Genomic DNA, 85,212 nt, shown 5'->3' on the forward strand with positions numbered 1-85,212 from the left:
TTAATATTTCCCCGTAAAAAGCACCCGTTGGTCGGGGAATACAATGATTAAAAAGTGGTTTACAAGAACGTCTCCTTTTGTAATACTATCTATCATAGCTGCTTTTTTATTTCTATACCAACTCATCTTTGAAAGAGGTGGACCCGATGAATGGAGAAATCCTTTATTACTCCGGCTATTACTTTTTGTTCTTTTGCTGGTTATACTTGACGTCGGTTTAAAGCACTTTATTCAAAAGAATTATTGGTTGTGGATGATCGAACTCTTCTTGTGCCTAGGTCTCTTTTACTATTGGATTGTTACTTGAAGTTTTTACAAACGGCCATTCCTTATTCACCTTTGCTTTTATAAAAAACACGATTATTCCCGCAGCAATTACGATTAATCCATACGACGCCATTTCTAATCCTGTTTTATACAAGATGAATAACCAGATAGCAATAGCAATATATACCGGTATCGGAAACAAGGGCATTTTATAAGGAAAGTCCGTCTTAACTCTTGCTTTCCTTAATAACAACAATCCTATTGCCTGTCCTATAAACTGAATTAAGATTCGCATTGCCAAAATTGCACTAATCACTTCACTGAGCCTAAAGAGCAAGCTGAAAACAAATGCAATACTTCCCAGCACCAACAACGAGACATAAGGAAAGTGTTTGGTAGGATGTACTCTTGCAAACACTTTAAAAAAAGCTCCGTCGGCCGCCGCGGCGTAAGGTATCCGGCTATAGCCAAGTGTAGCAGAAAAAACTGAAGCGAAGGCAACCCACAAAATAAGGCAGGTGATAATTTTAGCTGCTGTGCTTCCTGCGAGTTCCTTCATAAAAAGACTTAGCACAAACTCGCTTCCTTTCGCTTGTTGCCAGGGTATTACACTTACTACACTTATATTCATCAATAGGTATAAAATGGCTATTCCGCCAATTGATAAAAACATACTTCTCGGAATATTTTTTGACGGGTCTTTAATCTCTCCACCTAAATGACACACATTGTAATAACCCAAATAACTGTACACAGATTTAACGCTTGCAAAACCTATTGCTGATACGAAGGCATAGTTAATAGTTAGTCCATCGTTGATATGTCGGATAGGTGCAGTAAAGTTTCCGTAGGCAATGCCGGCACCAATAATCCAAAATAAAGTAACGATGACACCAGCCCAGAGAAAGATGCTTATTTTACCGATCGCATCTATTTTTCTATATAGCAAAAGCACGATTAAAATGACAACCGCACCACTTAACATTTTGCTTTCAATTGACGTTAACGGTACGAGGTAAGAAAAGTAAGAGGCAAATCCTATAGAAGCGGATGCAATAACAAGAGGTGCTTGTATCATGGTTTGCCACACAAATAAAAAGCTCATCATTCTACCTACACCGTTAGTTCCGTATGCCTCTTTTAGAAAGTTATAACTGCCGCCCGCTTTTGGAAAGGCTGTGCCAAGTTCGCTCCAGATCATTGCATCAATAAAAGATAAAATAGCTCCTGCTACCCAGGCATAAAGAAACCACGGTCCATTCATCATACCAATCACCATAGGCAGAGTGATGAAAGGACCAATGCCCACCATATCGATCATATTAATAGCTGTTGCTTGTACAAGCCCAAGCCGTCTTTCAAGTACTGGTGCCGCCATTGGTTATATTTGTTTTTCCAATTTTTGTGCTGCAAAGGTGCAAAGAAGAATTGACGAATTTGGTAAATAAGTATTGCAATAGAAACAACTTTGACCGTCTATAAAAAGAGGATCTGCAACTACGATAACTATAAAACATTTTATCTAAGAATATGCTTTCTAGCTATTTTATCATTGTAACTATTCTTGCTGTCATCGCTGTAGCAAGTGTACTGGTGAAGAAGTTGACGATGCCTGCAGGAATAACAGGGTTTATTGTAGGGCTATTAATATTTGCTGGCGCAGGATATACAGGAGTAATAATGCTAGCGGTATTCTTTCTATTGGGAACATCTGCAACCTCATGGGGGATGCGACAAAAGCAACGCATGGGATTAGCTGAAAGTGACAAAGGCCAACGTACGGCAGGACAGGTAATAGCAAACGGAGGCGTTGCGGCTCTCCTAGGCTTATTATCGTTTGCACTTCCTGCACTTTCATCTTTATTTACACTTATGATCGCTGCAAGCTTAGCTTCGGCAACAGCGGATACGTTGTCCTCTGAGCTTGGAAATTTGTACGGAAAGAAATTTTATAACGTCATCACTCTACAAAAAGATCGGAGAGGGTTAGATGGAGTAATCAGTTTTGAAGGCACTATACTTGGTGTACTTGGAGCGCTCTGCATCGCTCTTGTTTTCTCTGTAGGCTTTGGCTTTAGCATTAATTTCTTACTTATCATTATCGCAGGTACGACTGGCAACTTGTTCGACTCTGTGTTAGGCGCAACGCTTGAAAGAAGACATACGTTAAATAACAACGCAGTTAACTTTTTGAATACCGCCATAGCTGCAATAGCAATCTATATTTTATACTTTTTAACGAACATTAGTTAGCCTTTTTTAATACTGCTCTTTATAATTTTATTTAGGTAGAAAAGGACTTTTTAGTGAAGTATATTCTGCTTGAAATGTGGCTTGGAGATAATCAAATTAAAACTTTGAAAGGCAGTTGTATAAAGGTTTGTAGCTTTTCAATGCACTTATTGCGATACCTATATTCGGCGTAAGATGTTGTGCTTTACTAGCTTGCTGTCTTTACATTTGCTTCAGATTATTTCTGATAAAGTGCTGGTCTTTATCCTAACTACCCTCTGACACTTCTTCTGACATTGCCTGCGGAAACATTGCTACCACCATGATTGCTACCGTTAAATTTTTTTTTAACCAAAATTGAAAAACATGAAAAAGCAAATGACAAGCAGTGTGATCAAATCAATCTTCACAACTGCAATTCTAGTATCGGTGTTATTTTTAAATTCTGCCAATGCAGCAGAAGACAAGTCAGCAAAAGCAACTAGTACTACTTACGAACTTAAGTATGTTGGCCAACTTAAGGAGCAGCCAATATTTCAACTAAACATTGAAAATTCTTTGAAAGAAGAAGTTTATCTAAGACTTGAGGACGAGGTTGGAAATGTTCTTTACAACAGCAAATTCAATGACAAAAACTTCTCTAAAAACTTTCAGTTCGATGTTAGTGGAAACAGTACAACAATTAAAATGGTACTATTTTCTAAGACATCAAAACACACGCAAGTTTTCAAAATTGAAAATGTCAGACAACTGGTCGAGAACGTAGTTGTAACCAAAGTAGATTAAGTCAAAAACGGAAAATGGTTGAGAAATTATATCAACCTCCCACCACTTTTGGAATAAAAAATAAGCCTCGCGATTGCGAGGCTTATTTTTTATTCAACAAAAATATAATTATCGTTTCTGTTGATTGTTTTCTACCGGAACGGGTATCAATTCGGGCTGTTTTAAGCCAAATAAAATTGATAGAACATCTTTCACACTCATATAATTCGTTTAAAGGTTGACAATCTAATCTTTATTACCCCTACTTCATCAAGAGTGCGTGTAAATTAGTGAGAAATACCGGACAAAACTGTTAAAAAAGAAATTAGAGTTTAATATTTAGTTTTTATTCTAATAACTAGTATTGTCTTTAAATTATTGTGTTGTATAGGCATTTCTGTGCACTTTTTAAACGACTCTTATTAGGTAGCCTGCGTATCTTCTGACGCCACTTCTTTCAATAACCGATCGTTTATAACCTGCTTAAAAGCATTCTTTGGTAGCGCACCACGTTGTATCATCGGCGCTCCCTCAACTGGTATAAAAAGAAACGTAGGAATACTTTGAATACCAAACAATTCAGAAAGTTCAGGTTCTTTGTCTGTGTCTATTTTATAAATTTCTACCTTGTTATCATATTCGTCAGAAAGCTGCTCGAGCGTTGGCGCAACTGATTTACAAGGGCCACACCATTCAGCGTAAAAATCTATGACAGCAGGCAACTTACCTTTATATTTCCACTCTTCGCTATTCTGGTAGTCAAAAATTTCATCAATAAATTCTTGCTTGTTTAAATGTTTTGTAGGCATTTATTTGTTTTAAGAAAGTAAAAAATTAAAACAGGATATCTCACTAAAAAGTGGGCAAACACAGTGCCATTTATCGATCGTATATTAGTCAGAAATTCAATGTAGGGACAAGCATTGTCACTTCGTTGTAGCATCGTTGTGTCACTCACTTGTACGTTTTCAAGAATTGAGCTTTTTTAGAGTGAACATTACGTCCCTACACTTCCATCTGACTTAATCAAGACAATAACAATAACTACCAGGATTTCTTTTTCATCTTCACTATTCCAAAAATCACCATTCCGGTTGCAATCCCTGTTACGGCGATTGATGTAATGAGATTTCGTTTTCGAGGCTGTGGATCTGCAGCTAAATTCCAGCCGCCATGAATACTCGTTCCGTAATTAGCAGGGGCAAACAGATTTCCGCTTGTTTCGGGTGCAGCATCAGCTTTTTCGAGATACGCATTCACAACCTTTGCTGTAACAGATCGGGTCACAGCAGGAAGTAAGAAATGAGCAAATCTCAAGAGATGAGTTACACTTCCTATTACAACAGATTTTTTGGGACGTTGCGCAATCGACACGATTGACCTTGCTACCTTTTGTGGATCATAAACGGGCGGGGCAGGACGAAGAATTTTTCCTGAATAGTTAGCAGCATGCTGTATTCCCGGAGTATCTAAAAAGGCGGGAAAAAGGTCGCAGACATGAATGTTCCGATACTGGCTTAGCTCGCCACGCAACGCTTCTGAAAAACCTCGCAATCCAAACTTACTTGCCGAATATCCTACCCCATAAGGAACAGGAAACCACCCGCCAACTGATATATTATTAATCAACACGCCATATTGTTGCCTCTTAAAATATGGCACAACAGCATGAGCTCCGTGGATGTATCCCATCAAATTAGTCCTGATCACCTGGTCATGTATTTCAATCGGGGTTTCTGTAAACTCACCGGCGGCAAGCACGCCCGCATTATTTACCCAGACATCAATTGAACCTCCAAATTCTGCGGCAGTTGCAGCAAGGGTTTTCATTTCTTCAGCATCTGTTACGTCGGTTTTTACCGCAAGTGCTAAAGCACCCATTTCCCTGCATATTGCCTCCACTTCATCCAGTGCCTCTATATTACGGGCAGCAAGAACAATCTTAGCGCCGTGTCTTGCGAATTGTATCGCTGTCGCTCGACCTGCTCCGCTTGATGCACCTGTTATCACAATTGTTTTATCCTGAAGCGGCTTATAATTCATGGTCGCTTTTGTTGAACTTTTCATAGTTGTAGAATTAAGAATATTCGCGTAAATAAGTGTGCCAGTAGTACCGTCTCTAATCGGTGGTTCTGTTTTGGTAGCTAGTTTTAGCCTCGACAGCAACATGAAGATTATAACAAAAAGGAACTTAATAATAACGGCACTTACAGGTATCGCTATTTCGCTTTTAGATTCCCTGATTTTAGAAAAATATTTTTTCGAGATAAAAACATACGACATAGGGAAGAAGACGGCTCAGCAAACAATAAAGCTCTTATTCTTAACCGATCTCCACATCAAAAAATTTCTTGACCCGTCGTATAAGAGGCTTGCAAGAAAAATCAATGAAATGGATCCTGACCTCATTTTAATTTCCGGCGATGTGATTGACGAAGATGGAATATATGCACCGGCACACCAATTCTTCAGCATGATCCGCTACTCAATTCCCAAAGTTGCAATTATGGGAAATCATGACCATAAAAACAGGGTTAGGATAGGTACCTACCAAAAGTTATTTGATCAAAACAATTGTCAGCTACTATTGAACGAATCGAAGGCTTTTTCGATCTCAGGCAAAAGACTGATGATAACCGGGGTAGACGATTTTATCAATGGCACTCCTTCCTTTTCCAAAGCGATAAAGCATGTCGAACGAGAAGAAAATCACTTGCTTTTAGTACATAGCCCTCTCCAGCAGGAAACGATTTTGAAAGAAATGCAGCAGATCAACTCAACACGGTGTGAAGAGAAAAAATTGAATATTCAGTACATTTTTGCGGGCCATAACCATGGCGGACAGGTATGTATTTTTGGATTTGCTCCTATATTACCTAAAATGTCTGGGGACTACCTGAAAGGGTGGTATAATAAGCATGCACCTTATTTATATCTTTCAAGAGGATTTGGAACTTCGACGCTTCCTTTCCGTTTTGGGGCAAGGTCAGAGGTTACAGTCTTTTATTTAGGAGTATAGTTTGAATTGTCGAAGTACTACAAGCTCTTGCTCTTCTTCAATTTGTCTTTAAACACTTTTTCAAACTTTTCCAACTTTGGTTGGATCACGTAGCGGCAATACATCTGGTCTGAGTTTGCGTTGTAGTAATTCTGGTGATAATCTTCCGCTACATAAAAATTCTTCAAAGGTTCTACGGTAGTAACAATAGGGTTAGGCCATGCGCCTGATTTATTAAGTTCTTCTTTATACTGTTCAGAAAGCTTTTTTTGTTCGTCGTTGTGGTAAAAAACTACACTTCTGTATTGCGGACCGCGATCGTTACCCTGCTGGTTAAGCGTGGTAGGATCATGCGTTTTCCAAAAAACCTGCAACAAATCATCGAAAGTAATTTTTGACGGATCGTAGATCACCTGCGCCACTTCTACATGGCCAGTTGTTTTACTGCAAACTTGTTCGTAGGTAGGGTTTTTTATGTGACCGCCACTATAACCACTCGTAACCTTTAAAACTCCATCTAATTGCTGAAAAATTGCCTCCACACACCAGAAGCAACCAGCGCCAAAAGTTGCTGTGTCTGTTTTAATGTTTGTGGTACTCTTTAAGTTAGCGGCGTTCATGGTGGAAGACTGGTTCTGGGCGCATGAGATAAGCGTAATTGCAGCAAACAGGTTGCTTATTAAAAAATACCTCATAGTAATGGCTTTAGTTATCATCTACCAATTGTTATCTTTTTTGACGATGCTGCAAACTTAATCGAACAACTTGAAGATGAGCAGGAGGGGAATAACTCTTAACAACAGAATAGGATAATCACATTTTTTTTAACAGTGGTTTGACTTTAGACCTTTTTCCAACTCAGAACTGTAATAAGTAGGGAAGCTGATCTATGTATAAATTACAGTACCACTTTTGCCGGATGTTTATTTAATAATCTCCTTTCCAAGTAAAGTACACTTAACGATTATTTGCGGGATGAACACTTTACTTTTGCACGTTCAAAATAAAGTAAGTGCCTTATTGGGCAGAGGTTTTCTATGAAGTTATTTCCAGAATCAGCACCGGTACAATTAGAGTTTGACAAGATTAAAGCATTGCTAACCGAGCATTGCAAAAGCGAGTTTGCTAAAAAGAAGGCTGCTGACTTGCGCATCCATACGAAAAAAGAATTTATCGAGACAGAACTGCAGCAGTCGCATGAGTTCAAGCTGATAACGCTCAATGCCCAGTATTTCCCCAGCGATTATGTCCTCAATCTAACTAAAGATTTAAAATTGCTTTCTATCCCGGGTGCGGTATTAATCGGTGAGCAATTTGTTCAAATAAGAAAACTGGCTTTAAACATTCAATCTATATTTCGCTGGTTCGATAACGAGCGGAGAATTGCTTACCCCGCTCTAACCAAGGTCATTCAAGATACTTATTATGAAAAGGCTATTCTTGAGATGCTGGATGAAGTATTGGATGAGTATGGCAACGTTAAAGACAATGCAACAGACGAGTTACAGAAAATAAGGCTGAATTTATACAAGAAGCGTAACGAGCTGCGAAGAGTTTTTGAAAGGGTGGTAGCGCGCTTAAATAAATCGGGTTATGCAGCAGATATAGAAGAAAGTTTTAGTAATGGAAGAAGGGTAGTAGCAGTATTTTCCGAGTACAAAAGACAAATAAAGGGAATACTTCATGGTGAAAGTGATACACGCAAAACTGCCTATATAGAACCCGAAGAAACAATTGAGTTAAACAACGACATTTTTAGTCTAGAAAATGAAGAGAGTAAAGAAGTACAAAGAATACTAAGAAAACTTACTTCGGACCTTTCTATATACGCTGAGCTGCTTACTACTTACCATGCAATAGTAGGCGAATATGATTTCATTAAGGCAAAGGCGAAGCTGGCAATTGATATGAACGGGGAGTTGCCAACTGTAATGGATAAGGCACATATAGAACTCGTAAACGCGGTCCATCCGCTGTTATATCTCTACAATAAAAAGTCTGGTAAGACGACCATTCCATTATCCATAACTTTAAATGATAAAAACCGGATTTTGGTGATTAGCGGACCTAATGCTGGTGGGAAAACAGTTACCCTCAAAACTATTGGTCTCTTGCAAATCATGCTTCAAAGTGGTTTGCTTGTATCTGTTCATCCCACATCCCAGATGGGGATCTTCAAACAATTGATGATTCATATTGGGGACACCCAAAGTCTTGAGTTTGAGTTAAGCACCTACAGCAGCCATCTTAAAAACATGAAGCATTTTATGGAAGTGGCTAATGGCAAGACACTCTTTTTTATAGATGAATTAGGAAGTGGAAGTGATCCTAATCTTGGAGGAGCCTTCGCTGAAGTCATAATGGAAGAACTTGCTCACAAACATTCGTTTGGCATTGTCACCACCCACTACCTTAACCTGAAAGTAATGGCTAACAAGGTGCCGGGAATAATCAACGGCGCGATGGCTTTCGATGAGCAAAACCTCTTGCCTTTGTACAAACTAATTATTGGAAAGCCCGGAAGTTCATATACTTTTTCAATTGCGGAACGCATTGGTCTTTCCCCTCACTTAATTAAAAAAGCGAGGGGTTTAGTAGACGAGGACCATTTCAGCTTAGATAAATTACTCAATAGAACTGAGCAGGATTTGCGGCAGATTGAGAAAAAGGAAAGTGACTTGCACAAATTGGTTAAAGAAAATGAGCGTCTCAAAAAAGAGATGACGGTAGTGATGGATAAGGAGCGGCACCGCCAGGAAGTTGAATTGCTAAAGCAACAAAACCAGGTGAAGGAAGACCGTATCGCCTACCTAAAGGATATGGAGCGAAAGCTGAAGCAGATTTTATTAGAATGGCGAAAAGCAGAAGACAAGAGCGAGCCCATCAAGCAAATGCACAATTTGTTGTTTAAAAAGAAAGATGAGGTCGTTACAAACAAGCTGGCTAAAAAAGTACAGGGGAAGTACGAAGAAGTGGCTTCAGATATAGTGGTTGGTGCCAAAGTAAAATTGAAAAAAAATTACCAGGTAGGATCTGTCAAAGAGATAAGGGGTAAAAGAGCTATTGTGCAGGTTGGATTGCTACCGATGAGCGTAGATTTAGGAGACTTAGTTGTGGTACAGGAAAAAGGTGCGGAGGGTTAAGCATTTTTTAAGTTGCTGTCCCTTTACTTTAAATCTCTTAATATCAATGTGATGGGATAATTAAATCCATTATTTTACGTTTATTACAATTATAATCTTCAATTCGATTTATATTGCAGCATCCATCTATGATAAACAGTTTAGTTGACAGTATGGCTTCAAACAATATTTCGTTTTTGAATTTTATTGAAAAGTTATTATCTGAAACTAATACTGGATGGCTGGTGGTAGATGACAATCGCAAAATCATCAATTTCAACGGTGCGTATCACCAATTTCACAACCTCTTTAATGAATCCCGCCTAGACATAGAGACTGTTCTACGAGACGGGGACTTTAAATCTTTTCCTGATAGTTTTATCTCAAACCTAAAAAGAGTACTTAATCGCGAGACGGAGAAGGTAAAGCTGCAGATAGATTATTTAGGCAGTCTAACCTTATCGTTTTCCATTTCCATGGTTTATATCTCCAGCGACGAAGACAATTTTGAAGGAGCGCTGATAATGGTCCAGAAAAAGGAATCCAGGTCAGCGACAACCAGGAAACCGGAGAATGAAGATTTTTACAAAATACTTATCAATACCTCTACGAGTGTGTATCAGCTGACTGATGCTGCACTTGTTTTCACTTATACCAGCGGTGCGATCGAAGAAATTTTAGGCTATACTGCCGCTGAAGTTCTTGGTAAAAATGCCATCGAACTCGTACATCCCGACGACAAAGAGCATGTAAGAGATTGGCTCATTAATATTCGCAGACAACCTGAAAAACTACTTACTGCAGAATATCGCATAAAAAATAAGCAGGGTGTTTATATCTGGGTTGAGAACAATGCGCGCAATATGCTTAGCGATGCTAGCATAAAAGCCATTGTGATGAGCTTTAGGAACATTCAAACAAAAAAGGTTGCTGACGATGCACTCATTCATGCCGAACAAAGACTTTCACTACTCCTAAATAACACAGAAGAATCATTTATTCTTTTAAATAGTCGCCTGCGAATCGTTACTTATAACAAGGCCGCGCAAGAACGTTCTCCATTTTTTTATAACGTAGAGTTACAGTCGGGTATTTCTGTGCTGGATTTAATTAGCAAGAACGAAATAGCGGAGTATATCAGTTTATTTGAGCAGGTATTTAAAGGAAAGGAAATTGAAAGGGAAACCAAATTTGTAGATGCAAATAAAGTTGCACACGTCTACAGTCATACTTTCAGACCACTTTTTAATTCCCAGGAGGATATTCACGGGGTCTTTATTACCTCAACAGAAATCACTGAAAGAAAAAAACTAACTGAGGAAGTAGCTCTGCATTCCGATCGGTTGAAGACTGCACAAAAAATAGCACGTCTCGGCTATGTCGAGTTTGATCCTGCTACAAAAAACTTTTTCTGCTCCGAGCTTTTTTATGAAATATTAGGTGTTCCGGAGCTTTTGGATAACTGCCGCCAACTGTCCCTTCTTAGAAACATGGTGCACCCGGATGACAAGGAGTTGGTGAAGAAAGAAATCCAGGACGCTATTGTTCATGGCAAAGACTTCAATCTCGAATTTCGTTTCAACTCAAAAGACGGATTGACCAAAGTCATCCTTGCTATGGGTGGCTCAGAAAAAGATGAATTCGGAAAGACAGTTAAACTAAGGGTGACCCTGCAGGATATTACAGACAGCAAGATGGCTATCCTTGCCCTTCAAACGCTTGAAAGCAAATTCAAATCGTTATTCGAAAACAGTATAGACGGCGTTATTCTTTCCAAGGAAGACGGCGACATCGTTTCTGCAAACCCTGCGGTTTGTAAAATGTTAGGTTATGCTCACTCAGAGTTAATCAACGTAAAGAGCCATGACCTTCTCGACATTGATTCGTCGTTGGTTGCAAACATGGCACAGGTGCAAAAAGACACGGGATCTTATATTGGCGAATTGTTTTTAAAGCATAAAAAAGGTTATTACGTTCCCGTAGAAGTCACCTCCGTTTTAATGAAAGACGGTAATGGCAACTGTTATCTATCCACGATTATTCGTGACATAACAGACAAGAAGAAAATCGAAGGTGAGCAGAAAGCTTTGACCGAAGAATTACTGAAAAATAACCAGGATCTCCAACAGTTTTCATTCATCACTTCTCACAACTTACGGGCGCCCGTAGCAAACTTGTTGAGCTTGTTGAGTTTGTATAACAAAGACAATCCTTTGGATGAATTTAACCAGTTATTGATAGAAAAGTTTGAAGAAGCTACCCAGCAATTAAACCAGACTTTGAATGATTTAGTGAACGTTTTAGTAATTAAGTCAAACCCTAATATAGAGCGCGAAACAGTTAGCTTCACAGATGTGTTTATAGAAGTTAAGAAGAATGTAGACAATCTTTTGTACCTGCAAAAGGGAAGTATAAAAGCCAATTTTTCCCAGGTCGACCAGATACAATATAGCCGTATTCACCTGGAGAGCATTTTCTTAAATATGCTTTCAAACGCCATTAGATATAGTTCTCCTGACCGCAATCCCGAAATAAAAATTACCTCTTACAAAACAGAGGACTGGGTCATAGTTGAATTTGAAGACAACGGGCTGGGCATGGATCTCAACCGTTATCGCGACAGACTTTTCGGACTATACCAGCGTTTTCACGGACACAAAGAAGGCAAGGGGTTGGGCCTATATATGACCCGTTCGCAGGTCACGGCCATGGGAGGTAAGATTGAGGTCGAAAGTGAACCCGGAGTAGGTACGAAGTTTAAGATATTTTTTAAATTACAAGATTAGTAATGGCGAAGTTTACAGACGTGCTTTTGGTAGAAGATGACCCGATCACCATCATGGTATGCGACAGGATAATCAAAATGTCATCGTTTGCTGAAAGAGTAAAATCATGCGAAAATGGTAAGGTTGGGATAGAATACCTATCTGGCCTCGCAGCTGATTGCTCCGCCCCAACAATTATTTTTCTCGACATCAATATGCCCGTTATGAACGGCTGGGATTTTCTTGAAGAATTCGACAAAATAAAATCACGTTTCAAGTCGCTTCCCCGTATTTATCTGCTGTCTTCTACCGTCGATCCTGAAGATTATAAGAAAGCGAAAAAGTTTACGCTGGTGCAAGATTTCATCTCGAAACCTTTAAGTAAAGAAGCGCTACAAAATATAAACTAGCAATTTCTGTAGTAATGCCGGTATCAGGAATGAACTTTTTTTGATACCGGCGTTTGTATTTTTGGGCGTCATCGTTGCGACGCTCCGTTAATCGTTAGCGCTGGTTTGTACCTTTTTAGCACGATTTTCTTTTACTGCTTAAACTTGTAGTAATTTTTGTACAACAAGTTTTGAGCATTCACTTCCCCCAATTAATGCTGGCAAAATATTTACTATTTATAGAATATCTACAAAATGTCTGAAGAATGGATATTCCCATAGGTACCCAAATTCTGTATCTTTTTTTTCTTGCAATTCCTATTGCATGTATCGCGTGGACGGTGACCCACGAAGAAGTTTTTCGTGAGCCGCGTGAATTTTGCGAGAAAAAAAGCAAAGAGTGCCAGAAGCTTTTGCAACGAAAATTCTTTTACCTTTTTACCTGCGAGTACTGCTTTAGTCACTACGTCACCATATTCATGCTGGTCATCACTGGGTTCAAATTAATCTTTAATGACTGGCGCGGTTACTTAATAGCCGGTTTTTCCCTTGTCTGGATTGCAAATATTTACATGAGTTTATTTGCTCTTATACGTGTTGATTTGAAAAAAGTAAAGTTCGAAGCCAACATCAAAGAAGTTGAACATAAACGGGCCGCTGAAGAATAGTTCCTAATACTTAAAGGGTTGCTGATGCGTCCATACTTTGATATGGCCTCTTATCAATTATTATCTAACCTCCTTCTTTTCTGTCGTCTTAACTAAAGTCAGTTTTTTCTTTTACCGTACATTTATTGAAAAATACTGTGAACGAACCGAAAGTTGTTGGAACTGCTGAAGCCTTAAATCAAACGAGCGCTTATAAAACTTTGCTTACGTCTCACGACAATACCCTGATAGCAGATGAACCTATTGCAGCCGGTGGTAACAATGAAGGTCCTGCCCCTGGTGATTACCTCTGCATGTCACTCGCAGCCTGCAAGGCAATTACCTTAAGGATGTATGTACAACGCAAGCAGTGGGATGCGGGTGAAATAAGCGTGAAAGTAGATTTGGTAAGAGAAGAAAGCACTACAGGCCCTAGCCATTTTTTTTTATGCGAAGTCTCAACAACCGGCGCTCTAACAAATGAGCAAAAGGAAAGACTGCTTCAAATCGACAAAGCCTGCCCAATATCTAAACTTTTAAGCAAAGGCTCCCTGGTCACAAGCGTTATTAAATAATTGCTTGAATTCATCCGCTTAATATTTCCGCTAACTTGATTTTTTAAAATCGCCTGTTTAATTACATCCACTGTTATGAGCGAACAAACTACAGAACTTGAGAAAGAATTTGAATTGGAAAGGCTGATACTTTTTAGCGATGCTGTATTTGCCATTGCCATAACACTTTTGATTATTGAGATAAAGTTTCCTCATGTGCCTAAAGGTGCTTCTAACTCAGAGGTGCTCGCTCTGTTTACTCCAACTATCATTGGCTTCCTGGCCTTTATGTTTAGTTTCTTCTTCATTGGTCTTGTTTGGTCGCGGCACTTAAACATTTTCAAGTACTTAAGAACGTATGATAACGGTGTCATTTTTTACAACCTGCTTTTTTTATTTTTTGTTGTTTGCTTTCCATTTTCTGCATCAGGGCTGGAGCATTTCAGACCATCGTTTTTCTTACCGATGTACATCTATGCCGTAAACGTCGCCCTCGTTTTTTTGACGCAATACGCTTTGTGTAATTACATTTTCGTACGCAAAAAGGTCTTAAGTAAAAGCGGGTACGAGCCTGAGAAGAAATACATGTTACTTAAGAGCAAATACTTTGCTATCTCCATTTGTTCGGCTTTACTAATTGCTCTTACCTTGTTCATTATTTTTCCGGATTACGGATATGTGAGCTTGTCAGGTTTATATGCTTTCGCTATTATTTGGCGAATTATGAAAAAACGTCTTAAAAAGTATAAGCCCAAACCAATAGTAGAGTAGTTATTAGTATGAACTATTTAGTATTGTCTTTTGTTTTCGCCAAAGAGATGATAAAATAAAAACGTCGACTTTTCCTGATTAAACCTGCTTGATTATTTTCTATCTGACAACAGTCTTTCGTTATTTGGATTTGGTCCGATATGTTTAGGAAGATTAAGAATTTGGGCAGGCACAATAATTAAAAAGGATCACGCGGAGTATTAACAAAAACATTTAAAATGATTGTAAGATTACTTATCTCGGTTTGTTTCATTGGCATTTTAAATACGGCTTTTTCGCAGGTTGAATGGGAGCTGAATAAAGACAAAAACGGGATAAAAATATATACGGCTAAAGAGTCTACATCGAAGTATAAAGACATAAAAGTCGAAGCTGTCTTCCAGGGAACTATACAGAAATTGATGACGATTTTATTGAATGTTGGTAATACCAAAGGATGGGTGTACGGAACAAAAGACTCATACGTCATCAAGAAAATAGGTCCGAACGAAATTCTGTATTATTCTGAAACAGCTCTGCCTTGGCCCGTTAGCAACAGGGATGTCCCCATTAAAATGGTGTTGAACCCTGATGTGAAAAACAACTCATTGAAGGTGTCTGCAGCTGGGATCCCCAATGCAATTCCGGAGAAAAAAGGTATTGTTCGCATTCCTTATTTTAATGCAAGCTGGGATGTTAAGTCTGACGGGAAAAATAAATTGAACATTACTTATATCCTCAAAATGGACCCGGGTGGAAGCGTTCCTGCAGGGGTAACCAACATGTTTGTTTCAAAGGGGCCTTTCGAAACATTTAATAATCTTTCTGAGATGCTGAAAAAGTAATCCGCATAAATTTCTGTCGCAGTTGTTAGTCGATCAATGAATACTCTCAATCGTGTACGTTGTTCCGTTCATACTTGCGCTTTCGGTGGCTTTTAAATTCATCAGCTTGCTACCTAAAGGAGATTGAGGCGATAGAGCAATTACTGCTGCATCTTCTATACTCATTTTTCCAAGGGCGATGCTTATAAAGAAATAGCCTTTGTCTGTTTTTACCAGGCTTCCCAGTGTAATTTTTGCAGAGTCCCTGGCTATATCTATTTGTTCAAATGCGGCTTTTTGCTCCAGCGCGTCTTTCAGTTGTTTCCTTACATTGTCTTGTTCTATTTGCAGCATGGCTCTGCCTGTTTCATATTTGTCGCCTGCGGAACTTTTAGTTTCATTCCTGGTACTTTCAATCAAATCGGCCAGGTTTTTTTGAAGTAGCAAAACTTTGTCATTTACCATCTGTTTACCTAGTTCATACACTTTTTGCTTAAACTCCATGTTCTATTTTTCGTAAAAGTAGTATTCGTCTTTGTGACAAACTTTTTAAAACTAATAGAGTTAGACTAACCTTCGGTTAGAAGACTTGTGAAAATCTCCCGGTACCAGTTGAGACAGATTTTACCGTACAAGAGTGCGACGCAAGAATGTTGAGAACAGGTATGGTGGTGGCCCCAAAAAGAAAATGCTATTCAAAAAGTTTTTGATGATGATTAGCACCTGTAATAACGATTCATTTTCTGACCTTCGCCAGCAAGCAAATACCTGGATATGACGAAATCAATTTTTATAGCAACTACGGAACCTTATAGCGGCAAATCGATTGTGGCTCTTGGTTTGGTAAATATGTTGCTGGGCAAGACCAAACGAATTGGATACTTTAAACCGGTGATAAATGTAGACCCACTTGAAGGCAAAGACGCACATATAGAAACCGCCATCTCATATTTCAACCTCGACATAAGGTACGAAGATACGTATGCATATACGAGGGCGCAGGCACTGCGCCAAATGGAAAACGAGAGCCGCGGGAACATGATGAATTCAATTATAAGAAAGTACAAAAAGATAGAGGAAGAGTATGATTTTACTGTGATTGAGGGAAGTGATTTTTTGGGGGAAGGGACGGCTTTTGAGTTTGAACTTAACCTATCAGTTGCGAAAAATCTTGGCGCCCCGGTCATTGTCGTTAGCAACGGTGAAAATAGGAGTACAGCAGAAATTGTAAGCGCTGTTCTAAATGTAAACCGCAACTTTCTCTCCCGAGAGGTGCAGGTGCTTGCGGTGGTGGTAAATAAAGTGAAGTCGGAACAATTGGAGGACGTTCGCCAGTTACTGACTAATGCATTTAGCAACGAAACTATTGTGGCCGTAATACCCCAAAACAAGTCGCTTTCGAGCCCGAGCATGAGGGAGATCTTAGAGAACCTTGACTGCGAATTATTAATTGGCGAGCAACAATTGAGTAACCAGGTTGACAATTTTGTTATCGGCGCTATGAACGTGCCTCATTTTCTAAATCATTTGAAAGAGAACGTTCTTATTATAACTCCCGGTGATCGCGGCGATATGATTATAGCCGCTTTACAGGCAAATTTATCTGCGAGCTACCCGAAAGTAGCAGGGATCGTTTTAACGGCAGGTTACCCAACAGAGGAGCCAATTATGCGTCTTCTAAAAGGGCTGGAAACGGTTATTCCAATCATAACTGTGCAGACAGGAACATTTGAGACATCGCAACAAATAGGCGCAATAAAATCTAAAATCACGGGCGATAACACAAAGAAAATTCAATTGGCGATCAGCATTTTTGAAAAGAGTGTGGACTTGCAAGCGCTTGACCAAAAGATCGTAACATTTACTTCCGAAGGCATTACGCCACACATGTTTCAATACCAATTGACGAAGTGGGCGAAGAAGGTAATTAAACATATCGTGTTGCCGGAGGGAACTGATGAGAGAATCTTAAAGGCTACTGCTCGGCTGGTCAACGAAGAAGTCGTTACCCTTACGTTGCTTGGGGATCCTAAAGAAATTGCTTTATCCGTTAAGCGCCTTGGTTTAACGCTTGATCTTAGTCGCATCCGTATCATTAATCCGGCTCATTCTGAGTATTATGAAGACTATGTAAACACCCTGTATGAGTTGCGCAAGAATAAAAGCGTGAACATGGAAATGGCGCGCGATCTAATGACTGATGTATCATATTTTGGAACGATGATGGTTTACAAAGGTCACGCAGACGGAATGGTTTCCGGCGCTATTCACACTACCCAACATACCATTCGGCCTGCTTTGCAGTTTGTAAAAACAAAGCCGGGCATTACCGTCGTTTCTTCGGTGTTCTTTATGTGTCTTCCTGACCGTGTATCTGTTTTTGGTGATTGCGCGGTTAATCCAAACCCGACTGCTGAGCAGCTGGCAGAGATAGCCATTTCATCTGCAGCCAGTAGTCAACGTTTCGGTATAGAACCTCGTATTGCTATGTTGTCGTATTCGTCAGGATCATCAGGCGAAGGTGAAGACGTTGAAAAGGTGCGACAGGCAACTGAGATCGTCAGACAAAAGCGGCCGGACCTAAAAGTGGAAGGGCCCATACAATACGACGCTGCAGTAGACCCTACAGTGGGCAAACAAAAACTACCAAATTCTGAAGTAGCGGGGCAGGCAAGCGTGCTCATCTTCCCAGACTTGAACACAGGCAACAATACTTACAAAGCGGTCCAAAGAGAAACAGGTGCTTTGGCAATCGGGCCAATGCTGCAAGGACTTAACAAACCAGTAAACGATCTTAGCCGCGGTTGCACCGTAGATGATATCTTCAACACTGTAATCATCACTGCAATACAAGCGCAAGAGGAATAAATAATTTGAAAATGGGTAATTCGAAAATTTGAAAATTTTGCCGCAAAACTTTCCAAGTCTGGTTGCCTCACTTTCAAAAATTATCAGGTGCACGCATTGGCTTCACTCATTTTTAAAATTTCACATTGTCTCATTTTCAGATCATCTCTTTTTAATTCTTTCAATTATTCCCGATGAACATTTTTGTTATCAATAGTGGCAGCAGTTCAATAAAATACCAGTTATTTAAAATTCCTTCCGAAAAGCCGGTTTGTAGTGGTTTGCTTGAACGTATAGGATTAAGTGAATCAACGATTACCCACAAAGTTTTTATTGATAACGAAGAAAAGGTCATTAAAAAGAGACTAACCCTTCCCACTCACGAAGCGGGATTACTGGAAGTTGCTGCGTTACTTACAGATAAAAATACAGGCGTAATAAAAGAGCCGGAAGATATAGAGGTGGTGGGTCATAGGGTAGTACACGGAGGCGAAACGTTTGCTGCAACCGCGGTTATCAATGATGCGGTAAAAGAGGAAATCAAAAGGCTTTTTCCACTGGCGCCCCTTCATAACCCTGCTAATTATACCGGGATTGAAGTGGCTGAAAAGATTTTTACAAAGGCGGTCCAGGTGGCGGTTTTCGATACTGCTTTTCACCAGGCGATGCCCGAGAAGGCTTTTCGTTATGCCATTCCTCAATCTTTTTATAAAGACCTCCGCATTCGTGCCTACGGTTTTCACGGTACAAGTCATAAGTATGTGAGCCAACGCGCTGCTGAATATTTACATAACCCAAAAGCAAGAATTATTACCATTCATCTGGGTAACGGCTGCAGTATGGCCGCGGTTGATGGCGGTAAAAGCATCGACACAAGCATGGGTTTTGGTCCTTTAAGTGGCTTGGTTATGGGCACCCGTTCCGGTGATATAGATCCTTCGGTTATCTTTCATTTGGTTGATGAAGTAGGTTACGAACTCGATAAGGTAAAGGCTCTGCTAAACAAGCAAAGTGGTATGCAGGGGCTTACGGGGTTCAGCGACATGCGTGATATTTCAAAAGCAATCGCCGAAGGTGACAGGGAAGCAGAAATGGCGTACGAAATGTACGCTTATCGCATCAAAAAATATATTGGCGCCTACACGGCAGTGCTAAACGGATTGGATGCTATTGTGTTTACAGCAGGAGTAGGAGAGAACGATGAAAACGTTAGAAAACGGGCATGTGCAAACCTTGATTTCCTCGGAATAAAATTGGATGATGAGAGAAACAAAGTACCGTCCAGCGGTTTGAAGGAAATTAGTACAGAAAACTCTCCTGTGAAAATATTGGTTATTCCTACCAACGAAGAACTTGAAATTGCCCAGCAATGTTATGAGTTGTTGAGCAAGTAGTTTTTGTTTTTGGTACCAGCATTTGGAGGACTATTCTGCATTGTTGCGTCGCAATCCGTTCATCTTTCGTGCTACTATTGATCTCCTCAAAGTCGATCTTATTTAAAAATTACGGTCCCTAGTTGGCGCGTAATTTTTTGTTCTTCATCCTTGAGCACGTTATGGATTTTAATCAGGTCCATTTGCTCTTCAAATGAAGCTGCTTTCTCAATATCCCGCTGATTTTCGTCGAACATCTTTTTGATCTTCCTAAGCTTAAAGTAATTTAAACTCATCGTAACATCCTGCCTGCTCACGTCGCGGTTATTTATATTCATTCCTTCCATCTTTGAATCCCAGCGAGGACTTAATTCGTATTGCTGAATGCTAAGAAGTACAGCAAGTTTTCTTACGTTATCATTCTCATCGTACAGCAACGTTTTTGTTGACGGCTGCAGGCCCTTATAATAGTAATCCTTGTAGACCTGCAACAAACTGTCGAGGTTAGGATCTTCAATGGAATAATGCTCCAACTCTTCGAAAATAAAATCAGCCATTGTTCTTTCTTCGTCCCAAGACAACAGTCCATATTCAAGTAAGGCTCTCAATAAATTTCTTTCCTGGTATTCATCATTTATAAGCAGGGAAGATGTTTCCTCCGCCGGTACATTATTTCCAGAATCAACAGGGTAGGGATCAGGAGTATTTACCTGCCTATTTTCCTCCTTAGTAATTTTTTCACGCTTCAACTTGTTTACCAGCGTAGTAAGACCACCTTCATCAATTTTAAGAATGCCCGAACACTGCCTGATATAATCCTGCTGCTTCGTAAAATCTTCGGCCCTGTGAAATTTGCTTAAAGTTTCAGCCACCTGGTTAACAACTGCCGATTTTTTTGCGGTGTCATTCCCTGCATCCTTCAGCATCACTTCCAACTGGAATATTATAAAGTCCTTTTTATTCTCGTCTACAAACGCCCTGAAGGGTGTCGCTCCAATTTTCTTTACATAGCTATCGGGGTCCTCGTTGTCGGGTATCAGCACCAACTTCACGTTGAGACCTTCTTCCAGCGCCATATCCAAACCCCTAAGCGCCGCTTTTACTCCAGCACTATCGCCATCATAAATAATAGTGAGGTTGTTTGTATGCTTCCGTATCAATCTCAACTGATCAATAGTCAGGGAAGTACCTCCACTGGCCACCACGTTCTCTATACCAGCCTGGTGCAAGCTTACAACATCGGTATACCCTTCAACAAGCAGGCACTCATCGAACTTATTGATGGCTTGTCGCGCAAAGTAGGTACCGTACAGTATTTTACTTTTTACATACACCTCGTTTTCCGGGGTATTGATGTATTTCGGTGCCTTTTCGTTAGACTTAATAACCCTTGCTCCAAACCCTATGATCTTACCACTTTGGTTATGTATTGGAAAAATGATACGACCGCGATAGCTGTCGTAAAATGAGTCGTTCCTATTCGTCACCAACCCAGCTTTCTGCGCTACTTCAAGGCTAAACTGACTTTTTTGTAAGATTGTCACGAGGTCATCTTTCGCTTCGAGGTTGTATCCTAATTGAAATTTTTCAATGACTTCCTCTCTAAAGCCGCGGTGCTTTAAATATGAAAGGGCAGCTGATTGTCCTTCTTCGGTTTCTGTAAGATTTTTTGAGAAGTATTTTTGGGCGAAAGAATTAAGAATTAAAAGGCTTTCGGCAACCTGTTGTTGCTGTTTTACTTCCGGGCTTGTTACAGTTTCTTCGATCTCTATATTGTATCGGGCGGCAATCCATTTAAGGGCTTCGACGTAGGTATACTTTTCATGCTCCATCACAAAGCCGATTGCGTTGCCGCTTTTGCCACAACCAAAGCATTTGTAAATTTCTTTGCTGGGTGAAACCGTGAACGACGGCGATTTTTCGTTGTGAAAAGGGCAATTACCTAAATAATTTGCTCCACGCTTCTTAAGCTTTACAAATTCGCCTACGATCTCTACTATATCAATGCGGTTAGTTATCTGCTGTATCGTCTGTTGTGTAATCATTTGTAGTTATACCAAAGCGAATATCCGATTTTAAAAAAATAGCGAGGTGTAAATTCAGATTAAAACTGCGTGATCGTAGTGGTGGGTGTAGGTAGAGTGGACTTTGATTTATTAATTATGAGCTTTTAGAGGGTTTTTTCATAAACCTCGTCCCTCTGTATTCTTACTTATTGCATCTTGTTTTTATGCTATTCATTAACCCGGTTACTGTAGAAAACTTTTCTCTTTTAATACTGATACTTTAAAGTTTTTTTGACTTTGTTCTAGAATTAAAATAAAATTTTCCCAACTGTTAAGTCTTTTAAAGACAGTAACTTCTAAACATAAACAAGACCAAATGGTTTATTAATTGCAAATGATTGAATACTCAATCGATATTTCTTCTCCTTCATAAAAACAATTGTGGCTACAACTGTACATCTGACACAAAAGGAACTTTTTATGGCCTTAAAGCAAAAAGACCAAAAAGCTTTCAGCTATTTGTACGACCAATATGCTCCTTCGATATATGGGGTACTTGTAAGGGAAGTGAAGAACGAGCAGCTAGCTGCAGAAATTTTAAAAAGAACCTTTATAAATATCATTGAGGAATGCAATAACATGGATTGTATAAAACAATCCTTATTTGTCTGGTTATTGATGATGACTAAAAAAATGGCTGCCTCAAGCTTCAATGTTAACATCAATCTTTCCGGCTCATTAATGGCCAAAACAAATGTTGGCCAAAATATCAACTCAAAAGCTTCCTCTTCTTACTTTCCTGCAGGCCAATTCGTCTCGCCACTTTAGTCAAATTTTGAAAAACTTCCAGTTCTTTAGTTTGGATCTTATAGGCTGGATTTTCCAATCACCAAATCGCCGCTTTTTATAAGTGTGCCTTTATTCGGGAGTGACTTTCTCTTACAACTCAATATCAAAAGTTGATCTTTTGTTTTCCCTGGTAGTTAAATGGGATTGTGACATAGAAGCCGCCCTTGCCAACCCGGGTCGTGCCCTTCGCACCCAACGTCACTTCCTTGTTGAATAGAATACTTAGTGAGTTTTTAAATAATCCTTTCATATCTACCTGCATACTTGCCGGTAAGGTGAACTCTGCCGCCTTAGGGATCGACATCATCGTGTCAAGCACAAACTTTCCGAGATAGTTGCTATCAATATAAATATCGCAGTCTACATTTTTAAGAGTAAGCCCGAAACTGTTGGGATTTACAAATACCAGATCCATCGAAACCTTAGACGTGCTAAGCCCGAAACTTTCTACTTTGATATTTTTTACGTCTTTGTAATCGAAAGAAGTGGGCTTTTTACATGAGTAACAAGAAAGGGATAGAACAATAGCAAGAAAGGGGAGTAATCTATTCATGTCAACGTTTCGTGCAAAGTAACAATTTTAATTAATGGAAAAAGTGAAAATAGAAGGCTTGCATTCTTGCTAATACTTTTAGAATCACCGACCTTGCGGGCGGAATTAAAAGAGATAACAGTGACTAAGGATTTTAGTATAGATAATTTTAGCACTAATTGTTGTAAATCAATAATTAACGCTTGTATGCTACTATTATTATTTCTACTACTACCCATCTATAAACAGATGTATGCGCAGTCGTTTTCGTTCCATCTAAAACTCTAATAAAAATTTTTAAAAAATGGGTCTTGTAATTGATTGTCAAATATTTCCATCGATTGATTTTATTAAAAAGGGAATTGAGTCAAAACATATAATAATTGAGTCATATGAGTATTTTAAAAAATCCAGTTTTCGAAATCGTTATGTTATTGCGGGCGCAAATGGTCTCATAAATTTGACTGTTCCAGTTGCTGGAGGAAGGGAGCAAAAGAAACTAATTACCGAAGTAGAGATAGACAACACGCTTAATTGGCGCACGAAACATTGGAGAAGTATAGAGTCATCTTATAATAAAGCTCCTTTCTTTGATTACTACCGCGAGGAAATAAAAAGCCTGATATTTCTGGAAGAGGAAAAGCTTTTTAGTTTTAATATTTTTATTCTCAACTCAGTACACAAGATGCTGGGTGTTAATACTTCTGTTGGTTTTACTAAGGAGTATAAAAAGTTTTACGAAGACAATACGGATTTAAGAAACAAGTTGTTGCCTGGAAAGTTTCAGGCGAACCAAGACAATTGGCAACCGAAATATGCCCAGGTATTTCAAGACCGCCTCGGCTTCCAGCCAAACCTCAGTATTCTAGATCTACTTTTTTGTGAAGGTCCAAATTCATCAAACTTGATTGAGAGGAGTATTGTTTAAGGCGATTTGTCCGGTTCTAATTCAGGTTCTATTAAGCGTCTTAATTTCTATCTCGTTGATTATTAACGTGATTTTAGTTTTATTATTTGATTTTTTCCGACTCTTTTAGGGCAATTATAACTAATCGTTCTACTACTATTAATAAGAACCTAACCCTACCAAGCTGTAGCAGCGGTAGTTTTCCAAAAAGTCTTAATAAGCAGCCAATTTTAATCCAATTGCATCTGCATGATATGATGAATGCCGTTCTCGCCCTCTCATGATAAAACATCTTTAAAAAACTAGCCTGTTAACTATTCATTTTCTCCTTTAGGATAATTGGAATTTTACCAAGAAAAATATTCAAAGCAATCGAACGTAGCAAATGCTATAAATTTAAAAAATGAAAAGGAAAGTTGTCTTAGCTATAGTCACCAGTTTTATTTGTTTTGTTCCGTATGCACAACAGCTTCCCCATTATACTCAGTATGTACTTAATAATTTTATTTTAAACCCGGCAGTTGCGGGCATCGAGAATTATACTGACGTTAAAATCAGTCACAGGCACCAGTGGGTTGGGATTGATGGCGCGCCTGTAACTACTTACCTTACCATACACGGACCAATAAAAAAGAGTGATTATGCACGAGAGACAGCCACCGGTTTTCGTGCAGAAGGTGAAAACCCAAGAGGTAAGGCATACTGGCAGAATTATGAAAAAGCCGATCCTCATGCCGGAATTGGCCTTACTATATTAAACGACCGTACTGGACCTCTCAACCGTTTTTCAGCCTACGGAACTTATGCCTATCATATAGGAATCTCAAGTAAAACAAGTTTATCTGCCGGTATTTCTGCAGGAATAAAAAATACTACATTAAATGCCGGTAAGCTTTCCTTTGATGTGCCTGTTGACCCTGCTGTTGCAGGAAGTGGTTATCTGAATAGGTTGACGCCAGATATGAACGCGGGTATTTGGTTGTACTCAGCAGATTATTTTGCGGGACTTTCAGCTCAAAACATTATTCCCTCTAAAATAAAATTTTCAGAAGATACAGTGAAGCTAGCGGGTGGCCGACAAATACCACATATGTTCTTGACTGCTGGTTATCGTTTTTTTGTAAATGACGATGTCTCTTTTCTACCTAGTGCATTGATTAAATATGTCACTTCCACCCCGGTTAGTTTTGATGTTAATGCGAAACTTCAGTACAGGGACTTTTTATGGGTAGGAGCCAGTATGCGTTACAAGGATAGTTGGGCCGCGATGGCGGGATTAAATATTAGCAATGCCATAAACATCGGCTATTCGTATGATATTACAACTTCCCAACTAAATACAGTAAGCAGGGGTTCTCATGAGATTGTTGTAGGCTTTCTGTTGGGGAACAGGTTTGGAGACTGGTGCCCGCGAAATTTATGGTAAGTTGAACGAGGCAAAATAAAAATCCCCTATTTATGACATATAAACAGGGGATTTTCAATAATACCTAAATTTTATTGCTGGGTATTCCGGATAGCAGTTCTCATTTTTTCGAGCTCCTGCAATTTCTGTTGCTTTTCTTCCAATTCAGAAGTAAGCTTTGCTATTTTTTTATCCTGGTCCTTTATCTTGTTGTTTGCATCTTTTGCGTCTTCCGCATCTTTTACTGCTTTGTTTGCTTTCTTTTTTGCGCTTTTCGCATCTCCTAAGTCTCCGTTAGTTGCTTTTGATGCCTGGTTGCTACTTTCCATTACAGAGTTTTGAGCATCAGAAACAGCATTGGCTGCTTTTGACTGATAACCAGGAAGGTTGTTTTTAGCGATGGCTAGTTTGGATGTAAGTTCAGCAACGTTATTACTTACTTTCACGTACTCCTCGTTTAGTTTAACTGTATCTGAGGCTGTTTTGTATTTTTGAGAAAAGGCAGAAAAGCTTGTCATGACAAGGATCATAACGGGTAAGAAAAAAGTAAACTTTTTCATGTTGATTAATTGATTGTATTAAATAAGAGTCTTTGAAATAAGACCTGGAAAAGAAGAACGTATTCATTCTCAGATCTTTACTGCGCTACATAGAGCAACTATCAAGCCGCGTACTTCATTTACATCAATAAGCCTGTTATAATCGTCTAAGTTGTCAATATATTTAATAATTACCTTAAAAGGCAGAACTAAAAGAAGTAATACCGCTAAATTGGGACTTCTGACAAAAGCTTTCTAATTAAATTTACCAAAAACAGATGGGCATGTATAGGCTAGTATTGTTGTTACCACTTTTTATTGCAACCGTTGCAAAGTCTCAGGTGCTAACCGATTCAATTCTGATCGAAGGGCATTACAGAACTTTTAATTTCAATAATCCCGGCAATGAGAAAAGACCAAACCTAGTGTTTGTTATGCATGGTTCTGGTGGTAATGGAAAGGAGATGATGAATTCGGCGAAAAAGCTGGAAGTCAGTGCGAAGGCGGAACAACTGCTGCTGGTTTATCCCGACGGCTACGAACATTACTGGAACGAATGTCGCAAAGCGGCTACGTCAACCGCAAATATTGAAAACATCAACGAAAATGCTTTTTTTGACGCGATGATCAATTACTTCCAAAGTAAATATGGAATAGATAAGAAACGAGTGTTTGCAGTCGGCACATCAGGAGGAGGGCATATGGCTTATAAACTTGCGCTTACCATGCCTGAAAAATTTAAGGCTGTTACGGCTATTATTGCCAATCTTCCCGATACCAATAACCTTGATTGTGTTGAAGTAAAACGCCCAATACCGGTAATGATCATAAATGGAACAGAGGACCCTTTGAACAAATACGACGGAGGAATGATGATTTTGGGAAATGTGACACTTGGCAATGTTCGTTCTACCAACAGAACTTTTGCTTATTGGTCTACCCTTGCGGGATACACCGGAGAGCCTGTAAAAGAAAGTTTGCCTGACACGGATCCTACCGATGGTAGAACGATCGAGAGATATACCTATAGGCAAAAAGGAAAGCCGGAAGTCGTACTGCTAAAAGTAATTGGTGGTAAACATGATTATCCAAATGACATCGATGTGCACGAAGAGGCCTGGCGATTCTTCAAACGACAGTTGTAGGTTTCACCTTTTACCTGGTTCTTTACTTTACATCAAATAACAACAATTTTTCAAAATATCACTATTCAGACTAATGAACTTTATCACTAAAAGCGCAACCTACTTACTGATTTCCTTACTTGTAATTACAGGATGTAAAAAAGAGACCGAAGCCATCGACCCTGTCGCAGGAGTCGATCTTTTTGTTTCCGCCACTTCTTCAGGGAATTATACAAAAACACAAATACAGGCTTTTGCCGCGGCGGCAGGTTTAGCCAGTTATATTCCTCTTATAAAATATGATGTAGATTTTTTTAAATTCATTTATAAAACAAATTTTAAGGGTAGTCCAATACAAGTCTCCGGCCTGGTAGGTATTCCAAAAAACCTTCCGTTTATACCATCGATACTAAGTGCTCAACATGGCACAATGTTTAAGTCGACTGAGGCTCCTTCAAACTTTCCAGCTTCGTTTACGGGCTTTGAACTATTTGCGGCCGGCGGTTTTGTTACCGTCATTCCTGATCTGATTGGTTATGGAGTTTCGCAAAATATTCCTCATCCTTATTATGATCAGTTGTACTCAGGTCAAGCTGTTGTAGATATGATTAAGGCGGTTAAATATTATGTAGGGCAACAGACGATAGCGATTAGCGACCGCCTGTTTTTGTTTGGATACTCAGAAGGTGGATACGTAACAATGGCCGCACAGAAAGAAATCGAAACAAATTCTGCACACAATTTGACCCTTACTGCTGCGGCTGAAGGAGCAGGAGGGTATGACCTAAATGGGATGTTGACTGCTATTGCAGGTACCTCCTCGTATTCTGCACCCTCTTATCTCGCCTTGCTGTTAAATGGATACAATACTACCTATAACTGGAACCGCCCTTTGACAGATTTTTTCCAGCAGCCTTATGCAGATAGAATTCCAGCGCTATTGAATGGAACAAAAGATCGTGGGCAAATAGACGCACAGTTAACCGGTTCACCAACTGCTTTATTCACCCCCACTTATTATGCAAATCTGCTGAACCCTGCTGGCGAAGCTGCTTTAAAACAAAAACTTACGGCTAACAGCTTTCTTGATTGGGCACCCAAAAGCCCTACCCGTCTTTTTCATGGCACTGCGGATGAAGCCGTATTTTATCAAACCTCAGTATCGACCTTTAATAGGTTCAAAGCTGCAGGAGCCACAAAGGTCGAATTCTATACGATTCAAAATGGTACACATGAGTCAAGCGTTCAGCCGATGATAGAGAATGTCTTGCCGTGGATACAATCGCTCGATAAATAATAAGATTTCCGAAAGGGATTTTTGTAAACAAACGGGCGAGGCAAGTGTTTTGTGTTCTTCATGTAAACTTTGTAACATGATTAATAAAATTCAAACTCTTGTCGTTTTAATCAGCCTCCTTGTAGCAGGGTGTAATAATGACCAGGCAAAAAAAGAAGAGAATGCCGGTAAAGAAGATACCGTTGCCACATCTGCCGGCCAACCTGTTGATCTACCTGCACCTTTCGCTACTCCGTCAAAAACAAAATTCAGTAACGTTATTGGTTGGCCTGAAGGCAAAACTCCTATAGCACCCGAAGGTTTTACCGTTACAAAGTTTGCGGAAGACCTTAATAATCCTAGATGGATTTATGTTGCTCCAAATGGCGACATACTTGTTGCAGAAGCAAGCACCGACGCAAGTGCAATCAAAAAAGTGAAGGGCGCCATCAGCGGTAAAAACAAATCGCAAAATTTAGGAAATAGCGGTAACAAGGTTCTGTTGTTTAGAGACAAAGACGGCGATGGAAAAGTAGAGCAAAGCAGCATTTTTGCCGAAAATTTAAATAAGCCTTTCGGCATGCTCATCATCGGTAATAGTTTTTATGTTGCCAATACCGATGGGCTCATGCAATTTCCTTATCAGGCAGGCGCGCTAAAAGTCAGCGCACCGGGAAAAAAGATTCTTGATTTACCAGCTGGTGGCTATAATAATCACTGGACAAGAAACATCATTGCTAATAAAGACAATTCAAAAATTTATGTCTCTGTCGGTTCGGGCAGCAACGTTGGCGACAACGGGATGGAAAACGAGATACGGAGGGCTGATATTCTTGAGATCAATCCCGATGGTACCGGTGAAAGAATTTATGCGGCGGGTTTAAGAAATCCTGTTGGAATGGGTTGGGCTCCCGGCACTAACACCTTATGGACGGCGGTGAACGAAAGAGATGGATTGGGCGATGGACTTGTTCCCGATTATATCACCAGCGTAAAAGAAGGTGGCTTTTATGGATGGCCGTACTCTTATTATGGACAGCACGAGGACCCGCGAATGAAAGACAACCAAAATCCTGAGTTGGTTAAAAAGGCTATTGTTCCTGATGTTCCACTTGGCGCACATACTGCCTCCCTTGGTTTGGCATTTGATGAAAAAGGCGTCTTTCCGGATAAGTTTAAAGGCGCCGCATTTATAGGACAACACGGCTCTTGGAATCGGTCGGAATTTGCTGGCTACAAAGTTGTGTATGTGCCTTTTAATAATGGCAAGCCTTCCGGCCCTCCCCAGGATTTTCTGACTGGTTTTTTAACCGGTGAGGAAAATAAAGCCTATGGCCGCCCTGTTGGCATTGCCTTTACCCAAAATGGAAATATGCTTGTTGCCGACGATGCTTCTAATACGATTTGGATGGTCAGCGCCAATAAAAAATGATAGGGACGAAACGAGAAAATTTAGGCGATAAAGTTTTTTTGGAACACATTGATCTGTTGTAGTATTGCAGCTTTTTTTCAATAAAAGGAGTCTTTTAATTATTTATAATTTTTATCCTTTCCAATGAAAACTCTGCAAGTTATCCTATGAAAAAAATCTTATTTGTTTTCATATGTTTAGTGTTGTTCTGGTCCTGTGCAAAAGAGTATTCTTATGAGGGCGGTCGAAGGCGTGACACAGCCATACCGCCGCCTCTAGTAATAGTAGATACGGTTGTAAAAGATACTTCAGATGGCGCGGTAAAAGATAGTGTGAGCATCCCGGTAGAAGACACGTCATTTCTTGTAAAACATTACATCGAGAAAAGAGGAAACCAGGTCGATGAATACGATTTCAACTACGATTCAAAGGGACGTCTAATCAGCAGAATATCTACTTCGGGTAATACAAAATATGTTTATCGTTATAACTCGGACAACACCTTTACCGTGGATTATTATAAAGGGGCGATCTTAGCCAGCCGAGAGCAATACTTCCTCAATAGTCAAAACCTTGTCGATAGCATAATCCAGATTAACTATGCAACGAAAGACACGACCTCAGAAAAAAATACGTACAATAATAGCTCGTTGGTTCAGGTAAAGGAATATACTATCAAGAATGGTAGCTCAGTCCTAACAAATACTACAACCGCAGAGTACGATGCGAACGGAAATGTTACCCGGGAGTATAGTACTTACGGGAACCAGATTGCTTACCAGTATACCAACCTTCCATATAACCTAAACATAGGTCTCAATTATTTCAGCAGGAATAAAAACTTAATTCAAACTTCTACCTATAGCGGTTCACGAAATTTGGTCTTAAAGCATACTTATACTTTTGACTCACATAACCGCTTAACAAGCGAAACAGTTACAGACTCAAATGGCAACATGATTGTAACCAAAATTTATTCCTATTGATGAAAGTCGCTCGTATAGTTAGTTGGTGTAAAGTGCCGTGCTGGTTTTCAGTATGCTCTAACTTATAATATACGTGCTGATAATCTTCTTTTTTGTGGTCATCACTTAACCATGTTTTATTAATAACTTTAGCTTATAAAATATTAAGTATGACAACCAGAAGAAAATTCTTACATCAATCCGGCACCTTTGCATTGGCCTCTTTATTGTTGCCTTGTTTTAGCAAAGCAGGTCTGCTTGGGAAAGCGACGGCCTCTATAGGTCTTCAATTGTATACACTGGGAGATTTAATGACAACGGATGCAAAAGGAACCTTGCAAAAGTTGGCTGCAATTGGTTATAAAGAATTGGAAAGCGCAGGTTCGTCAAAAGGAAATTATTATGGTTTTAAGCCAAAAGAACTGGCAGCGATGATAAAAGATACAGGCATGAATTGGCGGTCAGCCCACGTTGGTGGCGCTCCTTTCAATATTGAGCAATTTATTAAATCAGCTAAAACAGCGCAAGACTCAGCCAGGATACAACGTATGACGGAGCGTTTTAAAAATATGGCTCCAACGCTCAATCTTAAAAATGATTACCAGCGTTTAGCAGACGATGCTGCAGAAGGAGGAATTAGCTATTTAGTTTGTTCAAGTATACCGGTAAGCACGCTGGATGAAATGAAGACCGCCGTGGAAGTTTTTAATAAATCAGGAGAGGCATGTAAGAAAGTAGGGGTGCAGTTTGCCTATCACAATCATACCACGGAATTTGACCAGATTGAAGGTCATCGTCCTTTCGATTATATTCTTGCGAATACAAATAAAGACCTGGTGAAAATGGAATTGGATTTAGCATGGGCAACCAAAGCGAACCAGGATCCAATAGCATTGTTTAAACAACATCCTGGCCGCTTCCCACTTTGGCACGCAAAAGATCTTGACAAGACTAATAAGAATCCGGCAGAGGTCGGCAGTGGTATTGTTGATTTTAAACGCATTTTTAGTAATGCAAAAGAATCTGGGATGAAGTACTTTTTTGTAGAACAGGATGGAGCGCCTCAACCGTTACAAAATGTTACAAATAGTTTCAATTACCTGAAAAAGCTGACAGCTTAAACTATCGGCCTTATTTCAATTTTTAGCCAGTTTTATACAATTCGCGGTTTAACTGTTTTTATGATAAAAACTGCTGAACCGCGAATTTGTTTAACCCATCTTCCTACGTTTACTGCAGCGTGCGTTTAATTCTGCGAAAGATTCCGCAGGCGCATAAATTGCCTTTTTCACATGATGCTTTGTTAGGGTTCATTGTGTTGAGAGTTACTAAAATTCAAAATTAAATTTGAAGGTTTTAATCTTTTTCGGCAACAAATCAATTCTGTAAAATATTATAATCTTCCTTTCGTTACTTGAAAAGCCGTTGCTCATCGTTTACAATTTTCGCGAACTTTTAAGAATAGAATTACAACTCTTTAGACTGATAGATTAACTTGCGCTCACAAATGAAACCAGTTGCTTTCTTTTTTCTGTTCCTACTTTCTTACCTGGCGGGTATATGTAATTATGCGCCACTAGGTGATAACAGCAGCAAAATCATTCATAGTAAGGTTTCAGGTTCTGCGGAAAATTTGTCAATTGAAAATTCAACTACTAAGCATAATTTAATACAAACCGAGAATACAGGTTTGAATGGAGAAAGAGCTTTTGAATTCAGCATCGAAGATGATGACGAGGATATCATTGAGAAGCACATATCTCTTGTCAAATACACTTTAGCGTTCTCCCACGCTTTCGCTCAATCTTATCGGAGTAGCTGCAATGCACAACATTTTCCCGTTTACAATTACATCCCCTACATAAGCTCTTGTAAATACATTGTACAAAGAGCCTTAAGACTATAATCTACTTTCACTGGTTTTGGGCTGGTGTTTAGGCACATGCGTCTTCATTGCTGGTTGCACATAAACAGCAAACGATCCCTTCGACCAGTTATCATCCACAAGTAATGAGTCTTAGGATTCCACCCTATCCATCCTTTAACATTTACCTATACTATGAACAGAATTGTTGCGCTTTTGAGCTTATGCGCATTGGTGTGCTTTGTAAGCTGTGAACAAAAGAAAGAAGTGAAGGAAGAAATTGCAAAGTATGCAGTTACTACCCCTTTAAGAGTTGACACTCTATTTGCTAAAGAATATGTTTCTCAAATAAAGTCTGTCAGAAACATTGAAATCAGGGCGCAGGAAAAAGGCTTCCTGCAAAATATTTACGTCGACGAAGGCCAGTTTGTTAGGAAGGGCCAACTGTTGTTTAGGATCATGCCTAAGGTTTACGAGGCGGAACTCTTAAAGGCCCAGGCAGAAGCAAGGGCTGCGGGAATAGAGCTGCAGAACACAAAATTATTGGCCGATAAAAATATAGTCTCTAAGAACGAGCAGGCAATGGCGCAAGCCAAAGTAGACCAGGCAAGAGCTGAAGTTGCATTAGCAAAACTTCACCTGTCGTTTACTGAAATCAGAGCACCGTTTAGCGGAACCCTCGATCGTATTCCCAAGAAGCTGGGAAGCCTGATTGATGAAGGCGAATTGTTGACAAGCCTCTCCGACAACAGCGAAATGTTTGCCTATTTCAATGTCTCCGAACCGGAATACCTCGACTACAAAGCTGACGCTAAAGCAAGCTCCAACACTAAAGTAAACTTGCTCCTGGCAAACAACCAGCCGTTGCCTTACAGCGGTGTGGTAGAAACGATAGAAGGAGAGTTTAACGGCGAGACAGGCAACATTGCATTTAGAGCAAAATTTCCGAATCCTGATAAACTTTTAAAGCATGGAGAAACCGGTAAGGTTAAAATGACGGTTCCGCTACGCGATGCCCTGATCATTCCCCAAAAAGCAACGTACGAAGTGCAGGATAAATTATACGTCTTTGTGGTTGATGCTAACAACACAGTAAGATCGAGAAACATTACTATTACCAATGAGATGCCCGATCTATATGTTGTAGGTTCCGGACTTTCAGAAAACGACCGAATCCTTTTAGAAGGGGTGCAAAAGGTAAAAGACAATGACAAGATTCAGCCCGAGTTTATCGCTCCCAAAGAAGCCATCTCCCGCCTGAAATTATACACCGAATAGAACTTCAATTTAAAAAAAATAGTCAATGTTTAGTAAGTTCATAAACAGGCCTGTCCTGTCTATTGTAATATCGCTCATTATTGTCTTCTTGGGGGTACTCACCATGCTGAAATTGCCGGTGACACAGTTCCCTTCCATTTCGCCACCCAAGGTGAATGTGACCGCAGAGTACCCTGGTGCGAATGGAGAGTTAATGACCAAAGCTGTGCTCATTCCTCTTGAAAGAGCGATTAACGGAATACCAGGAATGAAATATATGGCCTCTGATGCAGGTAACGATGGTGAGGCTACCATACAGGTAGTATTTAATCTCGGTACAGATCCTAATATAGCTGCTGTAAACGTTCAAAACAGGGTTGCCTCAGTAGTGAACAAGCTGCCGCCCCTGGTAGTACGCGAAGGCGTAAAGATCACACGGGAGGAATCAAACATGCTGATGTACATCAACCTGTACAGTAAGGATGCCCAAATGGATCAGAAGTTCCTTTTCAACTTTGCAGACATCAATATCCTTTCAGAACTCAAGCGTGTGAATGGAGTGGGGTATGCAGACATTTTAGGCAATCGGGAATATGCCATGAGAATATGGTTAAAGCCTGATCGCATGTTAGCTTATAAAATTTCTGCCGATGACGTGATGAAAGCGTTAGATGAACAGAGCCTTGAGGCATCTCCCGGTAAAACAGGTGAAAGCTCGGGTAAACGCTCCCAGGCTTTTGAATACGTGCTAAAGTATCCCGGCAGGTTTAGCGATAAGGAAGGATATGAAAATATTGTATTGAAATCGAACCCAAACGGGGAGTTGCTTAGACTAAAAGACGTGGCTACTGTGGAGTTTGGAAGCTCGATGTATGATATTTATTCTACTCTTAACGGCAAGTCGTCTGCCGCCATCGTGGTAAAACAATCCTATGGAAGTAATGCAAGCCAGGTAATTGCAGATATAAAGGCCAAGATGAAAGAGATTAAGTCAACCTCTTTTCCTAAGGGAGTGGATTACGAAATCAGTTATGACGTTTCCAAGTTCCTGGACGCTTCCATCGAGAAGGTAATACATACACTCGTGGAAGCTTTTCTCCTGGTGGGATTGGTTGTATTTCTTTTCCTGGGCGACTGGCGCTCTACGCTTATTCCTGCTATTGCCGTACCGGTATCACTTATAGGTACGTTTATGTTTATGCAGTTTTTTGGAATTACGCTAAACCTGATTACTCTTTTTGCCCTGGTACTTGCAATCGGTATTGTGGTAGATAATGCGATCGTTGTGATTGAAGCGGTACATGCTAAAATGGAAACAAAGCATTTGTCGCCGCTAAAAGCAACAAAAGAAGCTATGCATGAGATCAGTGGCGCCATCATAGCGATCACCTTTGTAATGGCTGCTGTATTTATACCTGTTGCTTTTATGTCGGGGCCTGTGGGGATATTCTACCGGCAGTTTTCCATAACAATGGCAACATCCATTATTCTATCCGGCGTGGTAGCCTTAACACTTACGCCTGCGCTCTGTGCCCTCATGTTGAAGAACAATCATGGAAAACAGAAAAAGAAAACGGCACTAGACAAGTTATTGAACGGCTTTAATAATTGGTTTAACCGGCTTTCCGGTAGGTATCAAAAATTGCTCGGTGCAATTGTTAATCGCCGGGTTATCACATTCGCCATGCTGGTCATTTTCTGCGTCGGCATCTGGGCGTTAAATTCAACCCTTCCCTCCGGTTTTATTCCGAATGAGGACCAGGGAATGTTCTATGCCGTTATTCAAACTCCTCCGGGTTCATCCCTTGAACGTACTAATCAAATTGCTGAAAAACTCCAAAAGATTGCGGAAGGGATGGAGGAAGTACAATCGGTTTCTTCCCTCGCGGGCTACGAGATTCTTACGGAAGGAACAGGAGCGAATACAGGAACCTGCCTGATCAATCTGAAGAGTTGGGAAGATCGGAAACAATCGGTTCAGGATGTTATTAAAGAGTTGGAAGAAAGAAGCAAAGAAATTACCGGGGCGACTATTGAATTCTTCCAACCACCAGCCGTGCCCGGTTATGGTGCAGCAGGCGGTTTCGAATTGCGTTTGCTCGACAAGGCAGGAAGTGGTGATTACAAGAAAATGGAAACCGTGAGCAAAGACTTTGTAAGTGCGTTGGAAAAACGTCCCGAACTAGCGTCCGTATTTACCTTTTATAGCGCCAGCTTCCCGCAGTACATGCTGAAGATCGACAATGATATCGCGCAGCAAAAGGGAGTAACCATTGAAAGTGCGATGAACACACTTTCAACACTTTTGGGCAGTAATTACGAAACCAGCTTTATTAAGTTCGGTCGCCAGTACAAGGTGATGGTGCAGGCATCGCCTGAATACAGGGCATTACCTGAAGATGTTCTAAAGCTGTATGTAAAGAATGATCACGACGAGATGGTTCCGTTTTCTGCATTTATGAAAATGGAAAAGGTGTATGGCTTGTCGGAAATCACACGACATAATATGTACAATACTGCTGAGATAAGTGGTACGTCTGCTCCCGGCTTCAGTAGCGGCGCAGCTATCAATGCTGTTGCAGAGGTAGCGAAAACCAGCCTGCCGCGAGGATTTGGAATTGATTGGGCGGGTATCTCTGCCGATGAGGTAGCTCGTGGTAATGAGGCGATTTTCATTTTCCTTATTTGTCTCGGTTTCGTATACCTGATCCTTGCTGCACAATACGAAAGCTTCATCCTTCCGCTAGCAGTTATCTTATCGCTTCCTGCCGGTGTTTTTGGTTCATTCCTATTGTTGAAGATAATGGGTCTCGAAAACAACATTTACGCACAGGTTGCACTGGTAATGCTCATCGGACTGTTAGGTAAAAATGCAGTGTTGATTGTGGAGTTTGCAGTGCAGAAACATCGTTCAGGCGAAACTGCACTAAGAGCCGCAATACAAGGTTCTGTTACAAGATTTCGTCCAATCCTAATGACATCATTCGCATTCATTGCAGGATTGATACCGCTGGTTTTTGCCCACGGTCCGGGTGCTATTGGTAACCGCACTATTGGCGCCGCGGCAGCAGGAGGTATGCTGTTCGGAACTATTTTCGGTGTTATTGTAGTGCCTGGTCTTTACTACATTTTTGCTAAAATTTCAGAAAGACATGTATTAGTTAACAATGAAGACGAAAATCCTTTAAGCGAAGAAATTGATCATCACAACGAATTTGAAAAACTTGAGCAATATGTTTAATTACAAACGATACACCGTCGGCTTCCTGGGAATGCTTGCTGCTTTTGCAAGTTGCAAGGTTCCCGAGTTGATGCAGGTATCTGAGAACAGGTCCGTTCCCGAAGCGTATATGGATAAGGGGGACACTACCAATATGTCTGCTATTCAATGGCGAACTTTTTTTACTGATAGAAACCTCGTTACCCTGATTGATACGGCATTGAAAAATAACCAGGAACTCAGAATCACAATGCAGGAAATTGAGTTGGCAAGAAATGAGATCCGGTTGAGACAAGGACCGTTACAACCAACAGTGGGAGCAAGGCTCGGAGTCGGTGTTGAAAAGGTAGGACGCTACACCAGCCAAGGTGCCGGCGATAAGTCAACGGAAATTGAGCCGGGAAAAGAAGTGCCTGATGCGTTAACAGATATTACCGCAGCTCTATATGCAAACTGGGAAGTAGACATTTGGAAAAAACTCCGCAATGCAAAGAAGGCAGCGATTACGCGCTATTTTTCAACTGTTGAAGGAAGAAATTTTGCCGTCACCAACCTCGTTGCAGAAGTCGCCACCTCTTATTATGAATTGCTGGCTTTGGATAACCAGCTAATGATAGTAAGACAAAATATTGAGCTACAGAAAAATGCACTTGGTATTGTGAAAGTTCAGAAAGAAGCGAGCAGGGTAACAGAATTGGCGGTTCAAAAATTCCAGGCGGAAGTGTTGAAATCTCAAAGCCTCGAGTTTGACCTTTTGCAAAGGATAAAAGAAACTGAAAACAGGATCAACTTTTTATCCGGACGTTATCCAAGGGAAATACCAAGAGACACAACAACTTTATTCAGCCTGGTCCCTGCAACAGTCAATAGCGGTATTCCTTCTCAACTGTTGTCTGCTCGTCCCGACATCAAGCAAGCTGAGCTTGAACTGGCAGCAGCAAAGCTGGATGTAAAAGTTGCGCGGGCAGAATTTTATCCTTCCTTCGGCATTTCTGCTGCTTTAGGTTTTCAAGCCTTTAAACCTACATACCTTGTAAAGTTTCCTGAGTCAGTATTGTACTCACTTGCAGGAGATCTTGCTGGCCCGTTGGTTAACCGCAATGCTATCCAGGCAGAATTTTACAGTGCTAACGCGCGGCAATTGCAAGCTATGTACAATTATGAGCGTACTATCCTAAATGCTTATATGGAGGTTTCAACTCAGCTTTCAAAAATCAGCAACCTTGAGAAAAGCTATAATTTAAAGTCAAGACAAGTGGATGCGCTTTCAACGTCAATTAGTATTGCTAATGACTTGTTCAAATCCTCCAGGGCGGATTACTTCGAAGTTTTAATGACACAAAGGGATGCGCTAGAGTCAAAGCTTGAATTAGTGGAAACAAAAAAAGAACAGCTAATTGCGGTGGTCAATATCTACCGTGACCTTGGAGGCGGATGGCAATAAAGAACTCTATTAAAAGGCTGGACATTTGTACCAGCCTTTTTAATTTAGCGGGTTGCGATGCAAGTCAAAGTTTTACCTAGGTTGCCACAACTATTCATCAATATATTTGTTCTCACTTCAACTTAATATATATGAACAAGAAAAATAAGCATCAATTACTTTGTACCACTTTGGTTTTGGCCGCAAGTTGTTTTTCGATCACAAACGGCGCCTTTGCCCAAGGGAAAACGGCAGTTAATCAATCAACAAAAGCAAATAAAACAGCACACATGGAAGAAACAAACGGCACCACTATTACCTTAGGCGGAAACACGATTCATACTGTTGGAAAATTACCTGCTGTAGGTACGCAGGTGAAAGATTTTACCCTAACGGCGGTCGACCTGAAGGAAAAGACCTTTTCAGACTATAAAGGTAAATATGTCATAATGAATATTTTCCCAAGCGTAAATACGGGAATCTGTTCTAAGTCTGTCAGAAAATTCAATGAAGAAGCAGCAAGTTTAAAGAACACAACTGTGCTTTGTATTTCTAAGGATCTGCCTTTTGCACAAAAAGAATTTTGTGGCGCGCAGGGAATTGATCATGTTGTAATGCTTTCTGATTTCAGAAACGACTTTGGAAATACGTACGGAGTTCAAATTAAAGACGGACCGATGAAGGGATTACTGAGTCGTGCAGTTATTGTTGTTGACCCTGAAGGTAAAATTGTGTATGAACAACAAGTGCCGGAAATAGGGCAGGAGCCAGACTACACGGCTGCAAAGGCTGCAATAAAATAAGAATTGCTTTAAATCCAATCATAGCTACCTGGTAGGATACAATTCATTTTTCAAACCCAATTAATACCACTTGTTTTTTCTTTTATCCCAGGCGGTAACGCCAATTTTAAAAGTGACCGGGTTATTAAATTGATTTGCTACTGATCCTACCAGGTATATTCCGACCTTAAATTTAGATCCCAGCTCGAAAGGCCATCTAAAAACTCTTTCTACTCCTACGAAAGTTTCTGCATACCGAAGATTGCGTTCAGGCGCAACGAGGAAACCTGCTCCCGCAACTTCTCGTAAACCAAGTTTTTTAAGCAGGGGTACTTTGTTTATAAAATACCCGTTGAATTCTTGTACAACGTGTGCCTGGTAAAAACGTTTGAACAAAGGGAAGGATGAATCAAGGGCCTGGAAGGCAGCATCAGGATTAGCAAAAAGTAGCGGGTCCCCGCGTCGCTGAAACTGGTAGTCAACAATGCGAAGATCCCTGTGATTTAGAAATGTACCTGTGTTGAAATTGTAATGAAGGATACCGAATAACCCTGTCGGCACTTCCTGTTTTATACCAACGTCCCAATAATCAAAATCTACTTTACTGCCAAAGACGCCAGGTATTCCTTTGCGATAAGTTGAATAGAATGTCGGCCACTTTGACCCCAGAATCACCTTCTCTTTTGGTTCTCTTATATACCGTTGAAAAGGCGTGTATTCTAACCTTACCCTTCCATACAGAGCATTGTAAGACTCAAACGGAATGGCTGTATTGCTACCCAATTCTTTACCGAAAAGACTATCGATAGTATTTCCTGTTTTATAATCATTAAGTGAACGGCGAAGCGCAAAATCAAGATCTGTAAACAAGAACAAACCGTTTTTAATTTCCTTGCCATGATTCACTCCAAACCCATTGTTGAGGTACATGTTGCTTCGCTTCAGCATGTTGATCCATGCATCTCCTGAAAAGATAAAATCAAAATTTCGTCGAAGGGAAAAACCATAAAAGGCCCGGGTAAAAGGATTGTACATCCTGCCGAAATTGAGTGAACCATTTATATCATGATTACGGAAACCATAACTAATATTTCCAAAGAAATGTATATTCTTACGCGACTTGTACGTTTTGAAGTAACCCACGGAGGGCGATATCCTGCTTCCGCCAAAAGCAAATGGTTGGTAAAGTCCGGGAAGTGGTGGCAGCTGCCAGGTACGTTCGAGTTCGCGATTGTATAAAGTCTGTCCATCGATAAGTAGTTTCTTATAAGTAAATCTATTGGTAACCCTATCAATCGAATCCAGGTATTGCTTTGTGTGAGTAACGCGGTAGACACTGTCTTTATATTGTATCAGCTTTATCTCTTTAGATGTTAATGGCTCTGTTCTCGCCATTTGCCAAAAAGTACTATCACGTTTGAGTGCCTCCTCTTTGGTAGCACTTACTTCTACGCCGAAATAGTTTTTGGGAAATGTCTTATGTAATTCATAGTCCTGGTAAGTAACAGTTGTTGCTCCCGATAATTTATTTTTTCCTGCTTTTGATTGATATGTGAACCGTTGCTTCGATAACAGGGGCGATGCTTGATTGTACCATTGCTCTACCTGGAAAAAATCGTACTGCGGCAAATGATATTTTGGAAATGAAAATCTCGCATGTTCAATAGTGAAACTGCTATCGTTTGTAATGATTTCACCCTCTACCGTTGCGTTGCTAACTTGTCTTGGCTTTACCGCAATGGTGTACCACTTGTAATTACCCCGCTTCTCTACTTTTAATGTTTTAAACTTATAAGCCAGTAATCCACTAAAACTCACAGGCGATAGAAACTGCGTCGTAGATAGTCCGGGAACTTTTATGAGGTTGTTATAAAAATTAAAAAAGCCTTCGGTAGTTGATACATAAAAAAAATCTTCTCTGCTTCCGTTGTTTTTTATACCGAGACGTTCTTCTTTTATTTTTTGCTCAGAAGCATAGTCAAGTTTCAGCGAAACCTCTGTCATGGCCATGCCAGCTATATCGCGATTTGCAATAAATGCCACAGAATCATTCTTAGCTTTAAACCTTTGTTTTCTTGAGGAAGAGTCTTGTTGTACTGCCTTGATATAGACGTTGCTCGACCAAGCTCCCGGGGCAGCGGTAATGCTGTCTTTTCGTCGAATTATATTCTTAATTACTTCTGTTGCCGGGTCCTTATACTTTGTTTTTATCGTAACATCCTCAAGTTGAGCTTTGTCTTCTTCAAGTATAATGTTCTGCGTATAATTCTTTGTAATGGTAACGGTTAAGACCTGCCTTTTATAACCTACGATGCTGTACACGATATCATACTTACCTTCTTCAAGCAGAAGTATATAGCTGCCATCTTCTTTGGTAGTTGTACCGCTTTGCAATTCTTTTACCTGTACACTCACAAAGGCCAGGGGTTCTCTTGCAGCATTGGTTATTGTTCCCGTTAATTTAAATTGTTGGGCGTGTAAACTGGTAAGCCCAAGAATAGATAGTATAAGAAGTAAAGTTTTAACCATGGAAGCTTTGAATACTTTAAAAGTCTGATTTTAAATCGGTAGTATTCAACAACTTCGTGTTTTTTGCTTTGCCTTAACAAGCAACAATCAACTGCATTGATAGGATGTTGCAGTACGATTTCTATTCGCCGTTCTTCCTGGTGCGTTCGTTCAACTTCTTATTGAGATTATATGCCGCACTTATCAAACCTAAATGAGTAAATGCTTGTGGGAAATTGCCAAGGTGTTCTCCTTTAAAACCAAGCTGCTCTGAGTACAGTCCGAGGTGGTTCGCGTAGCCCAACATCTTCTCGAAATAAAACCTTGCTTTCTCTAGCTGGCCAGAGCGTGACAAGCATTCAACATACCAGAAAGTACACATGCTAAAAGTACCCTCGTGACTAATAAAACCATCTGAAGCAGCGATATCAGGACGATAGCGGTATACAAGCGAATCGGACACAAGCTCCTCTTCGATTCTTTTTAAAGTCGACAACCAGCGGGGATCTTTAGGACTAATGAAACGAATTAACGGCATGAGCAAAGTAGATGCATCGACCGTTGGAGACCCAGGATACTGCATAAAGGCCTTCTTGTCTTCATTCCAGAAATCCGTATAAATACTATTGTAAATAATATCCCGTTCCCTTCTCCATTGTTCGTTTAATGGAAACGATCTCGCCTCAGCAATTTTTATAGCCCTGTCAAAAGCAACCCAACATAAAAGCCGGGAATAAAGAAAGTTTTTCTTGCCGCCTCTTACCTCCCAAATCCCCTCATCGGGTTGGTTCCAATTGCTGCTTAACCAATCGATCTGGCTTTCTAGGTTTTTCCAAAAATCATAGGAAATAGGAGTGCCGTATTTATTATAGAGATATACTGAGTCTAAGAGCTCACCGTAAATGTCCAGCTGCAACTGGCTGTACGCATTGTTGCCAATCCGTACCGGGGCCGACTTTTCGTAGCCTTCAAAATTATCCAGTGTTGTTTCTTCCAGTTGGCGGTGACCATCTATAGAATACATGATGCCTAGCTCGCTTTTGCCCATAATATCCTGGCAAAGCTTTTCAACCCATTGCATAAACTTCCCCGCTTCCTCGGTATAACCTAAACGAATAAGGGCATACATGCTAAACGATGCATCCCTGATCCAGGTATAACGATAATCCCAATTGCGACCAGATCCAATGCTTTCAGGTAAGCTAAAAGTAGGCGCAGCTATAATAGAACCATAGTTGTATGAGGTAAGCAATTTCAGCACTAATGCAGAACGGTTAACAATCTCCATCCAACGGCCCTTATAGTTAGATTGACCAATCCATTTTTTCCAATAGTTCACGGTTTGAAAAAGGCTGTCGGTTATAAACGTTTGAAAGTCTCGGTCCTGGTTATGTTCCTTGTCTACATGCTCAATAAGAAAGTCAGCAGTTTGATTTGGAGACAATGAAAAATCAGCAACAACGTCTCCATCCACAATTTGCAACACGACCGAGCTCTTTAATCTTAATACCAAACCGTCTTCGCCCTTACTTGAAAAAACGACCTCTCGATCATTTATTTTTTGCACTTCATGTGTACTTCTTCCATAGTTGAAGCGGGGCTTGCAGTTCATCTTATACTCTACATTGCCGCGTACAGTTGTTACCCGGCGTATTAATTCTTTGCCATTGAATAATTCTTCTACAGGCATGAAGTCCATGATTTCGGCAACACCATCTTCCGATAAGAAGCGGGTAAGCAACACATTTGTGTCGGGCATGTACAGCTGCTTTGTTTTCATTGTTTTGAAGAGTGGATGGAGTTCAAACTTTCCACCCTTTTCCGAATCAAGTAATGCAGCAAAGATGCTTGGAGAATCAAAATTGGGAAAGCACATAAAATCTATGCTTCCATTTAATCCTATGAGCGCAACGGTGTTTAGATCACCGACGATTCCATAATTCTCTATTGGTTGATATTGCATTCGATATTTTATTCTTGCTCATTAATTTCTAGTCTTTTGTCCGTGGATGCCTTGTTGCATGTATAACATGATTAAGACTAAGAACAAAAAAAGCACGAAAAATGATTTTTGTAAAATTTGTTGCAATAGCTGTACCGCCAGTTATTTTATTGGCAAGAATCAATAACTCAATCCTTCATTGTATTTAAACAAGCTGTAACCAGGTGCTTCTAAATTTCCCGGTACATCTTCTTTCTGATTTTTAACCGCCTCTTCTGTTCGGGGAGTAGTAAAAGGCATTTTGCCTGAGGGTTTAAACTTACCTGTAAGTATATCTAAAAGAGCATCCCTCGAAGTTCCGAATGTAGCAATCACGCCCTTGATGTTTGCCTTGTTTCCATCATTATAAATCTCATTGATGACCCATGGGTTTGTATAATTGATGGCTAGTACCGTTGGCTTTTTCTCAGTCAACTTATTAACGTAGCTGACATCTACATTGTTTCTCGACAGGGAGAGGTAAAGAGGAGAGCCGTCGGACTCAAACAACGATTTCGCTCCCGGCGTGATCCACAATACAACCAGGTCTGCTTCCTCAGGTGTACTTACAAATTCAACATTGTGGTTATTGTTTTTTGCAGCGTAAACGTTGTGCGGATTTGCACTTCCTCTCTTGGGAAAGTAGGTCTCGAAATACACTTTTGTTTTCGCTTTAAGCGGAAGAGTTTTTGATTCATTCCGCAATAGAACAATTGATTTCCGTAGCGCAACGTTTGCCCTCTCCTGGAACTTTGCATTGCCAGCAATTTTTTCAGCAGCCTCTGCATCAACATAGGCATTTTCGAAAAGGCCAAGTTCAAATTTTTCTAACAGCAATCTTCGTACAGACTCGTCAACCAATTTCGTATCAACCATACCACTCTTTACTGTTTCCAAAAGCTTCGCAGGATCAGCTGTACCAGAGTAAAGATTTACACCTGCTTCTAATGTTCTTTTATATCGCTCTATAACAGATAAGTTTTCGGCGCCCCACGGCATCATTTCGATGGGACCGGTATCGGAATTAATAACGCCTTTAAAACCAAGTTTACCCCTTAGTAAATCCTGCAATATTCTCTTGTTGTATGCATAAGCGATCTTCTCATACTCGAGATCTTTAGGTATAGAATAATAGGGCATGATGGATGAAGTGCCGGCTTTGATAGCAGCTCTAAACGGAATTAAATTGTTTTCGAACATCTTGCCCGGAAAAGTTTCATACTTACCCCAGTCAAAATGGGGATCTTGCCCGCCTTCTCCCGCGCCACCGCCGGGGAAGTGTTTAGTCGTAAGAGCCACTGAAGAAGCATTTAATTTCGGGCCTTGAAAACCTAGTACTACCTCGGTCATCATCTGAGCTACCCATTCTGCGTTTTCTCCAAAAGTTCCTTCAATACGTTGCCACCGTGGTTCGGTTGAAAGGTCTGCCATATACATGTAGCCTTTCCTTAATCCAACAGCTTTCCATTCTTGCCGCGCTATGTCGGCAAACTCTCTTACAAGTTTTAAATCACGCATAGCTGAAAGGCCCAGTTCACCCGGCCAGGTCGAAAAGGTGGTTGCCCCTACACTTAAGCCTATAGAAGCGTCTTGTGTTATATGGTTACGAGGATTAGAGGCGACAATAGCTGGAATTCCCAGGCCGTCACTTTCGCAAAGTGCTTGTAATTTATTTGCCCATTCTGCAGTTATTCTTGCACTAACATTTGCCCTGAAAATAAAATGACGGAGATGAAATTGTGTGACACCTTTTGTAGTACCGGCAACATTCATAATGGGCACGGGGAGCGGCTTGCGGGTAAATATATTATTCGTAGCAACAACGTCCTCTTCATTAAAATCACTTGTTACCTGTAGCTTGTTTTCTGATGCTTGTTGTCCACCTTCATTCTTCAAACGTGTTGTACTAATCAGCATGAAACCGACCTTCTCTTCTAATGACATTTTAGAAAGCAAGTCGGTCGCTCTCTCTTCATTTGAAAGCCTCCAATCTTCATACTTATCCAGCTTACCATTTTTATTCAGGTCTTTAAACTGAAGGGCACCAACGGTAAGAACTTTGGCGGATCTATATCCGAGTACCGGCTGTTTCATCATTACCCCTGCTTTCGGTTGGGCGATAGCAGCACTGGTTATAAATAAAGCAATTACAAGAAACTGAGGCGAAGCAATACTCATAGCAATTAGATTTATGGCAACCGTAGTATTTATAATAATTAAGAGAATACCTGTTAGATAAGAAGCTTGACGAGCTAAGATAGTAATACGAAAGCAAACAGAAACAAGCCGTGCTGCTTAAAAGAATTCCAAATGCAGACCCTTAAATTGTTACTTCCGTAGTGCCCCAGCAAGGAAATTATAGGGAGGTAGGAGGGAAATTAATTTTAAAAATAAAAGCCTATTAATTTGGTAGACTATTAATTCTCCCTTTATATTTGTGCATCAATATTTATTAAATATTGGTTTTTGGCATCGAAATCATTTAAACCTGATAATTGAAATTTTGAAAATTCTACCTTTTTCAAATTCTGCCGATACTACAAGACTAGCAGCAAAATCTGGTTGTTGCTGTTGTATGTGCTGTTGATTCCACACGACCTTGCCTGTACTTAATTTCTATTTTTAAATCATCATAACATAAATGTATTCACCAACAACAATGGCGAAAACACAAAGCATTTTTACAGCTTTGAACAAGCGGATTAGAGGTTTATTGTGTTGAGCTAATAAGAAAAAAGAGTTGAAAAAAACCGGAACCACTGCAATGGTTCCGGTGGAAATAACACAAGCCGGAGTTTGACATTACAGAAAGTGTAAAACCTTCTGCCGGGCATTGTATTGTCTAAAAAAACCAAAATAAAAGTATGCAAAAGAATTTACTTACTTCATTAAGTAAAGCCATTTTAACCTTTGAACAACGGGGCCAATCTATTTTAAAAATAGCTATAGTAACGGTCTTTTTTGTTAGTAGCAATCAATCGTTTGCACAGGACAATAAGAGCAAAACAGGTGACAACAATATTCTGCTTTTTGGAAAAGTTGTTGAAGAAAAGTCGAAAGCTCCGCTTGAAGGCGCTTCAGTTCATTTAAAAGGAACAACGCATGAAGTAATCACCGATAACCAGGGTGGATTTAAGTTTGTAACCGGGCAGAAACTGCCTGTAACCTTTATCGTTAGTTATATAGGATACCAGACAAACGAGATTACTTTCAAGGAAAACAACAACATTTTTATAGAATTAAAAGATGGTACAAATGCACTGAACGAAGTAGTTGTGGTTGGTTACGGAACCCAACGAAAAAGTGATGTAACAGGATCTGTTGCCACGGTATCTAAGAACTTATTAAGTCAGCCTGCAGCTTCCTTTGATAATCTTTTACAAGGATCAGTTCCGGGTGTGGCTGTTACACAGAGTTCAGCGCAACCTGGTAGTACCGCAACGATAAGGGTACGAGGCGGCAACTCTATCAGCTTTGGTAATGATCCATTGTATGTAATTGATGGCTTTATAGTTTACAACAACAACACCTATGCAAATACTGGTGCATCTAATGGTGTTGGTGTAAATGCATTGTCTACAATTAACCCAAGTGATATTGAATCCATTGAAGTATTGAAGGATGCCTCAGCCACTGCCATCTACGGTTCAAGAGGTGCAAATGGGGTTGTACTAATCACTACAAGAAGAGGAAAGAAGAGTGGGAGTGAAGTAAATTATAGTACATATATAGGCGTACAAAAAGTCAGGAAAAGACTTGAACTGTTAAATGCGTCTCAGTGGGCATCTTTAATAAACGATGTGAATTTTAGCGACGGTAAACCTAAAACATTTTCCGACTCTGCAATTGCAGCTTTAGGTGTTGGTTCAGATTGGCAGGATGCAGCTATAAAAAACGCCACCATTCAAAACCATGAGTTATCATTTTCAGGTGGCGACGATAAGTCCAGGTTTTTAGTTTCGGGTAACTATTATAACCAAGGCGGAACAGTAGTCAATACCGGCTTTAAAAGATACTCGGCCCGGATTAACTACGAGAGAAACATAAGCGATAAACTGAAGCTGGCGACAAATGTTTTTGGCAGTCAATCTGTAGAAGACAAACTTTTTGGAAACGCTTACAACAGCTCTAATTTTCAAAGCACTGCCTTCGCTAATCTGTTACTTCTTTCCCCTGTGGCTAAAATTTATAATGCCGATGGAAGTTATAATACAGCAAGCCCTTATTCTTCTACACCAACAAATCTTTTACAGGATATTGCAAAAACAACCAATAAAAGTTACCTCAATAGAATTCTTGGAAACCTTTCATTGGAGTATAAACTCATAAAAGAGCTAACCTTAAAAGTTACGGCGGGAGCAGACTTATTTAATGCAAGACAAAACTATTATTCTCCTTCCTTCGCCGGTTCCCCAGCAGGTAATTCAACCGGGTTTTCTACACAGGGATATGCTGCCATCGGCTCTGCAAATGCTACTACCTGGATCAATGAAAACCTGCTCACTTATGATCATTCCTTCAATAAAAAGCATTTCTTAAATATTCTTGGTGGTTATACTATTCAGCACCAGAAAGATAATGTCGCAGTAGCCGCTGCACAGAAGTTTCCGAACGATCAGACAAAATTCAACAACTTAAACTTTGCTTCGACACCAGTGCTTTCTACCTCAGATGCACATGAATCTGCAATCAATTCTTATCTCGCAAGAGTTAATTATTCTTTGCTCCATAAGTACAACCTGTCCCTATCTGCACGTGCTGATGGCTCCTCTAAACTCGGTGCAAATAACCGCTGGGGATTTTTTCCTTCCATTGGTTTTAGTTGGAACGTAGCAGAAGAGAATTTTTTGGAGAAATATTCAAAAACAATCAGCAACTTAAAACTAAGATTATCAGCAGGCAGAACCGGAAACTCTGAAGTGCCGCCTTATAGCTCACTTGCTGCACTTACACCCACCAACTATTATTTTTCAAGCACCCTGGTTACCGGAATCTCTCCAACTCAAATTGCCAATCCAGACTTGAAGTGGGAGACCACAACACAATACAATGCTGGAGTTGATGTGGGTTTGATTAGAAACCGGATCAATGTATCATTTGATGTGTATTTAAAGAGAACAACTGATCTTTTGCTGAATGTCCCTTTCCCTTTATATACCGGCTATGCAAGTTCCCTACAAAACGTCGGCAGCGTTGAGAATAAAGGTGTAGAGTTAAGCATTACTTCTGACAACCTGAAAGCTCGTAACCTCAATTGGAAATCAACTTTTGTAGTGGCCGCAAACAGGAATAAAATATTAAGTCTTGGTAACGGAACTGATTATTATTTCCCGCTTGCGCCCACAGGTTTTGTATCGCCTGTTATCGTTAAAGTAGGTTTGCCCGTTGGTACTTTCTGGGGCTACAACACCGCAGGATTATTAACTGCTAATGATCTCTCAAAAGGTACTCCTGTTTTAAACGGCGTCTCACAACAGGAAGGAGATCGCAGGTATGTGGACTACAATGGCGACGGTATTGTTAATTCAAATGATAAGCATAGTCTTGGTACGGCCCAGCCCAAGTTTACTTTTGGTTTCAACAATTCAGTTACAATCAAAAACTTCGATCTTTCTGTTTTCTTCCAGGGTTCTTATGGCAACAAGGTTTTCAACTTTTTGCAACAGAAATTAGAAATACCTACATTATCTCTCAATGCAAGTTCAACGCTGCTTGACCGCTGGACTCCACAAAATCCTACAGGAAAAATTCCAAGGGCAACCAACGCACCGGTATCACAAGTGGCTGATGTATATGTAGAAGATGCTTCTTATCTCAAACTAAAGAATCTGTCTGTAGGATATAGTTTTTCAAAAGGTCTGATTTCAAAAGTGGGAGTGAAGCAACTGCGCTTGTATGCAACTGCACAAAACCTGCTTACGCTTACTAAATACACAGGTTATGATCCTGAAGTAAACTTCTTTGATGGTGATAATACAAAACAGGGAATTGACTATGGGGCGTATCCAAGTACCAAAGCTTTTCTTGCCGGAGTAAACATCACCTTTTAGTCAGTTAATAGTCTAATTCTCCCCAACCTTTTTTGCATAAAATTTTAAGACAATGAAAAAAACATTCATTTTTCTTGCTTCGGCACTCCTTTCACTGTCGTGCAACAAGCTTGTTGAAAGTCCTGAAGCAATTATTACAAATGCTCAATTTTATAAAACCCAATCTGATGCTGTTGCAGCGGTTGCTGCTGTATATAGCTCACTCAACACAGATGCTGCAGGTGATTTTATAATCTACGGCCGAAACCTTAACCTGCTAACATCAAATGGCGCTGACGACCAGACTTTTAGCCCTTCCAATACCAACCCTGATGTAATTGCTTTGGGAACTGCTACCTATGTTGCAGCAAATGACAGGGTTAAAAAAGTATGGCAGCAACATTACTTCGGTATCAGCAGGGCAAATGTTGCAATTGACAATATTCCTGCTATTTCGTTCGATACAACTTTGCGCTCCAGACTTTTAAGAGAGGCTAAGTTTATAAGAGCGCTTCTATACTTTAATGTCGTTCGTTTTTGGGGCGATGCTCCGCTCATTCTTCATGATCCCGCAAGTATTAAGGTGGATGAATTGAAAGTGGCAAGGGCTCCAAAAGAAAAAGTATATGAGCAAATTATTGCTGACTTAACGGATGCAACCAACCTGCCTGCTACTTATGGTATCGCAGATAAGGGCAGGGCTACCAGTGGAGCGGCTCATGCGTTGCTGGCTAAAGTATATGTAACAAGACGTGATTGGCAAAATGCTTTAAAGGAAATTAATGCAGTAACTAACGGCGGTTACGGTTACGATCTTTATCCAAACTATATTGATGCTTTTCAAAAGGCAACTAAAAATGGGATAGAGCATATTTTTTCTGTTCAGTTCGAGACAAACCTGGGTGCAAAAAACAGCCAGCAATTTCTTAGTAACAACAGTTTTTCTTCGTTCAATGCAACTGTCAACCCCGGTGACAGACCGATCGACAGCACGCTTTACAATCTATTTTCTGCTGAAGACACCCGCCGTGATGTTACCTTTTATACCCGCCTTTTCAACGCCGCAACCGGTCAGTATGTAAACTTTCCTTTTGCACGTTTTGCCAAATTCATCGACTTTTCTTTGAATCCTTTAACCAACCAGGCACAAAGCGGAATTAATTATCCCGTCATTCGTTTTGCCGACATTCTATTACTAAAAGCTGAGGTGTTGAATGAACTAAATAATGGCCCTACAACTGAGGCGTATGCGGCAATCAATAGAGTTCGAAACAGGGCTAAAATTGGTAACCTGGTTTTAGGTCTGGGTCAAAGTGAATTCAGGGAAGCTGTTTTCCTGGAGCGTCGCAAAGAGTTTGTGCAGGAAGGCCAGCGGTGGTTTGACCTTTCTAGAAGAGGCGGAACTTATTTATATGATGCATTGAAAAAGTACCCCGCTAAAATAGGAGCTGCTGTGAAAGACACGCTTTATCCTATACCTCAGTCTGAGATCGAAATCAATCCTTTGCTTACTCAAAATGCTGGCTGGTAAAAGGGGATTTTTTTTGAGCCCAACAATATTATTTCAATGAAACATCGTTGCGTCGCACACTTGTACTGCACCGTCATCGCGAGAAGGAATAAACTGACCCATTGCTTATGCGAGAGAAGCTACAGCATATGAACCGTCGTCATTGCGAGGAGGAACGACTAAGCAATCTGCTCTACAAATTGGAGCACATGAAACATGAGAAATCAGATTGCTTCGTTCCTCGCAATGACGGGGAATTGTATAAGATGTTTCAAATGTTGAGCGACGAGAAACTGTACAAGTGACTGACACAACGATGTCGATAAAAGATCAACTGATTGTAAACAAAAAAATAAAAAGCTATGACAATATCAGATGTAACACTAATCACAAAAAAAATTCTCATTGGGCTCTTTCTCATCATTGTGCCCATGCTGATTTTGTTCGGGGGAATAAAACTGAGCTATAAACTGCTCACACCAAAACAACCCGCAACTACGAGCGCAGAAACAAATTTTAAAAACAAATAAATACCCGAAATCATGAAAATGGAAGCTCATGTAAAACAACGGATTTTTAAAAACGCACTGCTTAGTCTTTTTATCTATGCATTGCCCATACTGCTGATGTTTCTTAGTTTTTATATCACCGGAAAACGACCGTGGCTTGAGAAGAAACAGAAAACTGCCTCATTTTCATTTAAACCAAATAATTAATAAAAATACATATTCATCATGGTTAAGATTATTGAAGATATTTTTAAAAACCTCAACGGTTGGGGCTTTGTAGCGATCACACTAATTGTAGGTGTCGTTGAATTTTTATTCGGACTATACAAACACAAATGGAACCGCAATGAAATGCTGACCGACATCGCGTGCTTTACCTTACCTAAGCTGGTAGTAAAACCTGCAGTGGCTTGGGTTACACTACAGGTACTGCCTTTTGTATTGCCAGGTACAAAGGATACTTTAAGCTGGATACCTTTTCTATGGGGTGCTTTAATCATTGCGATCTACGACGATCTCACACAATATTGGTATCATCGCTTGCATCATGAAGTGCCTTGGTTGTGGCGTTTTCATCGTACGCATCATTCAGCAAACTATATGGGCATGGCAATGGCGGGAAGACAAAATATTATCTATACCATTTTCTTTTCGCAAACTTATTTAACCGCTGTTTTGGTGTATGTAGGTCTTGGTTATCCGGCTCTGTTTGTAAAAGGAATTAAGACTTTAATAACCTTGTCTGCACACTCAGCTATTCCGTGGGATAAGCCTTTTTACAAGTACAAATTTTTGCATCCAATTGCGTGGGTTTTAGAGCGCACGATCTCCACACCCGCCACACACCACGCACACCATGCTAACACAACTGATGACGGGGTTGGGTACTACAAAGGCAACTTTGGTAACATGTTTTTTCTGTGGGACATCATTTTTAAAACGGCATATATTACCAGGCAGTATCCAAAAGAGTATGGCATCTCACACTACGAAGGCGACCAATGGTACGCCCAGATCTTCTGGCCAATCTTAAAAAGCAAAGTGCCGGGAAGTGAACTATCTGCAGGCGGTCCGGTGGTAAGGCAAGATGTGTTTCCTGCACCATCTTTTGAAAATGAAACGTATGAGGAAGCTGAAGTAAGTAAAGAAAATATTGGTTATGAAAGTGCACCAGTATTAGCATTTGAAGCTGTAAAGAACTAACTAGTTAGGGGTTAGGAGACAAATACATCGTTGTATTAATTACTTGTTTTGATAAGTATTTAATACAACGATTTGTTTTAACGACGTGTTGCTAATGCTTTTTAATTCCTAAGGACTGTTTCTTTAAATGTGGACTTTCGAAACCTAATTTCTGCAGCCCCTGCTGTATTTCGGGACAGCTCATAAATAAGTTCCAAAGCAAACCGGTGCGGTAATTTTCCATCATTACTACAGCCGGCCCCTGGTCTATAGCCAGGTACCTTTTCGGGAACCAATTTTCCGTTTCACTAAAAGCATCGTAGAAGCCGTATTGTCCATACACTTTACTACCTAATTGTTGGTACCAGTGTTTCATCGCCTGCATGCTATAATCCGCTGTATAAGGCATCGATGATAAAGCGGCCGTAGGCGAAATAACGCCGAGATCATTATCGATACCCGGCGCATGGCCAGCATAACCTTTTACAGAATAACTTGCAGTAAGGCCCCAACTATCAGCACCGTACCCCTTGTACTTTTTGGGATTTTCGACACACCATGCCCTATTGATTAAAGTATGGTTTCTATTGTGTTCCCAGTAGTCTGCATACCGATCTTTTAGTCCTCTTGGGTCAAGACCAAGATAAGAATAATGGGACCAGAACAAAGGACCCCCATATTCTTTTGCGCCCTGGTGAGCAAGGGTTAGGGTGTAATTATATTTTGTAGTTATTGCATTAATTTTTCCGCTTTGTGCCCAGCCTTCATGATATACTCCAGCCGCTACTCCATGCGTAGGCGAGGAAGCTGCAAGCACATACATGATCAAGCATTCATTGTAACCTTTTACGGCAAAGTTCATGTCCCAACTATAGTTGGGCGACCAATGCCAGTAGAGAACATTTTGTCCTCTCGTATACCAGTTAAAATCTACCTCTTTCCACAGTTGATCTATCCTCGCGCTTAAAGCTTTTTCGGCAGCATTTCCGTTTTTGAAATATTGCCTTACTTCCAGTAAACCTTGCAGCATAAAAGAAGACTCAACGAGATCACCGCCATCATCTTTTTTACTGAAGGGTTTAACCTTGCCTGTTTCACCATAGAGCCAATGCGGCCACGCCCCATGAAACCTGTCTGCCTTTTCTAAAAAGTTAACTATCCGTTGAAGTCTTTCTAAGCCTTGTCGGCGTGTAATAAATCCCCGCTCAATCCCCACCAATATTGCCATCACGCCAAATCCACCACCACCGGTTGTTACCACACTTTGATCATTTTCGGGGTAATTTCCATCTACATGGATACGCTCCCTTGCAAGACTGCTAACAGGCTCTGCACCCTCCCAGAAATATTGAAAAGTACTTCTCTGAACATCGGTATATATCTTTTCGTATTCCGCCGGGATCTTATTGACACGGGTATTTATCTTCTTTATTTCCTGGCTCAACAGTGCGTTTCCGCAAAGCATTAGTGCTACGAGAATATATATTTTGTTCAACCTCATTCTTTGGATATGAAAAACAAAAATTAGCGAATTACAAAAAGCAGGTCGATTTTTATTGAAAGCGCTGTGTCAACAAATGCAACAGCCAAGCCCATCACCGGATATAAGTCTAGCGGCCCTGCCGTTCCAAAATATTCAGCGCGCTAATCTCTAATTCTGACAAAGCTTTATTGTAGATTCTAAATTCATCCAGCTTTCCTGTGTAGGGCAACATCCAGGGTTCGGGAGCATTAAAGGGTGCGCCTAATTGATTTTGATAAGCACCTATCACAAACTTTGTAGCGCTTTTAAAATTAAGTGCTCCCAAAGGTGTTCCGGCAGGGTCTGCTTTTCGGTCCTCTGTTCCGGGTGGCAAATCACGCTTTTGGCCATTTACAAAAAATCTCACTTTAGATGTTGCTGCGTCGTAGGTCCACACTACATGTCTCCATGCACCGTACATATCATCAGGCCGGTAGTCGACGGCGCCAAAGCCGTTCGGCTCTGCCCAATGTTCTGTGAAAGGCGCCGTATTTTTTTCAAAATGAAGTTTCATAAACATCCTGTTTGAGCTGGTATTGTTGCCTTCTATCATTACAAAGAAGTTGCCCCAAAATGATCCATCCTGCTTAGCGAGGTTAAAAACACCCTGCGCGCCGCCATCATGCTTATTTGTGTTAATCCAAAAACTGGCAGTAAAGCTTGTTAGTGTAGCAATGGGACCGGGGTTAGCATACACAATAAAGCCGTTTGTCGAACCTTGGTAGGCCTGGCCTTTACGGCCTGCAACAAAGCTGGTTGTACCAGAAGCTGTGCCACCGGTCACTGCACCTTTCGTATCGTTTACGTTTCCTTCAAAAGCAAAATGAGCCACAAGGTTTGAGGGAGAAATATCGTTGGAGTTTACAAAACCACCGGCTACAGGGGGAGGATCGCCAGCCTTAAATGTATTATCCAATTCTGCTTTGGTGCAAGCAGTAACCAGCACTGAAGTCACTATAAAAATGAGCAGGGACGCTGTGAGTGTTTTATAATTTGTGTTCATATAGAAGAATTCAATCGTTAATGATTAATACCCTGGATTTTGTTTTAGTCTACCTGCACTTAAATCGATTTGTGCTTGCGGTATCGGAAAGACTTCGTGCTTGCCATCAACAAACGCTTTGCCGTGCGCACGTAATACAGCGCCTGCTCTTCCCTGGCGAACTAGGTCCAAAAACCTGTCTTGTTCCATGCCCAGTTCGGTTCTCCGTTCTTTCCAGATGTTTGCTTGTGTTCCAACAGAAGGAGGCAGGTTAGATCGGCTGCGAACGAGATTTAATTTTGCAGTTGCTTCTCCCGCATTGTTGGTCATTGCCGCAGCTTCAGCGTAGATCAGCAGCAATTCCGCGTAGCGCATTAACCTTATATTTTTTGGCTTGGTGTCTTTGTTATTACTTACCTGGGCTGACTCTGCTATGTTACTATGATATGCCTTGTAGTTGTATCTCTCATTTTCTACACTGTCTTTCGATGGTAGACGGAAGCCATCCCAAAGTACTGTGCCAGTGCTGTTACCTGCAACTGTGGGATTGATAAAAATGATGGTAGCGTTTCTCCTGGTATCACCTGTTTCGTAGGCATTAGCCAGATCGATTGTAGGGGTGTTAAATCCGAAACCAAGGTCGTTCCAACCTCCACGTCCGCGCGGTCCTTGGCCATTGCTAAAGAGTGGGCTAACTGCATTCTCCCCTAAGTTTACACCAGTCTGCACCTCAAATATTGATTCACTGTTGTTGTTTCCACCAACACCATTTACAGGCTTTTCTCTAAAGATTGCATTGTAGTCCGGAACCAAAGAGTACCTGCCTGAAGTGATAACGGCCTGCGATAGTTCGAAGGCTTTTTGCCAGTTTTTCTGGTAGAGGTAAACTTTAGCCAGGTAGCTTTGTGCCGCTCCCTTAGTTGCTCGCCCTACCTGGCTAGCCGCATCTCCTTTTAAAGGAAGATTATCAGCAGCAAATTGAAGATCTTCAATAATCAAGGCGTAAATCTCCGCAGCAGTAGCTCTTGTTTGCAATGCATCACTGCTACCTTCACTAGCAAGCGGTGCTGTGGTTATTTTAGGAACTCCACCAAAGAACCTTACAAGATTGAAATAGTAGAGGCCCCTTAAAAACCTTGCTTCGCCTATCAGCCTGTTCTTTACAGACTGTTCGAGTGAACCTTTATTTAAAACGTCTATTGCTTTGTTCGCACTTATGATAGCAGAAAAGTGACCGCTCCAGATGTTATTAAAAATAAAGTTGTTGCTGGTATGCGTGAAATTATCAATCTCACCTGCTGCACCAAAGTCGCCTGGAGTGCTGCCTTTATCGGCGTCATCACTTGCAATATCGTTTGCCAGAACCCAAAGAAAGCCGACAGTAGTTTTATCAAAACCGCCGTAGTATAATGTACTATAAACACCGCCGACCAACTTATTGGCAGCATCAGGATCGGTAAGAGCAAGTACTTCTGTTGTTTGCCCTTGCGGGTCTACCTCTAAAAAATTTTTACTACAACCTGCTAAAAGACCAGCTATCGGTATGGCTGTTATGGCAAGTGTTTTTATGATGTTGTTCTTCATATAGTCTGTTGATTATAGTTTATTAAAATCCCACGTTCACGCCAAAAGCAAAAGTTCGTGTGGTAGGATAAATGGCTAATTCAATACCACCGTCAAGCGTACCTCCGTTGTTTATTTCAGGAGTAAATCCACTATAACTGGTGAAAGTGGCCAGGTTCTGAGCCGTAGCAAATACTCTTAAACTTTGCATACTAAACTTATCCAGCAGTCGTCGGGGAAGGGTATAACCTACAGTTAGATTGTTTATTCTAAAAAAATCTCCCTTTTCAAGGAAGTAGGTAGAGGCAGGTAGTTCGTTAAGATTAGCTCTTGGAACATTTGTATTTGTATTGCCGGGAGTCCAACGATTGTTTACTACTGAAGTTTCTATGTTATCTCTGAAATCACCACGTGCTGCTTTTTTCCCATTGTAAATCTTCCCACCTCCTGTACCATAGCCGCCAAAAGACAAGTCTAAAGCTTTAAAGCTTAATCCGCCATTTATTCCATAAGTAATATTTGGTTGATACGATCCCTGGTAAACTCTGTCATCAGCATTGATAACTTTATCCTTATTAATGTCGCGGTATCTTAAATCACCAGGTTTTGCTCCTGGCTGTGCAGACGAAGCAACTTCAGCTTCGGTTTGAAAAATGCCTTCAACTTCCCAAAGGAAAAAACTACCTATTGGCTGGCCATTATCAGATTTAGTGGTAAAGCCTTGCCCGCCTACACTTCCACTACTGAGAGCTTGCCCTCCATTAAGTTTTTCAATTCTGTTTCGGTTATAAGCCAGGTTGACGCCGAGGTTGTATCTCCAATCGCTGCCGATTCTATCTTGCCAGTTCAATGCAACCTCGACGCCTTTGTTCGTGAAAGTTGCTGCATTCGTGATGTACTCATTATTAGGATCTCCTAAAATTGCCGGAATATTTATGCGAACTAATGCGTCACTAGTTTTTCTATCGTAAAAATCTACTGTACCTGATAAACGGTTTTTTATCAGGCTAAAATCTAGTCCAACGTTTACTTCCCTTGTGACTTCCCATTTAAGACTGGGGTCAGCGAGCTCTTCGAGTCGTAGGTTAAGCACCTCCTGACCATTAAAGAAATAGGGCAGATTTACCGTTGCTAACGGAACAAACAAATTGCTTGGAATTCCATCATTACCCACTTTGCCATAGCTCGCTCTTAATTTCAGGTTATTAAAAGTTTTCTGATCACCCATAAACCCTTCGTTGCTAAGCACCCATCCTGCTCCAACGGAAGGGAAATAACCCCAACGATTATTTGCAGGCAAACGTGATGAAGCGTCAGCTCGTATCGTTCCCGTTAAAAAATACTTGTCTTTATAGTTGTAGTTTAAGCGACTTAAATAAGAGTTTCGGGTAGACCTGTCGCCATCGTTAAAGTTTCTTGCACCAATAGTGGAACCTGCGTTTAAATACCATTGATCTTTATCCTGCGGAACATCGACCCTTGATCCACCAATGCTACGCGTGCGTATATCTTCAGCCGTAATACCGGCAAGCAGGGTCAAGTTGTGGTCGCCAAATCTTTTTGCAGCTGTAGCAGTATTATCCCATACCCAACGGTTGCCTTCACTTTCTGTAACAGTCAGAGAACTCTTGTCACGCAGCTGGTTGCTACCCGAAGTCAGAAACACGTTGTCAGGACCTACGTTGGCATACTTGTACCCGTAAGAGATACTTCTAAAATTGTTTTTATCAACGCCAAAACTTGATCTTAATGTTAGCCATGTAATCGGTTTATATTCTCCAACCACATTACCTTGGAAGCGGTCCCCTTTGCCGGAGTTGTCATTTTTATCCTGGTCAAGAATTGGGTTGCCGACATTATTTGAAAGGGAAGTATTACCATACTTTCCATTCTGCTTAGCGATCACATAAGGTGCCGCACGATAAGCCACGTTAAAAGCACCAAGGTCAACATTTCGAACAGTGCTGCGACTATATGATAACAGAGTGGAGATCTTGAAATTATTAGTAATCTTATAGTCGTTGTTATTTCTTATGGTTAACCTTTTAAAATCGTTGGTTCTAATAATTCCTTCATCGCTGAGATAACCTGCACTCAAGAAATAATTCACTTTATCGCTACCACCTGCAACAGAGACGTTGTGGTTTTGAAAGAACCCTTTTTTCAAAATTTCGTTGTACCAGTCTGTGTTGCCACCTGAAGCAAGTGTCGCAGCAGTTACAATACTATCGCCACTGCCGTAGTAAACACTTGCTTCATTTACGTAGCCGGCATATTGTTTTGCCCCTGCCATGTTTACAAGTTTGGTAGCTTCTTTTACACCAAGTGTAGCATCATAGCTCACCACCATTTTTCCTGCTCTGCCCCTTTTTGTTGTAATTAGTATTACACCATTGGCCGCGCGCATACCATAGATGGCTGTTGCAGATGCATCCTTAAGAATGTCCATACTGGTGATGTCAGCAGAGTTTATATTTCTGATATCATCGCTGATAACACCATCTACTACATATAAAGGGTTAGCACCGGCGAGCATAGTGCCCGTACCTCTGATACGAATGACAGGTAACGCATTTGGATCGCCACTACTAATTACCTGCACACCGGCTACTTTGCCTTGTACCGCCTGCGTTGCAGTAAGTACAGGTTGCCTTGATAGTTCACTTCCACTTACTGATGCTACAGAACCTGTAAGGTCTCGCCTTCTTTGTGTACCATATCCTACAACGATTACCTGTTCCAGCTCCCGGTTAGATGCTGCGAGAGAAACGGTAAGGTCAGTTTGAGTTCCTACAGGTACTTCCAGATTCTGAAAGCCCACGGCCGTTACTACAAGCGTATCTGAGGGAGCTACGGTAATGGTAAATTTTCCTGCAGCGTTTGTAGAGGTTCCCCGCGACGTGCCTTTTACGGTAACACTAGCTGCGTTTACGGGAGTACCACCGGCACCCGTAACTGTTCCGGTAACAGGAGCTTGTCGAGCCATTAATGAAATAGGAAAAAAGAGAAGAAAAACAGCAAAAGTGCTGATGGTAGTCTTTAATGAAGATTGGATTAAGCCCTTTAAAAAATGATTCATTTTTGTTATTTATTGGTAAAGCAATCACAACATGTGGGTCAACAAAAGAAGTTGTCAGAAGAAATAATTACGCAGGATGAAGATGCTTTATGTGAAGCAGTAGGTATTTCATATGCAAGACATTTTTACAACAAAAAATCCTGCCAGCCAAAAATTGGAACGGATGTATAACTGTAGTTGAAGACAGCAATTCAAAGAGTTATGCTGCGTAGGAAAAGGCGATGTTGTGAATGGTACGAGCGTTGAGGGTTATGCTTTGGATAATAAGGATGTATTAAGATAAAATGATAAATATCTAGCAAAAAAACCCTGACACCAATGGTTGGAAAATACAAGCGAAAGACATCTATGCAACCGCAGTAACTTTATGGGGACGTGAGAAAGAAAGTGAAATATTGTTGTGAGTGTAGGAGCTGGCAGCACTTGCAATCAATTTAACAGTAACAAAAATGTGATCTTTGTCTATTTCTTTTGCCCATTATTTAAAAACTCTAATTTAAAAAGAGAAGGGCTTTGTCCTGTCACTTTCTTAAACTGTTTTGATAGATGAGCAGTACTACTATAATTTAACATGTTTGCTGTTTCAGTGAGAGATAAGTTTTCAAACGTTAATAGTTCTTTCGCTCGATGAATCTTTTTTTCAATCAAAAAGTGTTCAATTGTTTTTCCTTCTTGTAACCTAAATAGATTTGATAAGTAGGTATAGTTGTAATGTAACTTCTGACTTAGGTAGTCGGATAAGTTGATGGATAATTTATCTCTTTTATAAACTAATTCTATTATTAGTTTTTTGATTTTTTCTGGAAGTAGGATATGTAAGTCTGTAACTAATTCTAAATCATATTTTTGCAATTCACAACCAAAGAGAAAAATTTTTTCTGCACCTACAGTTTCTGTTAATTCAATTACTCCAGAATTTATAGACACATAAGGTATTTCAAATTTTTGTAGTAAAAGCTTCACAACTTCGGTGCAGCAAGGACAAATCATTTTTCCTACGAAGATTTTCATGTTTTCGGTTTTTATTACAAATAAGATTTTGTAATCAATTAGCAAAGCATGAACTGCATGAATATTGGAGGATCTGATGTCGAAAAAGACCCTATAATGGCTAGAAAAAATTTATTTTTCTACTGTTAATATAGTAAAAAATATCTACATATTATAGTAAAAGCTCTTAAATTATTTGAAGTAACAGATTGGATTTTAGAAGTAGGGGGGTAGCGACTACTTTCTGAAAAGCTGCTAATTATACCTTTTAAGTTGCTAGTGCTTTTTTATTAAAATAATGTTTGAAAACCTGTAAACTATGCAACAGTATACAATTAAAGTATAATATAATTTAGGTTAGATTAATTTAATATTGTTATGTTCTTTAATGATACAGAATGTTAATATCCCCCTACTTGTTAAGACAAGATCATAAGGCAAAGCATTAAATCAATTTTTACTTTGACAAAAAAGTCTGTCCATATCAATTTGATGTAGAGATTGATAGTTGGCATTTTAAAACAAACTAATTGCTTTTTATGGAAGTCAAAAAAGTAACTTTTCTAAAAGAAGAGGTTGAAAAGACTTTCGGTAGAAAAATTCTTATCGCTTCAGATTGTGACAGTTTAAGCAAGGATATCTACCGGCAGACAAATGTAAAGCTAAGTTTAAACACTCTCAGACGCTTCTTCAATTTGATAAAAAGCAAGTATCAGGTTTCTTTATTTACTTTAGATTTATTGTCCCGTTACTGCGGCTTTCCTTCCTTCTCAGAGTTAGCGAAGGATGGAGAAGCATTGCCGCAGAATAGCAATGATCCGGGATTATTGAATTTTCTAACCTTACTGTTCAGTGATTCAGATGTAAAGTGTATTAATGATGTGACGTACATTAACTTAATTCATACTACTATAGTTTATTTAGATAAGAAGCCAAATATTATTGATCAGCTTCAACGACGAATAGCAAAAACATCAAACGGGCAAATATTTTATTATGAACAGTCGATTAATATCGACAAATTGGATTCATACTATGGAGTAGGCCTGTGTTATTATTTGAACGAAAAAAGAACAGTTGAGGCCCAAATATTCGGAAACGCTCTTCTCTGTTTTCGTTACTGGCTTACAATGAATAAGGAAGGGATTAAAAAGCATCACAAAGAGGTTTTGTGTTATACTATTTATGAAAACATACCACCGTCTATAGCAGGTAGGTATTTTGCTACTCAATTGTATTTTGCAGAAGCTTTTAATAGGGAAATAAGCTCTATCCTAACTCGGGCGCGGGAATTTTATAGTTCTATAAAACCTTCAAAATTCATCTATCAAGATTTTCCGGCTTTTGAATATATACTGTCAGAAGCACTAGTACTTACCAATCAATATGATGAAGCATTGTTTTATATAAATGAAGCCATTAAAAAAAGGAATAATAAAGTCGCTCCTCATGTTGACTTAAGATTATTTGAGTCTATCTATTTAAATCAGGCAATAGCACTTGCAAATACCGGCAAAGAGGAAAAATCAATAGATATATTAGAGACAATTACTTCTATGAATTTTTACTTCTTGTCAAGAAACTTTAATCGAATCTTGTACTTCTCCTTACAGCAGACAATCAGAAAAAGAAAATCAATTGATGAGCAATTACGATACTTAGTGGAACAGACAGGATTCAAAAAGCTACTTGTTAAAAGTATGGAAACAGTAGCAGTAGTTCTACATGTCTTAATTAACGTACAGGTATTTTGTTTATCTAATAGCATAGGTTAATCTATCTGTTTAAGATTTCATGAAAGCTACTAATTGAATTAGCAGTTCATTGAAGCACGATGCCTGAAAATGCTTATTGTAGCATTATAAGGCCCGTCCCAGTTGTCTTATGCGTGTGAAATTCAACTGATATTAGAAGAAGATTACTGCAAATTTAATGAGCAAAAGTGGACAAAAAATTAGGCAAACCCTATTATATCTTAGAGAAAGAATTAGATGAATAAGAAAGATTTATAAGAGATCATTTAACTGTCGTTGAAGCGACACTTAGATTTAAGTGAGTGGACATTTTACTAGTTGCCCCCCCCAGTAGAATGGCTAGGGAAATTTCAAATTTTGACATTGCAATTTCCCATCAATTTTTTGCCAATCATTACTTTTTAAAATACCAAAACTATTAATAAATGATTAAGCATCGTTCATGCACTGCTATGCTCTTTCTATTACCCCTCTTTTTTTCTTGTGTCAACACAAGAAAGGCTACAAACTTCAATAATTTGGCTGACAGTACGATAGAGTACAAGATAGAAAACCTCGAGCCGGTAATCCAAAAAAATGACATCTTAAGCATTACCGTAAGCAGTGTTAATGCTGAAGCTACAGTGCCTTTCAATCTTTATGCTAAAACGACTTCTCAAGGGAACGTAAATGCTGGTACAGCCTCTCAAAGCAATGGTTTTTTAGTAGATCAAGACGGGACCCTACAATTTCCAATGTTAGGGAGAATAAAAGCAGCAGGCTTAACAAAAAAACAGTTGAAAAGTATTATCACGAGAGACTTAATACAAAAAAATCTTTTGTATGATCCTGTTGTTGACATCCGATATTTAAATTATAAAGTTACAGTTCTCGGTGAAGTAATACATCCATCTGTGTTTAATGTGCCAAGCGAAAAAATTACACTTCTTGAAGCCTTAGGGCTCGCAGGCGACTTAACACCTTATGCAAGACGCGACAATATTCTAATTCTCCACGAGGTCGAAGAAGGCAAGAGAGTAGCGAAGCGCATTAATCTAAATGACAATGAGTTATTGACCTCTCCATACTACTATCTTAAGTCAAATGATGTAGTATATGTTGCGGCAAATGAAGCTAAGGTTGCCAGTACCAGTACTACGAAACAATGGCTGCCGGTATTCATCAGCAGCCTCTCATTTATAGCAATTGTAGTAGATCGATTAACCAGATAATTTAAAATATAATAATGACATGGAAGCGAAAAGACCTATAATTTTAAAGAAGGAAAAAGGAGTTGTTGAGCGATTTATATACAGTTATTTGCCTTATTGGCCCCTTTTTGCCCTACTACTAGTTGTATTTTTAGTCGCTGGAAGTTTTTACTTGTACCTCACTAAACCGATCTATGAAATATCTGCTGATATACTAATTAAAGACGAGAAAAAAGGAGCTGATGAATCAAAAATACTAGATGCTCTAAATATTTATTCGTCCAATAAAATTGTTGAAAATGAAATTGAAGTTATTCAATCTAAAGAATTACTAAAAAAGGTTGTTAATAGTTTAAGTCTTTATGCCCCTGTTTTTGAGGCCACCCCTATAGCTTCCTATTCCGCTTTTACCTCCTCGCCCGTTACAGTTGAATTAGCAGACCCTGATATGATAGTAGAAGTTGTAGAAAGGATTGATTTTACTTATAACAAAATAAAAAAGACGATTGATATAGCGGGCAAGAGCTATCCTTTAGATCAATGGGTTACTACTTCTTTTGGGACAGCCAAATTTAATATTAACCGATACTTCAAAACAGCAACTACTAACAATCTATATTTTTCTCTGGTTCCTCCAAAGCAGGCTCTTAATAGCCTTATTCTAAATTTAAATGTATCTCCAATAAATAAGCTTTCGTCTGTAATTCATTTAACTATTAAAGATGAAGTGACTCAACGAGGTAAAGAAATATTAAACCTTCTTATTAGTGAATACAATCAGGCTGCAATAAATGACAAAAACCTTCTAACGTCGAATACCCTTTCATTTGTGGAGACTCGCATAAAATACGTAGTTAGAGAGCTGGACTCGATTGAAAATCAACTGCGAAAATTTAAGACTGACAAGGGAGTTGTTGATATAAGTGAACAAGGACGGCTCTACTTACAAAACGTGGGTGATAACGACCGTAAAATGACCGAGGTAAATATGGAAATGGCAATGTTAAATGAAGTTGAAAAATATGTTCAGGCCAAGGATAGCCAGATTGGTATAGTACCTTCTATAGCTGGGTTAAAAGATCCGTTGCTTGCACAATTACTACAAAGGTACTACGATGCCCAAATGCAATACGAAAGATTAAGAAAGACGATACCAGGAGGAAATCCAATAATGTTTTCGTTGAGAAATGAAATTGACAAAATGAAACCCACAATTTTGGAAAATATTCAAAATCAGCGGGTAAGCATGCAGGCAAGCAAAAGCAATTTAAGTGCAAGCACCGGCACATACAATTCCATGCTTCATTCAATTCCCGGAAAGGAAAGAGATTTATTAAATATAAGCCGACAACAAACTATAAAAAATGCCGCTTATTCATTTTTATTACAAAAGAGAGAGGAAACAGCATTGGCAAATGCCGCTACTGTTGCAGATAGTAGAATCATTGATCACCCAGAAGCATCATTCTTACCCGTCAGCCCAAAAGTGTGGCTAATATTTCTAGGGGCTTTTGCGCTTTCAATGATTTCGGGAGTAATTTTTATAAGTGGAAAAGAATTGTTAACAAACAAAATTTTATTTCGTACCGACATTGAAGCCATAACAAACGCTCCAATTGTGGCTGAAGTAATTAATGTTAAGGGGAAGAAAAAATCTTTTATCATAAATAATACTATTAAAGAGGCTGCCTCAATCGAGCAATTCCGCCATCTTAGGGCTAATCTAGGCTTAAACAACAGACAATTGGAAAATAAAAAGATACTTGTTACGTCAAGCGTTGCTTCTGAAGGGAAAACTTTTATCAGTAATAACCTTGCATTAAGTATTGCTAACTCGGGGAGAAAAGTAGTATTAATCGATTTCGACTTGAGAAATCCTAAAACTACAGGGTGGTATAAAAAATCAGTTGATAGGGGAATCGCGGACTTTTTAGAAAGAAGTGAACAAAAAATTGAAGACATTATTTACACTACCGATCACCCGAAACTCTTTTTGATACCTGCAGGAAAGTCCCGCAGTAATCCTACAGAGTTGCTGTTGAATGCAGATTTAAGTAAACTGTTTGACTATTTGATTAACATCTTCGATTTCATAATCATTGATTCTAGCCCCATTGATCCTGTTACTGATGCTTATATACTTTCTGAATATTGTAATTCCACCTTATTTGTTGTTAGGCATGATTTCACAACAAAAGCGATGGTAGAACTATTAGATGCAAGTAATAAAGTTAATGCTCTTCGCCACGTATCTATTGTTTTTAATGGAATTAAGCCAAGGGGTTTCTTAAAGAAGGGATATGGTAGTGGGTTTGGTTATGGACTCAAAAAGGTATATAGTGACAGCGTCTATGAAGGACAAAGCACGAACAGTAACGTTTAGCATTTCTTTCATTCTCCCTTAAATTTTTGGTTCTAAAATTTTTCCTTGACTACAAGCTGTAGTTAGGTTGGGCGAAGCCTGTCCTTTAAGAAAAAGATGTAATGCAGAAAAAGTTGAATGAACTGAAGGTCGATTGTTAGCAATGGCGACAGAAGTGTAAGCTCAACCAAGGGTCTGTAAATGCTTCCGCCCACAAACTGCAAAATTTTATCGAACCTTAGCCTGGCGCACCTGTAGCCCAGCTCAGCGAAGCTTATTCTTAAAAAAATACCATTTAAAAGAAAACAATTATGTTGACAAGCAAAAATTGGTTTGCTATTTATACCATGCCCAGGTGGGAAAAGAAAATAGCTGAAACATTAAGCCGGCAGGATATAACAGTTTATTGTCCTCTTAATTCGGTATTAAGACAATGGAGTGATCGTAAAAAAATAGTTCAAGAACCATTGTTTTCTTGCTATGTTTTTGTCAGGGTGGATGGGCGGGAAATGATTAAGGTTAAAGAAATTGAAGGGGTTGTTAATTTTGTAAGCTGGTCAAATAAGCCCGCCGTCATAAGAGATGTAGAGATTGAAATTATAAAGAAATTTTTAGACGAACACACCAATGTTAAATTGGAAAAGCTAGATATTGACGTGGATGATTTCGTTCGTATTGAAAGTGGATTATTAAATAAACGCGAAGGAAGTATAATTTCAATTAAGAAAAATTCTGTCACAGTCGTTCTTCCTGCTCTAGGTTACCAAATGACAGCAGAAGTTGAAAAATCTAATGTAACGGTGCTGTCAAGGACGCCAAGAACTGGCGCACAAAGACAAGTGTCTAGGTTAACTTGAATATTTGCTTACTCTTTCCATATTCTTTCCAAGGCAATCAATAGTTGAGATTGTTCTTCAAAATTTAAACAATCTAAAATCATTAAGATGAAGATATTAGTTACGGGAAGTGCCGGCTTTATCGGCTTTCATTTAAGCATTGCATTGTTGAAGAAAGGACATGAAGTAGTTGGTTTGGATAATTTAAACAACTACTATGACGTCGACCTAAAGTATGCGCGTTTAATTGAAACTGGAATTGATCCTACAGAGATTGCTTGGAATAAAGAAGTGCGAAGCATCAAATATAACCTCTACAAGTTTATTAAATTAAACCTCGAAGACAAAAGGGAGTTAATGGCATTTTGTAAAAAGAATAATTTTGATGTTGTTATAAATCTTGCAGCACAAGCAGGAGTGCGCTATTCAATTTTAAATCCCGACGCTTATATACAATCTAACCTTGTAGGCTTTCTTAATCTGTTGGAGGTCTGTCGACATAATAAGGTTAAGCATTTAATTTACGCGAGTTCTTCTAGCGTCTATGGTTTAAATGAACAAATACCGTTTTCAGTAGAACATAGCACCAATCATCCCGTTTCACTCTATGCTGCCACGAAAAAAGCCAATGAATTAATGGCCCATTCTTACAGCTACTTATATAAACTGCCTACAACCGGGTTACGTTTTTTTACAGTGTATGGGCCATGGGGCCGTCCAGACATGGCATATTTCCTTTTTGCTGATTCTATAATGGCAGAAAAACCTATTCAAGTCTTTAATTATGGTAAAATGAAAAGAGACTTTACTTATATCGATGATATAATAGAAGGCATAATTAACGTGCTTGAAAAACCTGCTACCTCGTGCAAAAAGTGGAATGGAAAACAGCCGCATGCGTCTTCATCCATTGCCCCATATTGCGTTTACAATATCGGAAATAATAAGCCTGTAGAGTTAATGATTTTTATAAAGGAGCTGGAAAAAAATATAGGCAAAAAAGCAAGAATAGAAATGAAAGGAATGCAGCCGGGTGATGTAATAGCCACTTGGGCAGATGTAGATGATTTAATAAAAAAATTCAATTATAAGCCTAACACAACAATACAAAGCGGATTAAAGAAATTTACAGACTGGTATAAAGGCTATTATTCAATTAAGGAACTATCCCAACTAAGGGTGGAAACAGTATAAAAATTAAAATACGATAAGACGTTGTTATTTAACTTTTGTTAGTCTGCTTGAATTACCAGAGTGACTTTTGCAATAGAAGAATTCCTGAAAGTTTAGAAAATCATATTTATATGAAGCCAAAATCTTTTATTCAGCGCTTTTTGATTTCTACTTTAGGCTTTTCAAGATATCTCTACCTAGTATCCACATATAGGATCACTACATTTGGTTTAGGCAAAGGACAAGATGATTTCAGATATTTCGTTTCCCTTATCCCGGAAAAAGGACATATACTTGATATTGGTGCAAATATTGGCGTATTAACGCACTTTCTGTCCAGAAGCAAGAAAAGCGCAACTATTCATTCGTTTGAGCCTACCCCATTTAATTATGCTAACCTAAAAAAGGTGGTAAATAGGTTTAAACTTACAAACACTCGAACATATAATATTGGTCTCGGTGATAGTTCTTCTAGTGTAGATATGATCATACCAATTATAAACAAAGTAAAAAAGCATGCTCGTTGTCAAGTTTTTGACGAGGAGTCTATTTACAGTGAGGGTGAGAGATTTAAAATTAACGTTGATACATTAGATAACATTTCTTTCTTTCGGAATTTTGAAAATAAAGTATCCGCAATTAAAATAGACGTGGAGAATTATGAATATTTTGTATTCAAAGGGGCTATCAACCTAATTAGAAATCACAGACCTATTATATTTTGTGAAATTTTCCCTTCAGACCGAAAGTTGAAACTTATAGCTTTCATTGAAAGTCTCAATTACAATATCAAGGTTCTCACAAATAATCGTTTGGTTGATTTTGATTCTTATGCCAACTTAAATGTAAACTGCTTCTTCATGCCAGCTGAAGATGGTGTGCTAAAAAAGGCTATATAAAAGCAAAAGACTTTCCCTGGTTTGCGCTTTTAAATTCTTGTTCTATTGTTCCATAGATAAATTCTATACTTAATGTTGCAAGACAAACTCGCCCGTAGCACTTTTTCGGGGTTCATTTATTTGCTTTCTGCTAGTGGCATCCAGGTGTTTTTGAAAATAGGTGTATTAGCAATTTTAGCTCGAATTATAAGCCCAAGGGATTTTGGTTTGGCTGGTATAGCTATAATTATAGTTGAGTTCTCAAAGTTATTTACACAGATGGGCGTAGGTCCCGCTATAGTACAACGAAAGGAATTGGAAGATAGGCACCTTACAACTGGCTTCACGCTTTCCTTATGTATGGGTGTTCTTTTTGCTGGGTTCTTATTTCTAGCAGCTAGCACATTAGAAGTCTTTTTTAGGATGGAGGGCCTCGCACCTGTACTGCAGGCTATTTCAGTAGTTTTCTTTGTCGACTCGACTACTCTCATAGGCCAGGCACAACTACAGCGTAACATGAAGTTTAAACTTCTTGCTGCCTTGGAGGTCATGTCTTATGCTATTGGCTACGGCGCAGTTGGTATAAGCTTAGGATATTTAGGCATGGGCGTATGGGCCTTGGTTATTGCAAATATATCTCAAGCAGTTTTATACGCCGCTTTAGTGATGATTGTTCAACCATTCTCAAAGCGACCGGGATTTAACTATAATGCATTCAAAGAATTAATACATTTTGGAGCGGGTCATACGCTTGCAAGAATAGGAAACTACTTAGCCATTCAAGGTGATAATCTGGTTGTTGGACGAACACTTGGGGCAGCTTCATTAGGTATTTATGGACGTGCCTATCAATTCATGGTTATGCCTTCAAGTCTTTTCGGGAATACGCTAGATAAAGTATTATTCCCTGCAATGTCAAAAGTGCAGGATGATAAACAAAAGCTAGTAAAAGCGTATTTAACTGGAACAAGCCTTATTGCATTGATTGCAATTCCTATTAGTGTATTATTTGTATTTCTAGCTCCTGAAATTATACTCTCATTACTCGGACCTCAATGGAAGGAAGTAATAGATCCATTTAGAATACTTGCTTGTAGTCTCCTATTTAGAATGAGTTATAAAATGAGTGACTCTTTGGCTAGAGCAACTGGTGCCGTTTACAAAAGAGCATGGAGACAGTTGTTATACGCGGGAGCAGTATTCTTAAGCTCATATATAGGACACTTTTGGGGTCTTAATGGGGTAGCGTGGGGTGTAGCACTGACTTTAGTAGGCAATTTCTTCATGATGAGTCAATTAAGCAATAAGCTCATTGGTAGTACTTGGCTCGATCTGGCTAAGGCTCACACTCATGGAGTTCTTTTAGGAATAACGACGGGTGTCTTTAGCTATTTCATTGTGAATATAAGCAGGCAATTCAACGCCTTCTATATAACTCTACTGTGTACTGGAATCGGAGTAATTGTTTTATTGTGTTTAGTCATTTGGGCATTCCCAAGTTTTTTTATTAGGAATGATCACAAAGCGTTGGTAGAAAAACTTATTCTAAAACGGTTTAAAAAAATATCTCTTGAAGTTATATGAATCAAACTGTTAATACTCTAAACTCGACCACGATTATTTCTTCAAGTAATCTGTTGGTTCACAAAGTACCATTAATTCATACTCTTATAACGGCATTTCATTCTTATGAAATCAGCTATTGCCATTGGAAAAGTAATGAACATCTCGATGCATCAATGAAAGCAGATACGGATCTTGATATACTCTTTGATGAAAAACAAAAAGACGAACTGGAGGTTCTGCTGATGGAGTTAGGCTTTAAAAAATTTGTTTCGATTAGACAAAAACAGTACAAAGATATAGAAGACTTTATAGGGCTGGATTTACATTCAGGCAAAGTAGTCCATCTGCATTTGCATTACAAGTTAACCTTGGGCGAACCTTATTTAAAAAGCTATCAACTTGATTTGCACAAAAAGATTTTGGAAAGTAGAGTTTGGGATGATGAATTTGGTATTTACCGTTCTGATCCTAACACGGAGCTAATACTACTCTATATAAGAGAGGCTTTGAAAATGAGGAATAGGGACATGGTTAAGATGTATCTGAAAAACAAAATATACTATTCTGAAAATCTTATCAGGGAATATAATTGGTTGAAACGGCGTTGTTCAAGCGAGGATATAAAAACAATACTGAAAGGAATGTTTACTAATTACCTGCCCGTTTTTTTTATTGTCTTTGGCAATTTTAATCGCATTGAAACGCTTAAGTTATCTGTAATAATTAAAAAAGAATTTAGGAAAAACAGGCAATTCTTGCCGCTAGGTGCTCTTGCTAGACGGTGGTACAGAGAAATATGTGTGAAGTCGTATAAAAAAACATCCAAGTTTCTTAATCGGCCAATTATGTCACACAGAATTAATCCACGTGGTGGTCTTATTGTTGGAGTTGTGGGAGCAGACGGATCGGGTAAATCAACAGTTACTGCAAACCTGTATAACACGTTCGAAAAAAAACTGGATGTTTACAAAATTTATTTCGGTAGGGGAGTTGGAAGAGTGTCTTTACCAAGAAAGATACTTCTAGGCTTTAAAAAATTTTTTGTACAAAATCCATCCAAAAAGCAGCTTGAAAAATCAGCCCAAAGCGTTGCAGATCCAAGAAAAGGATTTATTGCAAATGTTTACAAATGTTTAGAGGCACTTCTTGTGGCGAACGAAAAACGACGCAATATAGCCTTAATGCAGGCTGCTAGAAAAAAGGGAATGCTTGTAATATGTGACAGATTCCCGCAGAATCAAGTGATGGCTTATAACGATGGTCCTCTCCTTCATCATCTTTCTACATCACGTAATATCATCCTTAGGGCCATTGCTAAAAAAGAAGCGAGTATATATGCATTGGCAGAGGCTAATCCTCCTGACCTATTGTTTAAGTTGATTGCTAATGCAGAAGTAGTAGAAGCTCGCAAGCCAGGAGAACATTCTCTAGAAACTCTCGAAAAAAAAATAGCAGGTTTTAAAAACATGGAAATTTCAGGTAAATGCAAAGTTGTTAGTATAGATGCTGCCCGACCTCTAGAAGAGGTGCTCTTCATTGCTAAAAAGGAAATATGGGCTTCTTATCTCTGATAAATTTACAGGAATGCATAACAGTACTAAAATTACAGAAACGCCTCAGGGAAGAAAGCCTTTGAGACAAAAAGCTTACACAATTGAATTTGTAGGTCCTCCTGGGGCAGGTAAAACTTCGAGTTGCAAATGCTTATCCGCCTTGTTGGAAAGTAACGGTTATACTGTATGTAAATGGCAGGATGTGAAGGATTACATAAGGAAAATGGCCTTTACTAAAAAATGTCTTTTGGTGCTAAAGCTCGTCTTATTCAGAGGTCAATCTTTAATGCTCTATACAACTTTGTTAGCCAGTAACAGTATATACAGCAGAAATTCAATTTACAGATACATTAGGTTAACACTTTTTGACCTTGCCCTTAAACAGCTACTAAAGAAAGAAAAAATAGATGTTGTGTTGCTTGATCAGTGGACTATTCAAGAGATGTGGTCAGCAACCATATTTAGGGCAAAGTCATATAGCAGTATAAGTAAAAGTTTATCGAAATTTTATTTCAGTACCGATATTATTTTCTATTTCGATGTTGACATAAACACTGCAGTAGAAAGAATAGAAATGCGTCCTACAAAGACTAGCAGGTTTGATCGAATGACCCGAGAGAAAAGGACGCAAGAATTGGAAAAATACAACTCTTACTTGTTCCAGCTTTTCGAAAGTTCTGACTGCACCCAGAAACACTTGTTTTCGGGCCACGATAGTCCCGAAAAAAACGCAGTCCTAATTGCTGAGCATTGTAAAATGAATTGCCAATTTAACTAAAACTCCTGTATGATATTAATTGTTTTAGCGGTTCTTTTAATAGTAGCTTTTTTAATTGATACTAAGCCATTTCCATACCTGCTGATGTTATACTTTGTCTTTTACGACATGTTTGATGGTTTTTATAAAGACGAAAAAATTTTTTCTGCATTACGTTATTTAGTACCCTTAACGCTTATACTATTCTACATTATAAAGTATAGAATAGTAAAGCATATCGAATTTATTTTTGTCGCTTTAGTATCTTATCTCTTTTTGTTATGGTTGTTAAATGCTGGAGATCAGATTGTGACGGCCAAAAGTGTCTTGCCAGTTATTATAACCTTGTTGATGATACCTGTAGGGATGCATTTGGGTATGAGTAATAACGTAATTGGGGAGTTTAAGAAGTATAACCGGTTACTGTTAATTGCGCTGCCTTTATATATAGTTTATGCAAATAAAGTAGGTATTGCCGGGTTTTACTCTGATGCCTTCTCTACTGGTTTTCTAATTACTTCGAGATTGTATGTCATTCCCATTATTGTTTTTTTAGCTATTCATTATGCTCTTACTGACAAAGAAGAAAACAGGATTATTCAAGTAGTTGACATATCATTTATTCTTATTAATACTTGTATGCTGTTGTTGAGCACGAGGCGAACTACATTATTAATGCTTGCTGCAGCAATAATGATATATGCGCTTTTTAATAAGAAGTTATTTCTAAAGATGTTGATGCTCGTTTTTATCTTAATATCCGCTTTAATAATCAGCTTCCCCCTTTATCAGGAACGGCTCATGGGGCAGCTTGAGAAAAGGGAGCGCATAGAAAACTTAAATAGCTTGGAGGAGGAAGGAAGATATTTAGAAACCTTTTACCTTATTGATTATCATAAAAAGAATAGGGATGTCGCTGAAATACTGTTTGGCGTCAATTTATTCGATACTTATGATTTTGGTACCAGATATTTTGGTAGAGATAGGCCTATCCACAGTGATATTAATATGATAATTTTTAGCACAGGATTAGTAGGGCTGTTTCTTTTCATATTGTTTTTCAGTCACTACTTCTTAAATGGAAATAGTCTAATAACCCAAGAAAACAAGAAGCTGTTTTACCCTCTGATAGTTAATTTTTTGATAGTTCTAGTACCTGGGCGATTCATTGGAACACTCACTTTTCCACCACTTCTTATGTTGTTATTAGCGGCTCTGAAATATAATGAATACTATATTGAAGCATCCCATGCCGAAGAAAATGAGCAGCCTGTACTCTACACGTATTAGCTCAACCAAGGCATTTCTTATAGAGAACTAGACTCTGGTAAATATCCATTTTTCTATTAAAATTTTACTTTATGTGCGGAATAGTCGGTAGTATAAATAACGATCTATCTAACGAGGTGGTGCAGCTTACTTGTCATCGAGGCCCAGATGAATTCGGATTGAAAAAAATTTTAATTGGCTCCTTTTCAGTTCAATTATTTCATCACCGTTTGTCTATACTAGATCTTAGTAACAACGGAAGCCAGCCAATGACCTCTTCGGATGGACAAGGAATTATTATTTTTAATGGAGAAATTTATAATCACCTCCAGCTTCGCGATACTCTTAAAAATGTTCATTTTAAAGGTCACTCAGATACAGAAACTCTTGTAAACTTTTGCCGCAAAGAGTGTACACACCACTCATTGTCAAAACTCAATGGCATTTTCGGTTTTGCCTATCTAGATATTACCAACAAAAAAATATTTCTGGCAAGAGACCGGTTTGGTATAAAGCCGCTGTATTATCACTTTAAAGGTAATCAGCTGCTTTTCTCCTCAGAGATAAGAACTATCATAAGCGAGGTTGAGCCGCGATATTCTATTGGCGTAATAACAACTGCACTTCAAATTCGTCATGTCCCCGCACCCCAGACATTGTTAAAAGATATATTTAAAGTTGAGCCAGGGCAATTAATCACCATTGATTTAGATGACACATTTTCAATTTCTAAAAGCTATTATGCTGATCTGCCAAGAAAAAAACGATTATTTGATGGCACTAAAAAACGATTGGTTGTTGAATATGGACAACTACTTGAAAAAGCTGTGGAAAGACAATTGCTTTCCGATGTTGAAGTAGGCGTTTTTCTTAGTGGAGGTGTTGACTCTTCGCTTATAGCTGCGATTGCAAAAACAAAAGTGGAAAATATTAAAGGTTTTACTGTAGGCTTCGACGATAAATTACTTGATGAGCGGGCAAGCGCCAGTGAAACTGCAAGCTACCTCAACATTGAGCATTATACGGAAGAAGTGAAGTTCGATAATTTCTTTGAAGAGTTTGAGCATATTGTAAACATAATAGAAGAACCGGCAGATACAGGTTCTATATTTCCAATGTATGCATTATCTAAGCTCGCCGCATCAAAAGTAAAGGTAGTTCTGAGTGGACAAGGTGCCGATGAACCGTTAGGAGGTTATAATAAGTATAAAGCCTTACCTGCCGTTGATTTTTTAGTTAAAGCTCCTGTTTTACCTCGTCTTTTCGGTTATTGTGCCAAGTACATCAAACACCGGGATCTTCGAAGAATTTTTTCCTCTGTAGGATCTTCAAGCAACCTCGATGCTTATTTTGAATTTAATAGCCTTTTCGGAAATCATGCTCTACATGAGCTAATGAATAAAAATGAAATTGAAAGTGTGTCTTCTAAGTATTACTCAGCTCTAAGGAATTACCATACTGTTTTAAAAAGTAAAAATAATCTTCCCCTTCGTCGAAGTGACCTCTTTCCCTATCTTGATACAAGGACAAAATTGCCAGAAACGCTCCTTAATTACACTGATAAAATTACGATGCATTTTGGATTAGAATGTCGTGTTCCTATGCTTGATAACGATTTGGTTGAATTCATCGAATCATTGCCGAGGAAATATAGATACAGCTATAGGAATGGTAAAATCATTCACAAAGAGTTCGCCCGGAATTACCTTCCCGAAGAAATGGTCAACCGTAAAAAGTTAGCTTTCCACGGTCCTTCTAAAGATTATATTAGAAGGAAATCAGCAGAAATCAAAGTATGGCTTATCCAAAATGATAACAGATTTTTCTGGAGAATATTTAATAAGGACGCAATAATTAAACTTGTTGATGAGCATGCATTGTTTGGAAATAGGGAAAAGGAAATTATTCTAATAATAAGCACCATTTTATTGACTAGTAAACAACGTACTACTTCTCATGCCAATAAAAGTCTTCTAAATATTATTGATATAGCTACCTGTCTGGGTGCTTGCGCGGAATACTTTTAGAGTTGATAATAATCAGAGTATTAAAAGTTTTAAAAACCAAAAGAATGCCTATGAAAGTCTTTTTTGTCTGCGGTGGTAATATTAAAAATTTTGAAATTGTTCCTTTCATCAAAGAACAAGGTGAATCATTAAAAGAGCAGGGAATTGATGTTGATTACTTTCCGGTTGTAGGAAAGGGTTTTTGGGGTTATTTAAAAGCGGGAATGAAAATTAGAAGGCACTGCAAGAAAAATAGGTATGATTTAATACATGCTCACTATACATATTCCGGTTGGGCAGCAGTAATTGGCTCAGGAAAAATTCCGGTTGTTTTATCCCTACTAGGTTCTGATGCTTATGGAAATTTTATAGGCGTCAACAAAGTCAGTCTTAGTAGTAGATTTTCAACTCTTTCAACATGGTTGATACAACCTTTTGTAAGAGAGATTATTTCTAAATCGAAGAACATAGAGAAATATGTGTATCTAAAGCATAAGTCAAATTTAATTCCAAATGGAATTAATAAGCGCAAGTTCAATCCTAAAACGATAAACGGAACTTGTCGCTGCCCAAACAAGAAGAGAAATGTACTTTTTTTAGGCAATAAGAAAGATGTTAGGAAGAATTATTCGCTTGCAGAAGCTGCAGTTGCAAAATTACCGTTTTCTAATGTTGAACTTATAAATCCTTATCCAATAGCACATAGCGAAGTACCGCTTTATCTAGCTAAGGCAGATGTTATTGTGGTTCCATCGTTAATGGAAGGCTCACCAAACATAGTAAAAGAAGCGATGGCTTGCAACTGCCCTATCGTCGCAACAGACATAGGAGATGTTAGATGGGTGTTGGGAAATACAGAGGGGTGTTATATATCCAGTTTCGATGTTGATGAGTTCTCTGAAAGAATTAAGGAAGCTTTAATTTTTTCAGAAACTGTTGGACGAACTAAAGGCCGGGAGCAAATTTTAAAACTTGGTTTAGACTCAGAAACTATTGCGAAGCAAATTATTGAGGTATATAAAAAAGCAGTAAGCTAATGGCTGTGGATAACTAAAGCTCCTAAGATTTCTTTATTAATTTCTTATCGCCAGGGCATTTGATAACGACCAACTACTATTAGGGCTAAAATGAATAGTCAAAAATAACCAGGCTGCTACCTACACGTTTTAATGAAGGATGCTCCGTATTTCGCACTTTAAAGTTGGATGCTAAATAATAACCGGTAGGATCCATCGTACTTCTTATTATCTCTGTGCATGACAACGGACGTAGTTGCCGTAACTGCAACCCAATTAATAATATGGTTAATAATTAAAACTAATGTTATGGGCATACTTGTAAGGAAACGTAAAGAAAAGGTCTTGATTGATATTAAACATCCTGCTCAACTTAACCTGTTTAAAGGACTATCGAAACAGTTAAAAGATGAAAATTGGGACGTTACGATTTGCTACCTGAAAAGAGGCAAACTACCGAAAATTATAGAATCTGAGTATGCCGGATTTAATACAATTCCCGTCGGCAGTAGCAGGGGCAGTAAGTTCTCGATCCTGTGGAATGGCAATGTGAGGCGAATGTTTACTTTTTTAGATCTTATTAGGAAAAACAGATATGATATTTGTGTAGCTGCAAGTAGCATTCCTCTTGCTATGGCTTGCAAACTTTCAGGAACCCCTATCATTCAATTTTATGATGATCCTGAAAGAAAGAAAGTCAATAGCTTAAATGAGAGATTTTCGAGTCAAATGTTTTTCCCCCCAATAGTGGAGAAAACTAACAAGACGTCGATTTTTAATTGTTTAAAAGAATGGAGTTACCTGAGTCCAAAAAGATTTAAGCCCAATCCGTCAATACTTGCCAAGTATAATCTTACCCCCTACCAATATGTTTTCATTAGAGAAGTAAGTAATAAATCCTTCAATTACTATAACCAGGAGGACGCAATTATTTGCTCCTTCTGTAAGAAAATAGACGCAAATACTAAGGTGGTTTTATCATTAGAAGATAAAAACTATGCTACTAAGTTTCCAAAATCGTGGATCATCCTGGAGGAGCCAGTCGAAGACATACACTCTTTAATTTATTATTCCAGGTTAGTAGTTTCTTCGGGAGATAGTATGGCACGCGAAGGTGCAATGCTAGGTATCCAAAGTGTTTATTGCGGCATAAGAAAAATGAAAGCGAATGAACTGCTTATCGAACAAGGTATACTCAAGCATTTGCCAGGTGAAGAAGCGGTGACATGTATTAATCAAACAATCGACCAACCCTTTAATAACACTCGGCAGATAGAAGTTAGAAGACGGCTACTTGAAACATGGGATGATATGAACGAATTTATGAGGCATCAAATTAATCAATATAAACTTGTAATAAAATGAGAATTTCAATTTTTGGATTAGGATACGTTGGATGTGTAAGTTTGGGATGTCTTGCTAGAAATGGTCACGATGTTATAGGAGTTGATGTAAGTTCTTTTAAGGTAGAACTTATTAATAGCGGAAAGCCGACAATTTTAGAAAAGGACATTGATGTTATAATCAAAGATGGATATGAGAGAGGTCGAATATCTGCTACAACGTGTGCGGATGAGGCGGTAAATAATACTGATTTAAGTATAATTTGTGTGGGTACGCCATCATCTCCTCATGGCCATTTAGATCTTTCATACATTTATAAAACAGCAGAGCAAGTAGGCAAGGCGATTCAGAAAAAGGAAACCTTTCATACTATTGTTATAAGAAGCACTGTTATGCCCGGAACAAATCAGAAGGTTGGGGAAATTGTGGAAGAAATTTCAGGAAAGAAAAGAGGAGCTGATTTTTCTGTAGTATCAAATCCCGAATTTTTAAGAGAAGGTTTTGCAATCAAGGATTATTATCATCCTTCAATTACTGTTATAGGCGGAGACCATAACTATGCAATCAAAAAAGTAGCGTCTATCTACCAGGGTTTAGATGCGCCTATAGAAATTACGGACATTAAAATTGCAGAGATCATTAAGTATGTAAACAACTCTTATCATGCCTTAAAAATAGCTTTTGCTAATGAGGTAGGAAATGTTTGTAAAGCTGTTTCGATTGACTCTCACAAGGTAATGGAGTTGTTTTGTAAGGATACACGGTTAAATATATCAACTTCTTATTTTAAGCCCGGGTTCGCTTATGGAGGTTCTTGTCTCCCAAAAGACTTAAAAGGGTTTTTGACATTAGGGCATGATAATTACCTAAATACTCCTGTTTTGAGATGTATAAATAATTCAAATGAGAATCAAAAGAAGATAGCTTTCGAAATGGTAGAAAAGACTGGTAAAAGAAATGTTTGTTTTATAGGGCTAAGCTTTAAAGAAGGCACAGACGACTTGCGGTACAGCCCTTCAGTTGATCTGGCAGAAATGCTTATTGGCAAAGGTTATTATGTTACTATCTACGATGAAAATGTTCGTCTTTCCAAACTAATAGGTGCTAACAAAGCCTATATAAATGAACGCTTGCCCCATCTATCTTCGTTAATAAGTAACGATCTTAACATGGCAATAAAACAGAATGACGTAGTTGTTATAAATCACAAGAACTTTGATGCATCTACATATGGGCATCTATTAAAGGAAAAACATGCTGTTATTGACCTGGTTCGTATAAATGAAATTGAGTGTCTACCAAATTATGAAGGTTTGTGTTGGTAACTCATTGCATTCTTTCAATGCCCGTATTTCAGAATTCCAATTGCTGTAGCCTTAATCGCCTTAGAGTATTTATTTATCCTGCTATCAAGCCTTTCTTGCAAAGTCTTTTAATTTTCCCAGTTATTTAGAAAGATCCTTTTGCTCCCCTTTTTAATTGTTGTTATTATAACTATCTAAGCAACATTTTTTTTACAGAACTAGCTTTGATTACGCACCTGGTTACCGGCAATTTTTAGTTCTTTAAAATATTCTTAGAATATTCTCCTAACCTATAACAATTAACCTTAAAAATTATTCTTTGACAATCCTTTAATTTATGTTTTATGATTACCTTAAAAATAAAAACCCCGTTTTATTTTAAAGAGGATGTCCTAACAATCATTACGGCCTTTTTTATATCTGTTTTCTTTTTTTGGCAATTTAACTTTTCAAGAGTTGAATGCATTATTCTATCCTGTTTTATTTTTTTATGGGCTTTATTAGAACATATAAGAAAAGTTTATTTTTCGAGAGTGAATAATGCAATTAGTAAGTGGACGACTAATTATATAAAGGCGTATGGCTTATTTGTAGCAACGATACTGTTGTTCTATATGTTAATTCCGATCCCCTTTGTAAATAAAAAGGGAATAGCAGCTATAGCAATTGGTATTCCCCTCCTTGATATTCTAGTTTATTCTGCATTTATTAGTTTCAAAGCTTTCGTAGGAAAAACTAAGGAACAGGTAAAGTATACTTTAATTGCAGGTACAGGAACTGTAGCAAAAATTGTTGAAGAACAGCTTTACTCACGTCACGTCGGCAGCCATCAAATTAAAGGCTTTATAAATTGCACGAATAGGGAGGCTTGTACAGTAGGCCAGGAAAAGATAGTGAGTAATTTAAAGAGTATTCAGCAATATTTACAAGAAAATCGGGTTGACGAGATTGTGATTGCTTTACCTATCGAACATACAAAAAAAATACAAAATATCATTTCTGCTGCCGATTATCATGGCATTCGAGTAAAGTATGTGTTTGATTACAAACATATTTTTGGAAGAAATTGTAGGTTAACACGATTGGGTCAAATTGACGCAATAAATGTGCGTCAATTACCAGTGGAGGGGCTACTAGCTTCTTTTAGTAAAACTTTTTTTGACAGAACGTTTTCAGCCTTGGTTTTACTTTTTTTGTCTCCACTGTTTATAATTCTTTCTATCCTAATCAAACTTGAGTCTCCCGGACCAGTGTTTTATTGCCCAATGAGGATAGGAAGAGCGGGTAAGCCTTTTAGAGTATTCAAATTTAGAAGTATGCGTCAGAACGATCCTATTTCAGGCGGTACTTTGTCGACTGAAAAAGATGATGCAAGAATTACCAAACTGGGCAAAATAATAAGAAAATATAGTTTGGATGAGCTGCCGCAATTCCTGAACGTGTTGTTAGGAGATATGAGTGTAGTAGGTCCAAGGCCGCACAGACAATTTCTTAATAAACAACTTCAGCAGTGCGTTTATCTCTATATGGTTAGACACTATGTAAAACCAGGCATAACAGGGTGGGCTCAAGTTAATGGTTGGAGAGGTCCAACTGATACTGAACAACAAAAAAATGAACGAACACGCCACGATTTATGGTATATAGAAAATTGGTCTTTTTTACTGGATCTAAAGATTATCTTCCTCACTGTTTTTAGCAGCAAGGTTCATAGTAATGCTTTTTAGATTCTCCCTCTCCACAACGGAAAAAATCAACCACTTCTTTTAAGCTGCTAGACATTTTCACTACTAGTAGCCCGTCTACGATGGACTGGAAAAACAAAATCTAAGAAAATATAAAATCATGCTTATAATTTAAAATAGTAGCCATGAAAAAACTTATCCTCATCTTACTACTGGTGATTTCTAAATTTGAATTAGCTGCTCAAACAGTATTTCCATTTGGCTCTTCCTGGAAGTACCTCGATAACGGCTCAAACCAAGGGTCAGCATGGACTGGTCTCGACTATGACGATAGCAACTGGAAGAGTGGTAATGGAGAATTGGGGTATGGGGATGGGGATGAAAGTACAGTAATAAGCTTTGGTTCTAACCCAAGAAAAAAACACATAACTACTTACTTCAGAAGGTTAGAACGCTGTTCAGATCCTTCTTTTTTTTCTTCCTTTTTATCGGAAATAAAAAGGGACGATGGGGTGGTGGTATATTTAAATGGTGTAGAAATTTTTCGTGACAATATGCCGTCTGGCCCTATCTCTTATAACACGTTTGCCGCGTCACTTAGTAATGAACGTAACAATATTAGAAGCTTTACTACAAGTGCCTCATTGGTTTTAAAAGGAATCAATGTTATTGCTGTTGAAATTCATCAATTTACCCATAGCAGTGATGACATCAGTTTTGATATGCGTGTAACTGCTAATCCTGCAGTAGCCGATCCTACCTCAATTCCTTTTGGCTCTTGGTGGAAGTACCTTGACGATGGGTCCAATCAAGGCACTTCCTGGACCGGAATATCTTTTTCAGATGCAAGTTGGAAAAGCGGACCGGCTACACTTGGTTATGGAAATAGAAATGAAAGTACGGTTGTAAGTTTTGGGCCCGATGCTAACAACAAACATATTACTACTTATTTTAGACGCACTATTTCGTTGCAAAATCCCGAAGCTTTCAAAAAATATAGTTTTAGCGTAAAGAGGGATGATGGAGTAGTAGTGTATATAAACAGTAAAGAAGTTTATCGTAATAACATGCCTTCAGGCCCTATATCTTATACAACTCTTGCACTTGGTTCTGTTGACGAAAACGGTTTGCTTCGAACCTTCAACGTTAACGCGTCTGCCTTTACAACAGGTATTAACGTAGTTGCTGTAGAAATTCATCAATCAAATCCTACCAGTACTGATATAGCTTTCGACTTAAGCCTAGAAGGATTTGTAGAACCACCTGAACAGGCCAGGATTACTAGTGGGCCTTTTATTGAAAAAATAACTGAGACAACAGCCAATATTAGATGGACAACAAATCTGGCTACTGATTCTAAAGCTGAAGCGGGTACAATCTATGGCAATTATATAATTTCTGCCACTGAAAATAATATTGCAACTGAACATCAACTACAGGTGACCGGATTAGTAAAAAATACCAAATACTATTATCGTGTCGGTGCAAGTACAACCGGGTGGCTGTTAGGCAGTGTGTTAGACTTCTTTACAACAGCTTCCACTGATCAGACTTCCCGAAGCTCTAACATAAATGTACCCTTTGCTAAAATTGTTGGACAAAACACGGGATCAGACATCAGGGATGTAGATATTAAATTAATAAAAGATGAGGCGATTCAAGTCGTTCCCTCTTTAATTAAAAAAGGAGAAAGTGTGAAAATTAGTGCAAATACAAGCGAAATAGTTGACGCCATTCTGCTTGATACGAATGGACGTTTAATTCACTCAATTAAATTCTCAAACACTACTTACCTTGATACGAACGACTTACCTACTGGCATTTATTTTATAGCCTTTAGAAATAAAAGCAAAGTTAGGACGCACAAGTTTGCGGTTGCAAACTAAATACTTAGACCTGTCGTTTTGATGTTTGTGAATTCTATCCTCAGAAAACTACAATTGATTTTCTCACACATCTCGGAGTTGCGAAATTGGCACGAGCATGTTGCGGACTATTATTAGATAACTTAGGACTTTGAAACAAGACGCTCATTTTTGCTCAAAATAGTAAGATGTAAACTCGCTACTTCTGAGCTTTCTGCAATTGGTGAGCAAAAAAGGACAAAAAGTTAATACGAGAAATAGATAGCTTTCTTTTTAGAAAAGTTAGTTACTTCTTGTCTGAACAATCCTAATGCACATTCTCCAATTTGCCTGCTTGTGTCCATGATGCATAATAGCATAATGCTTTTTTTCTGTTAGCGGAAGCTGGAATTGTCATAGTATTTTTTAAATACCGGATATCCATAAGGAAGAAGTATTCTATAACTACTGCTGAGGCAAATACTTTCCCTTAGGAACGTTAACTGCTAAATTTCCGGCCGATACTATAGCACTTACTAATCTTTCTTCTATCAACGACTCCAGTTCTCTTGCACTCATCTCTAAAACGTCCTCTTATGAAGAAGGCTATTCTTACTTCGCTGTGTTTTACACTAATGTCTTTTTCTTTCGCTCAATTTGCCGTTACACCGTTATCATCAATACCAATAGCGAGTAGTACTGGTCAGGTACCACAAGCAAAAGTTTGGACATACGCAAGTAAGCATTGGTGTATTCTGGCAAGTGCCGACGGTTTAAATGTATGGCGATTAGATGGTACGGTATGGGTTAAAATTTTAAACCTTGCCTCCGGGAGTTCTGCAAAGCCAGATGTAAAAGTGGTAGGCAATGTTGCTCATATTTTTGTTTACAAAGGCACAACTTCGGTATTGTATTCAATAGAATATGATGTTGCCACCGGTAAATACAAAAATTGGGCGCAAAGAACTTCGCGGGTGGAAATATCACTAGATGCAGGGATTCAAACAGGCACAATTGATATAGATGGAACAGGTAAAATGTGGCTGGCGTCCGATGCAAAAACAACTGTGAACGTGCGTTGGAGTGCTCCACCTTACTCTACATGGAGTGCACCTATTTCTATAGGTGCAGGGGTACTAGACTCAGATTTATGTGCAGTAGTGGCGTTACCAGGCAAAATAGGTCTTCTATGGTCCAACCAAGCTACAAAGAAGTTCTTATTTAGAACCCATTCTGATACAGATCCCCCTTCTACCTGGTCTGCTGAGGAGACGCCTGGCTATGACCCATCGCTACTAAACATTGGAAAGGGTTTGGCTAACAATTTTATTAACACAAAAGCTGCTCCTGACGGTAAGTTGTTTTGCGCCATTAAAACAAACTATAATACTCCGAATCAAATACAAAACGGCCTTTTGGTTAGGCAGGCAAATGGATCATGGGATCCTGTTTATGCCGTTACATTAAACGAAGGAACAACACCTATTGTTCTTTTAAACCCGGCTATTAATAAGGTGAAAGTTGTTTACACCGCTAGTAATGGAAATATCGTTTATAGAGAATCGTCTACATCTTCTATTTCTTTTGGTCCTGCAAATGTACTTATCAGTGGCGTTTATGATAATTCTACAAGTGTAAAAGAGACCTACGGTTCTGATGGTGTTGTGGTCCTTGCTTCAAACGCTACCCAGGCGGTAGGTATACTGGGATATGATAACCAAAATGTA

At 39.1% G+C, this 85,212-nt stretch carries 62 protein-coding genes; 46 read left to right on the top strand and 16 right to left on the bottom strand.

The window, feature by feature from the left end; genetic code table 11:
- Nucleotides 1-274 precede the first annotated feature (274 nt).
- Nucleotides 275-1,645 (bottom strand): APC family permease, encoded by a 1,371-nt coding sequence (locus SAE01_RS03120; RefSeq protein ID WP_147202130.1) that lies wholly within the window; start codon nt 1,643-1,645, stop codon nt 275-277.
- Nucleotides 1,646-1,797: 152 nt separating this feature from the next.
- Between SAE01_RS03120 and SAE01_RS03125 the strand changes: the two genes are divergently transcribed.
- Both SAE01_RS03125 and SAE01_RS03130 read left to right on the top strand, forming a co-directional pair.
- Nucleotides 1,798-2,520 (top strand): DUF92 domain-containing protein, encoded by a 723-nt coding sequence (locus SAE01_RS03125; RefSeq protein WP_147202132.1) that lies wholly within the window; start codon nt 1,798-1,800, stop codon nt 2,518-2,520.
- A 345-nt stretch (nt 2,521-2,865) separates the two neighbouring features.
- Nucleotides 2,866-3,285, top strand: a complete 420-nt coding sequence (locus SAE01_RS03130; RefSeq protein ID WP_147202133.1) for a hypothetical protein — start codon at nt 2,866-2,868, stop codon at nt 3,283-3,285.
- A 401-nt stretch (nt 3,286-3,686) separates the two neighbouring features.
- On the opposite strand, the gene trxA is transcribed toward SAE01_RS03130, so the two are convergent.
- Nucleotides 3,687-4,073 (bottom strand): thioredoxin, encoded by a 387-nt coding sequence (gene trxA, locus SAE01_RS03135; protein ID WP_147202135.1) that lies wholly within the window; start codon nt 4,071-4,073, stop codon nt 3,687-3,689.
- 235 nt (nt 4,074-4,308) lie between these two features.
- On the bottom strand, nt 4,309-5,331 hold the full coding sequence (locus SAE01_RS03140) for an SDR family oxidoreductase (RefSeq protein WP_147202136.1): 1,023 nt from the start codon (nt 5,329-5,331) through the stop codon (nt 4,309-4,311).
- 34 nt (nt 5,332-5,365) lie between these two features.
- Here SAE01_RS03140 and SAE01_RS03145 point away from each other — a divergent pair, with 34 nt between their 5' ends.
- Entirely contained in the window at nt 5,366-6,283 is a 918-nt protein-coding gene (locus SAE01_RS03145) for a metallophosphoesterase (protein ID WP_218029056.1), read from the top strand.
- 17 nt (nt 6,284-6,300) lie between these two features.
- On the opposite strand, the gene msrA is transcribed toward SAE01_RS03145, so the two are convergent.
- Nucleotides 6,301-6,957, bottom strand: coding sequence for a peptide-methionine (S)-S-oxide reductase MsrA (msrA, locus tag SAE01_RS03150; protein ID WP_147202138.1), 657 nt, complete (start codon nt 6,955-6,957; stop codon nt 6,301-6,303).
- A 342-nt stretch (nt 6,958-7,299) separates the two neighbouring features.
- On the opposite strand from msrA, the gene SAE01_RS03155 reads away from it, so the two are divergent.
- From SAE01_RS03155 to SAE01_RS03185, 7 genes are all read left to right on the top strand, one after another.
- Entirely contained in the window at nt 7,300-9,405 is a 2,106-nt protein-coding gene (locus SAE01_RS03155) for an endonuclease MutS2 (protein WP_147202140.1), read from the top strand.
- 152 nt (nt 9,406-9,557) lie between these two features.
- Nucleotides 9,558-12,170 carry a PAS domain-containing sensor histidine kinase gene (locus SAE01_RS03160; RefSeq protein WP_218029058.1) on the top strand — a complete coding sequence of 871 codons (2,613 nt, stop codon included), beginning with the start codon at nt 9,558-9,560 and terminating at the stop codon, nt 12,168-12,170.
- A gap of 2 nt (nt 12,171-12,172) precedes the next feature.
- Nucleotides 12,173-12,559, top strand: a complete 387-nt coding sequence (locus SAE01_RS03165; protein ID WP_147202144.1) for a response regulator — start codon at nt 12,173-12,175, stop codon at nt 12,557-12,559.
- A gap of 245 nt (nt 12,560-12,804) precedes the next feature.
- Entirely contained in the window at nt 12,805-13,206 is a 402-nt protein-coding gene (locus tag SAE01_RS03170) for a hypothetical protein (RefSeq protein ID WP_147202146.1), read from the top strand.
- Between the two features lie 137 nt (nt 13,207-13,343).
- Nucleotides 13,344-13,760 carry an OsmC family protein gene (locus tag SAE01_RS03175; protein ID WP_147202147.1) on the top strand — a complete coding sequence of 139 codons (417 nt, stop codon included), beginning with the start codon at nt 13,344-13,346 and terminating at the stop codon, nt 13,758-13,760.
- A gap of 75 nt (nt 13,761-13,835) precedes the next feature.
- The gene (locus SAE01_RS03180; RefSeq protein WP_147202149.1) at nt 13,836-14,510 is read left to right on the top strand and encodes a TMEM175 family protein; all 675 of its coding nucleotides are present in this window, start codon (nt 13,836-13,838) and stop codon (nt 14,508-14,510) included.
- A 218-nt stretch (nt 14,511-14,728) separates the two neighbouring features.
- Nucleotides 14,729-15,334 carry an START domain-containing protein gene (locus SAE01_RS03185; protein ID WP_147202151.1) on the top strand — a complete coding sequence of 202 codons (606 nt, stop codon included), beginning with the start codon at nt 14,729-14,731 and terminating at the stop codon, nt 15,332-15,334.
- 33 nt (nt 15,335-15,367) lie between these two features.
- On the opposite strand, the gene SAE01_RS03190 is transcribed toward SAE01_RS03185, so the two are convergent.
- Entirely contained in the window at nt 15,368-15,817 is a 450-nt protein-coding gene (locus SAE01_RS03190) for a hypothetical protein (RefSeq protein WP_147202153.1), read from the bottom strand.
- Nucleotides 15,818-16,087: 270 nt separating this feature from the next.
- Between SAE01_RS03190 and pta the strand changes: the two genes are divergently transcribed.
- Complete coding sequence (gene pta, locus SAE01_RS03195) at nt 16,088-18,181, top strand: phosphate acetyltransferase (protein ID WP_147202155.1); 2,094 nt, start codon at nt 16,088-16,090, stop codon at nt 18,179-18,181.
- 173 nt (nt 18,182-18,354) lie between these two features.
- Nucleotides 18,355-19,554, top strand: a complete 1,200-nt coding sequence (locus SAE01_RS03200; protein ID WP_147202157.1) for an acetate/propionate family kinase — start codon at nt 18,355-18,357, stop codon at nt 19,552-19,554.
- A gap of 98 nt (nt 19,555-19,652) precedes the next feature.
- Here the strand turns inward: SAE01_RS03200 and dnaG are convergent, their stop codons facing one another.
- Nucleotides 19,653-21,578, bottom strand: coding sequence for a DNA primase (gene dnaG, locus SAE01_RS03205; protein ID WP_147202159.1), 1,926 nt, complete (start codon nt 21,576-21,578; stop codon nt 19,653-19,655).
- A gap of 441 nt (nt 21,579-22,019) precedes the next feature.
- Between dnaG and SAE01_RS03210 the strand changes: the two genes are divergently transcribed.
- On the top strand, nt 22,020-22,367 hold the full coding sequence (locus SAE01_RS03210) for an RNA polymerase sigma factor (protein ID WP_147202161.1): 348 nt from the start codon (nt 22,020-22,022) through the stop codon (nt 22,365-22,367).
- A gap of 124 nt (nt 22,368-22,491) precedes the next feature.
- Here SAE01_RS03210 and SAE01_RS03215 read toward each other — a convergent pair whose 3' ends face one another.
- Entirely contained in the window at nt 22,492-22,941 is a 450-nt protein-coding gene (locus SAE01_RS03215; RefSeq protein ID WP_147202162.1) for an LEA/WHy family protein, read from the bottom strand.
- 283 nt (nt 22,942-23,224) lie between these two features.
- Between SAE01_RS03215 and SAE01_RS03220 the strand changes: the two genes are divergently transcribed.
- Together SAE01_RS03220 and SAE01_RS03225 are read left to right on the top strand one after the other, a co-directional pair.
- Nucleotides 23,225-23,848: a WbqC family protein gene (locus SAE01_RS03220; protein WP_147202164.1), complete on the top strand. Its 624-nt coding sequence runs from the start codon at nt 23,225-23,227 to the stop codon at nt 23,846-23,848.
- Between the two features lie 382 nt (nt 23,849-24,230).
- A complete protein-coding gene (locus tag SAE01_RS03225) occupies nt 24,231-25,253 on the top strand; it encodes a PorP/SprF family type IX secretion system membrane protein (protein ID WP_147202166.1) in 1,023 nt (340 codons plus the stop codon).
- Nucleotides 25,254-25,324: 71 nt separating this feature from the next.
- Here SAE01_RS03225 and SAE01_RS03230 read toward each other — a convergent pair whose 3' ends face one another.
- A complete protein-coding gene (locus SAE01_RS03230) occupies nt 25,325-25,792 on the bottom strand; it encodes a hypothetical protein (protein ID WP_147202167.1) in 468 nt (155 codons plus the stop codon).
- Nucleotides 25,793-26,055: 263 nt separating this feature from the next.
- Between SAE01_RS03230 and SAE01_RS03235 the strand changes: the two genes are divergently transcribed.
- The 10 genes from SAE01_RS03235 (at nt 26,056) to tpx (ending at nt 39,114) form a co-directional block, all read left to right on the top strand.
- Nucleotides 26,056-26,916, top strand: a complete 861-nt coding sequence (locus tag SAE01_RS03235) for a CE1 family esterase (RefSeq protein WP_218029059.1) — start codon at nt 26,056-26,058, stop codon at nt 26,914-26,916.
- Between the two features lie 73 nt (nt 26,917-26,989).
- Nucleotides 26,990-28,192, top strand: a complete 1,203-nt coding sequence (locus SAE01_RS03240; protein WP_147202171.1) for an alpha/beta hydrolase family protein — start codon at nt 26,990-26,992, stop codon at nt 28,190-28,192.
- A 76-nt stretch (nt 28,193-28,268) separates the two neighbouring features.
- Complete coding sequence (locus SAE01_RS03245; protein ID WP_147202172.1) at nt 28,269-29,603, top strand: PQQ-dependent sugar dehydrogenase; 1,335 nt, start codon at nt 28,269-28,271, stop codon at nt 29,601-29,603.
- 146 nt (nt 29,604-29,749) lie between these two features.
- Nucleotides 29,750-30,568, top strand: a complete 819-nt coding sequence (locus SAE01_RS03250; protein ID WP_147202174.1) for a hypothetical protein — start codon at nt 29,750-29,752, stop codon at nt 30,566-30,568.
- 149 nt (nt 30,569-30,717) lie between these two features.
- Nucleotides 30,718-31,668: a sugar phosphate isomerase/epimerase family protein gene (locus SAE01_RS03255; protein WP_147202176.1), complete on the top strand. Its 951-nt coding sequence runs from the start codon at nt 30,718-30,720 to the stop codon at nt 31,666-31,668.
- A 386-nt stretch (nt 31,669-32,054) separates the two neighbouring features.
- Nucleotides 32,055-32,453: a hypothetical protein gene (locus SAE01_RS03260; RefSeq protein WP_147202178.1), complete on the top strand. Its 399-nt coding sequence runs from the start codon at nt 32,055-32,057 to the stop codon at nt 32,451-32,453.
- 153 nt (nt 32,454-32,606) lie between these two features.
- Nucleotides 32,607-33,689, top strand: coding sequence for an efflux RND transporter periplasmic adaptor subunit (locus SAE01_RS03265; RefSeq protein WP_147202179.1), 1,083 nt, complete (start codon nt 32,607-32,609; stop codon nt 33,687-33,689).
- 25 nt (nt 33,690-33,714) lie between these two features.
- Nucleotides 33,715-36,909 (top strand): efflux RND transporter permease subunit, encoded by a 3,195-nt coding sequence (locus SAE01_RS03270; protein WP_147202181.1) that lies wholly within the window; start codon nt 33,715-33,717, stop codon nt 36,907-36,909.
- On the top strand, nt 36,902-38,332 hold the full coding sequence (locus tag SAE01_RS03275) for a TolC family protein (protein ID WP_147202184.1): 1,431 nt from the start codon (nt 36,902-36,904) through the stop codon (nt 38,330-38,332). Before SAE01_RS03270 ends, SAE01_RS03275 begins: the two co-directional genes overlap by 8 nt.
- A 131-nt stretch (nt 38,333-38,463) precedes the next feature.
- Nucleotides 38,464-39,114 carry a thiol peroxidase gene (gene tpx / locus SAE01_RS03280; protein ID WP_174834599.1) on the top strand — a complete coding sequence of 217 codons (651 nt, stop codon included), beginning with the start codon at nt 38,464-38,466 and terminating at the stop codon, nt 39,112-39,114.
- A gap of 60 nt (nt 39,115-39,174) precedes the next feature.
- On the opposite strand, the gene SAE01_RS03285 is transcribed toward tpx, so the two are convergent.
- From SAE01_RS03285 to SAE01_RS03295, 3 genes are all read right to left on the bottom strand, one after another.
- Nucleotides 39,175-41,622 carry a DUF5686 and carboxypeptidase regulatory-like domain-containing protein gene (locus SAE01_RS03285; protein WP_147202186.1) on the bottom strand — a complete coding sequence of 816 codons (2,448 nt, stop codon included), beginning with the start codon at nt 41,620-41,622 and terminating at the stop codon, nt 39,175-39,177.
- A 121-nt stretch (nt 41,623-41,743) separates the two neighbouring features.
- Entirely contained in the window at nt 41,744-43,564 is a 1,821-nt protein-coding gene (locus SAE01_RS03290) for a glycoside hydrolase family 15 protein (RefSeq protein ID WP_147202188.1), read from the bottom strand.
- A 159-nt stretch (nt 43,565-43,723) separates the two neighbouring features.
- Nucleotides 43,724-45,760, bottom strand: a complete 2,037-nt coding sequence (locus SAE01_RS03295) for a glycoside hydrolase family 3 protein (protein ID WP_147202189.1) — start codon at nt 45,758-45,760, stop codon at nt 43,724-43,726.
- Between the two features lie 686 nt (nt 45,761-46,446).
- On the opposite strand from SAE01_RS03295, the gene SAE01_RS03300 reads away from it, so the two are divergent.
- The 3 genes from SAE01_RS03300 (at nt 46,447) to SAE01_RS03310 (ending at nt 52,833) form a co-directional block, all read left to right on the top strand.
- Entirely contained in the window at nt 46,447-49,632 is a 3,186-nt protein-coding gene (locus tag SAE01_RS03300) for a SusC/RagA family TonB-linked outer membrane protein (protein WP_147202191.1), read from the top strand.
- Nucleotides 49,633-49,684: 52 nt separating this feature from the next.
- Nucleotides 49,685-51,142 carry a RagB/SusD family nutrient uptake outer membrane protein gene (locus SAE01_RS03305; protein WP_147202193.1) on the top strand — a complete coding sequence of 486 codons (1,458 nt, stop codon included), beginning with the start codon at nt 49,685-49,687 and terminating at the stop codon, nt 51,140-51,142.
- Between the two features lie 713 nt (nt 51,143-51,855).
- The gene (locus SAE01_RS03310) at nt 51,856-52,833 is read left to right on the top strand and encodes a sterol desaturase family protein (protein WP_147202195.1); all 978 of its coding nucleotides are present in this window, start codon (nt 51,856-51,858) and stop codon (nt 52,831-52,833) included.
- A 91-nt stretch (nt 52,834-52,924) separates the two neighbouring features.
- Here SAE01_RS03310 and SAE01_RS03315 read toward each other — a convergent pair whose 3' ends face one another.
- From SAE01_RS03315 to SAE01_RS03330, 4 genes are all read right to left on the bottom strand, one after another.
- Nucleotides 52,925-54,313, bottom strand: coding sequence for a glucoamylase family protein (locus tag SAE01_RS03315; RefSeq protein ID WP_147202197.1), 1,389 nt, complete (start codon nt 54,311-54,313; stop codon nt 52,925-52,927).
- 109 nt (nt 54,314-54,422) lie between these two features.
- The gene (locus tag SAE01_RS03320; protein ID WP_147202198.1) at nt 54,423-55,337 is read right to left on the bottom strand and encodes a LamG domain-containing protein; all 915 of its coding nucleotides are present in this window, start codon (nt 55,335-55,337) and stop codon (nt 54,423-54,425) included.
- Between the two features lie 24 nt (nt 55,338-55,361).
- Complete coding sequence (locus SAE01_RS03325) at nt 55,362-56,900, bottom strand: RagB/SusD family nutrient uptake outer membrane protein (protein ID WP_147202199.1); 1,539 nt, start codon at nt 56,898-56,900, stop codon at nt 55,362-55,364.
- 22 nt (nt 56,901-56,922) lie between these two features.
- Nucleotides 56,923-59,958: a SusC/RagA family TonB-linked outer membrane protein gene (locus tag SAE01_RS03330; protein WP_147202200.1), complete on the bottom strand. Its 3,036-nt coding sequence runs from the start codon at nt 59,956-59,958 to the stop codon at nt 56,923-56,925.
- Between SAE01_RS03330 and SAE01_RS03335 the strand changes: the two genes are divergently transcribed.
- The gene (locus SAE01_RS03335; RefSeq protein WP_147202201.1) at nt 59,950-60,129 is read left to right on the top strand and encodes a hypothetical protein; all 180 of its coding nucleotides are present in this window, start codon (nt 59,950-59,952) and stop codon (nt 60,127-60,129) included. The two genes, SAE01_RS03330 and SAE01_RS03335, sit on opposite strands and share 9 nt — an antisense overlap.
- 291 nt (nt 60,130-60,420) lie before the next feature.
- Here the strand turns inward: SAE01_RS03335 and SAE01_RS03340 are convergent, their stop codons facing one another.
- A complete protein-coding gene (locus SAE01_RS03340; RefSeq protein ID WP_218029060.1) occupies nt 60,421-60,969 on the bottom strand; it encodes a helix-turn-helix domain-containing protein in 549 nt (182 codons plus the stop codon).
- 518 nt (nt 60,970-61,487) lie between these two features.
- On the opposite strand from SAE01_RS03340, the gene SAE01_RS03345 reads away from it, so the two are divergent.
- From SAE01_RS03345 to SAE01_RS03425, 17 genes are all read left to right on the top strand, one after another.
- On the top strand, nt 61,488-62,723 hold the full coding sequence (locus SAE01_RS03345; protein WP_147202202.1) for a hypothetical protein: 1,236 nt from the start codon (nt 61,488-61,490) through the stop codon (nt 62,721-62,723).
- Between the two features lie 497 nt (nt 62,724-63,220).
- Complete coding sequence (locus SAE01_RS03350) at nt 63,221-63,913, top strand: polysaccharide biosynthesis/export family protein (protein ID WP_246113148.1); 693 nt, start codon at nt 63,221-63,223, stop codon at nt 63,911-63,913.
- Nucleotides 63,914-63,932: 19 nt separating this feature from the next.
- Entirely contained in the window at nt 63,933-66,275 is a 2,343-nt protein-coding gene (locus tag SAE01_RS03355; protein WP_147202203.1) for a GumC family protein, read from the top strand.
- 290 nt (nt 66,276-66,565) lie between these two features.
- A complete protein-coding gene (locus tag SAE01_RS03360; protein WP_147202204.1) occupies nt 66,566-67,111 on the top strand; it encodes a UpxY family transcription antiterminator in 546 nt (181 codons plus the stop codon).
- 87 nt (nt 67,112-67,198) lie between these two features.
- Nucleotides 67,199-68,284, top strand: coding sequence for an NAD-dependent epimerase (locus SAE01_RS03365; protein WP_147202205.1), 1,086 nt, complete (start codon nt 67,199-67,201; stop codon nt 68,282-68,284).
- Between the two features lie 110 nt (nt 68,285-68,394).
- Nucleotides 68,395-69,162 carry an FkbM family methyltransferase gene (locus tag SAE01_RS03370; RefSeq protein ID WP_147202206.1) on the top strand — a complete coding sequence of 256 codons (768 nt, stop codon included), beginning with the start codon at nt 68,395-68,397 and terminating at the stop codon, nt 69,160-69,162.
- A gap of 72 nt (nt 69,163-69,234) precedes the next feature.
- The gene (locus SAE01_RS03375; RefSeq protein WP_147202207.1) at nt 69,235-70,725 is read left to right on the top strand and encodes a lipopolysaccharide biosynthesis protein; all 1,491 of its coding nucleotides are present in this window, start codon (nt 69,235-69,237) and stop codon (nt 70,723-70,725) included.
- Nucleotides 70,722-72,278, top strand: coding sequence for a nucleoside/nucleotide kinase family protein (locus SAE01_RS03380; protein ID WP_147202208.1), 1,557 nt, complete (start codon nt 70,722-70,724; stop codon nt 72,276-72,278). Before SAE01_RS03375 ends, SAE01_RS03380 begins: the two co-directional genes overlap by 4 nt.
- 13 nt (nt 72,279-72,291) lie before the next feature.
- Complete coding sequence (locus SAE01_RS03385) at nt 72,292-73,038, top strand: nucleoside/nucleotide kinase family protein (RefSeq protein WP_147202209.1); 747 nt, start codon at nt 72,292-72,294, stop codon at nt 73,036-73,038.
- 9 nt (nt 73,039-73,047) lie between these two features.
- On the top strand, nt 73,048-74,307 hold the full coding sequence (locus tag SAE01_RS03390) for a hypothetical protein (RefSeq protein WP_147202211.1): 1,260 nt from the start codon (nt 73,048-73,050) through the stop codon (nt 74,305-74,307).
- Between the two features lie 71 nt (nt 74,308-74,378).
- A complete protein-coding gene (gene asnB / locus SAE01_RS03395) occupies nt 74,379-76,313 on the top strand; it encodes an asparagine synthase (glutamine-hydrolyzing) (RefSeq protein ID WP_147202213.1) in 1,935 nt (644 codons plus the stop codon).
- Complete coding sequence (locus SAE01_RS03400) at nt 76,295-77,329, top strand: glycosyltransferase (RefSeq protein WP_147202214.1); 1,035 nt, start codon at nt 76,295-76,297, stop codon at nt 77,327-77,329. Before asnB ends, SAE01_RS03400 begins: the two co-directional genes overlap by 19 nt.
- A gap of 288 nt (nt 77,330-77,617) precedes the next feature.
- The gene (locus SAE01_RS03405) at nt 77,618-78,673 is read left to right on the top strand and encodes a DUF354 domain-containing protein (protein ID WP_147202216.1); all 1,056 of its coding nucleotides are present in this window, start codon (nt 77,618-77,620) and stop codon (nt 78,671-78,673) included.
- Nucleotides 78,670-79,977 carry a nucleotide sugar dehydrogenase gene (locus SAE01_RS03410; RefSeq protein WP_147202218.1) on the top strand — a complete coding sequence of 436 codons (1,308 nt, stop codon included), beginning with the start codon at nt 78,670-78,672 and terminating at the stop codon, nt 79,975-79,977. Before SAE01_RS03405 ends, SAE01_RS03410 begins: the two co-directional genes overlap by 4 nt.
- A 323-nt stretch (nt 79,978-80,300) precedes the next feature.
- Nucleotides 80,301-81,683, top strand: coding sequence for an exopolysaccharide biosynthesis polyprenyl glycosylphosphotransferase (locus tag SAE01_RS03415; protein WP_147202220.1), 1,383 nt, complete (start codon nt 80,301-80,303; stop codon nt 81,681-81,683).
- 143 nt (nt 81,684-81,826) lie between these two features.
- Entirely contained in the window at nt 81,827-83,527 is a 1,701-nt protein-coding gene (locus SAE01_RS03420; RefSeq protein ID WP_147202221.1) for a T9SS type A sorting domain-containing protein, read from the top strand.
- A 554-nt stretch (nt 83,528-84,081) separates the two neighbouring features.
- The coding region (locus SAE01_RS03425) for a T9SS C-terminal target domain-containing protein (protein WP_147202222.1) at nt 84,082-85,212 on the top strand (1,131 nt) is incomplete at its 3' end.

The sequence above is a fragment of the Segetibacter aerophilus genome, from assembly GCF_007991655.1.
Classification (GTDB): Bacteria; Bacteroidota; Bacteroidia; order Chitinophagales; family Chitinophagaceae; genus Segetibacter; species Segetibacter aerophilus.

Excerpts from the sequence above, each read along its gene's own strand:
- SAE01_RS03120 (WP_147202130.1), bottom strand. The coding sequence starts at position 1,645 with ATGGCGGCACCAGTACTTGAAAGACGGCTTGGGCTTGTACAAGCAACA.
- SAE01_RS03125 (WP_147202132.1), top strand. The coding sequence starts at position 1,798 with ATGCTTTCTAGCTATTTTATCATTGTAACTATTCTTGCTGTCATCGCT.
- SAE01_RS03130 (WP_147202133.1), top strand. The coding sequence starts at position 2,866 with ATGAAAAAGCAAATGACAAGCAGTGTGATCAAATCAATCTTCACAACT.
- trxA (WP_147202135.1), bottom strand. The coding sequence starts at position 4,073 with ATGCCTACAAAACATTTAAACAAGCAAGAATTTATTGATGAAATTTTT.
- SAE01_RS03140 (WP_147202136.1), bottom strand. The coding sequence starts at position 5,331 with ATGAAAAGTTCAACAAAAGCGACCATGAATTATAAGCCGCTTCAGGAT.
- msrA (WP_147202138.1), bottom strand. The coding sequence starts at position 6,957 with ATGAGGTATTTTTTAATAAGCAACCTGTTTGCTGCAATTACGCTTATC.
- SAE01_RS03155 (WP_147202140.1), top strand. The coding sequence starts at position 7,300 with ATGAAGTTATTTCCAGAATCAGCACCGGTACAATTAGAGTTTGACAAG.
- SAE01_RS03160 (WP_218029058.1), top strand. The coding sequence starts at position 9,558 with ATGGCTTCAAACAATATTTCGTTTTTGAATTTTATTGAAAAGTTATTA.
- SAE01_RS03165 (WP_147202144.1), top strand. The coding sequence starts at position 12,173 with ATGGCGAAGTTTACAGACGTGCTTTTGGTAGAAGATGACCCGATCACC.
- SAE01_RS03170 (WP_147202146.1), top strand. The coding sequence starts at position 12,805 with ATGGATATTCCCATAGGTACCCAAATTCTGTATCTTTTTTTTCTTGCA.
- SAE01_RS03180 (WP_147202149.1), top strand. The coding sequence starts at position 13,836 with ATGAGCGAACAAACTACAGAACTTGAGAAAGAATTTGAATTGGAAAGG.
- SAE01_RS03185 (WP_147202151.1), top strand. The coding sequence starts at position 14,729 with ATGATTGTAAGATTACTTATCTCGGTTTGTTTCATTGGCATTTTAAAT.
- SAE01_RS03190 (WP_147202153.1), bottom strand. The coding sequence starts at position 15,817 with ATGGAGTTTAAGCAAAAAGTGTATGAACTAGGTAAACAGATGGTAAAT.
- pta (WP_147202155.1), top strand. The coding sequence starts at position 16,088 with ATGACGAAATCAATTTTTATAGCAACTACGGAACCTTATAGCGGCAAA.
- SAE01_RS03200 (WP_147202157.1), top strand. The coding sequence starts at position 18,355 with ATGAACATTTTTGTTATCAATAGTGGCAGCAGTTCAATAAAATACCAG.
- dnaG (WP_147202159.1), bottom strand. The coding sequence starts at position 21,578 with ATGATTACACAACAGACGATACAGCAGATAACTAACCGCATTGATATA.
- SAE01_RS03210 (WP_147202161.1), top strand. The coding sequence starts at position 22,020 with ATGGCCTTAAAGCAAAAAGACCAAAAAGCTTTCAGCTATTTGTACGAC.
- SAE01_RS03215 (WP_147202162.1), bottom strand. The coding sequence starts at position 22,941 with ATGAATAGATTACTCCCCTTTCTTGCTATTGTTCTATCCCTTTCTTGT.
- SAE01_RS03220 (WP_147202164.1), top strand. The coding sequence starts at position 23,225 with ATGGGTCTTGTAATTGATTGTCAAATATTTCCATCGATTGATTTTATT.
- SAE01_RS03225 (WP_147202166.1), top strand. The coding sequence starts at position 24,231 with ATGAAAAGGAAAGTTGTCTTAGCTATAGTCACCAGTTTTATTTGTTTT.
- SAE01_RS03230 (WP_147202167.1), bottom strand. The coding sequence starts at position 25,792 with ATGAAAAAGTTTACTTTTTTCTTACCCGTTATGATCCTTGTCATGACA.
- SAE01_RS03235 (WP_218029059.1), top strand. The coding sequence starts at position 26,056 with ATGTATAGGCTAGTATTGTTGTTACCACTTTTTATTGCAACCGTTGCA.
- SAE01_RS03240 (WP_147202171.1), top strand. The coding sequence starts at position 26,990 with ATGAACTTTATCACTAAAAGCGCAACCTACTTACTGATTTCCTTACTT.
- SAE01_RS03245 (WP_147202172.1), top strand. The coding sequence starts at position 28,269 with ATGATTAATAAAATTCAAACTCTTGTCGTTTTAATCAGCCTCCTTGTA.
- SAE01_RS03250 (WP_147202174.1), top strand. The coding sequence starts at position 29,750 with ATGAAAAAAATCTTATTTGTTTTCATATGTTTAGTGTTGTTCTGGTCC.
- SAE01_RS03255 (WP_147202176.1), top strand. The coding sequence starts at position 30,718 with ATGACAACCAGAAGAAAATTCTTACATCAATCCGGCACCTTTGCATTG.
- SAE01_RS03260 (WP_147202178.1), top strand. The coding sequence starts at position 32,055 with ATGAAACCAGTTGCTTTCTTTTTTCTGTTCCTACTTTCTTACCTGGCG.
- SAE01_RS03265 (WP_147202179.1), top strand. The coding sequence starts at position 32,607 with ATGAACAGAATTGTTGCGCTTTTGAGCTTATGCGCATTGGTGTGCTTT.
- SAE01_RS03270 (WP_147202181.1), top strand. The coding sequence starts at position 33,715 with ATGTTTAGTAAGTTCATAAACAGGCCTGTCCTGTCTATTGTAATATCG.
- SAE01_RS03275 (WP_147202184.1), top strand. The coding sequence starts at position 36,902 with ATGTTTAATTACAAACGATACACCGTCGGCTTCCTGGGAATGCTTGCT.
- tpx (WP_174834599.1), top strand. The coding sequence starts at position 38,464 with ATGAACAAGAAAAATAAGCATCAATTACTTTGTACCACTTTGGTTTTG.
- SAE01_RS03285 (WP_147202186.1), bottom strand. The coding sequence starts at position 41,622 with ATGGTTAAAACTTTACTTCTTATACTATCTATTCTTGGGCTTACCAGT.
- SAE01_RS03290 (WP_147202188.1), bottom strand. The coding sequence starts at position 43,564 with ATGCAATATCAACCAATAGAGAATTATGGAATCGTCGGTGATCTAAAC.
- SAE01_RS03295 (WP_147202189.1), bottom strand. The coding sequence starts at position 45,760 with ATGAGTATTGCTTCGCCTCAGTTTCTTGTAATTGCTTTATTTATAACC.
- SAE01_RS03300 (WP_147202191.1), top strand. The coding sequence starts at position 46,447 with ATGCAAAAGAATTTACTTACTTCATTAAGTAAAGCCATTTTAACCTTT.
- SAE01_RS03305 (WP_147202193.1), top strand. The coding sequence starts at position 49,685 with ATGAAAAAAACATTCATTTTTCTTGCTTCGGCACTCCTTTCACTGTCG.
- SAE01_RS03310 (WP_147202195.1), top strand. The coding sequence starts at position 51,856 with ATGGTTAAGATTATTGAAGATATTTTTAAAAACCTCAACGGTTGGGGC.
- SAE01_RS03315 (WP_147202197.1), bottom strand. The coding sequence starts at position 54,313 with ATGAGGTTGAACAAAATATATATTCTCGTAGCACTAATGCTTTGCGGA.
- SAE01_RS03320 (WP_147202198.1), bottom strand. The coding sequence starts at position 55,337 with ATGAACACAAATTATAAAACACTCACAGCGTCCCTGCTCATTTTTATA.
- SAE01_RS03325 (WP_147202199.1), bottom strand. The coding sequence starts at position 56,900 with ATGAAGAACAACATCATAAAAACACTTGCCATAACAGCCATACCGATA.
- SAE01_RS03335 (WP_147202201.1), top strand. The coding sequence starts at position 59,950 with ATGATTCATTTTTGTTATTTATTGGTAAAGCAATCACAACATGTGGGT.
- SAE01_RS03330 (WP_147202200.1), bottom strand. The coding sequence starts at position 59,958 with ATGAATCATTTTTTAAAGGGCTTAATCCAATCTTCATTAAAGACTACC.
- SAE01_RS03340 (WP_218029060.1), bottom strand. The coding sequence starts at position 60,969 with ATGAAAATCTTCGTAGGAAAAATGATTTGTCCTTGCTGCACCGAAGTT.
- SAE01_RS03345 (WP_147202202.1), top strand. The coding sequence starts at position 61,488 with ATGGAAGTCAAAAAAGTAACTTTTCTAAAAGAAGAGGTTGAAAAGACT.
- SAE01_RS03355 (WP_147202203.1), top strand. The coding sequence starts at position 63,933 with ATGGAAGCGAAAAGACCTATAATTTTAAAGAAGGAAAAAGGAGTTGTT.
- SAE01_RS03360 (WP_147202204.1), top strand. The coding sequence starts at position 66,566 with ATGTTGACAAGCAAAAATTGGTTTGCTATTTATACCATGCCCAGGTGG.
- SAE01_RS03365 (WP_147202205.1), top strand. The coding sequence starts at position 67,199 with ATGAAGATATTAGTTACGGGAAGTGCCGGCTTTATCGGCTTTCATTTA.
- SAE01_RS03370 (WP_147202206.1), top strand. The coding sequence starts at position 68,395 with ATGAAGCCAAAATCTTTTATTCAGCGCTTTTTGATTTCTACTTTAGGC.
- SAE01_RS03375 (WP_147202207.1), top strand. The coding sequence starts at position 69,235 with ATGTTGCAAGACAAACTCGCCCGTAGCACTTTTTCGGGGTTCATTTAT.
- SAE01_RS03380 (WP_147202208.1), top strand. The coding sequence starts at position 70,722 with ATGAATCAAACTGTTAATACTCTAAACTCGACCACGATTATTTCTTCA.
- SAE01_RS03385 (WP_147202209.1), top strand. The coding sequence starts at position 72,292 with ATGCATAACAGTACTAAAATTACAGAAACGCCTCAGGGAAGAAAGCCT.
- SAE01_RS03390 (WP_147202211.1), top strand. The coding sequence starts at position 73,048 with ATGATATTAATTGTTTTAGCGGTTCTTTTAATAGTAGCTTTTTTAATT.
- asnB (WP_147202213.1), top strand. The coding sequence starts at position 74,379 with ATGTGCGGAATAGTCGGTAGTATAAATAACGATCTATCTAACGAGGTG.
- SAE01_RS03405 (WP_147202216.1), top strand. The coding sequence starts at position 77,618 with ATGGGCATACTTGTAAGGAAACGTAAAGAAAAGGTCTTGATTGATATT.
- SAE01_RS03410 (WP_147202218.1), top strand. The coding sequence starts at position 78,670 with ATGAGAATTTCAATTTTTGGATTAGGATACGTTGGATGTGTAAGTTTG.
- SAE01_RS03415 (WP_147202220.1), top strand. The coding sequence starts at position 80,301 with ATGATTACCTTAAAAATAAAAACCCCGTTTTATTTTAAAGAGGATGTC.
- SAE01_RS03420 (WP_147202221.1), top strand. The coding sequence starts at position 81,827 with ATGAAAAAACTTATCCTCATCTTACTACTGGTGATTTCTAAATTTGAA.